Below are 115,343 nucleotides of genomic sequence, written 5' to 3'. Positions count from 1 at the left end.
TTTCTCTATACATTTGAGGTGATATTTCTACATTCTTTTTGAAGAACCGGCTAAAATAATATTCATCGCTATACCCTAATTCATAGGCTATTTCCTTTATCGTTTTATCCGTTAAATACAACTCCCTTTTAGCCTCAATTACGATTCGTTCAGCAATTAAGTTGGTAATCGTTTTATCAAAATGCTTTTTAGTAAGTTTTCCCAATGACTTGGTGCTTATCGTCAACATTCTTGCATAGTCACTTGCACTGTGTTTGGTCTTATAATGCTCTTCGATACTGTCTTTTAAATTTTGCAAAATAAACGGCTCCTCATTCTGCGCTTCCTTTTGGCTGTAAGCTGATAACGATTGCTGTGTCTTTTCTCTCGAGGCGGTAATAAGAAAAAGTTTCAAATAGGATATGATCGACTCGTACTGCGCCAATGCATCACTCTGCAGTTCATTCTTGATCTGTTCCATAAACATTTCAAGTTTATTACTAACAGGCTCCTTGACTTCCATTACCGGTGGGCAATAAATATTGTTAAAGAGAACGCCATTACAAGCTACTTCTTTTTGATGTTTGTGTATACAGAAGAAATCCGGATGAAAGTGAATGATTGTCACCTTCACCTCTTCTGTATCACTCATGATCATGAAGGGCTGATATGGGGAAAAACACATCAGGGTATGTGCTGTAAATTTATACTCCGAAAAGTCAGCTTTTAAAGTTCCTTTACCCTTTTTAACCCATATTAACGCATAATAATTTAGCCTTTGAATATGGTCAAAAGCCTGTAAAGTATCAACATCATAAATTTTAAACGCCAGGTTACCGGTTTGCGGGTTAACCAGGGTCAGCTTACTTTTCTGCATCATAAAATAAATTTACAGTTTTCTATCCTTCTTTTCAATCTTAAGATCATTTATACTTGCGTATCTTTTTTGCATTAACCCCTCATCATCAAACTCCCATAGTTCATTACCATATGCACGGTACCATTGTTGATGCTCATCCCGATATTCGTATTCAAAACGAACCGCGATTCGGTTATTGCGAAATCCCCATAATTCCTTTCTTAACCGGTAACATTGCTCTGTTTTCCATTTTTTAGTCAGGAAATCTATAATTTCCTTTCTTCCATTTATAAATTGAGTCCGGTTTCTCCATTCAGAATCTATGGTATAAGCTAAAGCTACTTTATTCGGGTTTCGGGTGTTCCAGGTATCTTCTGCCAATTGCACCTTCATCAAAGCAGATTCAAGCGTAAACGGAGGTACTAAATTTTTAATATCCATATCAAATCTGTCTTTGTTGCAAAAGAAAAGGACAAGCAATTTATCTTGCCCTTTTCAAGCAAGTATTAAAACGTTGAAGTTTCAACTAAGGCAGTTTCAGGAAAATCAACAACTACTTCAATGGCATTATTGAAATAGTTTGTAAAAATATTTAATACCGTATGACCAATAATTTCGGCAATTTCAGCATCAGTATAACCAGCCCCTTTAACAGCATTAAAATCCTCCGTACTAACACTTCCTCTTTTAGCTAATAAAACCTGAGCAAATGTTAAAGCCGCTTGAGTTTTAGCATCATTGCCCTTACCAGCTTTTGCATTTTCAATAGTATTGGCATCAATACCAACTAACTTTTCACCTATAAATGAATGAGCAGCATTACAATAATTACATCCATTAACATTGGCTACCGTAAGTGCTATTAACTCCCCTAATTTTCCTCCCAAGGTACTTTTACCCAAGGATTCACTCAGTGAAAGATACCCACCTAGTACTGCTGGAGAATTCCCCATTGTTCTCATCATATTAGGAACCATTCCTAATTTAGACTGTATCGCTTCAAATAAATCTTTAGACGGCCCTGTAGTTTGTTCAGGATTAAGTGCTTCAATTCTTTGCATCGTTTTAAGTATTTAAATTCTTTGTCAATATCGACGATACAAAGGTTCATAATGCTAAAGGCTTTTAAAATGGACAAAAGGAGCTTTCTGATAGACAATTTCTCCTAAAGCACAGTAAGTAACCGCTAAACTATGATTGAAAGAAAAAAATCACCCTAAATAACCTCCGAATCCGGAAATATCTTTAAGAACTTTTTTGGCAGAGGATCTTTAATTTCCATGGCCTCATTCGTGATTGGGTGAATGAATTTTAAACCACAGGCATGCAAATAAACACCTTTACCATTCAGCACCAAACCTTTCAAAAAATATTCCTTATCTCCCAATATCGGATGTCCGATACCAAATAGGTGTTTACGTAATTGATGGCGTCGACCCGTTTGCGGTTCCAGTTGAACAAGATTTAATTTATTGAATCGTGGAGAATCTGCTGTTTGAACAACTTTATACACAGAACTTGCCTTTTTGCCATCTATGGGTTCATTTAACACCCCTTCCTTGTCCATTTCACCAATAGCAATGGCATAATAGGTTTTTTGAATTGCCTTGTCCTCAAACAGCTTATTAAGTGCTCGAATTGCCTTGCTTGTTTTTCCGACCAGTAAAACTCCGGTGGTAGCATAATCCAACCGATGAACAGGCTGTGGTTTAGTAGCATCAGACTGTGTACTGAGTTTTAAATTCTGTGATAAGGCATTTGCAATCGTATAAAAGCTATTACCACTTACTAAAATTCCTGCAGGTTTATGAACAAGTGCCAGGTATTCATCCTCAAACAATACTTTCAACTTAAAGATCAATTGTTTCTGAGGTGTGGTGGCTACTGGAATATTTAATTCGATTATCTCCCCTCCTTTTATGAAAGTTGCTGTACTCGCTATAACCCCATTAACCCTTATATACTCTTTTTTAAGGGCTTTTTTCAATCCCGACTTAGTAGGCAAGGCATAAAAAATTCCAACCCCGTACTCTTGTAATCGTATCGGAGCTATCTGTTTTGGAACCTTATGTTCTTCAGTTATTTCAGCCATATAATTGATAGCTATTTAAATCATCCGGATCAATGTGAATTCTTAAACTCCCTTAACAACACGCTGTAATTCTGCATACATTCGTTGGGTTACAGGTGTTTCTATATTCAATTCCTTTCCATAAGTTACAATAGCTCCGGCAAATAATTCTAATTCTGTATTATCTTTTCCGGAATTCACATCTAACTGTAAAGAAGTGGGCGTTTCTTTTGGAAATGTCGCGGCTTTATCAAAAGTTTGTTCTATAATATTGTCAGGCAAAAATATATCCTTTTTCGCTGCAATCAGCTTAACTTCCTTCATTATTTCCGTTGCTTCTGCCTTTTGTACAGAATCGCAACAAACCGTTCCAATAGAAGAATTGTATTTAGCAGTGACCATCCCAAAACTTGTTATAAAAATAAATTTTGTCCAGATATCAGTCAACGGATCATCTTTAAACTCATAATCGATACCGCTTGCCTTCATTAAATCATTAACCCATAACAACCCGGCATCCAGGTGCTCCGGATCATTTCCGAAAATTAGCTTTCCTGGCCTTCCCTTATGCTCAATTATACCCTTTTCCCTTATATGAGAAGCAACATAAACACAAGAAGGGAGTATAACGTTTTCAGGAATTACCGCACGTATTCTATCGTATATATTGGCCCCATTCATAAGAGGTAATAGAATCGTATCTTTGGAAATGACCTTCGATAATTGCCGGCAAACACTTTCTAAATCATATTCCTTTACGCAAATTAAAACTAAATCAGGGTTATTTAAATCTAATACACTTTGAAAAAGATCATCTGGGCTGGTAATAGTATTTTGATGTTCCGGCGAGTGTAACCTTAGTCCGTTTTCTTTTAAAGTTTTATAAGTCCTTTCCCGGGCTATAAAAGATACTCTGTTATTTTGTAACTCTTCATTTCTCTGATTTATTTTAAATCCAAAATATCCTCCAACTCCTCCGAGTCCAACAATTGCAATGTTCTTTTTGTTCATATAATCTATGTTTTTTGCAAATCTCGAAAGAGATAAGATAACGATCACTTGTCAAATGACAAGAAATTAATATTTGCCAATATCTTTTCTTATACGACTTAAAGAACTATCTGTAATACCCAGATAAGAAGCTATAACTTTTAAAGGGATATGTTGAAATACATTGGGGTTTTGTTCAAGAAGATTTAAATACCTTGTTTCAGCTTTTTGACTCGCCATCTCAATGGTCCTGTCCTTCAGTTTATGATAATTTATCACAAACAAAAGTCGGCTAAATTCCCTGAATTCAGGAATATTATGAAAATTAGACTGAACATTTTCCAAGCTCGTTTCCCAAAAAGAACATGCAGTGATTGTTTGATAAATTTCCCGGGTAGGCTGTTGTTTGAAAAACGATAAAAAATCATTCACAAAACATGGAGCAACATAAATATTAGTGGTGACCTCCTCATTATCTTCATTCAAAATATAAGAACGCATATAACCTTCCTCCAAAAAATAAGTTTTGGAACTAATTTCATTCTTATCGATCAGTACGGTGTTCTTATGCAATTTAAAAGAGGTAAATTTTTCAGTAATTTGAACCACAATCTCCTTTTCTATGGGGAACAAAGAGTGAAAATAATTGTTGAGTACTGATTTATTCATGAAGCTTAATTTTTACTGCTTACAGGCTATAATACTGAATAAATCTTAAGAGTTAAAATCATTCTCCATAAATGAAATATTTATTCCTTCAATTAATACCCAACTTCTTATGGGTCTCCACGAAAGCCTTTTCATTTTTTTTATCGATCCAGGCTTGTCCCTGAACCCTACGCATTAAATTGTCGTAATGACGCATCACAAGTACATTATATGCTGCCTTCGCAAGATTTGAAAATTTCCTTGGAAAGGCCCGTAAACTCATTGAAAATCCGGGAGTTACATATTTCATATAATGCCAATATCCCTCTGGCATAAAAAGCATTTCTCCATGATTTAAATCTGTAACATAGCCCTCTGCATATTTCAACGCTGGCCATTTTTTATAATCCGGATTATCAAAATCTATATCTTCTCTGGAAATTAAGGCATGCGGTACTTTGTACAAGTATTTGCTCTGATCAGGAGGAAGAATGACACATCGTTTCTTTCCATGAAAATGAAAATGAAGAATATTCGAATAGTCGATATCAAAATGCATAAACACTTTACTATTCGCTCCGCCAAAAAATAACATCGGTAATTGCTTAACTAAACGCAATCCAATATCAGGCCATTTAAAATCCTTTTGCAGTTGTGGCACCTCTTTCATCAAATTATAAAGAAAGATGCGATAATCAGTTGGCTCTGTTTTTAAAAGATCTATATAATCTTTCATCCTCATCTTGGCATGAGGTTCATTAAATCCATCTTTATAGTCTACCGGTCGATCGTCATATAAAGGCACAATTTTGTCCCCCGCAATCTCAGAGATATATTCAAGACTCCATTTATTAAAGGCATCCCAGTCAGCCGTCAGCTGCTCAATAACCACAGGCTTTTGTGGTCTTAGATAATTCTCAATAAAGTCTTCTTTGCTTATTGTTTTTACCCTGGGTATTTTCTGCAACCTCATAGCAAACCAATTAATTATAACCAGATAAAGATACTAAAATGCCTGACTTTGCAACTGCTAAAGCCTACTTATCGGCTTTAGCATGCTGAGCTTTCGCTTTGGCCTCTTCATTTTTATCAATGACATGACCAGGACGCGACCATTTAGGTTTTTCCCCTAACGGTTTATACTTTGAGTCGCCAGCTTCAGTAGTTTGCGGCTGTACTTTTTTCGTAAATGGCTTTTGAGGATTAAGCCCTAACATTTTAAACATTTCCATATCCTCATTCACATCAGGATTAGGAGTTGTTAATAATTTATCACCTGCAAAAATAGAATTTGCCCCGGCAAAGAAACACATAGCCTGCCCTTCTCTGCTCATTTGCGTTCGTCCTGCAGATAGCCTAACCTGAGTTTCTGGCATGACGATTCTGGTAGTTGCTACCATGCGCAACATATCCCATATTTCTACGGGTTGCTGTTCTTCCATTGGCGTACCTTCAACTGCAACCAAAGCATTAATAGGAACCGATTCAGGATGAGGATTTAACGTAGATAATGACACCAACATCCCGGCTCTGTCCTCCAACTTCTCTCCCATTCCAATAATACCTCCACTACAGACAGTTACGTTTGTTTTACGAACGTTATCAATAGTCTGTAAACGGTCTTCATACCCTCTGGTTGAAATCACTTCTTTATAGTATTCTTCCGATGTGTCCAGGTTGTGATTGTAAGCATATAACCCAGCCTCTGCCAAACGCTGAGCCTGATTTTCAGTAAGCATCCCTAGTGTACAACAAACCTCCATATCAAGTTTATTGATGGTACGTACCATTTCCAATACCTCTTCGAATTCCGGTCCGTCTTTTACATTTCTCCAGGCTGCTCCCATACATACTCTCGAGCTCCCGCTTTGTTTCGCCCTTAATGCCTGAGCTTTTACTTGCTGAACAGACATCAGGTCATTCCCCTCAACATCAGTATGATATCGGGCTGCTTGTGGACAGTATCCGCAATCTTCCGGACAACCACCGGTTTTTATAGATAATAAAGTAGAAACCTGCACCGTATTCGGGTCGTGGTGCTCTCTGTGTATCGTTGCTGCCTCATAAAGCAACTCCATCAGTGGCTTATTATATATTGCTAAAACTTCTTCTTTTGTCCAATTGTGTCTGTTCTCAGTCATATTATCTTAATTTACAGGCTCCTCCAAAAGAGTCGGACAATTCGCTAGATGTTTAAAAAAATCAATGCATTTTAAAATCCTTAAACATTCTTGCTCCATCCCTAAGCCAAACTTTCGATGCGTCAAAAATAACAAATCATTTTTTGCCTAATGTAGTTCTGGTTCAATATATTTTATTTGAAACAACTATAAGCTTAAAAGAACACTCACCGCATTCCCCCCAAAGCCCACTGCATTCACCATCACTTTTCTAATCTTCTCCGGCTCCATATTTGAATTTAAATAAGGTACATTAATAAACTTTTGCTTCTGCAACATCATTATTCCGAGCTCTAGGCTTAACATTCCCGATGCTCCAAAGGTATGCCCAACTTTCCATTTATTGGTTGTTAATGCGGGCTGCTGGTTTCCAAAAACCAATTCAATGGCATTGAGTTCTGAACTGTCGCCCTTTTTGGTCCCGGGGGCATGCATAACAATAACGTCTACATCTGATGGGCTTGTATTTCCCAAAGCCATTTTCATCGAACGTTGAAAACATTCTGCGTTCGTTGAAATCGAAATATTATGCTGAAGCACCTCGGTAGCATAACCAACTCCTTCTATAATTGCTATGGCATTATCCGACACGCCCTTTTCAAGGCAAGCTACACTTGCACCCTCTCCCAAAACCATAGTATTGCCCAGTTTATCGGGGTTTAAAGCCTTACAAGGATACGCATCAGTCTCCCTGGAGTAAATTTTAAGAGCCTTCATCTGGGCAATTGTAAAAGGGGTCAGTGAAGCCTCACTACCACCAACCATAAACTTGCTGGTCATACCTGAATTAATCCAGGCAACTCCGTTTAATAAAGCATGCAATGCCGTAGAACATGTAATTGAATGTGAAATTTCCGGCCCTTTAGTTTGTAAATCGTGGGCTATCCAAGAGGATATGTTGCCCAAAGTAGTTGTTGGTGAACATAGGGTTTCCGTTTTACCACTTGAAAGAAAGTCCTCATAATAAGATTCAAACAACGCAGTTGCTCCCCTCGATGAACCCATATTGACCCCAAAATTATCATCTGAGCTCCAATGGGCATCTTTCATCGCCATTCTTGCAGCATACATGGCATATAATACCGTATCATCAAGCGCTTTATATTTCTGATCCGATACCCTAAGTTTTTCAATTTCAAGCTTTGCACCCTCTGCTAATGGAGCAACCATAGCTTTGAATTCTCCAAACTCCCTTTCTTCTAAACAATGTTCATCACTTAAATACTTCTGCCAAATTTCATTTTCCTTAATTCCCAACGGAGAAACAGAAGCAATTGACTTAATAGATACCTTGTTGTTCAATTTTTTGTATTTTGGGCAAAATTAAGGGTATCTTAAGAAGATACCTAAAACAAACCCTACTAAATCACATGAACGAACTATCCCCCAAAAAAAGCTGGTGGGGCAGAAACTGGAAATGGGTTATTCCTGCCGGTGGTTGTCTTACCATTATTATCTTCATTGTTGTTTTTATAGGCACGGTCTTTTTTGGTGTCAGTACCATGATGAAAAGCTCAACACCCTATGAGGAAGCCATTACAAGGGTAAAAGAAAACAAACAAATCATTGAAGCATTAGGCGAACCAATTGTACAAGAAGGTATGATCCAAGGTAAAATCAATTATGAAAACGACCATGGAGACATCGACATCAAAGTACCGCTGGAAGGTGCTAAAGGAAAAGCCTCCCTCTATATCGTTGGAACAAAACAAGGAGACACCTGGAACTATTCTGATATGTATATCGTAATTAAAGCCACAGGTGAAACCATATTTTTACTGGAGAGTGAATTTTAAGCTTTCACTACTACAAAACTAAATCAAGAGCTGATTTAATACTATCGTATATTTTTTCTAGTTCCTTTTTCGTAATAGTATAAGGAGCTAGAATATAGATGGTATTTCCTAACGGACGTAAAAAGACACCTTGATCCATAAAATGCTTAAATAACATATCACGCAAATTTCCGTAGCGCTCCATTTTAATATTTAAATCCAAGGCATAAATAACCCCTTGCTGCCTTGTACCGGCAACTTTTGGATGAGTCTTTATCTCTTGATCAAATTCCTGATGACTCTCTACGACCATTTGTATATTACCCTGAACATCCTCTGAAGCAAGTAATTCAATTCCAGCCAATGCAGCCATACAAGCTAATGGATTAGCTGTATAAGTATGGCCATGAAAAAAACCTTTAGCTATATCATCATCGTAAAACGCATCATATATTTCCTGAGTACAACTAGTAATCGCCATAGGCAAAAGACCCGCCGTCAAAGCCTTACTCATACAAATAAAGTCAGGCTTAATTTCCAGAAATTCAGAAGCAAAGTTTTTCCCGGTCTTTCCAAAACCTGTCATCACTTCATCCGCTATCGTCAAGACATCATTCTCTTTACAACAAGCTAAAAGTGATTGCAACCCATTTAAATCATACATTTTCATAGCTGCGGCACCCTGAACTAAAGGCTCATAAACAAAAGCAGCTACTTTATTTTCAGCAATCACCTGTTTTAACCTCTCAACAACATCTGCATTATTACTTCCATCCGGAGTCGGAATTCGAATTACTTTCAAAAAGAAATCTTCAAAAGGTCCGTTATATACGGACAGGCTGGAAACAGACATCGCGCCAAATGTATCGCCGTGAAAACCATCTTCAAAAGCAATAAGTGTATCCCTTTTATCACCCCCGTTAAAATGATACTGAAAGGCCATTTTTATGGCAACATCCACTGCAGTAGAACCATTTTCTGAAAAAAACAGCTTTTGTTGATTCCCTGGTAATATGGAGACTAAGGCTTCAGATAACTTAACAGCAGGTTCATGAGTAAAACCTGCAAACACAACCTGATCGAGGGTCTGCATTTGTTGGGCTACTTTCTCTGTAATAAAGGGGTTACAATGCCCATACATACAGGTATACCAGGAGGCAATCCCATCTATATACTCCTTTCCATGTTCATCATACAAATACGCGCCCTTTGCCTTGGTTATTCCTAAAGCATCAGGTTTTACCTTATGCTGGGTTAATGGATGCCACAAATGAGCTTTATCTCTTTCCTGTAATGTCATTTTATTTCTTTAATTATTATAACTCCTGAAGAGTTTTACTAAATTTTTCTGCATACTCCTTCACCACATTTTCATCAAAATAAGGCTCTTCTGAAACCCTTCCGATTACCTTCACCTCAGTCATTTTCTTTACAATATTTTCAGTAGTCGAATTTTCATCTCCGCTAAAAATAATAGACACATCATACCCTTTATCCAACAATGCTTTTACGGTAAGCAATGTATGATTAATACTCCCCAGATAATGCCTCGAAACAACAATAACCTTGTATGACGGTTGAATGATATCTAAAATGGTGTCTTTATCGTTTAAAGGAACTAAAAGTCCACCGGCACCTTCAATCACCAAATGATTCTTTGTTTCCGGTTCTATAATTTCCTCCAAAGCAATAGTAACTCCATCTATTTCTGCCGCCGCATGCGGACTCATAGGTGTGTTTAACGCATAACTATTTGGATGGATAATCGATTGTTCATTACTGATGAGCTTTTCTACTTTATGAGCATCAGCATTATGAAGATCCCCAGCCTGGATTGGCTTCCAGTAATCTGCCTTTAAGGCCTCAGTAACTATTGCAGAAATTACCGTTTTACCAACTTCAGTGGATATTCCGGTAACAAATATTTTTTTTCTTTTCATACGGTATCGTTATGCTGAATTCACTTCAGCATCTCATCAATTTTATAATTCAATATTTGTAATGTTGGATTCATTTGCTTAATTAAATCTAACTTCCATTGTATATCACAATGGGACACTGAAACAATTTCAGTATGTCGGATTCTTAAACCACAAAAGTAGCCAACAAGCCCAACACTTCCGAAATTTCAACCGTGGAATTATAGCCGTGAAGACAAAATCTTAATCGCTCTTCACCAGCAGGAACCGTTGGTGACAAAATAGCCTTAACCCCAAATCCTTTTTCCTGAAGTTGAGCAGCTATTAACTTGACCTTATCATTACTCGGAATCACACAACATTGGATCGCTGAATCACTATCAATAAAATGTTCTTTTAATCCCTTGTGTAACACCTCAGATTTGAAAAAAGCAATATTATTAAGCAACTTCAATAATTGACTGTCACCGGCTCCTAAACTTTTAAGTTTCCCGTAAGAGGCTAATATAGTCGCCAATGAATGTGGAGGCAATGCAGTTGTATAGATCAAACTGCGCGCAAAATTTAACAGATAAGTTATTAATTCAGAGGATCCGAGTACCGCAGCTCCATGACAACCCATAGCCTTCCCAAAAGTTACCACTCTGGCAAAAACCCTGCTTTCCAATCCCAAATATTGCGACATCCCAGCTCCCTTTTCTCCAATTACCCCAAGGGCATGTGCCTCGTCTATAATTAAACGCGCATCACTTCGTTCCACTATTTCGAGCATCTTTTTCAAATCAGGAGCATCACCATCCATCGAAAAGACCGATTCTGTAACCACATACACTTCCTTAACCCCATCTACATTCTTCCCCATTAACATTTCGAGATTCTCGAGATCGTTATGCTTAAACTTATAGGCCCTGGCATTGCTCATCTGAATGCCATCACGGATACTCGCATGAATGAATTCATCATATAAAATAACATCACCCCTCTGAGGCACACTTGAAAACAAACCGATATTAGCATCGTATCCCGAATTGAAAACAACCGAGGCCTCGGCATTGTGAAAATCACACAATAAGGCCTCAACCTTACCATACAATTTATGATTGCCCGAAATTAACCTGGACCCGGTAGCTCCATTAGATTGAGAAACTGTTCGTTCTAAAATAGCACCTGCCTCATTAAAAATGGAAGACGCTTTAGAAAATCCTAAATAATCATTGGAAGAAAAATCTATATGATCACTCAGACCCGGCAATACCCGGAGGGCATTATTTCTAATGCGCTCATCTATTTTCTGTTGAAGCTTTGTTGGGAACTTAGGCATACGCAAATGTAATCAACATTCAATTAAATAATATATTAGCAAAAAACTTTTCTGATGCGATTAATATACACACCCCTTTTAACCCTGTTCTGTGTTTTTAGCTTTTATACCCAGGCACAAAAATCAACCTATAAGATCTCCTTTGAGAATGCAGTACACCATGAAGCAAACGTTAATGTTATATTTTCTGAATTGGAAGGCGAAAATTTAACTGTTAGAATGAGCAGCGCCTCTCCAGGTCGATACGCCGTGCACCATTTTGCTAAAAACATTTATGGAGTAAAAGCCACAGACAGCAAAGGGACTCCACTTAAAATAATGCGTCCAGATCCTTTTTCATGGAAAATAATGAACCATGATGGTGAAGTAAACCTCAATTATATTTTGTTCGCCAACCGGGGAGATGGCACCTATAGTCAAATAGACGAAACACACGCCCATCTGAATATGCCGGCAACTTTTATGTTCGCTCCGACCCTGGAAGACTTCCCCATGGAAATCACCTTTAACGTAAGAAAAGATCTCAACTGGAAGGTAGCTACTCAATTAAAAGAAACAGGTGCTAACATCTATTGGGCACCAAATCTGCAGTATTTTATGGACAGCCCCACAGAAGTGAGTGACTTTTCTATAAGAAGTTTTGATGTAGACGGACAAACCATCCGATTCGTATTACATCATCACGGCACCGAAGAAGAACTGGACACTTACTTTGAAAATGTAAAAAAAACAGTTTTAGAGCAGAAAAAAGTCTTTGGTGAACTTCCGGAATTTGACTTTGACACTTATACCTTTTTAGCTTGTTACATACCAAATGCCAGTGGTGACGGCATGGAACACAGAAACTCTACTATCCTTACCAGTACACGAAGTCTGGCGAACGGAGGAATTCAAGGTAACATTGGAACCGTATCACATGAATTCTTTCATGCATGGAATGTAGAGCGTATCCGACCTCAGTCCCTGGAGCCTTTTGATTTTACCAAAGCAAATATGAGTGGTGCGCTGTGGTTTGCTGAAGGCTTCACAAGCTATTATACCAATCTAATCCTTAGTAGAGCAGGGGTTATCACTCCGGAACAGTACATTAAAAGCCTTAACGGAACTTTTAATTACGTATGGAATTCACCTGCCAGGCAATACTTTAACCCCATTGAAATGAGCTATCAGGCTCCTTTTGTAGATGCGGCAACTTCCATCGATCCGGTAAACCGAGAAAACACCTTTATTTCATATTACTCCTACGGAAGCGTCCTTGGTTTGGCTTTAGACCTGTCACTACGTGCAGAAAGGCTTAATTTAGATGATTATATGAAACTCGTATGGATCAAATACGGAAAAAAAGAACAGCCATATACCATTAAGAAATTAGAAGAAGCACTAAAAGAATATGCCGGAACAACATTCGCTACAAATTTCTTCAATAACTATATATACAAAAGTGAAATGCCGGATCACAAAACCTTATTCTCTAAAGTAGGTATCCAAATCAATCAGGATGCCTCCAAAGCATATAGCGGAATAAGCTTGAATGGTCAGAACGCGATACAAAAGAACATCGCTCAAAATACTCCCGCATATAAAGCAAAATTAGATATGGGTGATACGATCTTAAGTATTGACGGGAAAAAAGTAGACGGAAACTTCAAAGACCTGATCACCACCTATAAACCAGGTGATAAAATTACAGTAGAATTTGAAAGACACGGTGTAAAGAAAAATACAACTCTCATCCTTTCTTCAGATCCAACCTACACCATTAGTATTGATGACAAAGCCTCGAAAAAACAATTGAAAAAGCGAAGTGAGTGGCTGTTAAACTAATCCAGACAGCCACTTTCAACATATAATCAATTAGATGACAATTTAATCCCTGCTCAATAGAAAGCATAAAAAAACCGGACCAAAAGTCCGGTTTTTTTTTAGTATTATATTTATTTACTGAAACTAGTCAGCTAAAATAATTACTTTATTGTTGTTGAGTTCAATAGTTCCACTATTGATTGGTAATAAGGTTTCATTCTTATCACCTTTAGAAAACTTATCAGCGAACTCTTTTCCCAATTCCACATCACCAAATATCTTCACATCACCTTTTCCAAGGATTGAAACTATTGGGGCGTGATCTTTAAGCATTTGAAACTCACCATTTATACCAGGAACGGCAATTGACTCAACCTCTCCTTTAAATAATGTTGCTTCGGGTGATACTATTTCTAAATACATATGCCTTTTAATTTGATATTAAATTATGCGTCAGCAAGCATTTTCTCACCAGCTTCGATAGCCTCTTCGATAGTTCCTTTTAGGTTGAACGCTGCTTCCGGCAGGTGATCTAATTCACCATCCATGATCATATTAAATCCTTTGATAGTATCTTTAATATCTACCAATACCCCAGGGATACCTGTAAACTGCTCAGCTACGTGGAATGGCTGAGATAAGAAACGCTGAACTCGACGAGCTCTTGATACCGCTAACTTATCTTCCTCAGAAAGTTCTTCCATACCTAAGATCGCGATAATATCCTGAAGTTCTTTATAACGTTGTAATAACTCTTTTACTCTTTGTGCACAAGCGTAGTGATCTTTACCTAAAATATCAGCAGTAAGAATTCTGGAAGTAGAATCTAATGGATCAACCGCTGGATAAATACCTAGCTCTGCAATTTTACGAGAAAGTACCGTTGTAGCATCTAAGTGAGCAAAGGTCGTTGCAGGAGCTGGATCCGTCAAGTCATCCGCAGGTACATATACTGCCTGTACTGATGTAATAGATCCTTTTTTAGTTGATGTAATACGCTCTTGCATCGCACCCATTTCAGTTGCTAATGTCGGCTGATAACCTACCGCTGAAGGCATACGACCAAGAAGTGCAGACACCTCAGAACCTGCCTGTGTAAAACGGAAGATGTTATCTACGAAGAAAAGTACGTCCTTTCCTTGTCCGTCACCAGCACCATCACGGAAATATTCTGCGATAGTAAGACCAGATAATGCTACACGAGCACGTGCTCCTGGAGGCTCATTCATCTGACCGAAAACGAAAGTAGCTTTTGATTCTTTCATAGCAGCTTTATCTACCTTAGAAAGATCCCAACCACCTGCTTCCATAGAATGTAAGAAGTCGTCACCATACTTGATAATTCCTGACTCTAACATCTCTCTTAAAAGGTCATTTCCTTCACGAGTTCTTTCACCTACACCAGCAAATACTGATAAACCACCGTGACCTTTTGCAATATTGTTGATCAACTCCTGAATAAGTACCGTTTTACCTACACCAGCACCACCGAAAAGACCAATTTTACCTCCCTTTGCGTAAGGCTCAATCAAATCAATTACTTTAATACCTGTAAATAAAACTTCTGTAGAAGTTGATAAATCTTCAAATTTTGGTGCCTCTCTGTGAATTGGAAGACCGTCCTTACCCGTTTTAGGTAAATCTGCCAATCCGTCGATAGCATCTCCTACTACATTGAATAGACGTCCGTAAACATCTTCGCCAATTGGCATTTGAATTGCACTACCAGTTGCTACAGCCTCACTACCTCTGCTTAAACCATCAGTAGAATCCATCGAAATGGTTCTTACTGTATCTTCACCAATATGAGATTGAACCTCTAGTATAAGCTTAGTACCATCTTGTTTTGTAATTTCCAATGAATCATATATTCTTGGAAGCTCTGAGTCAGAACCAAACTCTACGTCCACAACCGGACCAATTATTTGTGCAACTTTACCTGTAACTTTTGACATTACTCAACTATTTAATGTTTAGCGTATTAAAAGCGAAATCATATTTTCTTTACAACATCTCAAAAAGATGCTTTTTTCGCGGTGCAAAGATATGTTTTTAATTGAAAAAAAAGTAACCGATATTATTTTTTTTTAATTCCAATTATCGGACTTCCTCATCTCTTTATAAAAACAAAGGTCGACATCTGATAATGCCGACCTTCAAAAAACTATATTTATCACTCTCTAAGGTAATTCAACCGGATACATCGTACCATAATCCCCTGCCTTTGCCAAAACACCAGCCTCCTCAAAATTCGAACCATATGCAGCATCTATGGCCAACATAAACTGATTGGCTATAAATGCATAACCTCTGGCCGTAGGATGGACTCCATCTAAAGAAAAAGTATTTCCAAAGACCAAACTTGAGTTTAAAGTAAATTCATCAAAAGGCAGCCCCCCGGAAGCAACCTCATTCATCAAAGCGTGCGCATCTACAAACGCCAAACCGTTTTGCGAAGCCAAACTCTCAATAGTCGTATTAAAAGCTGTGGTAGCAGTTTTAATTTCATTCTGTTCAGAAGGCAACAACACCCATCCATCATCAAGCGGATACGTAATCCCTTCCACCGAAAATTGTGCCGCCAATTCCTGCGATAACCCTCTGGACATTAAAAATTGCACAGCAGCTGTATTCACCTCCCCAATCACCGAAGAACTTGTTAAAACCAGTAAATCAGCTTCCGTGGCCTGTCTCGACTGACCATACATTACTCCCAACAAATTAGCAACTCCCGGAGCTGCTTCAGGTGGCAATCCAAATTGAGCTATAAACTGTGGAAATGTTTCACTCGCATTTAAGGCAGCTTCAATTTGTGCTGATATATCTGTTAAACTCTCGTCCTTAATAACCACAGGACTAGCAGAGGTTTCAGAGAACACAACCGCTCGCTCTCCTTCTCCAAGAGCAACAAATATTTGATTCAATGCCCCGAATATTGTATTCAACAGAGGGATTTGAGGCCCAAAATCTTCGTTAGTCGGGTCTAGCGGAGCATGAGGCACCGTAGTAAAATAAGGTAATGCGGTTACATCTGGTATGTTCGCCACAACACCCGTAGCCCCATTACTGGTTAACAAGGTCAATATACCCGAGAATGCCTGTGAAAAGACAGCAGGATCAGTAATATCATTTGAACCATATGTTTCCGGATTAAAATTCCCGGCTTGGTCTTCTCCTATACCTCCGCTCACAGCATATGCCAATACATCATCACTACCTGCCCATAAGGTAAAAAAAGTGGGAGCTAAAGACAACGCATCTCCTATAACACTCGCGCCCGGACTCGATGCCATCCTAACATAATACGGATTGGCAGCCCCAACAGACAATGCGGCTGGACTCCCATAACCTTCCACCCCCAGGTGAAAAATCTTTGCCCCGGTAATCCCCATATTATTATAAGGCCCCGGCATTACATTGGTAGCTTCAGTGGTTGGTGTACCGGGCAACCGCTCCGGCAACTCACCGTTAAAGAACAACCTGTTCTCTAATAACTGATTACCCCCAACAAGCATTCCTCCTAAATTATCACCCATTAAAGGCTGGGTAAATGCACCTCCCCCCGCCATTTGGAATTTTGATGCCAATATGTTAGGAAATGAATTGATTTGCGAAGCAATAAAAAGAGCTCCATCTGAATATCCGGCAGACAGCGAACTCCCTACCGCCACGTATGTTGAAAAATCGGCTTCACCTGAAGTTAGCATTACTGCATCCGGCCCCTCAGAAGACATATCATCATCAGAGTCACATGCTATAAAGCCAAACGCCAAAAGTAAAAGCCATTTATAATTTATTTTCATTGGAATATTTTTTAAATGAATTCTTTTAATTATTGATTACCCAGGAAACATAAAATTGAGATCCTATATACCCTGTTCCTATGGCAGTGAAATAATCCTTCCCACCAATATTAGAACCTCCCACCTTAAAGGTAGACTTCAAACTTGGAACCCTGTAGTTAATCTGGGCGTCAAAAACACTGTATGATGAAATATTTCCGTCAGCAAAAGTAGCTTGCCAAAAGTATGAATCACTCCATCTGTAATCGATATTGAATCCGAAATTCTCAAAAAGATCCGTATTGCCAAATGACACCTTTACTTTATGCTCAGGAGTATTAAAACTTGTTCTGAAGTCAGGAGCAGAAGCCTGATCAAAATCTTGTTTAGCATACGTATAACTTCCTCCTAAATCAAAATTTCCAAAAATCCTATAATCAAGCCCGATCGAGGCACCATAAGATTTTACATCAGCATCCGAATTCGTATAAGTCTGATAAGGTTTGAAGTCGCCACTCTGCATGGCCAGCAAAGACAAAGAGTTATCACCCACTTCGCCATAGAACGGAACAATAACAGTCTCATTCGCTATAAACTTATCATAAATATTATAGTACACACTTAAATCAATCGTCACCTTACTTACCTCACCACGGTAACCAACCTCAAAAGACTGCACTTTTTCCGGCTCAACTAAAGAAACATCAGATTTCTGAAAGGTTCCGTTATTTACAGAATTTAAAGTAAATGAATTTTCATAAGCTTCACGTCCAAGAATCGTAGCGGTATCATTCCCGCCATTGGCAGCAATATTATTCACTCTGAATTCCCTAACATCCCTGTCGAGATTTTCTTCAGCCGACCCTACCAAAATAGCTCTGCCGGCATCCAAACCGATAAAAAGATCCTGGGTAGTAGGGTTCCTGAATCCCGTCTGATAAGATGCTCTTAAATTATGATTACGGGCTCCCCCCATAGTGTAACCTAATGACAACCGAGGAGAAAAGAACCCATCAAAAAGTTGTGATTTATCATACCTCCCTGATGCAGTCACCTTTAAACGATCATCTGCGAATTTTTTCTGAATTTGAGCATACGCACCAATTTCCGAATAACTTATCGGACCGTTGGCATCCGTAAAGATCGTTCCAAATGAATTCAAAACATATTCTCTGAAAGACCCCCCAACCTGTACTTCCGCAAAGTCATCAGTTAAATGTGAAAAATTGTAATTTACATCTACATGCCTCATCTTAGTCTCATCCTTGAACTGCGCTCCTTTAGTAAAGTCAGGATCACTTATCACCCTGTTAAAGGTAGACTCAAATGCGGCTGTACCCGGAATCAACCTACCGGTATCCGCCGTTTGGCGCGCCACCATATGAGCCTGCTCCGAATTCGCCCCTGCAAGAGAAGCCTGAAGGTAAGCCCCTGCGTATTCACCAAACCAGGTTGAATCATCTTTCCACGCACGGTTGATGTTAATACCTGCAAATCTCATATCATATGAATCACCTGCATCTTCACTCGTTATATACCCCCTAACGAAGAAATTATCATTCCTGAATTCCAATTTATGTTGTTGCAGAAAAAAATCTTTAATAGAATAACGGTTCGACCCTTGGTAAATAGTAGTTCCTTTACCTAATTTTCCTTGATATATGATCTCAAAATCATCTGCAAATGGTCTGTAATGTAACGAGGCGTCAAACTTAACACTCTCCGCATTATAATCAGTCAGATCTCTTTCGGCGTAACCGGTTCGACTCACATTTTCATCAGGCAATAAATTCTCTGCACCGGAAGGAATAAGTCCCATATCAGCCAAAGCCGCTCCCACGGCTCTGATATTCGTACTTACTTCATCCCCGTAAATATTCAACCCATCGTAATTTTGATGCGCACGAGTTCTCCCAGGATTCAAAACATCTTCTTCACTTACAGCCCACCAATCAGTCCCGTTTAAATAGGAGAAGTTTACTTTTCCAGCGAATTTATCTGAAAACTTATGAGCAGCACGAATACCGAAATCATAGTATTGATTATCTCCGGCAGCTTCTTGAGAAGTAAACCCCGATTTAGCATACGCACTCAAACCGTTAAATTTAAACGGATCCTTACTGGTCATAAACAAAATCCCGTTAAAGGCATTAGCCCCATACAACGCAGAAGAAGCACCGGGCAACAACTCAACACTATTCACATCGAGCTCTGTCATTCCCAATAAATTTCCTAAAACAAAGTTTAAGGCAGGAGAAGTATTATCCATTCCATCCACCAATTGCACAAAACGGTTGTTCGCAAAAGTCGCAAACCCTCTGGTATTGATCGATTGAAACGTTAAACTATTGGTGTTGATATCAACTCCTTTTAGGTTTTCCAACCCCGAATAAAAATCCGGAGCAGCTGCATTCTTAATTTCCTTTAATCCAAATCGCTCAACAGTTACCGGCGATTCAAAGATCCTTTCAGGTGTTCTGGAAGCAGAAACCACAATCTCATCCAGCTGGGTCTGAGCTTCCTCAAGAATAATATCTAAATTTTGATTATCAGAAGTCACTTCAAGCTCAACAGAAGAAAACCCAATACTTGTAACTCGAAGTTTGAATGGAGGTGTTTGATCAGTGGTTAGGGAAAATCTCCCATTGAAATCGGTTACTGCCCCCTCAGCTTTACCAATTATTACCACATTAGCCCCGGGTATGGGCTGATTGTCTTGATCGACTACTTTACCTGTTATTGTCGTTTGCGAAAACGCACAAAGACTGAATAACATCAAAAGCCCACAAAATAATGTTCTCATCATACTTAGTTTGTTTTTAATGCAAGAACAATATACATATTTTTTCTATTTACGATTTTTTTAATCAAATAATTGACGTATTGTTAAAATTAGACAGTTTACACTAATAGCTCCTTAAACTAAACATCATAAAGCGTTTTTCGAAACCCCTTATATGGTACTCAAAACAACTGATGGCTTCAAAAGAAAATCATGACCAAAACGTTAAACTCCCGTCTAAACCAAGGACCTAAAAAACAAAGGTAAAGGCCCCAATCCCCCATAACAAAAGCGAGGCTTTTTCTTACAAAAAGCAAAGTTATCCCCATGTTATCCCCATATTATCCCCATTATATCCCTATGTTATCCTTATAGATCATTACAACTAAAAGAGGTTTAAAAAAGGAGAATGATCAACTGCACACGCTGAACATACTGCTCTGAAATCAACTTTAAAAAATCAAAATCTCACCAAGGAAAGCTACAGATTAAAAAAGGCCATCTAAGCATGCTTAGACGGCCTTTATCTTATAAAAAATATATATAGTTACTCCACTGTAACTGATTTAGCTAAATTTCTTGGCTGATCTACATTACATCCCCGCATTACCGCGATATGATAAGACAGTAATTGCAATGGAATAGTATTAACCAACGGAGATAAAGCCTCCGAAGTTTCAGGAACTTCAATCACATGATCCGCAAGTGCCCTTACATCTTCATCACCCTCAGTAACAATAGCTATAATTTTACCGCTTCTGGATTTAATCTCCTGAATATTACTGATAATCTTTTCATAATGTCCTTTTTTAGTAGCTATTACAACTACCGGCATTTGTTCATCAATAAGCGCTATCGGCCCATGCTTCATTTCAGCAGCCGGATATCCTTCCGCATGAATATATGATATCTCCTTGAGCTTTAAAGCCCCTTCTAACGCCACCGGGAAATTATAACCTCTTCCCAAATACAAGAAATTGGCAGCATCCTTATAAATAGAAGAGATATATTTCACATGATCATCCACCTTTAAGGCTTCTTCAATTTTTCTTGGCATACTCTCCAGTTCAGCCAATTTCTGATGGAGTTCAGATTTCGAAACCGTGCCTTTTTCAGATGCAAGTTTTAACGCTATTAACGCCAATACCGTAATTTGCGTAGTGAATGCTTTTGTTGAAGCAACCCCTATTTCCGGTCCGGCATGAGTATAAGCCCCTGAGTTAGTCTCTCTGGCAATAGAAGATCCTACCACATTACACACCCCATAAACGAAAGCTCCGTTTTCTTTGGCTAGTTTAATGGCTGCAAGAGTATCTGCCGTTTCTCCAGATTGAGAGATAGCAATAACCACATCTTTCGATGTTATAATAGGATTCCTGTACCTGAATTCAGAAGCGTACTCCACTTCAACAGGCACTCTGGCTAAATCCTCGAATATATATTCCGCCACCAGGCCTGCATGCCATGAAGTTCCACAGGCTACAATAATAATACGATTTGCATTTAAGAATTTCTCAAGGTGATCATCAATACTCGCCATCTTAACAATGCCCTCATTAACAATCATTCGTCCACGATAAGTATCTTTAATAACCTCAGGTTGTTCGTGAATTTCCTTGAGCATGAAATGGTCATACCCTCCTTTTTCTATCTGCTCTAAACTCATCTCGAGCTCTTGCACATAAGGAGTTACCAAAGCGTCATTTTCAATCTGTCTAACCTTGATATCCCTACCCAATCTAACAATAGCCATTTGTTCATCTTCCAAATAAATAGCATTATTAGTATACTCAATAAATGGAGAGGCATCCGAAGCAATAAAAAACTCCTCTTCACCAACACCAATCGCCAACGGGCTTCCTAGTTTTGCAACTATGATTTCATCCGGTTTACTTTTATCAAAAACAGCAATAGCATAAGCACCTACAACCTGCTGTAATGCTATCTGAACCGCCTTACCTAATTTAACCTGTTCGTTCTTTTTAACGTCTTCAATTAAATTGATTAAAACCTCCGTATCCGTCTCCGAATGAAAAGTATAACCTCGACCAATCAGGGCCTTCTTTATAGCGTCATAGTTCTCAATAATTCCGTTATGAACAATAACTAGATTACCAGAATTAGAAAAATGAGGATGGGCATTTAAATCATCAGGAATACCATGGGTTGCCCAACGCGTATGACCAATCCCACACATCCCTTGGGTATTGGAATTGGCTTCGGAAATACGCTTAAGATCAGCAACCTTACCCTTCGTTTTACTTAGGCTTATTTCTCCCTTATCGAAGAGAGCAACACCTGCACTATCATACCCTCGGTATTCAAGTCTTTCAAGGCCTTTAATAATAACAGGGTACGCCTGTCGATGGCCTATATAACCTACGATTCCACACATAATAGTTAGTTTTTTTTGAGTTTATTGTGTTTAATTATTGTGCTATTGTGTGGGGGAGTGCGCTATTTTGTCTTAGTATAATATAGTTCTAACCTTAATTTTTTATCATTATTATCCTGAGAAATATTATTACCGTAAAGTATAACACCTAACGGACTTATAGCTGCAGTCTTCGGAGCCATAATATCATTCCCCTCAGATGTTGCAGCAACGTAATTAAAGTTAGTCACATCTGCAGTAAATGACAAACCTAGTGTTACGTTTTCGCTATCCCCTCTTAAAATTTCGGTAACATGTTCAGTTACACCAAATCTATAGCGCCATGGATTGTCATTTTCATCCAATTCCAATACACCGCTATATATGGCTCCTCCAGCATCCAACTGAACATCAGCAACTTGATCTACAATTGACTCCCCTTCTTCTAGTTTATACAAGAACAAACGATCAGGATAAATAGGATCACCATAAGAATTCATTGCTTCGGTATCTATATAAAGCAATAGATCAGCCTGGTTTACCAATCGGTTCTCAGCTCTTAATGCTTCTAGGTCTTCTCCAACAAAAAGATCTAATGCCGCATAGGCTCCAGCCCCTCCACGCAAGTAAATTCTGGACGCATCTTCCGCACTATTCAATTGCTCTGTAATGACTGCTGGATATGCCGACTCTTCAATGAAATTTACATGTACATCATTTCCGTTACTAGAAAGACTTAAGGTAATATTACCACTGGAAGTAACAATTTGATCATCAGAAGTATCATCTGTTGTATCATTATTATCCCATTCATCGTAATCATAATTTATACGAATATTGGCATTCTCAATATCTAACAACATCAATAAATCATCGGTAGGAGAATCAATTGAAAAATAAAACCCTCTCAAATAATCTTTTAAATTATCAGAATTTGCAAGAACTGAATTACCCTCCATATCGAGAATCTTTTCCTGAAAAAAAGCATTATCCAATTGCACATAAAGACCCGGCGTCAATCGACTCGATACATTTTGAGACTCGTCTTCATCTTCCGTATCCGGATCATCTTCATTTTCGAAAAACAGAATTTCTGAAGGGTCTATCTTATATACATCATCATAAATCACGGTAGTATTGAAAGACTTAAGATCACCATCAGAATAATATTCCTGAGCTTCAGTAAATTCCTGATCTGGATCAAGTCTTCTTAAATAGTAGGTGGACTCCTGAACCTTTAGGTTGAACTCCTGATCCATATTTCCGTAAATCGAATCTAAAGTAAACTCCTTAGGATCATTTTCATCAACCTCAGTACTGGTTGTATCCTCTACCTCCTCAGAAAAAAACGGAATATACAAATACACACTACTCACCGTTTCATTCTCAACAATGGTGGCATCTGAATCATCCGCATCTGAATTATCTTCCAGCTCCTGGGAATACTTACCAAAAACGGTTGAAGATAAACTAACCTGAGTAATAAATTCATAGTTCGTCTTCCCATACACAGGATCTTTATAATCTCCCAATTGGAATACTGGCAAATTATCAGTTCGGATCCTGTCCATTTTATTATTAACAGCCGAAACCTCATAGGTTGCATCTGCTACACGATCATTCTCATCGAAGATGTCTGAACCTATGGTGTTAAACTCTTCATCACAGGCTATAAAAAAAACAACACTACCTAATACAAGTAGTGTGTTCAGAAGTTTATTAGATTGAAATCTCATACGTTGTTTCTGATTAACTTAAAATTTTCTCCTCATAGAACTGGTGATACGCATCCTCAAACTCATATATCGATTTATAACCTAAGACTGGTTTCGATAAATTTGAAATATAATCACTCAATTCATCAGACAATTCCTCCGAAGCAACAATAACTCCATCAGAATAATCTGCCGCCACTTTCATTAATGCATCGTAATTTGGATTTTCCAACCACTTAGCATCATCATCCTGAATTCCATCAAACTTGACCTTACTCAACATCTCTTCATTTAACGTGCCTTCAAAACCTTTCTTGTATACAGAAGTAACTATTTTACTTTCTGCAAACAATGGTTCATCACCGTAATACTTTTTTAAATAAAGCGGCAACAAAGAAGCCATCCAACCATGAACATGAATAATATCAGGATTCCAATTCAGTTTTTTAACCGTTTCAATGACTCCTTTTGCAAAGAATATAGCGCGCTCATCATTATCTGGAAACAAATTACCTTCTTCATCTGAAAAAGTAGCTTTTCTTTTGAAATACTCTTCGTTATCGATAAAATAAACTTGAATTCTTTCTTTAGGAATAGAAGCAACCTTGATAATAAGTGGCATATCCATATCGTTTACCACTAAATTCATTCCTGAAAGCCTGATTACTTCATGAAGCTGATGTCTTCTCTCGTTGATGTTTCCAAATCTTGGCATAAAGATTCGTATTTGTCCTCCCCTGTCATTCACCATTCTTGGACTTTCATAGGCCAACGATGATACTTCGTTTTCCGGCAAGTAAGGAATCATTTCAGAAGCGACAAATAATACTCTTTTGTCTGTCATAAAATCTATATGTTTTTCTTTTACAGTTTGAGTCTAAGGCATGCAAAAATATAAAAAATATGCTGAATTAGTTTAATTTATATAGCTTTGCACGCTGTTAATTTTTTCTAAAGTGAAAATATTTAAACAAAAACAACCGCTTTCTTCTTTTTTAAAAGAGGAGCGAATGAAGTCTAAAACGGTTGGTTTAGTACCTACCATGGGAGCCTTGCATAGTGGACACATGTCTTTAGTGAAGAGGGCTTCAGCCGAAAACAACCTTGTCGTGGTTAGTATTTTTGTTAACCCTACACAGTTTGACAATAAGTCCGATTTAGAAAAATATCCTCGCTTTTTAGAAAAAGACCTGGAAACCTTAAAAAAAGTTAATTCTGAGGTCATTGTCTTCACTCCATCCGTCGAAGAGATCTATGCGAACAACATTAATGCTCAAAAATTTGACTATGATGGCCTGGAACACGAAATGGAAGGTAAATTCAGAAACGGACACTTTGACGGAGTAGGAACCATCGTAAAACAACTACTGGAAATTGTTGATCCACATAAAGCCTATTTTGGTGAAAAAGATTACCAACAATTACTAATTATCAAAAAACTCGTAGAAAAAAATCATATGCCTGTTGAAATCGTAGGATGCCCTATAGAACGTGAAAATAATGGTTTGGCAATGAGTTCAAGAAACGAGAGACTTCCCTCAGAAACACGAAAAAAAGCTTCTTTTATCTTCAAGACACTCCTTGAAGCCAAAGAAAAGTTTGGCACGGAAAGTGCTCTTGATGTCACAAATTGGATAAAAGAAAAGTTCAAACAAGAACCTTTATTTGATTTAGAATATATAGAAATTGCAAATGCAGATACTTTAGAACCGATAGAACGAAAAAGAGATAATGAGAAATATAGGGCCTTTATTGCCGTCTATGCAGACAGCGTGAGACTTATAGATAATATCGCCTTAAATTAATAACTTTGCCACATGCAAATAGAAGTAGTAAAATCAAAAATTCACAGAGTCACCGTAACAGGTGCAGAACTGAACTATATTGGTAGCATCACGATCGATGAAGCTCTAATGGAGGCTTCCAATATTATTGAAGGAGAAAAAGTTCAAATCGTCAACATTAACAATGGAGAACGCCTTGAAACTTATGCGATTAAAGGAAACCGAAATAGTGGAGAAATCACACTTAATGGCCCAGCAGCTCGCAGGGTACAGAAAGGTGATGTCATCATCATTATATCTTATGGAATCATGGATTTTGAAGAAGCTAAAAACTTTAAGCCTACTTTGATTTTCCCAAATGAGACAAACAACACCTTGAAATAATCGTTGAAAAAGAAAACAGTTAAAATATTAAAAATTGTACTCCCACTATTGTTGGGAGTTTTTTTAATATGGTATTCTTACAGCAAGTTCACACCAGACCAATTAACCGAAATCAAGGACCATTTTAAAAACGCTAATTACTGGTTTCTTTTACTATCGTTATTGTTTGGATTCTTCAGTCACTTATCAAGGGCATATAGATGGAATTTTATGCTGGAACCTTTGGGGTATAAACCCAAATTGGCTAATAATGCTATGGCTGTTTTTATTGCCTATCTCTTTAACCTTGCCATTCCAAGATCGGGCGAGGTATCAAGAGCCCTTGTAATTAACAAATATGACAATGTGCCTTTTGACAAAGCTTTCGGAACTATCGTAGCCGAGAGAATAGCCGATGTGCTAGTACTAGGCTTTATCGTACTTCTGGCATTCGCGCTTCAATTTGATGCCTTAAAAGACTTTCTTCTTGAAATTATACCTATTCAAAAACTTTTAATAGCCGGAATCACCCTAACGCTTTTAGGTATAGCGGGTCTTTTCTTCATTTATAAAACGAATTTCAAGATCAGTCTCAAAATAAGAAAGTTAATTGCTGGCTTAAAAGAAGGTCTTCTTGCTATTCTTAAAATGAAAAAAGTATGGCCTTTTATTTTTCACACCGTGTTTATTTGGATCATGTATGTGGCCATGTTCTACATTTGCATATTTGCACTGGAAGAAACATCTTCTTTTTCCTTCTCAACAGTAATAACTGCTTTTGTGGTTGGCAGCTTTGCCATAGCCTTTACTAATGGCGGGTTTGGCTCATATCCATTCTTTATAGCAGAAATATTATTGCTTTTTGGCATCTCTGCGACAGTGGGCACTGCCTTCGGTTGGATCGTATGGATTTCTCAATTTGTAATGATACTTCTCTTTGGAGGACTATCACTATTATTACTTCCGGTATACAATAGAAATAAATAATTTATTATCTTCGGTAATCCAAATCGAACAAACATAACCATGAAAAAGTACTTAACTTTTGTGCTTCTGCTATGCTCTTTAGCTAGTATTGCACAAATAAAAAACACTAAGTCTTATTCACTGAAACTTGATGAGACAAGAAATCTTCGCTTATACATACCTGAAAATTACGATGCCGAAAAATCATACCCACTAATTGTAGTTTTAGACGCTGATTACCTTTTTGATGTCGTAGTTGCGAATTGTAAATTTCTGAACTATAATGGCGATATGCCGGAGAGTATTGTGGTAGGAATTGAACAAAAAGGCCTACGGGATGCTGACTCTCAATATGGCGAAAACAGCCTTCCGGAGAAAAAAGGGAATCGCTTTTTTGAATACCTGGGAATGGAACTTATCCCATCGCTTCAAAAAGAATACAGTTTAGCGAATTTCAGAGCTATTGTAGGTCACGGAATTACTGGAAATTTCACCAATTACTATTTGCTTAAAGGCGAACCCTTGTTCAAAGCATATATCAACCTATCCCCTTCTTATGCCCCAAGAATGGAAGACTATTTATTGGAGCGTTTAAAGGGTTATGAAGATATGATATTCTACTACCTTGCCACTTCATCTAACGATAAAAAAGAGAATATTCAAGGAGCAAAATATTTCAATGCTCAACTAAGATTAATCAATAACGAAAACATCCATTATTATTTTGATGATTTTGAAAATACTAATCACTACAGCCTGGCATCTTATGGGATTCCAAAAGCTTTAAATCAATTTTTTGAAATCTACAAGCCTATTAGTAAAGAAGAATACCAAACAAAGGTGTTAACATATGAAGGCCCTGTTATCAACTACCTCTATGACAAATACCAAACCATGGAGTCGCTTTTTGGATTTAAAAAACCGGTATTGTTAAATGACATTATGGCCATTTACGCTGCCACCAAAAAAAATAAAGACCTCCCTTCATTAGAAGAATTAAGCAGAATTGCAAAAAATGAGTTCCCGGAAACCATGCTTGGGTTTTTCCTGGAAGCAGAGTATCACGAACAAATGGGGGAAGCGAAAAAAGCTATGCGTACCTATGAAAAAGCTTTCGGGATGAAGGAAATTGATTTTATCACTAAAGATCTTGCTTTACAACGCATCCAAAGCATAAAGGAAGATTTCGGTTGGTAGTATTTAATACAATGTTGAATCCTTCTATTTTTATAGAACCAATAACTGAATTTAAAACTATATTAACTTTCAACAAACAACTAGTCTGATAGTAGATAGAGAAATCAGCCGAATTTGTATTTTTCGGTTTCTAAATTTTTTATATCCACTATGAAGACCCTTAAACCACTCCTAATACTGCTCTTTACTCTTCCCACAATTATATGTTCACAAAAACGTGACACCATAGAATTGTCGGAGGACTGGAAGTTTAAAAAAGGGACTATTATTAACGCACACCTTAAAGACTTCAATGACTCCAGATGGGAAACCGTTACCGTTCCGCACGACTGGGCCATATATGGACCTTTTGATAAGGAAATTGACAAGCAATCAGTTGCCATCGTACAAAATGGCGAACAAGTTCCGACCGAAAAAACTGGAAGAACAGGTGCGCTGCCATACATAGGCGAAGCATGGTACAGAAAAGAGTTTTTGATTCCTGATTTAAAGGAAACCCAAAAAACACTCATTGTCTTTGAAGGAGCCATGAGCCAACCACAAGTCTTTATCAATGGCAGAAAGGCAGGTAGTTGGAATTATGGGTACAGTTATTTTTACTTCGATATTTCCGATTACATAGTAGAGGGTAAAAACACCTTAGCCGTACATATATCTAATAAAGGTGAATCCTCTCGATGGTATCCCGGAGCTGGCTTATACCGGAATGTAAGTATCATTACAAAAAACAAGACCAGTTTCAATCAATGGGGCACCTTCATAACAACACCATTTATTTCTGAAAATAACGCCAAGGTGAAAATCAAATCCAAAGTTAGTGGCAACAATCTAAAACTCAGAACTAAAATTATAGATAATGAAGGAAATGAAGTGGCGAATGAAAGCTCCTCCTCTCTTTTCGGAAATGAATTCGAAATAAACTTAGCTGTTTTAAACCCAAGACTATGGAGTCCTGAAACTCCCTATTTATATACCGCCATATCTGAACTATATAGCAACGGCGAACTCAAAGATAAAATCAGCACCAGATTTGGAATCAGGTCAATTAAATACGAAGCAGAAAAAGGATTTAGCTTGAATGGTAAGATCACAAAATTCAAAGGTGTTTGTTTACATCACGATCTGGGACCGCTAGGAACTGCGGTAAACAAAGCTGCATTACGACGACAATTAAAAATACTAAAGGACATGGGAGCAAATGCCATCAGGAGTTCTCATAATATGCCTTCTCTTGAACAATTAGAACTATGTGATGAAATGGGATTTATGTTCCTGGCCGAGAGTTTTGATGAATGGGCTAAACCTAAGGTAAAGAATGGCTATAACCGATTTTTTAAGGAGGATGCAGAAAAAGATATTATTAATTTGGTTCATGCTACCCGAAACCACCCCTCTATAGTCATGTGGAGCTCAGGAAATGAAGTTCCTGACCAATGGGGCACCGAAGGAGTTAAACGCGCCAAATGGCTTCAGGATATTTTCCACAGAGAGGATCCAACAAGACCTGTAACCGTAGGAATGGATCAAGTCAAAGCTACCATGGAATCCGGCTTCGGGGCAGTACTTGATATTCCGGGATTAAACTATAGGGTCCATCTTTACGAAGAAGCATACGACAAATTTCCACAAGGAATTATTTTAGGCTCAGAAACTGCTTCTACGGTTAGCTCTAGAGGTGTCTATAAATTCCCAGTTAAAAAAGCCTCTATGAAGCAATATGAAGACTACCAATCCTCTTCATATGATCTGGAGTATTGTAGCTGGTCTAATCTCCCGGACGATGATTTCGCATTACAAGATGACAAAGATTGGGTAATTGGCGAATTTGTCTGGACCGGCTTTGACTACCTCGGAGAGCCAACACCTTATGATGAAATGTGGCCTTCACGAAGCTCTTACTTTGGCATAAATGATCTTGCAGGTCTGCCAAAAGATCGTTTTTACCTGTACAGGAGTCGTTGGAATAAAGAAAATGAAACGCTTCACATACTACCGCATTGGAATTGGGAAGGAAGGGAAGGCAAAACCACCCCTGTTTTTGTTTATACAAATTACGACAGCGCTGAACTCTTTTTAAATGGGAAAAGCCTTGGCGTTCAAAAAAAGAACCACAGTACTCCTCAAAACCGTTATCGACTGATGTGGATGGATGTCAAGTACGAACCGGGAGTACTTAAAGTTATTGCTTTTAACAAAGCAGGAGAACCAATTGCAGAGAAAGAAATTAAAACAGCAGGAGCACCTGATCAAATAGTATTGGATGCCGACAGAACAACTATTAAAGCAGATGGGAAAGACCTATCTTTTGTAACGGTATCAGTTGTTGACAAAGATGGCAATCCATGTCCTACAGCAACTAATCAGCTTAACTTCAAAGTTAAGGGTGCAGGAGCTTACAGAGCAGCATGTAATGGAGATCCAACCTCCCTGGAACTATTCCACCAACCTACCATGAAACTGTTCAGCGGTAAATTGGTGGTAATCGTTCAATCGACTCATGAAAGTGGCCCAATAGAGTTAAAGGTAACAGGAAAGAAATTGAAAAGCGGAAAAATTGCCCTGAATTCAACTTCCTCAGAAAATTAAAATATTACAAATCACCATCACCAGAGTCAAGAAGTAATTCGTAACTTTCGGGTTTAAAAAATCAGTATGGCCAAAGTAAAAACCACCTTTTTTTGTCAAAATTGTGGCACTTCGTATGCCAAATGGCAAGGGCAGTGCAGCGCATGTAAAGAATGGAATACCATTGCAGAAGAACTAGTTCAAAAGGATGACAAAAAAAGCTGGAATTCAAATATTACCAATGCCAAAAACAAAAAAGCTCCAAAACCTCAAAAAGTTGCTGAGATCAATCAGGTTGAAGAGCTTCGAATGAACAGTTCAGACAATGAATTTAATCGTGTTTTAGGTGGCGGAGTCGTTCCTGGTTCTGTTACCCTTTTGGGAGGAGAACCAGGAATTGGGAAAAGCACCTTATTGCTTCAGATCGCTCTAAAACTCCCATACAAAACCCTTTATGTATCAGGTGAAGAAAGCGCTCAACAAATTAAAATGAGGGCTGAACGCATTAATCCCAGAAGTGAGAATTGTTATATTTTAACCGAAACTAAAACTCAAAATATCTTCAAGCAGATTGAAGCTACTGAACCGGATATTCTTGTTATTGACTCCATACAAACACTACACACAGATTATATAGAATCATCTGCAGGAAGTATTTCTCAAATTCGTGAATGCACCTCCGAACTTATAAAATTTGCAAAAGAAACTGCGACCCCGGTTATTCTAATAGGCCACATTACCAAAGATGGGAATATTGCCGGACCAAAAATATTAGAACACATGGTTGACACTGTACTTCAGTTTGAAGGAGACAGAAATCATGTGTATCGAATTCTGAGGGCTTTGAAAAATCGCTTCGGATCTACCTCAGAATTGGGCATTTACGAAATGCTTGGCAATGGCTTACGTGAAGTTTCTAATCCATCTGAAATACTTATCTCTAAAAATGACGAGGATCTAAGTGGAACTGCCATAGCTGCTACCCTTGAAGGAATGCGTCCGTTAATGATAGAAATTCAAGCTCTGGTGAGTACTGCAGTATACGGAACACCCCAACGAAGTACTACGGGTTACAATGCCAAACGCCTTAATATGCTATTAGCTGTACTTGAAAAGCGAGCAGGATTCAGACTTGGAGCGAAAGATGTATTCCTGAACATAACTGGCGGAATATCAGTAGATGATACAGCTATTGATCTTGGTGTTATTGCCGCAATCCTCTCAAGTAACGAAGACATTTCTATAGAAAAGGATGTTTGTTTTGCTGCCGAAGTTGGCCTTGCTGGCGAAATAAGACCTGTACAAAGGGTCGATCAACGAATTATGGAAGCTGAAAAACTTGGATTCGCAAAGATTTTTGTATCCAAACACAATAAGATAACCGTAAAAAAACCACAAATTCAGGTAAAGCTGGTTGCTCGTATTGAAGATGTGGTTGATGAATTATTTGGGTAAAGCACCTCAGCCCCAGAGAGCGTACAGATTATTAAAAATCCCGGTGTCATTAATCATTTTTTTAAATCATATAACCCTTAAAGATTTAACTTCTTTTTTAAAAAACTGAACGAACCTGAGAGACATTCTCGATACTTGATTTTTTTCTTTTTAATCGACCCTATTATATTCCATATACCTAGCAGTATTATTCGTGATTTTACTACCGTGTAATTTTTCTACGATATGAAAAGAAAGGTCTATTCCAGCTGATATACCTCCAGAGGTATAAATTTTTCCAGAATTCACAAACCTCTTCTCCTTCTCAGGAATACCTGTAGGAACAATTTCCTGCATACTGTCATAAACCTGGTGATGTGTACAATATGATTTATTATCTAAAAGTCCGAGCTTTCCTAAAATTCTAGAACCAGAACATATACTTACAGTTAAAGCTGTCGTTTTATGGACCTCTTGTACCCATTTCAAAATTTCAACGTCTTTAAGTAACGGAGTTGTCCCCTGCCCACCTGCTATAATTAAGATATCAATATTAGGAGTATCTTTAATAGAATAATTAGGGTTCACTGAAAGACCATTTACTGCCGTAATAGATTCTTGCGTTTTTGCGACAGTAAAAACATTAAAAAGCTTATGATCATGCACTTGTGATGCTACTGCAAAAACTTCAAACGGACCTGAAAAATCTAATACTTCAGCGTCATCAAAAACAAGAATAGCTACATTTTTTTTCATGAATTTAATTTAATGATTAGCAACAACAAATGTAACCGCCTATTGAATGTAAGAAAAGGACATTAGTTGGAGGTTTTGAGACATAACGAAGATGTCAAAGCGAACTTTTATCTAAAACTTCTCGTAATTGACGGGATGTTTTGTAACCACACAACCGCGCAATATAGTCCAGTTTATATCCTGAATCTTCTACCAAACTTGTAGCTTTTTCAACTCTTAACTTTGTTCGATATTCAGCAATAGTCACTCCTGTATGTTTTTTAAAAATACGAGATAAATTTCTAGGACTTGTATGAACTATTTCAGCTAATGACTCTAGGGTGGAAGTTTTCTCTAAATTATGAATTATCCAATCTTGAACTATATGTACTTTCTGATCTTGATGGTCTCTAAACTGTAAAAAAACACTCTCCTGCTCATCAGTTCCATTTCTTCTTATGTATACTGCCAATTCTTTAGCTATCCTGATTGCATTCAGCTTTCCATGGCTTTCTTCAATTAAAAACAAAGCTAAGTCTATACCTGTGGCCACCCCCGCGCTAGTGAAAATATTACCTGATTGTACAAATAATTTATTGTTTTTGACTTTTACAAAAGGGAACTTAGTCTTCAACAGATCAATATATCTCCAATGAGTGGTGCACATCTTATGGTCTAACAAACCTGACTTTGCTAAAAGAAATGCACCAGTACAAATACTACAAATAGTAGCCCCATGATTGTTTACATTTCTTAGCCATTCAAAAAAAGGAGCTCCATCCATAAGAGTATCGCTCTGCTCTGTATTAAATCCGGGTATGAAAACAAAATCTTTTTCGCCCGGCTGGGTTTCGCTATAATGAACTAAGGAATTCAGCTTTAATCCTGCAGAACTATTAATTACAGGACGATCACTAATGAATTCTAAACCATAATCAAACCCTAACTCTTTAGCTTCTTGAAATACTTGCAAAACACCACTTAAATCAAGTAAATGAACCTGATTGGTTATATAAAAATAAACTGTTTGCATCCTTGAGATAAATTTAATGAGTATTACATCGAAACTTTCAGGGCATTCTCAAAACAGAACGAGAAAAATCTCCTTATTGAATTTATTATTATGGCGCCGGATTTGGAACCAATTCATGAATTTTGTTAATCCCTTTAATTATTTCAGCAGTTAAATCAACATGTACACTATCTATATTCTCTTTTAATTGCTCCAAATTCGTTGCACCAATAATATTACTGGTTACAAATGGCTGCTGATTCACAAATGCCAAGGCCATTTGAGCTAATGATAATCCGTTATCCTTTGCCAGGTCATAATACATCTTAGCTGCCTTTTTAGAGTTCTCCCCATTGTATCTGCTAAACATCGGAAATAATGCAATTCTTGAATCCTTAGGAGTTCCCAGAATGTGTTTTTCCGTAAGACGACCAAAACCCAACGGTGAATAAGGTAAAAGACCGATATCTTCCCGCATAGAAATTTCGGCACTCCCTATTTCATACAACCTGTTCAATAAGCTATACGGATTTTGTACCGTCGAAATTCTCGGCAGATCATTTTCTTTACTTGCCTCCAAAAACCTCATAATACCATATGGAGTTTCATTCGAAAGCCCTATATGTCTTATCTTTCCCTGTTTGATAAATCCTTCCAAAGTCACTAAAACTTCGCTGAAGTTATCTTTCCATTTCTCATCTTCCTGATGAACATACCCCCGGGTTCCAAAAAAATTAGTGTTACGCTCAGGCCAATGTAATTGATACAGGTCAATATAATCAGTTTGCAAGCGACATAGACTTTGATCAATCGCCTCTGTAATAGCTTCTTTGCTATATCCGTTATTTCGAATATGACTGTTGGAAAATCCAGGTCCTGCTATTTTCGAAGCTAAAACGATCTGATCACGTTTGCCAGTTTTCTTAAACCAGCTCCCTATAATACTTTCGGTTGAACCCTGAGTTTCTTTTTTTGCCGGCACAGAATACAATTCAGCAGTATCAAAGAAATTCACGCCCTGATCAACGGCTAAATCCATTTGAGCGTGCCCCTCTGATTCTGTATTCTGCTCGCCCCAGGTCATCGTCCCTAAACATATTTTACTAACTTTTAGATCCGTATTAGGTAGTTTTGTATACTTCATAGTGCAAATAATTTATTATTTAAAAAAAAAGAACCTCGCATAACGCGAGGTTCAAAGTTAAAGAATCAATATTATTCTACATATCGTTTAACAATCTTGTAACCTCATCAAGCTTCGGGGTTAACACCACTTCAATACGTCTGTTCTTAGCTTTCCCATCAACAGTAGAGTTTGAAGCAACGGGAGCATACTCCCCTCGTCCAGCAGCAGTAAGATTGTTAGGATCAATCCCAGTGTTTTTCACAAGCAATCTCACAATTGCGGTTGCTCTTTTAGTTGATAAATCCCAATTATCATCTAAAGATCCATTACCGCGATATGGTACATTATCTGTATGACCTTCAATTAAGATATTTATTTCCGGATTTTGAGCCAACACACTTGCTAATTGGCGAACGGCCCTCTGACCTTCGCTTCCTACAGCCCAGCTCCCACTCTGAAACAGTAATTTATTTTCCATAGAAACATAAACCTTCCCATCTCTTTGTTCAACGGTGAGTCCCTTACCTTCAAAATCTAAGAGTGCTTTTGAAATAGCATCTTTTAATTGTCTCATTGCCGCGTCCTTAGATGCTATTAAACCTTCCAGTTCATTTACCCTCTGGGAGCGACTATCTAACTCGGATTTTAGTTGTTCTAGTCGAGCCTGTTCTTCCGCTAAAACTCTTTCCTTTTCTTCCAGTTGTGTTAACAACTCTCTATTCTTCCTTGAATTTTCTGCAATTGCAGAACTACTTTGTTTCTCTAAGGCATCATAAGATTCTTGCAGCTTTGTCAATTGAGATTTGGTAGCTTCATAATCCTGACGTAATTGATCGCGCTCAGCAACCACCTTCTCATAAGCCTCCTGAAGGACCCTAACACCATTATTCAATTTGTTATTAGTCGATTCAAGCTCCTGATTCTCATTAGCTAACTCATTTCTCTCCTGTCTCAATTTTGCATAACGACTTTCTAAATCATTATAAACTTTGGATGACACACAAGAAGATGCCATTGCAATTAACACTGTTCCAACAAATATTTTTTTTAACATAAGTATAATTTTGGGGGATTCTATTTTAAACATCCAGTTCAACCATTATAGGACAATGATCGCTATGCTTTGCTTCTGGTAATATAACGGCTCTTTTAATATTTTCTTGCAAAGGTTCTGAAACCATATTGTAATCAATACGCCAACCCTTATTATTGGCTCTTGCATTTGCCCTGTAAGTCCACCATGAATAATTATGAGGTTCTTTATTAAGATACCTGAAACTATCGATAAACCCTTTATTAATAAATCCATCTAACCATTTACGCTCTTCAGGTAAAAAACCAGAAACTTTTGCATTACGCACTGGATCATGAATATCGATAGCTTGATGACATATATTATAGTCTCCACAGATTACCAAATTTGGCTTTTCCTGTTTCAGACCGTCCACATATTCCTGAAAATCATCCATATACTTAAACTTATGCTCCAAGCGAGCCAAATTAGTCCCGGATGGCAGATACAAACTCATCACCGACAAACCGTTAAAATCAGCTCTAAGATTTCTGCCTTCAGCGTCCATATAATCAATTCCTGTTCCAAACTCTACATGATCTGGTTCTTTTTTTGAAAGAATTGCTACTCCACTATATCCTTTTTTTTCAGCACTAAACCAATAGTGATACTTATACCCTATTTCCTCGAATAAATCAAGGTCTACTTGTTCCTTCATAGCCTTAATTTCTTGCAAACAGAGTACATCGGGGTCAGCGCTCTTCAACCAATCTATCAATCCTTTTCTTAGCGCGGCTCTAACACCATTAACATTATAGGAAATAATTTTCATCTAAATCATTTTATGAAGGCTAAAATAGTAATTTCACTTTGTTGCGAGAATGAAAAGAAACTAGTTTCTTCCTTTTTCATTCGGATATAGTAAGTTTACATTATCACTTTGCCAAAATTCTTTGGTATCAGCATCCATTATGGTGAGAGGACTTTTGTAGGCGGCTCCTGTATCCAGGTTCCAAACGTTGGCTGCTTTAACAGGCTTGGTTTGACCTATCCTGGTTGTCGGGGTATGCCCGATGTAAATCTCTTTGTAGTGCTGAATACGTTTAGGGTACCTATCTGATGTTTTAGATAATTCAGGATCCAGGGCTAATACCATTTCCCATAACGATCGATCCCAATAAAGCATTTTAGGGAAATACTCATAATCTACCCCATGAAGATTTGTGAACCCGGCATGCACATAAAGACGATTTTTATCATCCAAATGATAATTTTCTAATGACTCTAAAAAACCCTTATGAATATTAACAATATTTTCTTCCAACAGATTATACGCATCAAGAGTTGCCTGACCACCATGAATTAGCCATTGAGGGTTATGCTTTCTCTCATCCAGCCATTTTCGGAATAGATCATCGTGATTCCCTCTTATAAAAACACATTCGTTTTTACTATTTAACTCTATTAGATAATCTATCACCTCTGGAGACTGACTCCATCCATCAACATAATCCCCTAAAAAAATCAATTTATCATTTTGACTGACTCCTGCTCTTTCCAGCACCTGTATCAATGCCTTGAAAGCACCATGAATATCTCCTACAACTAAAGTTCTTTGAGGCATAAACTAAATCTTTTTAAACAAAGATAGCTGTTGAGTTTCTATTCAAAAAAAAGTTGTAATACTGATTAAGCATATTTAACCTTTCTTAAAATTCTTAATGCCTCTTTTAATGATCTGTAAATTTTTAGATCATACTCCTTAACAAACCATCTATAATCTTCAAGCATTTGCTTAGCGCCTTCAAATCCATTTAAAAAACAAATAAGATGGGTTGCAGGCAGATTTTTTATATCTTTTTTATTCTGAGCATTTAAGGTGACTCCTTTCTTTAACTTTTCAAGTATTGAATTATTATTGTTAAAGATATGATACAGCATTTTACGATCGAATTGAGGAGGTTCAAATAACAAAGTACTATCTATTTTATAGGTCCCGTTGTTTTTAAATTTAATTACCACTTTCTCCAATGGATAATACTTTTGTTGATCGTTCAATCCCAATTGCACATATTCCGTAATGGTGAACATGTCTTCTGTAACCGTGACTTCCACTTCATCCAAAGCCGAATAAAAAAGCTTAACCTGCTCATTTATAAGCTCGATATCAAGCCTTGAATAATAAACATTTTCATTTACTTTTTTGGTCTGACCTGCCCAACAAACCACAAACTGTTCTTTAAAAACCTTATAGCTAGACTCCAGATCGGCATGACGATTGTTTAAAAAATCAATTACCCCGTCTAAAGTTAATTCTATGTTATTGCTCGCATGTTGCTCTATTTCTGCTACAATAGATGCGTTAACGTCTTTTATTTCAACGTTAAAACTTTGTGGCATACTTATGCTCCCCTCTCTGAAAAACACTGTTCCACCCCAATACTTCCAGATATTCTTTCTAAGGGCACATAAGGCTCCGGTAGACTTTATCGTTACAAGACCAACTACTTTTCCTTCTGGCAAATTTGGAAAGGGTATGTTTTCATAAGAAATCATCGGCGGATTACTCAAATAAGCATTCACGAGATTTTGAATTTTACTGTCATCAAAAAAATCAACTCCCAGAATTTCATTGGTAGCATCTTCCACTCCTACCACAATAAAAGAATTATTAAATGGGTTAGAATTAGCCAGAGCACAAACGTGTTTTAAAAATTTAGCCTTCCCTTCTTTATCTCCAATATTAACATACCGCTTTTTATCATAAAAGCTGTTTTCATCGTTATGGGAAAGAAGGTTTTTAACTAAAAGGCGTTTGTTAATCATAACTCTTTATTAACTATAGTAGATGAGGCCTGAGCTGTACTCATAACCACAAGATCTGCAATATTAACATGTTGCGGACGTGAAACAACAAAATAGATGATCTCTGAAATATCATCGGGACTTAAAGGCTGAAAACCACGGTAAACATTATCGGCACGTTCACTATCTCCTTTAAATCGTACGTCGCTGAATTCCGTTTTGACCATTCCGGGATTTATAGCTCCTACCCGAATCCCAAATTTATTAAGATCAATTCGCATTCCCTGATTCAACGCATCAACCGCATGCTTACTAGCACAATAAACATTCCCATTTGGATATACTTCCTTACCTGCAGTTGATCCAATATTTATAATATGTCCTTCCTTTCTTTTGGTCATTTGAGGCAGAACAGCTTTTGTTACATATAGCAAGCCTTTTACATTAATATCCATCATCATATCCCAGTCATCAATATCTCCTTCGTCTATGGAATCCAAACCATGAGCGTTACCGGCATTATTAATCAGAATATCTATTCTCTTGAAAGCATCAGGCAATGAATCGAAAGCATTAAAAACAGCTTCTCTATCCCGAACATCAAAATTTAACAAATGAATAGAAACTTTAGATGTAAGGTCGTTCTTTAAACGCTCCAGTCGATCTTGTCTTCTACCACACAGAATGAGATTAATTCCATTTTCCGCAAATGTTTTGGCTGTTGCGAGACCAATCCCACTTGATGCACCTGTTATTAAAGCTGTCTTATTGTTCATTATACTTTTCTTAGATTTTATTGTATTTTTTTCTTAAATTGTTTCTCTATCCCAGCGAATTAATACTATCACAGATTTTGTAAGCAATCTATATTTATAGTTTTTCTGCCGATTTAATCTACATGCTATACAAACAAAGCATCATAGGCTAAACTCCCCTATAGCCAAGAATTTATAACAGTAACATTAGAAAATTTTAAATAATTTATACTTGAGAAATCCCTTCAATCAATAGTGTTTTAAGGTTTTTTAACATCTAAACTCTTTTAAGAGCCGTATATAAATTACCATATGAAAATAATAATAACAAAAGTCTTATCTATGAAATCACTCAAAAAAAATTTATTAAAAACCCTAAGTCTTATCGCCTTTACAACATTATTTGTTGCATGTAGTGAAGATGATGGAGCGACAAAAGTCGACGGATCTTCGCATATTGTTGTGAAACTAACGGATGCTCCGGGGGATTATGATGCTGTTAATATTGATGTCCAGGACGTAATGGTTCAATATGACGAAAATGGAGCTTGGGAAAGTATTGGAGAAATAAACTCCGGCGTCTATGATTTGTTGGAATTAACCGGAGGTGTTAATGTTGTTTTAGCTGACAATGAAGTGCCTTCTGGTATGGTTGATCAAATTCGCCTGATCTTAGGTGACAACAACACTATTGTTGTGGATGGAGAAGAAATTGATCTGGATACGCCTAGTGCTCAACAATCAGGTTTGAAATTAAAACTTAATCAAGAACTGGAAGCCGGTTTCAGCTATGAGTTTACCATAGACTTCGATGCGGATAAATCAATTGTTCAAGCGGGAAACTCAGGGAAGTATATTTTAAAACCTGTTTTAAGATTAAGTGCTGAAGTTTCTTCAGGAATAGTAACCGGAACTGTAACACCTTCTGATTTCGAATCAATGGCCTCCATTGTACTAGATGAAGAAACTACAATTTCTGCCTACACTGACGAAAATGGTGTATTCATGCTTTATGGCGTTCCGGAAGGGACTCATGAAGTTATGATAACAACAGCCGAAGATTCTGGGTATGAAAATGCTCTTGTTGAAGGTATCGAAGTAGTTAATGGGGAAATCCTGGATCTGGGCACAATTGAATTAGAAGAAGTTACTACGGGATCTATTTCCGGTAAAATACTTAATGAAGGCGTTTCAGTAAATATTTCTGTCGAAGTTCCTGTTGAGGGAGGTGAGGAAGGAGAAGTTGAATCGATTTCGACAACTACTGCCGAAGACGGAACTTTTACTTTAGAAGGTATTCTTCCCGGAACCTATACGGTTACACTTACTCCGGAAGAAGGCTCTGACCTTTCTTCTAAAGAAATAACTGACGTAGAAGTAAAACTTGGAGAAACCACAGTTTTAGAGGATATAACTTTAGAATAAGTTAATAATTCATAATTTTTTGTAAAGAGCAGCCTATCAAAGGGTTGCTCTTTTATTTTTTAACCAATCGTTAACAGCAGGACAGTAAATAAATTTTCAATTTGCATTCAATTAATAAGCGTATTAAATTAACGCCTCAAAAATAAACTTGAAGATGGAAGAAAACAGTACTATTGATATTAGTGTTATTAACGAAAAAATTGCTCAGGAAAGCGCCTTTATTGAAGCTCTTACTTTAGAAATAAATAAAGTAATCGTTGGACAAAAGCAAATGGTAGAGCGTTTGTTAATTGGTCTTCTTGGACAAGGACACATTTTATTAGAAGGTGTTCCGGGTCTGGCAAAAACCCTTGCCATAAACACTTTATCAAAAGCTGTTCACGGTTCTTTTAGCCGTATTCAGTTTACCCCTGATTTGCTTCCTGCAGATGTGGTAGGAACTATGATTTACAATATCAAAGAAAATGATTTCTCTATAAAAAAAGGACCAATTTTCGCAAACTTCGTTTTGGCTGATGAAATTAATCGTGCTCCTGCGAAAGTACAATCTGCACTCCTGGAAGCTATGCAGGAAAAACAAGTTACCATCGGTGACGAAACCTTCAAATTAGATAAACCATTTTTAGTAATGGCGACCCAAAACCCTGTTGAACAAGAAGGAACGTACCCTTTACCCGAAGCACAGGTCGATCGATTTATGTTAAAAGTAGTTATTGACTACCCTAAACTTAATGAAGAACAGTTGATTGTTCGACAGAATTTAAAAGGAGCTTTTGAAAATGTCAAACAAGTGGTTTCATTAGAACAAATTTTAAATGCACAACAAGCAGTAAGGGAAGTCTATATGGATGAGAAGATTGAAAAATATATTTTAGATATTATTTTCGCAACCCGTTATCCGGAAAAGTATAACCTTGCAGACTTAAAACCTTTGATTAGTTTTGGTGCCTCTCCACGTGGAAGTATTAATTTAGCAACTGCAGCTAAATGCTATGCTTTTATCAAAAGAAGAGGCTATGTTATTCCTGAAGACGTTAGAGCAGTTGTTCATGATGTACTCCGTCATAGAATTGGAATCACATATGAAGCTGAAGCAGAAAACATCAGTTCCGTTGACATCGTTAATAAAATTGTAAACGAGGTAGAAGTACCATAGTCGATTGTTGTCATTCCTGAGAACATCAGGAATCTAACCAACCCAAATGAAGCACTAATAGATTACGTCTTTAGAGACGGAATGACATGCAAAGATGGATACCAAAGAGCTATTAAAAAAAGTAAGGAAAATTGAAATTAAAACACGTCGTTTAAGCGACCATGTCTTTGGAGGTGAGTACCACTCAACCTTCAAGGGGCGTGGAATGACGTTTAGTGAGGTTCGTCAATACACTTATGGTGACGATGTTCGTGCAATCGACTGGAATGTAACAGCTCGATACAATGAACCCTACGTTAAAGTGTTTGAGGAAGAACGTGAACTCACTATGATGCTCATGGTTGATGTATCTGGTTCTGAATTCTTCGGAACCTCCAATCAGTTTAAAAAAGAAGTATTAACTGAAATTTCAGCCACCCTGGCCTTTTCAGCAATGCAGAATAACGACAAGGTTGGATTAATTCTTTTTTCCGATGAAATCGAACTCTTTATCCCTCCAAAAAAAGGAAGGTCTCATATTTTAAGAATCATACGTGAACTTATCGAATTTGAGCCTAGAAGCAAAAAAACAGACCTCTCAGAAGCACTTCGTTTTCTATCAAGCGTAATTAAAAAGAAGGCAATTACATTTATTCTTTCAGATTTTATGACTGATGACTATCAACATACATTGAGGATTGTTGGAAGAAAACATGATGTAACCGGGATCAGGGTTTTTGATAAACGTGAAGAAGAAATTCCAAATATAGGAATGGTTAGGATGGAGGATGCAGAAACCGGTGAACTTATGCTGGTTAATACTCAATCTAAATCTGTCAGAAAAGAATATTCAAAGTTTTACCAAGGCCGAAAAGCCTATTTTAAAAATGCCTTTACCAAAAGCGGCTGTGGCGTTTTAAGCTGCCGTGTTGATGAAAGCTATGTAAAAAAGTTGTTAGGTTATTTTAAGCAACGTGGATAAGAATGAAAGTATACAAATTACATATTATTAAAATAAAACTTTTTAACCTTTGGCTCCTATTGAGCTTTTTTGGTTTTGGATCTATTGCTGCATATTCACAAACCACTCCAAAGGTAACTTCCAGGATTGATTCGACTACTATCAAAATTGGTGAACAAATCCAATATAAGATTCAAGTCGAAACCGATACAAGTGCACTGGTGATGTTTCCCGAAGGACAAACCTTCGCCCCACTTGAGGTTGTAGAAACTTCTCCTGTTGACTCTGTTATTATTGCGGATAAACTGAATCTGGTTAAAAAATATGCATTAACCAAATTCGACTCAGGGACTTATAACATTCCTATTCAAACAGTTTTAGTTAACAAAAAACCATACCTACTTGATTCAATCAAAGTAAATGTAGCTTCCGTTGTTGTCGACACAACCAAACAAAAAATGTATGACATCAAACCTTTAGTTGAAGTTGATAAAAATTACTCGGGATGGTGGAAGTATATTTTTTATGCATTTATCGGTTTAGCTATTATAGGTGGACTTTTATACTGGTTTGTTTTTAGAGAAAAACCCTTAACTCAAGAAGAAAAAGAAGCTTTGTTACCGCCCTATGACAGAGCAATGCTGGAATTAAAAAAATTAGATGAATCAAAATTTTTGATTCAATCTGAATATAAAGAATATTATACCCAACTAACTAATATTGTGCGCTCTTATCTGGAAGAAGACGTACACATTACAGCTCTGGAAAGCACAACTGATGAGCTCATTAACAAAATCGAATTATTAAAAGATGCTGGAAGTCTGGATATTGACAATGAAACTATAATTCAGTTTAAGAAGGTTTTAGAAACTGCCGACCTGGTTAAGTTTGCTCGCTCGACACCAGAAAGTTCAGTAATCGAAGGAGATCGTAAAGTAATTGAAAACATCGTAATCAAAACAAAAGAGGCCTTACCTGAACCAACCGAGGAGGAACTTCTTCAAAATGAAGAATACCTTGAAGAGTTGGCTAATAAAAAGCGTAAGCGAAAAATTGTAATTACAACGATCACTAGTTTATTAATTATAGGAATTACAATTAGTGCTTTTGGATGGTATTATGGTTTTGGATATGTAAAAGACACCATAATAGGTCATCCTACCAAAGAATTAGTGGAAGGCGACTGGATTAACAGTGAATATGGATACCCTCCTATCTCGATTGAAACACCTAAAGTTCTCAAAAGAGTTAATCTTGAACTTCCAGCAGAAGCCCACAACATGATTAGTACGAACCAGGTTTTTAACTATGGTAGTATTATAGACAACTTTTATATCATGGTTTCTTCCACAACCTACAAAAAAGGTGTAGATTTTGATATTCAAAAAGCAATAGATGCTACCATAAAATCGATGGAAAAACAAGGAGCTAAAAACATCATTTTAAAAGATGAAGAAATAACCACTCCTACTAACAAAAAAGGATTAAAAGTATATGGCTCTATGCAAGTAGATAATGGCAATAATGAAGACACCCATAATGCTAAGTACATATTATTAAATTTTTCAGAAGGAGGCGGATTTCAACAGGTAATGATGGTTTATCGGGAAGGCGACAACTATGCCGATGAGATTGTAGAACGAATTACTAATTCAATTGATTTTAAAACAGGAAGCTAAATGTTAGAAAATATTCAGTTTGCAAACCCATATTTCTTTTGGTTGCTTTTAGCATTACCGATAGCTATCATATGGTATATTTTTAAGCATAAAAAAGAAACTGCTTCCATAAAAGTTTCATCACTAAAAGGTTTTAAGGTCTCCTCTTCATTCTTATCAAGACTAAAACCCTTAATATTTATCTTAAGGTTATTAGCCTTGGCATTTTTTATTGTTGCTTTGTCCAGACCTCAAACTAAAGACATTTCATCCAGAACTAAGACCACAAAAGGTATCGATATTGTTATGGCTATAGACGTATCGTCCAGTATGCTGGCTAAAGATCTAAAACCCAACAGACTTTCAGCTTTAAAAGAGGTAGCAAGTGATTTTATAAAGGAACGTGTGAGCGATAGAATAGGACTTGTGGTATATAGCGGAGAAAGCTTTACTAAAACACCAATAACCAGTGACAAGTCTATTGTTCTAAACGCTTTAAGACAGGTAAACTATGGTCTTCTGGAAGATGGAACAGCTATTGGTATGGGATTAGCCACGGCCGTGAATCGTTTAAAAGAAAGTAAAGCAAAAAGCAAAGTAATTATCTTATTAACAGATGGAGTAAATAATGCTGGATTTATAGAACCACAAACTGCAGCCGGCCTGGCCATAGAATTTGGAATTAAAGTATATACAATTGGAATTGGAACCAATGGAATGGCTCTTACTCCTATTGCCTATAATCTAGACGGTAGCTTTAAATATGGTCTTCGAGAAGTTGAAATCGATGAAGACTTATTACAAAAGATAGCTGATGAAACAGGAGGGCGATATTTTCGGGCGACGAATAATAAAAAGTTAGAGGAGATTTATGGTGAAATTAACAAACTTGAAAAAACGGAGGTCGAAGAATTCAAGTATACCAAATATGAAGAAAAATTCAGGCCGTTGGTCCTATTAGGCCTTGGTTTGATATTATTAGAGTTTTTGTTACGAAACACCTTGTTTAGGAGTTTTGTTTAATTTAGAAGAATACATATGTACCAGTTAGACGAAAAAATATATTTTTATTTACTCTTTTTACTTCCAGTGCTATTTGTACTGTTTCTGGCTGTACAATTCTGGAAAAAAAGAACGCAAAAAAAGTTTGCCGAAGCCGATCTATTAAAACGTTTAAGTCCTGACAGATCTACTAGCAAATCTATTTTGAAACTGGTTGTTCTGATGTTAGCTATCGTCTGCTTAAGCATTGCCCTGGTTAACCCTAAAATAGGCACCAAATTAGAAACGGTAAAGCGAGAAGGTGTGGATGTGGTATTCGCAGTTGATGTATCTAAGAGTATGCTTGCGGAAGACATAGCTCCAAATCGTTTAGAGAAATCAAAACGTATTGTATCCGAAATTATTAACCATCTCGGATCAGACCGAATTGGAATTATTGCATACGCCGGACAGGCTTACCCTCAATTACCAATTACCACCGACTATGGTGCAGCAAAAATGTTCCTGCAAAACATGAACACCAATATGCTCTCCTCACAAGGTACAGCTATAGATGAGGCTATTGATTTAGCCAAAACCTATTATAATGATGCAGATCAGACCAACAGAGTACTATTCATAGTATCTGACGGTGAAGATCACTCCGAAAGAGCCGCTGCAGCTGTAGAAAGCGCCGCTGAAGAAGGTATTAAGGTATACAGTATTGGCGTTGGAACTAATAAAGGTGGTCCTATACCCATTAAAATAAATGGCATTGTTGAATCTTACAAAAAAGATCAAAATGGTCAGGTGGTTATTACCAAACTTAATGAGGATGTTTTAAAAGAAGTGGCTAACAAAGGTAATGGTGCATATATTAATGGTTCCAACACTGGTGAAACCGTTGAATTCGTAACAGACACCCTTAACTCAATGGATAAAAAGGAATTTGAAACCAAACAGTTTGCTGATTTTAAGGATCAGTTTCAGTGGTTCCTGGGAGGCGCAATCTTTTTACTGTTCATAGATATTTTCTTTTTAGAAAGAAGAACAGCATGGTTAACAAAACTGAATCTTTTTAACGAAAAAGAATCATGAAGAAATTATTATACATACTAATATTATCATTGCCAATTGTAGGGATTTCACAAGAGAATAAAGAGATCAAGGAGCAAAAGCAAAAATTAAAGGCATCAACCAACCTTACATATGATGCAAATAAAGAATTGGTAGACGATAATTTTATTGACGCAGAAGCAAACTACCGAAAGGCTATTGCTGCCAGCAACGATAATGCTGCGGCTAAATTCAATCTTGGGAATGCCTATTACAAAGAAAATAGCTTTGGTGAAGCCTTTGTAAGATACAAACAAGCTGGCGAAACAGCACAGACCAAAGAAGAACGTCATAGCGCATATCATAATCTTGGAAATGTGTTCATGAAAAACAAAGAATATGATAAAGCTATTGAAGCATATAAAGAGGCGTTAAGAAACGATCCTTCAGATGAAGAAACAAGATACAATCTTGCCCTGGCAAAGGAGATGAAGAAAAAAGACGATCAACAAAAACAAAACGACAAAAACAACGACGACAAAAATAAAGACAAAGACAATCAAGATCAACAACAAAATAAGAACGACCAAGACCAAGACGACAATCAGAATAAAAACGATCAGCAAAACCAAGACAATAAAGAAAACGATCAAAATTCTGATAAAAACAAAGAACAGAAAGGCGATGAAGGAAAGGATCAAGAGGACAAAAATCCAAAACCAGGTGATCAACCTAAAGACCAACAGGATCCTAAACAACAACCGCCTCGACCTAATCAACTCTCACCGCAACAAATAAAAAACATTTTAGAAGCGATGAGTAATGAAGAAAAAAAGGTTCAAGAAAAAATAAACGGAAAAAAAGTAAAAGGAAAACCAGCTAAAAACGCGAAAGACTGGTAAGTTTACCCCCTTTAAATAACAAGACTTAATGAAAAGGCATATTATATACATATTCTTAATCATAACTACCCTAGGGTATGCTCAAGATGAAGTAACTTTTGAGGCCAAGGTGAGTAAAGAACAATTAGGTCTTAATGAAAGGTTACGAATAGACTTCGAAATGAATAAAGACGGAGACAACTTTGTTCCTCCCAACTTTGAAAACTTTAGAGTTCTAATGGGGCCTAGCCAAAGTGTTAGTCAATCATGGATAAACGGCAAACGAAGTTTTTCTAAAACATATTCTTATATACTTGCTCCGAAAAAAAAGGGAACATTTACCATAAAACAAGCTGTCATAGAAATTGACAGCCAAACTTACAAAACAGTACCGATAACAATACAAGTAACTGCGGCAGTAGATAATCCTAATGCACCAAAAGGAGCAGATGACATAGCAGATGAAAACCTACATTTAGTTGCTGAAATATCCAATCCCAACCCATATCTTAATGAGGCTGTAAGCATTCTGTATAAATTATATGTTAGTCCAAAAATCAGCGTATCTGATTTTAGGCCAATAGACAATCCAACATATAATAATTTCTGGTCTCAGAACATGGAAATAAAGCGATGGAAGGTAGAAAATGGCACTTATAAAGGAAAAGCCTATCGTTATGTAATTCTGAAAAAGGTGGTAGTATATCCTCAAAAAACAGGTGCCTTAGAAATTGAGCCCCTAACATTGGATGTTACAGTGGATGTTCCTACCAACAAACAAGATATATTCGGAGGCAGGGTTTATAAGCAAGCCCACAAGACCATTGCAGCCGGTTCTCGTACCATTAGAGTTAAGCCACTACCAGACAATGGCAAACCGGAAGGTTTCACTGGAGCCGTAGGTAGTTTCGACTTTAATGTAGTTCCTTCTAAAACAGACTTAAAAGCTGGAGAATCACTTGAGGCTAAGATTGAAGTTTCTGGGAGGGGTAATCTCAAATTATTTGACTTACCTAAGCTAAAACTTCCAAGTTCAGTTGAAGTATATGAACCGGAGTTTAAATCCAATGTTTCAACTAACATAAGTGGTATGCAAGGTAAAATTACTGATGACTATACCGTTGTCCCTCAATACAAGGGCAAGTTCCAAATACCAACTATTTCTTTTTCATATTTTGACCCAAAACTTGAAAGGTATAAAACACTAACATCTCCTGAGCATATCATTAATGTTTATGAAGGACCCACCAGCGATGATGATGTCATAACAGAAAATAATCAGCCTGAAAAACAAGTTGTAAACAGCGTTGATTCAAGTTTTAAATTTCTAAAACTCACACCAAATTTACAACCGATTGAAAATCAAACGTTTTTTGGTTCCAAGGCATTCTATATCCTCTTTTTTGGCCCTCTGTTACTTATTCCTCTTTTTATAATTATAGGAAAAAAGAAGAAGGCACTGGAAGCTGATATTGAAGGAACCAAAAGAAGAAAAGCGAATAAGTTAGCTAAAAAGTATCTTTCTGAAGCCAAAAAGAATTTAGGTGACAAGGAATCGTTTTACGAGGCTATGGAACGAGCATTGCACAATTACCTGAAAGCCCAGTTAAAAATAGAAACATCCGACTTTTCTAAAGAAAAAATCACAGACCTGTTAAGGACAAACAAGGTAGATGAAACTGTTATAACATCCTTTATTTCAATATTAAACAGCTGTGAACTTGCAAGATACACACCAACAAGTGTTGTTACGATGCAGCAAGACTATGATAAAGCAGCGAACACTATATCTCTAATCGATAAACAGGTAAAAGTATAGTATGAAAAAGACCCTTAGCTTTCTAATTTTATGTTTATCTCTATTTTCCTTTTCTCAAAGTGGAAATGAAAAATTATTTGACACGGCTGTACAACTGTACAATCAAGGTAAATTTCAGGAATCTATTAACACCTATATGGAAATTATAGATAACGGATTTCATTCATCATCTGTATATTTTAATATAGGGAACGCATATTACAAGTTAAATGAGGTTGCTCCGAGTATCTATTATTACGAAAAAGCATTGTTGTTGTCTCCAAAAGACGAGAATATCCAAAACAATCTACAGTTTGCTAAAAACATGACGATCGACTCCATTGAAACTATTCCCAAGTCGGCAATTTCTAATTTAATTGAAAGGACAATAGGGGTATTTACTTCTAAAAGCTGGAGCATTTTTGCCATTATTTTAATGGCATCATTTACCATTTCTTTCTTGATATATTATTTTTCATCATATAAGGGCAAGAAAAAATTATATTTCATCGTCAGCATAATTTCTATGATTTTAGCAGTTACCTCTATTTCAGCAGCCTATCATCAACACTTAAATGCGAAGAAAAGCAACCCGGCTATAATATTTGCTGAAGAAACGATTATTAAATCTGAGCCAAACAATAGAAGTAATGATATTTTCACCCTACATGAGGGAACAAAGGTGAATGTAATTGAGGGCTTAGGTGATTGGAATAAAATAAGAATAGCTGATGGAAAAACAGGATGGATTCCCAAAAATGACCTTCGCCTGATTAAAGATTTTTAAAGCTTATTTAACAATACTCCCATTCATTTCTATTATATTTGAGGAAATTTTACCTCATGAGGGGAAGAAACTATGCTGTTTTATTTCTATTAATTTTTACCGCTTTTATTGCGGCTCCCACTGTCATGAGTATTATTAAATCTGATGCAGACACTTCTATTTTTTTTAGTTTAGCAGAAGAAGAAAATAAAAGCTCTACCTCCTCAGCGGAAAAAGACTATGTATTTTCACATTATAGATTCAGTAATTACTACATCACTGATAGCAAAAAAAACAATGCCGATTTCGTGTATGTCGACAACTACTATCCATCGATTGTTCTGAATCAGCATTGCCCGCCTCCTGAACAGGAAGCATAATCCCTATTTTTATTAACTTTATTAACAATGAATGCTTATGCATTCATACCCCCTATTCATTTATAACTTAAATTAAGTATTTATATGAAAAAATTATTCTCTAACATCAAAGGAGATGCCTTTGGTGGTATAACTGCCGGTATTGTAGCACTACCATTAGCTTTAGCGTTTGGTGTAAGTTCAGGCTTAGGACCAAGCGCTGGTTTATATGGCGCTATTTTTATTAGTTTCTTTGCTGCCATGTTTGGCGGTACCAACACTCAAATTTCTGGACCGACTGCTCCGATGACAGCCGTGAGTATGGTTGTCATAGCCGGAATAATCGCCGCAAATGACGGTGATGTAAATAAGGCCTTGCCCGCCATTCTTACCGTATTCTTATTAGCTGGTTTAATGCAAATTGGATTAGGAGCTTTAGGATTGGGAAAATATATAAGGTACATTCCATATCCGGTAGTATCAGGATTCATGACTGCTATTGGTGTTATAATTCTAATAACCCAAATTCTTCCAGCAGTAGGTTATTACCCAAAAGAAGATCAAGAATATGTTGATACCTTTAAACCACAAGCTGAAGAAGTCATACTAGAAAACATATTAAAGGAAGAAGCTGGTGAAGGAATTCTGGTATTGGAAGATTTTAAAGAAACTATCAATAGAGCAGAAAAGGTGACGGAAGCGGATATTCTAAAAGAATCTAAAACCCTCGCGGCTAAAGAAGCCTCTGGTGTATTAGGAACTTTTAAAGTATTAGGCAGAGCACTTAGCAACATAAAATGGTTAGAAGTAATACTGGCATTGGGAACAATTTTTATCATATACGGATTTAAAAGAATAACTACAGCTGTTCCGAGTACGTTAGTAGCGTTAATTGTAATGTCTGGAATAGCGGTAGGATTTGGATTAGATTACGAACCAATTGAAGAAATCCCTAGTGGATTCCCAGTTCCAAACCTGGAAATTTTCTCTTCTTTTAAATTAAGCAGCGTCACCCCATATATCTTTACGGCCCTGACATTGGCATTATTAGGGGCCATCGACTCTTTGCTTACCAGTGTTGTTGCCGATAACATGACCAAGACCAAACACAAACCTAATAAAGAATTAGTAGGTCAGGGAATCGGAAATAGTATTGGTGCAATATTCGGAGGTATCCCGGGTGCAGGGGCCACTATTAGAACTGTGGTAAACATTCAATCCGGCGGTAAAACAAAATTATCAGGTATGATAGCTGGTGTGATGCTTTTAATAATACTATTGGCACTGGGGCCTATCGCATCGCAAATTCCAGCAGCAGTACTTGCAGGAATACTTATCACTGTTGGTATTGGAGTAATGGACTATAAAGGTCTGAAGGCAATTCCAAGTCTTCCTAAAGACATCAAACTAGGTCCAATAAAATTGAGTTCTGAAGTTTTAATTATGCTAGTTGTACTTCTACTTTCTACATTTTGGAATTTAGTTTACGCTGTAGGTATTGGCTTAGTAATTGCTTCTTTAATGTTTATGAAGAAAATTGGTGATCTTACGGCCGAGCGTTCAGATGTAAAAGCCCTGTCTGCGGAAAAAGCCTGGAAAGACGAAAAAGATTTTCCTGAAAAATTAAAAGAGGAAGTTTTTATTAAACACTTAAAAGGCCCGCTATTCTTTGGTTCCACCAGTGATTTCCAAAGTTTAGCCAAACAAATTCCTGACACCGCTTCAACTGTTGTCATAAGACTCGGACGAATGCAGTACATGGATCAATCCGGTTTGTATGCAATGGAAGATGTCTTACAGGAATTAATTAAAAAGAATGGTATAAATGTACTATTTGTAGATTTACTGAGACAACCTCGATATATGATGGAGCAAATTGATATAATTCCAGATTTAATTCCGGAAGAACACATATTCAAATCATTTAAAGAGTGTACTCAATGGATTAAAAATAATGTAAAAGATAAATATTAAAATGTAATTATTATGAAATTAGAAAACGTATTTAAAAATAACGAAGCTTGGGTTAAGGATAAATTAAGCTTAGATTCTAATTATTTTGAAGAATTAGGAAAAGGACAAAGTCCAGAATTGCTTTATATCGGATGCTCAGACAGTCGTGTTACTGCAGAAGATATGATGGGAGCGAAACCCGGGGAGGTTTTTGTACATCGTAACATCGCGAATATGGTTATCAGCGTTGATCTGAATGTGATGTCTGTTTTGAACTACGCTGTAGATCATCTAAAAGTGAAACACGTTATTGTATGCGGACATTATGCATGCGGTGGTGTTAAGGCGGCTATGCAATCTGCCGACCTAGGAATTCTAAATCCATGGCTAAGAAATATTCGGGATGTATACAGAATTCATAGTAATGAACTGAATTCAATCGAAGATGAGGACAAAAGATACGATCGTCTGGTTGAACTTAATGTTCAAGAACAATGCGTCAATCTAATAAAAACAGCTGCAGTACAAAAAGCAAACAGAGATCGAGGACTAAAAGTACATGGATGGGTTTTTGATGTTCATACGGGTAAACTAATAGACTTGAACATAAATTTCGACAATATATTAAAAGACATCATGGAAATATATCATTTAGACTAAAGATGATATTAAAAAAACCGCTGGATCCAGCGGTTTTTTTTATTCTATTAAATCTCTACTCCAAGTTTCTGGACTCGAGCACAAAGCCAAATATTTTTTCCCCGGTGCTTTTAACAGGGTTATACAAGACCGAAGTATCAATGGTATTTTCATCTACAAATCCTAAAACGGTATTACTTCTATCAATAAAAATTAGGATTGCGGCTAAGATGATCATAAGTTTAAGCCCTCCAAAAATACCACCCAGAATTCTATTTAATAAGCCAAGTGCTACCATACTAGCCATCTTGGTTAATAGCTTTCCGAGCATATATACAAGAAAAACAATGGCTACAAATGTTACTGCAAAAGCAATCAAATTAATGTGATTTTTATCCCATTCGAGCTTTTCATTTAAAAAATCACCTGCGAAATAAGAGAAGTGAATAGCTCCATAAATTCCTAGAATAAGTGCTACCAGAGAAGCCACTTCAATAAAAAGCCCTTTTATAAGCCCTCTAACAAATCCAAAAAGAATAAGCCCCCCTAATACAATGTCTATAAAATTCATTAAGAAAAATTTTTCATCGTAAATATACAATTAATAAAGATTTGACCTTTACATGAAAAAACATCCTGTAAGCAATAAGACTTTCTTAAAATGATAGTAATAAAAGTCAGGTCTTTGTACCTTTGACCCATTAAGTAGTGATAACTTATGAAAAGAGATGAAAATTTAAAAGAGCAGTGGGAGGAAATAGTATCGAGTTTATCGAACCAATTTGCTGATGGAGATATCCTCGACATTGACGCCATACTATATTTAATCGGAGTACAAGAATTGGGGCAGCTTAAAAAGCGATTCAAAAAAGACGATAAGGTTAATCTAATGCATATTGCCATTTGTCGCCTTTTAGAGCCCTATGGATATTACGAATTTGAGTTTTTTGATAATGATGGCTGGCCTCATTACAAAATCAAAGAAACTTTACCTTCATTAAAGGCTGGAGAACAGAGCGTATTGATGAAAGAGGCCATAGTTAATTACTTCAGAGACAGAGATTTTTTTTAAAAACATCAAAGCATTGTTAATAACTATTATTTGATCAAAAAATAATTAACTTTGCCCACTTTAAAAGTATCCGGAAAAATGATCGACAAGATAAAGGAACACATTGCAGAAGTTGAAAAATTTACAGCAGAAACTGCAGAGACTGTAGAATCATTTCGTATTAAATACCTTGGTAAGAAAGGAATTTTAAACGACTTTTTTGCTGAATTCAAGAATGTTCCTAATGAGCAAAAGAAAGAATTTGGACAAGCTGTAAACCAGTTAAAAAAAGCAGCTGAAGATAAGGTTAACTCTATCAAAGAACTTCTTGAAAGTAAAGAAGAAGACAAAGGATTATATGGAGATCTAACACGTCCGGCTGAACCTATTCAGTTAGGTAGCAGACATCCTATTTCAATTGTTAAAAATCAGATTATCGATATCTTTTCAAGAATTGGATTTAATGTTTCTGAGGGGCCGGAAATCGAGGATGACTGGCATAATTTTACTGCATTAAATCTTCCGGAATACCACCCGGCAAGGGATATGCAGGACACCTTCTTTATTCAAACAGATCCCGACATACTCTTACGTACACATACTTCTTCCGTTCAGGTTCGTTATATGGAAGAAAACAAACCTCCCATCAGAACAATCTCTCCTGGAAGGGTATACAGAAATGAAGCTATATCGGCTCGTTCTCATTGTTTTTTCCATCAGGTTGAAGGTCTTTATATTGACAAGGGAGTATCTTTCGCTGATTTAAAACAAACATTGCAATATTTCACAACTGAAATGTTTGGTAAGTCTAAGATCAGGTTAAGACCATCTTATTTCCCTTTTACGGAACCAAGTGCAGAAGTTGATGTGTATTGGGGACTAAATAATGAAATAGACTACCGAATAACCAAGGGAACCGGATGGTTAGAGATTATGGGATGCGGAATGGTAGATCCTAATGTTTTGGATAATTGTGGTATCGATTCAAAAGAATATTCAGGATTTGCTTTTGGTATGGGAATAGATCGTATTGCGCTGTTACTCCATCAGATTCCTGATATTCGAATGCTGAGTGAGAATGACATTCGATTTTTAGAACAGTTCAAATCGGCTTTATAAATTTATATTTAGTGAAGAAAGATTTTGAAATACCGGTAGCAAAAGAAGTGATTGTTGCTATAGTCCGTGAATGGAATGAAGAATTCCAATGTCATGACTGGAATGCCTATCTGGTAAACAACAAAGACACCGCAATAGAAATGGTATTTGTTACCACCAAAGGTTTTGATAATAAGGTCAAAACTTCTGTGATGCGACATGGTCTGGGTACAGTTCAAAGCAAATCTTCGGTAAAGATTGAATTAATCCAAGAGGATCTTCTTAAATTAAATAATGAATTTTTTGTCACCTTCTTTGGACTCGACGGTGTATTATATGAAAGAAGATTTCTATTTCGTAAAAACACTATTAACGAAAAAGCAACTCAGGAGATTCCGCTGTTAAAGTCGAGAGGCGTTCTATGTAATTAAGATTTATGGAAGGTCAATATCTATAATACATAATTTACTCCAGTTTTATTTTTTCCTTTAAGTATTGAATCTGGTTACAATACACTCATTTTCTTTACATCCAATCTTTATTTATTTAATCATATGATTAACAATCTAGTTGAGCATATGATTCATCTTAATCTTTCAAGAAGTCTTGGATTACTAAATGCAAACTACGTGTTTAAAAACCAAAAATAAATCTCCTATAAACACTCCAAGCAAAACGTAACTACAATAAAAACAACACATTAAGGTCTGCTTAAAATATTTAACAATCCATTAACTTCTTTTAGTTCGCTAATAACCGAACTAAACGTATATTTGCACAAATAAATTACGAATACATGTATATGGATAATTTATCAGAAGAAAAAAAAGAACTTATTGAAGAGTTAGGTGTATACTTCGAAACCTCAGAAGATATGTCTCCTTTATCTGCAAGGATCTTTTCTTTACTCGTACTCTCAGAAATCAATGGCATCACCTTCGATACCATTGTTGAAACTTTAGAGGCCAGTAAAAGTTCTACCTCAACAAACCTTCAGTTACTACAAACCTCAGGTATAGTTTCATATTGTACCAAGCCAGGTGACCGAAAGCGTTACTTCAAGGTAGATCCAAAACATATAGTTACACGTTTGGAAAAGAAAATTGAAATGTGGGAAAAAGAGCGTAAACTTCACCTCAAAGTAAGCGACTTTAAGATAAAACTTCACAAGCAGCAGAACACTTTCAGCGAAACATTGCCTGGAATTCAGTTTGCTAAAAATTACTCCTTATTCATAGAAGACGTTATTAAAAACCTTAAAAACTTAAAAGAAAAAACCTCTACATTAATAAACGAAGAACAATCATGAGAAAGCAATTATTGAATGTTTCCCTGATCCTTGCCTCTGCTGCAATCCTTATAAGTTGTGGTAATTCTGAAGCTAAACAACAAGCGGCTCCAGGTGCAATGCCTTATCCTACTGTTAAGGTTGAAAAAAGGTCGGTAAAAGATCATACAAGCTACCCGGCAAGTATAGAAGGAATTGTGAACAGTAAAGTTAGAGCAAAGGTATCCGGATATATCCAGGAAGTTTTAGTAGATGAAGGTGAAGTGGTGAAGAAGGGACAACGTATGTTCAGACTCGAGACACAATCTTTATCTCAGGATGCTGAAGCGGCAAAAGCCCGTGTTAATGTTGCCCAGGTAGAAGTAGACAAACTTAAACCTTTGGTTGAAAAAGACATTATCAGTCCGGTACAATTGGAAACTGCAAAAGCAAATCTTGAGCAGGCTAAAAGCACCTATCGTAGTATTGTAGCAAACATAGACTATGCTAATATAAAAAGTCCCGTTAACGGTGTTGTCGGAAGTATTCCATTCAGAAAAGGTAACCTTGTGAGTCCGCAAGATGCACAGCCACTAACGACTGTTTCAGACATTAATGAAGTGTATGCTTATTTTTCTTTAAATGAAAAAGAGCTTATTTCATTTATGAGAAACATGAAAGGAAATACCCTGGATGAAAAAGCCAAAAACATCCCTGAGGTACAATTAGAATTAGCTGACGGATCTATCTATGGTCATCCCGGAAAGATTGAGACCATCACAGGGGAGGTAAATCCTAATACAGGAACAGTGTCATTCAGAGCTACTTTTAAAAACCCGGAAGGTTTATTAAGAAACGGTAGTAGTGGTAAAATATTATTACCAAGACATATGGACGACGCCCTGGTTGTTCCTGAACTATCGACCTTCGAGCAACAAGGAAAGCGATTTGTTTATGTAGTAGAAAATGATTCTTTGGTGACCAAGGCAATCACAAGTGCTGCAGAAACCAATGGATTGCTGGTAATCACTGAGGGATTACAAGAAGGGGATCAAATTTTAGCCAAAGGCGTTAGCAAGGTTCGTCCCGGGACTAAAATAGTTCCACAGCCAACAAGCATTGACAGCATTGTTAATTCATTCAACAAAGTATTTAAATAAATAAACAGCTATGCTCAAGAAATTTATAGAAAGACCTGTTCTTTCTACGGTAATATCTATTATCATTGTAATGCTCGGTGTTCTTGGGTTTTATACCCTGCCGGTAACGCAATATCCAGATATAGCTCCGCCAACGGTACAGGTGAATGCATCTTATCCGGGAGCAAACGCAGAGACTATCATAGAGAGTGTTATCATTCCTATTGAAGAACAAATAAACGGTGTTGAAGGGATGACCTATATGGTTTCTTCAGCAAGTAATAATGGTAGTGCCAACATAACGGTATATTTCGAACAGGGTGTTGATCCTGATATTGCCGCGGTGAATGTTCAAAACCGTGTTGCACGTGCTAACGCATTACTACCCGCCGAGGTTATCAGAGCTGGGGTGATTACCCAAAAGCAGCAAACTTCTGCTTTGATGTACGTGGCCATGTATTCTGAAAACCCGGATTACAACGACACCTATGTTCAAAATTATCTTAACATAAATGTAAGACCGGAGATTCAACGTATTGATGGAGTTGGAGATGTGACCGTATTTGGTGGCAAAGACTACTCTATGCGTATTTGGATAGACCCTGCCAAACTATCTTCATATGGCGTTACTACTACTGAAGTAGTTCAGGCCATTGGTGAAGAAAGTTTAGAGGCAGCGGCTGGTTCCCTTGGTCAAAATTCAAAACAATCTTTTGAATATGTTATCAAGTATAAGGGACGTTATAAAACCGCTGATGAATATAACAACATCATTATAAAATCATTAGGCAATGGACAATTTTTACGTTTAAAAGATGTAGCAAAAGTAGAGCTGGATGCCTTTTCATATAATTCCATTTCCAGATCGAAAGGATATCCGGGGGTAAACTTTGGAATCTTTCAAACTGCCGGATCCAACGCCCAGGAAATTATTAAAGAGGTATACGACAAACTGGACCAGCTTGAAAAAGATTTTCCAGAAGGGGTAAAATACTTGGTCAACTACGACACCAACAAGTTTTTGACGGCGTCTATGAACAAAGTTAAGCATACACTTATAGAAGCCTTTATCCTGGTATTCTTTGTGGTATTTATCTTTTTACAAGATTTTAAATCCACGCTAATTCCGGCAATTGCGGTACCTGTTGCAATTATTGGTACGTTCTTTTTCTTAGGGGTATTTGGTTACTCTATAAACCTCTTAACCTTATTCGCGCTTATTCTGGCTATTGGTATTGTGGTGGATGATGCTATCGTAGTTGTTGAAGCTGTGCACGCAAAACTTGAGGAAGGGTATGATTCGGCCAGGAAAGCTTCAATTTCGGCAATGAGTGAAATTAGCGGGGCGATTATATCCATCACCCTGGTGATGGCTGCTGTATTCGTACCTATCACCTTTATTCAAGGACCATCAGGGGTATTTTATGAGCAGTTCGGTGTTACCCTTATTGTTGCTATACTTATTTCAGCAGTAAACGCACTAACATTAAGTCCGGCGCTATGTGCGATTTTCCTGAAGCCGCATACTGATAAACATAATAAGAAAGGTTTATTACAAAGGTTTTATTCAGCATTCAACGTTGCTTTTAATGCGACTACAGCTAAATATGTAAAATCTTTAGGGTTTCTGGTAAAGCATAAATGGATTACCGGAGGAATTCTTGCGGTTGCAGTTGCTGCCATTATATGGGCAAACAATACTACTCCAACAGGATTCGTACCTACTGAAGACAGAGGGGTGATTTTTGTGAACGTCGAGTTACCGCAGGGGTCTTCTTTAGATAGAACGTATAGTGTAACTGAAGACTTATACAAAACTATGAGTTCGATAGAAGGAATTAAAACGGCTTCTCTTATTAATGGTCAAAACTTCTTCTCTGGAGCGGGTAGTTCTTATGCAATGGGCTTCATTATTTTAGACGATTGGGATAATAGAGAAACTGAGGCTACTTCTGTTAATGGCATTCTTGGACAATTATATGCCAGAACGGCCACTATGGCCGAAGCCAATATTATTTTCTTTACCCCACCAAGTATTCCAGGTTTTGGTTCGTCGGATGGATTTGAGATGAGATTGCTCGACCGTTCTTCCGGAGAATTAAAAGACCTTGATAATGTTGCCAATGAATTTGTTGGTGCTTTAAACCAACGGCCGGAAATAGCTTTTGCTTCGAATTCATTTAGCACCAATTTCCCTCAACTTGAATTGGATGTAAATATTGCTAAGGCAAAAGAAGCGGGTGTGAGCGTAAGTAACATTTTAGCCACACTTCAAGGGTATATTGGAGGATATTATGCTGCAGACTTCAGTAGGTTTGGTAAACAATTCAGAGTATACGTACAGGCAGACCCCGAAGATCGAAAAGATGTTAATAGTCTGAACAGTATGTTTGTTAAAAACAATCAAGGTGAAATGGCACCGGTATCGGAATTTGTAACCTTAGAGCGTGTATACGGTCCGCAAACTGTTAGTAGATTCAATTTATTTAATGCAGTAACAGTAAATGGATCTGCTACCCCTGGTTTTAGTTCAGGGGATGCTATTAAGGCTGTAAACGAAGTGGCAAAAGAACATTTGCCTAATAATTATGAGGTGGCCTACTCTGGAATTACAAGAGAAGAAATAGCTTCGGCAGGTTCATCGGGTATTGTATTTATCTTAAGTATTGTGTTTGTGTACTTCTTATTGGCGGCTCAGTATGAAAGTTACATATTACCATTTTCGGTATTGTTTTCATTACCGGTTGGAGTTGCAGGTGCTTACCTCTCAACAAAATTTACAGGCTTAGAGAATAACATCTATTTCCAGATCGCCCTTATCATGCTGATTGGTCTATTGGCTAAGAATGCTATTCTGATTGTGGAATTTGCCAAACAGCGTCGAGAACAAGGCATGTCAATTACCGACGCTGCTATTGCAGGTGCCAAGTCTCGTTTAAGACCTATTTTGATGACATCATTTGCATTCATTCTTGGATTAATGCCATTGGTATTAGCTAAGGGTGTAGGTGCTGAAGGTAACAATTCGATTGGTACCGGAGCTGCAGGCGGTATGTTAGTGGGTACTATATTAGGGGTGTTTATAATCCCTGTTCTATACATTGTCTTCCAGTGGTTACAAGAAAAAATTACTGGTGCCCCGGAAGTAAAATCAGAAATAGAAGAAGCATAAAGTAGAGATCATGAAAAGAACACATATCTATAAATTCATACTATTAACAGTTATTGCTGTTTCTGTGCAGTCGTGTTTTGTCGCTAAAAACTACGAACGACCTGAATTAGAGGAAGCAGAAAACTTATACAGAACAGATAATCTTCCGCAGGATAGTATTTCTGCGGCTGATATTTCCTGGAGAGATTTATTTTCTGATCCTTTATTAGAAACATACATCGAAGAAGGACTCCAAAATAATATTGATATTCGCATTGCATTACAACAGGTAATGGCTGCTGAAGCATATATGAAACAAGGAAAGGCAGGATATCTGCCTTCTTTAAATGGTAGCTCAACAGTAACCCATCAGGAGCTCTCTGCGAATAGTCAGTTTGGATCGTTTTTTGACGGTTCTTTGCAACAGTACGAGTTATCTGCCAATCTTTCCTGGGAAGCTGATATCTGGGGGAAAATACGAAGTAACAGAAGGGCTACACAAGCCACTTATTTACAAACAGTAGCGGCCCATAAAGCGGTTAAAACGCTTCTGGTTGCAGAAATTGCTTCAACCTATTATCAATTGGTGGCTCTTGATGCGCAGTTAGAGGTTACTAAGGAATCTATCGTTAACAGAAACAATAGTTTAGAAACTATTAAAGCCCTTAAAGAAGCCGGTAATGTAAACCAGGTTGCCGTAGATCAAAGTGCTGCTCAACTATACAGTGCTCAAGCTTTACAGGTAGACATTGAGGAAGCTATTTTTCAAACTGAAAACGCTTTTAGCATCTTACTTGGAAGGACAGCCCAGGGATTCGAAAGAAATTCTCTCGATGATCAAACGGTACAGCATGACCTTCAGGTTGGATTCTCTTCTTTGTTATTGCGAAACAGACCTGATATCATGGCGGCTGAATATGGATTAGTAAATGCATTTGAGCTAACCAATGTGGCACGAAGTAGTTTTTACCCTTCGGTTACTTTATCAGCAACAGGTGGCTTCCAGAGTTTAGAATTAGAAAACTGGATAGACACACGATCTATATTCGCAAATCTGGTTGGTGGCTTAACGCAACCTATTTTTAACCAAAGAAAGATTCGCACACAGTATGAAGTTGCCAAAGCACAGCAAGAAGAAGCTTTATTGAACTTTAAAAAGTCATTGCTGGTAGCTGGTCAGGAAGTATCCGATGCTTTATACACTCTTGATGCGAAAACAGAAAAATACGATTACAGAGTCAAAGAGGTAGAGGCTTTAAGAAAAGCAGAAATAAACTCGGAAGAATTATTAAATAGTGGTTTTGCCAATTATTTAGACTTGCTTACTGCAAGACAAAATGCATTAAATGCAGAGCTCAATGTAATAGACACTAAACTTAATCAGTTACAGGCTGTTATTACATTATACCGATCACTTGGCGGTGGTTGGCATTAATACAATTTCATGATTTGATTGTTTTGGTTGGTTAGTGGAACTGTCCTGTCTTTTTAGTCTCTTGGCAGGACAGTTCTCTTTTTTATCGTAAAGGAAACCCTTTAGCAGCCCACCACGGGTGTATTTCAATAACCAATCTTCCTGCCTTAACCATTGGATCCATATTGGCAAGACTATCTGCCATTTCTAATGTGGGCACGTTATAAATTGTTATTCCTCTTATTTCACCATCATCACCAAAAGGTCCTGATATATCTGCGAATCCTTCTTCATACATCCGGCCTAAATGTGCCAAATGTAGTTTTTGCAAGCTATCCGCTTCTTCTTTAGTTTGAGAACGGGAAGGTCCTTTCTTCAAAAAGGCCATAAAATATTGCTGCATTAAAATTGTATCCTGAGATTTCGGGTCTACATAATCGAATACCTGATAACCTTTTTCCTGTAAATTCTGCTTAACAGCCGTTACTGATTGTTGCACTTCATCTTCAATAATATCTGCCGTAATTGCTTCTATTATTTCGGTATCGTTTTTTGAAGGGTTTTCTTCCTTACAAGCCACAAAAGCCAGTATTCCTATAAATAATATCAAATGTTTCATATATAATGTGAATTTATGCGCTAATTACTCGCAATTTTAAATTTCGCTACTTAAGATGTTATTCGTTCCATTTATTAAATGGTTTTTTACTTAATTGGGAGTTATAATATTTTATTTGTCCGGTTACTTCTTCTCCCAACCAACCGGGTCTTTCAAAACTTTCATCTTCATTCTTAAGTTCAACCTCGGCAACAATCAGCCCTTCATTTTCTCCATGAAACTCATCTACTTCGAAGGTGTGCGCTCCACAAACCACTTCGTACCGAACTTTGCTTATTACCCCCTCTTCACATAATCTTAAAAGAGACTCAGCTTCAGACAAGGGTATTTCACGCTCCCATTCAAAACGCATCGTTCCATTTGCAGAAGATTTACCTTTCACCGTCAAAAAGCCCTTGTCTGCTTTAATTCGTACTCTTACAGTTCTGTTTGGGTGCGAATTTAAAAATCCTTGTACAATACGTTTTTTAACATTTGCCTCCTTTTTATAATCCTCAGAGGTCACCAAGAACTTACGTTCAATTTCTATCATATTCCTTTTGCTATTTCTTGTATAATATCACTTTCTATCCTGGTCATTTCATAGTCGTTGTCTGCCAACCATACCATGGTTTTAACAATGGTTTTCGGATGAATGGAACGGTACTTTTTCAAGGGCCCTATCATGAACCAATTCATTGGTTTCATTAATTGTTTAGCGAGGTATTCACCCGTACGTTTTTCTTCCCTTTCTCCTCCAATAAGCGATGGCTGTAAAATAAATGTGCGAGGGATTCTGCATTGCAATACAGCTTCTTCCATTTCGCCTTTAGTTCGGTTGTAAAATACTCGACTATTAACATTAGTTCCAAGAGCCGAAATTACCATAAATGTATCTATATCATTCTTCTGACACAGAGAAGCTGCCGCCACAGGTATTCCGTAATCTATTTTTCGATAAATTTCTTTATCGGGTGTTTTAGCAGCTGTGGTACCAACACAGCAGAACACTACATCTGCCTTAAAATCATCCTGATAAGATTCCAGATCTAATAGATCCATCACATACTCTTTTATCTTATCATGTTGCTTTTTCAAGGGCTTTCGGGTAAAAACCTTTACGGTTTCATAGGTATCACTCTCCAACAAAAGCTCCAAAAGCATCCCCCCTGTTAAACCAGTAGCACCAATTATGATGGCTGTCTTATTCATACACCTAAATTACATTAAATTTGCTTTATGGAACAACCTCCTTCAGATAGAAAAATAATTCATGTGGACATGGATGCCTTTTATGCTTCGGTTGAACAATTGGACAATCCGGAACTTAGGGGCAAACCAGTTGCTGTCGGTGGTGGTGAAAAACGGGGAGTAGTCTCCGCTGCCAGTTATGAAGCCAGGAAATATGGTGTAAAAAGTGCTATGAGTGGTTATCTGGCCAAGAAAAAATGTCCACATCTTATTTTTGTAAAGCCAAGGTTTGATAGGTACAAAGAGTTATCTCAAAAAATCAGGAAGATATTTTTGGAATATACTGAATTGGTTGAACCGCTCTCATTAGATGAAGCATATCTCGATGTAACCAACAATAAAAAAGGCATTCCTTCAGCCTCTCTTATCGCGAAAGAGATACGGCAGCGCATTAAGGAAGAAATTGGACTCAATGCATCAGCTGGAATTTCTATAAATAAATTCATTGCAAAAGTTGCTAGCGATTACAATAAACCTAACGGACAAAAAACTGTTCCTCCGGAAGAAGTTGAATCTTTTTTAGAAGCACTTGATATCCGGAAGTTTTATGGGGTTGGTAAGGTTACGGCAGAAAAAATGTATCAACTTGGTATTTTTTCCGGTAAGGAGCTTAAGCTAAAGTCTATCGAATACTTAAATGAGCACTTTGGAAAGAGCGGATCGTATTATTATCAGGTCGTTAGGGGTGTTCACAATAGTGAGGTCAAACCGCATCGCATTCCTAAATCGGTGGGAACGGAACATACTTTCTTTGAAAACCTGAGCAGTGAAGTCTTTATGCTTGAAAAGCTGGAAAAGATAGCTCATGAACTTGAGCGACGACTCAAAAAATCTAAGATTGCCGGTAAAACGGTTACCTTAAAAATAAAATATAGCGACTTTGCTCAGCAAACCAGAAGCAGAACCCTCCCCTATTATATAGCAGATAAAAGTATGATCTTTGATACCGTAAAAGAACTGCTTTACCAGGAGAAACCACAGAATTCCGTAAGGTTACTTGGTATTTCGCTTTCCAACCTCAATACAGAAAAGAAAACAACACTACCCGAAAAGCCTCTTTCTGTTCAATTACAATTTGATTTTTAATCATCGTAGTCATATTAACCTATTGAATTTAGCTTAAACAGGAAGGTTAAATACAACTTATATGCATGTCTTTTCCGTGACGTACGGATAAAGTTGTATAAGGATATTATGGGGATAATATAGGGATAATATGGGGATAACATGGGGATATCATAGAATATAGTCTACATAATCCTTGCTTTAACATCGCTCTAAGTATTAAGTTTTTACCGATTATTAAGAGGTCATTTGTTAGCTGAAAGTTTTTAAAGAGGATGTTACAATCCACGATCCCTTTTTATAGACTCATCCTACTTTTCTTTTTTTAAAAACACATACAGATTCTATTGTATCAGCTTGAAACACCGGTAGCTCAACCCGTACAACCTAGATTTATTTTTTACAGATTCCATTTAAATAATACCATAAATTTTTTTGTTTGATCGGGCTCTATTTATCGGAACTCTAAGGTTAATTGCGGGGACCATTCCTTTTATGTTTTTCTATTAATTTTGTAATTGCGTTCATCAAGCCTTTCAAAATGAAAAAAGATCATAAACTGCTGTATTATATTAATAAGTGGTCTCATTTAACGGAAAAAGACGAAACGGCAATTTTAGCTGCTTTCGAGCCTGTACGCGTCAAAAAGAAGAAGGATCTCCTTGTTTCAGGAGAAATCTGCGATTACCTGTATTTTATTACCCAAGGATGCTTGCGTTCTTTCTATACAGACGAAAAGGGTGTTGAGCATATCTATCAAATCAGGATGGATAATAACTGGATAAGCGACCTGGAAAGTTTCTTTTCTCAACAACCTTCCAAATACAATATTGAAGCGATCGAAGATTCTCATTTATTGAGAATTTCTCATGAGCGTTTTGAGCAGTTGCTCATCGAGATACCTCAGCTTGAAAGGTATTTTCGCATTCTTTTCCAAAAAGCCTATATAAATGCGCTAAGTCGACTCAATGCAACCATGTGGGAAACTGCCATGGATCGATATTCTGAAATGCTCAAAGAGCATCCTGAAGTTTTTAAACGGGTCCCACTGGTATACATTGCTTCATATCTTGGCATCACTCCTGAAAGTCTTAGTCGAATTAGAAGACAGAAGTAAATCCCAGGGTTCTATACAGAATTCTTAACAAACATCAACTCAATTTCTTACCATAGATCAAGTGTAAATGACCTGAGGCTGAGCTACTTTTGTATTGTACAAAAAAACAGCTTTAAACATATTAAAACAATCTCTATCAAAGTAAAATTTTATAATGTACTGCAATACTATCCTTGACTTAAACAGTTGTCAATGAACAGAAAAACTTTTTTAAAAACACTATTGGCCTCAGTGCCTGTAACAATGGTTGGAATGAATTTAAAACACCTACATAAGATCACCGATGCCTTTGGCAGCTCCTCTAAAATGCCCGTTCTTTTTTTAGGACATGGAAGTCCGATGAATGCCATTGCGGAGAATGAATTTGTTCAGGGGTTTAGAAACATCTCGACAGAAATAGAAATCCCCAAAGCAATTGTTGTGATTTCTGCTCATTGGGAAACAAAAGGGACCAAGGTAACCGCAATGGAACATCCTGCTACCATTCATGATTTTGGCGGTTTCCCAAAAGAACTTTATGAAATTCAATATCCTGCTCCGGGGATGCCCGAACTTGCCCATGAAATAAAGAACATAACAAAGACTTCGGAGGTGTCTCTGGATGAAAAATGGGGTTTGGATCACGGAGCCTGGACGGTGATCAGGCATATGTATCCCAAGGCTGATATTCCGGTTATTCAATTAAGTTTGGATTACAGCAAAAACCCGCAGGAACATTACGATCTTGCCAAGGAGCTCGCTTCTTTGCGCCATAAGGGTATTCTGGTTGTAGGTAGCGGTAATTTAGTCCATAACCTTGGTATGGTTCATTGGCAAAAGCTTAATGAGAATTTTGGTTTTGACTGGGCGAATGAGGCCAATGATAAGATGAAGAAATTCATTTTAGAGGGCAATCATCAAGCTTTAATAAACTATTCAAAACAGGGTAGCGCCTTCAATTTATCGATCCCTACTCCGGAGCATTATCTGCCTTTACTTTATGCCCTGGCCTTACAGGATGATAAAGATGAATTAAAAATATTTAATGACGAACCGGTTGGCGGGTCATTGACCATGACCTCTTTAAAAATCGGTTAGGAAAACTAAACATTTAAATTTTAGAAGCAATGAAAATAGGAGTTACAGGAGCAACAGGCCAATTAGGAAGGTTGGTTGTTCAGCAATTAAAGGAGAATGTTGGAAATGATCATGTAGTAGCATTGGTTCGCAATCCTGAAAAAGCAAAAGAATTAGGAGTGGAAGCACGATCCTTTGACTACGACAAGCCGGAAGGATTAGCAGAGCAATTAGCTGGAATAGACAGGTTATTATTAATTTCTGCTAATGAAATCGGGCAACGTGCCCGACAACACAAGAATGTAATCGATGCCGCCAAAAAGGCAAAGGTAAATTGGCTGGTCTATACAAGTTTACTACATGCGGACACTTCTACCTTAAATCTTGCCGGAGAACATTTGGAAACCGAAAAACTTATAAAAACATCAGGGCTTGATTTTACAATTCTAAGAAACGGGTGGTATACAGAAAATTACACCGGTTCGGTTGGAGGAGCTTTAGCGAGTGGTGCATTTATCGGGAGTGCGGATTCGGGTAAAATATCATCTGCTGCAAGATTAGATTTTGCCGAAGCTGCAGCTACTGTATTGAATGATGTAACTTATAAAGGGAAAGTACTTGAATTGGCGGGGGATCATTCATACACCTTAAGTGATATGGCTGCTGAGATTTCTAAACAAACAGGAAGGGACATACCATATAAGAACTTACCTGAAGCTGAGTACGCAAAAATACTTGAAAGCTTTGACATCCCCGTTGTTTTTGCACAAGGTATTGCAAGTTGGGATGTGGGTGCATCAAAAGGAGATTTATTTGATGATTCGCAACAGCTATCCAAATTAATTGGACGCCCTACTACCTCGATGGCAGCCTCTGTGAAATCTGTTTTATAATTAAACAGCCCCATAAACCTGAGTGTAAAAAAATTGCTTATCTGATTTATTACCAGTAACTTAGATAGGCTTTTTTTTTATTAAGGATCCTGAAAACCAACCAAATTCGGAATTCAAAAAAAATCAATTATGAAAAATTTATCTTTTTTACCAAAAAGCCTGACTCTCTTAGTTTTAATTCTTTTAATCGGCAGTTGCAAAAACACCACTAAAGAGTCTTCTAATACTTCACCTGCCCCGGCATTTGATCTGGAGGTGGTGAAGGCAGAGATCGAGGCAGCGAACCAGAAATACACGGAAAGATTGGCGGCAGGGGATTCCGTTGGACTTTCTAATTTATACACTACGGATGGCAAGTTCATGATGCCTGAAGCTCCATCGTATGAAGGAAGAGAAAGTATCACCTCTGTCTTTTCAGGAATATTGAATTCAGGGATTTCCGGAATTAAATTAACCACCATCGAAGTATGGGGAAACGAAACGTTTGTAACGGAAGAAGGGGCCTTTGAATTATTTTCAGGAGAAGACAAAGTAGACGAGGGAAAATATATCGTGTTATGGAAAAAGGTTGATGGAGAGTGGCACTTGTTAAGAGACATTTTTAACAGCAATCTATCTCATGAATAACCATTAATATATAGCTTAAGAAACAATCATGATTTAAACTTTTTAATTTCCTACCATAAAATACAGTAAAAAATTTGACGATTGATTAAATTTGATAGCCAATTAATCACGAATTTCTTTTTTACTTAACGCATTGATTCAAGAGACTTTTTAATTTTATGATGGTGCTATCCTTAATTCTAAGCTTTGTTTTTATAGTCCTGGCTATTATACATTTTAACTGGGTTCTTGGCGGTAATTTTGGTTTATCTGTGGCTTTGCCAACCAACGAACAAGGAATTCGCGTTTTACACCCCAAAAAAGCAGACAGTGCTATTGTAGGAGCGGGTTTACTTACTTTTGGATTGTTTTACCTTAACACCTCCGGATTCGTTATGTTCAGACTTCCGGAATGGATATACAGCTATGGCGGTTGGATCATTCCTGCTATTTTTTTCCTCCGTGCTATCGGTGAATTTAAATACATTGGATTCTTCAAAAAAATAAAGCATACTCCATTTGGCAAGATGGACACAAAACTTTTTTCACCATTGTGTTTACTGATTGCTGTTATTGGTATTTTGATACAATTATTTCAGTAAAACGCATTTGATGTGATTGTAAAACAATCCTTGATCCGTAATTAAAAAGGTCAACTAAATTTCAATTATTAACTAATAACCTGCTGTTATATTTTTAAGGTTATTCTGCTATTATGAGAATTAAATTTGCCATACATTTGTCTTAGAAATTTTGCAGTACTTGTCAATTTGATTAAGGTTGAACGTAAAGTTGATTAATAGGGAATTGTGTGCAAATCACAAGCTGACGCGCAACTGTAAGTAACATTGAAGGTTTTATCTAAAGTATCCACTGTCTAACCACCATAGGACGGGAAGGAAGATAAAAACGTTACAAGCCAGGAGACCTGCCTTACATCATAATGATTTTGCTTTCGCGATTTAAAGCAAGGATCGAATATTGATATTTTACCGTTTGTTATTTGGATCCCCAAGGTGGGGTTATCCCTGTATGCCGGTATTTATCCGTAAAGACATCTTTAAATCTGCAGGCATACCGTAGTGTAAAGTTTTTTAAATGTTATGTATCATTTTTAAAACCACAAACGTATGATTACACAAATTCTTGGCTACCCGCGAATTGGTGCCAAAAGAGAATTAAAAAAAGCCTGTGAAGCCTATTGGGCAGGTAAGATTACCCAAGAAGAGCTGTTCCAAACGGGTTCTAAGATTAAACAATCTAATTGGAGTCTTCAGCAAGAGGCGGGTATCGACTGGATTCCTTCCAACGACTTTTCTTTTTACGACCAGGTATTGGATATGTCTCTTACCGTTGGTGCTATTCCTGATCGCTATGAACCTCTGTTAAACCATCGTGTCTCAAAAACCGATTTATACTTTGCCATGGCCCGGGGATATCAAAAAAATGGGCTGGACCTGATCGCTATGGAAATGACCAAGTGGTTTGACACCAATTATCATTACATTGTTCCTGAATTCACCAAAGATCAGGAGTTTCATCTTTTTTCGTCTAAAGTAATTGACGAATATACCGAAGCCCTGGAAAAGGGTATAAAGACCAAACCCGTTCTTATTGGTCCGGTTACTTATCTTTTGCTGGGTAAGGAGAAAGAGGCAGGATTTCACCGGATTGAACTCATTGCCAAGCTTTTGCCTGTTTACCTGAATATCTTATCTGTTCTACAAAATGCCGGGGCTACAACTATACAATTTGACGAGCCGTTTTTATCTATGGATCTGACAGCAGATGAGAAGGAAGCCTTTCAATATGTCTATGAAAAAATTGCCGTTACTTTCCCTGATATTGATTTGGTCTTAGCCACATACTTTGGTAGCATAGAACATAATCTAACAACGGTTATGGAGCTACCTGTTAAAACGCTACATATTGATTTGGTGCGGGCTCCAGAGCAATTAGATGTAATCCTGAATGTAATTCCAACCGACAGGAATTTATCTTTAGGCGTTATTGATGGCCGAAACATCTGGAAGAATCATTACGAGACTTCCTTACAAATTATTGACAGGGCCATCAATGTGATAGGTGAAGACCGTATCGTCATTGCTCCTTCTTGTTCATTACTTCACGTGCCATTTGATCTGGATAATGAAAACGATGAGGACACCTTACCTTCCACTCTTAAAAGCTGGCTGGCATTTGCCAAACAGAAGGTGAATGAAGTGAGCACCATCGCCCATCTCTCTTATCAAAGCCCAAGCCCTGAGCATCAAAAAGAATTGGAGTCGAACAAAGCTGCTATTAAAGACAGGGATTCTTCAACATTAATTCATAAACCAGAGGTGAAAAATCGCGTAGCGAATATTACTGCGGCAGATACCTTGCGAAGCCACCCATTTGGCATTCGTCAAACCAAGCAAAAGGCTTTGTTACAATTGCCTTTATTTCCGACTACTACGATTGGATCATTCCCACAGACAGCTGAGGTACGACAACTTCGTTTTCAACATAAAAAAGGAAAAATAACCACTGAAAGTTACCATAAGGAAATTGCAAATGAAATTGAAGAAGCTATTCGCTGGCAGGAAGAGATCGGGTTAGACGTATTGGTACATGGAGAATTTGAACGAAATGACATGGTTGAATACTTTGGTGAACGGTTGCATGGAGTTGCATTCACCCAATTCGGCTGGGTACAAAGTTATGGATCGAGAGGGGTTAAGCCTCCGATCATATTTGGTGATATCAGCAGAAAATCTCCTATGACGGTTCAGTGGACTTCTTATGCACAGTCGTTAACTAACAAACCTGTTAAGGGTATGCTTACCGGACCGGTTACCATATTACAATGGTCGTTTGTTCGTGATGATCAGCCTCGTAAAACAACTACTCAACAGATTGCTTTAGCCATCAGGGATGAAGTTGCAGATCTCGAACAGGCAGGGATTCACATCATTCAGATTGATGAGCCTGCTATCCGAGAAGGTTTACCCTTACGAAAAAAAGACTGGAGCGCATACTTAAAATGGGCTGTTGATGCTTTTAAACTAAGTGCAGCGGTTGTTAAAGATGAAACACAAATACATACTCATATGTGTTATTCGGAATTCAATGAAATCATAGAAAGTATTGCTGCTATGGATGCTGATGTTATAACCATAGAAACCTCACGCTCACAAATGGAGTTACTGGAAGTATTCAGTAAGTTCAAATATCCTAATGAAATTGGGCCGGGTGTATACGATATCCATTCCCCAAGAATCCCGAGTCAGGAGGAAATGGAAAATCTCATTTCTAAAGCCATCAATCTATTATCGGTTCAGCAGTTATGGGTGAACCCTGATTGTGGTTTAAAGACCCGTAAGTGGGAAGAAACCAGGCATGCTCTTATAGCCATGGTGAATGCCGCCATAAAGCTTAGAGAAACACATCAAATAGAGGCATAATATTAACTATACCAGTCGGGTTTAAATGGCCCGACTGGTTTAAATATACTTAGTTAACAGTTTGTTTTATTACCCGTTAGATAATCATCAAATTTAATATTCAACTTTTAATTTAAGACCTGTATATCCGTATCAAACTTTTTAGTTTTATGTTTGGTTATTCTATACGTAAGGCTAAAGTTTATCAGGTAATCCGCAAATGCTGCATCGCCTTGTCTAAACTCACCAGTTTCTATGGTTCTGATCTTATCCTCATAACTTTGAATCCTATTTCTTTCAACCGCAAAAGGAACATTTAAACGCAATGAAAGATTATTTACGGTATAATTAACGCCCGGATCTACTGAAATGGCATAGCCGGGTCTTCGATAGCCTGCGCTACCTCCGATAAAGTCTGAAGCCGGCACACCTTCTAACAAACCTCCAAGATAAAAGGCTAGTCCTTTTACCATTGGAAAGAAGGTGGTACCAATCTGAGCTGCATACTGATCGGGCACAGAGAACTCGCTGGTTCCTCTCCTTGTTAAGACACCATTGGTTTCTTCAGGATTAATTAAATAATACAATGATGTGGTTAGCATAAAATTATGTGAAAGGGTATAGTATCCCTGAAAATCGAGGTTAAACCCAAGTCCTCCATCTCCAGGTTGAATCGATTGATCTACCACCGCTTCCACCTCTGTATCTTTGTCTTGACCCTGATTATAAAAAGTATCAGTATGGGAATAATCTCCCGTAGGCAGTTTAATTCCTGCTCCAAAAGCAAAGTTAAAAGGCTTGGTTCCATGATCAATTAACCAATATCCACCGCCAATTCTTAAATCTGCTAAACCGGCAGCACGTGTAGTATGTCTATCGCCATAGGAATTACCTCCGTGTTCGTACATTGATGACCTTACATGAGAAACGAATGGGATTAGTAAATTGGCATATAATCTGTCGGTAACCCCATAATTGAGAGTTAAATCGAAAAAGTATGAATCATTAATAACATTGGTTCCTTCTTCAATTCTGTTTTCTTCTTGTTCCGTACCACGGAAATGTCTAAAGGATTCAAAATAGCGATTATTAGATCCTACAAGAAATTCTCCAGAGCTCAGATAACCTTCGGTTCCTAAGCTACCAGAGCAGGATGAGAATCCTCTTATTGCCACACATCCTTGGGCATTGGAATAATACAGGTTACAAAAAAGAGACAGTACACCTGTAAAGACAATTCGTCTTATAAAATTTAAATTCATAATTTATATGATTATGCAGATTTTTTAACTGTGATTTTAAGATTGTTGTAATTTGGTAGCTTCGTCTCCGGGATACACCAATAGAAGGGCACTTATTATAACTATATTTTTCATAATATACTGTCCTACTAATGAAGGTACAAAGGGAGCCCTGTCGAAAGATATGTTTGCAAAAAACAACAAGGGCACAAAAGTCATTATTAAGTGAAATATGGCTACCACTACAATTTTTCTTAATTGAAAATTGAAAATCAGGAACATTCCGATAACAACTTCAAGAATAGCGAGCAAAAATATACTGATGCTCTCGGGCAATATTCCAAAAGTAAGGAAGGTAATGGTTTGTTTAGCCAAGGCATCTGCGGGGCTCAACTGTGGAAAAAACTTTAACACCCCGAACCAAACATAGATTAATCCTATACTAAAGGCAAGCAGCCTGCTTCTGTTTATATTAGCTATTAAGCGAGTCATGATTGTTCATTTGAATCATATTCGAATAAGTGTTCAATAAAAAAGTCATAAAAAAAGAGCTACTTATTTGTAGCTCTTTTTAAAAAATCACTTGTTTACCTGAGCTATTTGCTCTTTTTCACCTATTAACTCAAGGAACTTTTTATAATTATATCTGGCAACATTTCTACCTAATTCTAATCCTTCTATGTTATCGGCCTGAATATGGTAACCTCCCATCACTCTGGAGATACCGGCCATTTCCCCTGCTTTTGTAAAAGTTGGAAATTTAAGGACTACCGGATCGTCAACATTGTCAGGCTCTGTCAGTGCCCCTGGAACTAATTCAACTTCACTACCAAACTCGTCGCTTCCTTTAAAAAGCTTTAATGCTTCTGCGCACCCTCCACTAATGGTACTATGACCAGACACATAACTTGGAAATGGAGGACATAAGAATGTATCAGGAGAATATGGTCTCCAGTATTGCCCTTTCATTTCTACCATCCCTTTATCAGGGCCGGCCCATGCCTTTATGGTTTTATCCTGATAATATTCGTGAACTAACGCGAACGGGCGAGCAAAATCATAATGCATTTTAGAATCCCAGCAAGCTATGAATGCATCCATCGCAACCGATTCAACCAGGAAATACATTTTTACATCTTCATCCAAAGTATGTTTATCACGTCTTGAAACGTCCTGTGCAAAAATTAACCAGTGTCCTGCCTGTTGAACTGATTTCGGTCCGTCTCTCATAAACTCTACCAGGGCTTTATTTTCCGGGGTAAGGTTTGCCTGAAGTTCAACAACTTCTGCTACTTCTTCCTTTAATTGTTCAGAACCAACCATTGGTGGTGGACCAGGTCTAAATTGATCTGATGATTTTAACAGTAGAGGTTTTACATTTTGCCAATACGGTGTTAAACATCCTGGTGCAAATTGTCCGCCATTACCATCTGAAAAGTATTTAGGCTGCCACCTATTTATATCCGTATTATTTTCAACATCATTTACCGGTTTATATCCGGTATAGTCAAAATAAGGTTTTCCATCAGAACCTTCTACTTCACCATATTGGTTTGAACCATCATTTTTTCTACCCTCAATGACCATTTTAGCCGCGAGGTTTCCAATTCCTTCAGGGGTAGTCGGATCGAGCGAATGATTATCGGGGTCTAATTGAAGCTCCTTCATTTTATTCCTAAACAATGTACTATCGGAGTAAAAGTACTCACTCATGGCCCTGTATGCCGCATAGCTTATAGCTATCTCTTTATTTTTAATAGTTTGCTCATCTTGAGGTCTTCGTTCAACTCCATCCAGATATACTGTAGCTGCTTTTTCATCATATCTTGACCACGCATCAAACATGGCAGTAAAAATAAGACCTAAGAACCGTGAAGTAATGGTTGGACGAGGTTTAAATTTATCAGTGTCATTGGCTGTTGCCTCCAGAGCGGTATGAGCCCATTGATAAGCTACATTATTTTCACCAAGTGCTTGTTCCTCGGTATTTAGCTTATTCTCTGCAACATCATTCTTACGATCATTTCCCTGTTTACAATTCACAAAAGCCATAATCACACAGGCTAATAGGGATAATTTAATTAATTTTAATTTCATCTTGTTGGTTGATTTTAATATTCAATAATAAGGATTTGAAGCTTACGGTATTTCTTTTTTATTTAGATTGGCTATATTGCTTGATGAAACACATGATTTATTTGATAAAACGATGAAGTGCTTAATTATTGATGATGATTTTTTAATGTGTGATTTGCTCAAACACTTTTGCAATAAAATTGATGACATATCGAGCATCACTGCTACTACCTCTGCATTTGAATCTATAAATCTCATTAACAGTTCTTCTTTTGACCTGATTCTTCTTGACTATAACCTACCGGATATTAACGGAAAGGAAATTTTAAATATTATAGAGGATCGTACTGCTGTTATAATGATCACGTCCAATAAGGATTTTGCTTCTGATTCGTACAATTATGATCAGATTGTAGATTTTCTGGTGAAGCCGATCAATTTCTCAAGATTTTACAAAGGATTTCAAAAGGCACAAAATTACCTTTCCAAATACCAGCGTAAAGATTCGCGATTATTTATAAAGGACCGCAACAAATTGGTTAAACTCGACCTGGAGGAGGTACTTTATTTTAAATCTGAAGCTAATTATATTTCAATTGTTTTAAAAGATAAAAAGATTCTCACTTTAATGACCCTAAAAGAACTTGAGATGAAGCTCAATGACGAATTCCAGCGTGTACATCGGTCGTATATTGTTAATTTAAATAAAATAGAAGCTATTGACAACAATACGATTTTTATTGGAGAGGAGTATATTCCGGTAAGTCAGAGTTATGAAAAGGATCTATTGAAAAAAATCAACCTTCTAAACTAAGCCGTCTTTTTTCCGCTCTAATACAGCATAAAATATATGCGAAGGAATTCCTGATATCGAACAATGCATCAGGATTTAACCTTTCCACTTGTTCGGGTAATGTATCTAAAAGCGATAGAAGATTTAAATTGTTTATATGGGTTATAAGCTTGTGAATAATTGCTTCCCATTCTTCCTGATCTGTTGTTTCAACCGCATTATTTATTCTATTCAAATAAGTTTCAAACTCTTCGTGCATTAGTTGCAACACCTGTTTAATCTTGGCGGTTTTGTAGTCATAATTCTGGTAAATGTTTGAAAAATCGGGTGTTGAGAATTCATTCTTACCGAGCACATTAAAAACAAGGTCTTTTAATTCTGAAGGTTGAAAGGGTTTTTGAAAATAATACTCACTCACTGCTTTCAATTCATTTATTTCAAGAGCCGAAGTTACAATTACGGGAGTTGAAATTTTCTTTGATCGGATAAGGTCTGTCAATGGCTTTTTAAGATTTTTCCTTTCGAGCATCAAATCCGTAATTATCACATCTGCTGATTCTTCTTGCGCATACCTGATTGCTTCTTCTAACTTACGAATTTGGACTATCTTAATTTGCGGATCATTTAGTGTGAATCTAATGAGTTCTATAGTAGAAAGATCGTCTTCGACATGGAGGATCTCGTATTGGTTTTTAAGGACTGGCATTGGAAATTCCTGAACCACTCTATTCTTTTCGGTAATCTCCGTGGAAACTTCCAACAAAGGCATGGTTACACAAAACTCTGAACCAATTCCTTTTTGGGAACTTGCTTTTAATTCTCCGCCGAACAATCCTGTCAGATGCTTCACAATTGATAAACCCAGGCCATACCCACCATAACGTCCTGAAAGTTCATCTTGCTCTCTAAAATAACGGTCATTTATCTTGCTTAAGTTTTCGGCTTTGATTCCGATACCTGTATCCAACAGCTTTATCTGGAACTGAGATTCACTTATTATTTTTGCTTCGAGTTTAATTGAGCCTTCTGCAGTATATTTGATAGCATTCACCACCAGGTTGGTCACTATTTGAGACAACCTTAATGGGTCTGTCAATAGTTTTTTAGCTTCCAATTCACGATCAATATCCATTTCAAATTTCAATCCTTTTTGCAGGGCTTCATATTGGTAACTTGCGTAAATTTCCTTTAAAAGTTTAAAAAGATTAGTAGGCTGATATTCTATTTTAAGGGCCCCTTCCACGATTTTTTTATGGTCTAAAACATCATAAACCAATCCAGACAGGTTTCTTGCACTTCTTCCGAGAGAATCCAATATTGGTAATTGTGATTTAGCAGGATCATTTTTATACAACAACTCCACAAAGCCCAGAATTGCGTTGAGTGGCGTGCGCATTTCGTGGCTCATGTTTTGAAGAAACTCATCACGTTGCATTTTAGCTTGCTTTTCCTTTTCTAAAGCGGTATTGAGCTGTTGAACATTCTGATCTATTTTGTTTTTCATTTTAAGAAATGCGTCGGCCAAAACACCTATTTCGTTTCTTTCAGACACGGGAAGATCTATATCAGAGACTACACCCTTATCATAATTACTGATAGCTTTGGTAATTCGATTGAGCTTTTTGGAAAGTAGTTTTACAAAGACCCAAGAAATAATGATCGATAATACACAAACCAGGATTAGGGTTTTAATACTCCCAAGCCTAACCTCCCGGGCACTTTTCAACAAGGTGTTTCGATCTATCAACGAGACCATATAGATCGTTCTTTTACCCTTAAAATAACTTAACACGGTGACATAGCTAAGAAAATCATCGTTAATCATTTCAGGAATCTTAACGTTCTCAACCATCTCTTTTTTGTCTATTTTAAAATCGCCAAAAAAATTAAATTCCGATTGTCTTTGTTTCGCAAAGGTTTTTTCGCGATTACGTGCGTAAAGATATTGTCCATCGTCATCGATCAGGAATAGCTGTGATTCTAAACCTGATATCTGCTGTAACCGGGTATAAAAATCTCCCAGGTCGACATTAATTATAACAATCCCTTTAATTTCTCCATTTAAAAAAACCGGACTTGCTGCTCGGAGGGTTGGTGTTTGAGGGTCACTAATTACTCCATACTCTTCATTCAAATTTATTTTTGAAAAGTACAATTCTCCTTCATCAATATTAATTGCTTCTTTAAAGTAATCTCTGTCTCCTTTCTCCTGAAGGTCATCAGATTTCAGTATTTGTCCGTTTTTTTTATCAAAACGAATAATTTCTTTTCCATTATTTGCTATCCCTATATAACGTATTTGAAAATATGATTTCTTATTATGAAGAATGGTATAGAAATAATCATCTATATTTTCGGTGGTTCTGTCTGTTGGATTTTCAACATATTCACGTAAGCTGGGACTCGAATCAATTACGGCAATATCATTAGACACTTCTCTTAACAGCGCATAAAATGATTGTTCGGCTAATTGTGAAACATAGGTAATACGTTTATTGGAATGATCGATTATTACTTTGGAAGATCTTTCGTAAATAAGAAATCCAGACAATAATATTGAAAAGATAACAAGCCCTGTAAAAAACAAAGCTGCTCGAGTTACTATAGAGTGTCTAATCTTCATCCGATCGATACCTGAAGGTAAACGAATTTATGTTTTATTTGAGTTGATTCCAAAAAAAATAGAAGCGCTGACTTTTTAAGGTCAGCGCATAAATATCAGCAATGTTTTTTATTAATCTACCGTCTGACTACCCCACCAATCTTTATTCGGTTCAAAATCTTTTTGCAGCATTTTCTTTCGCTGCTTTTCTAATCGTGGTAAGAGTTTATTTTTATAATTATCAAGCCTAATTTGAGCTGAATCTGGATTGTGCATCGGATCTTTTTCAGGAAATTTTGCATTGACCGACTTCAGCCAATCCATTAATTTATTTTCCAATTCATTTGTTAGTTCAACTTGACTTTCTGACAGATTCGCTTGTTCAGAGATATCGGTCTTCAGGTCGTAAAGTTCATTATGACCATCTTCCCAATAATGTATCAATTTCATATTGCCATCTCTGATAATTGAATGCGGTTCTCCTCCCTGATTGCCATAATGTGGATAGTGCCAATACAAAGGTCTTTCGGCAATGGTATTCCCTTCGAGTAATGGCAACAAACTAACACCATCCTTATGTTCCTGAGGTTTCAGTTCTTGTCCGGCCAGGGCCAATAAGGTTGGGTACAGGTCTGCTCCCGTAACTGGCGTGGTGGTTTTTACCCCATTATTCTCCATCCATGGAACATGTATGAAAAACGGAACTTTAGTACCTCCTTCCCACTGATATCCTTTCCCTCCCCGAAGCGGCAAAAGATTCGTTGAATAATTATCGCCTGAAACAACACCGCCGTTATCGGAGACAAAAACAATGACGGTGTTCTTATCTAATCCATTCTTTTGTAATATTCCATGAACATATCCTACAGCCTCGTCCATTTGTTCGACCAGTCCGGCATATACAGGGTTATCTTGTTTCAATCTGTAAGGCAGTACTCTTTCCATTTTAAACCCAACACTATCTATGCCCATAGCCTCCGCTTTATTTCTATATTTTTCCCATTTCAATTTGGAGGTTTGTATCGGACCATGTACGGCGTAAAAAGAAAGGTATGCCAAAAAGGTGGTGTCTTTATTCTGCTCAATAAACTTTCCGGTCTCTTTTGCCAGTTTCATAGACAGGCTCATCCCCTTTTCTTCGGGTTCATCTGTTAGGTATGGATTATTAAAAGGGGAAAAGTATCCGCCACTATAGGGGCCACCCGGAGCATATCCTCCAGCATTTACATCAAATCCGTGATCGGTTGGTAATGATTTTTCTTCTTTTGAACCCAGATGCCATTTACCTGCAAAAAAGGTTCTGTATCCGGCTTCTTTTAGCGCTTCCGGTAACACTTTATTATCAAACGGCAGGTGATTTTTATATGCCGGGGGCAACAATTTTGAGAACCTATTCATTTTTCTCCAGGATTTTCCTGAAGGAGCTCCAATATAGTCGGTAATTCCGTGGCGCGCAGGGAATTGACCAGTCAACAAACTTGCTCTTGATGGACTACAAACGGCGCAGGTGGTATAGCCATTTTCGAAAATCATACTTTGATTGTATATACTGTCGATATTTGGGGTCTCATAGAATTGACTACCCATACAACTTAAATCTGAATAGCCCAGATCGTCAACCAGTATAAATAAGAAGTTCGGTTTTGCTTTATTGTTATAATCGTTCTGGCCTTCCCTATTTTCTTTACAGCCTACCAGAAAAACAAAAAGGACACCTACTATTGCCTGTGAAATAAATTTAATTTTCATCTTAGTCATCAAAAAAATGGTTGGTTTATAAAAAACAAAAGCCTGTTTCTATATGACTAGAACAGGCTTAGTATTATTCATATAATTTTCTTCAAAATTATTACTCGAAACTACATTGTTCTATTTCTGTTACTCTCAGGGTGTTTACCATTCCTTTTTCTTTGATTGGCATAGCCGCAAGACTAATCATCATGTCACCTACATTAAGGAAACCTCCTTTACAGGCTATTTTATTCACATCTTCGATAGTTTCATCCGTACTCACATATTTATCGTAGTAATATGCTTTAACCCCCCACAGAAGACTCAGCTGGTTTAAAATTCGCTTATTCGAAGTGAACACCAAGATATGAGCACTTGGTCTCCATGCTGAAATTTGAAAAGCCGTATAACCACTATTGGTCAATGTCGAAATTACTTTGGCATTGATTTCATTGGCCATGATAGCGGCATGATAACAAACTGATTTAGTAATGTATCTTTTTGTTCTGATGTGAGGTGGTTCCTGAGGCACTTTAATTAAGCTTGAATGCTCAACACTTTGAATAATGCTGGTCATTCGCTCAATTACCTGAACCGGGAACTGTCCGACTGAGGTTTCTCCTGATAACATTACCGCATCGGCACCATCCATAACGGAATTAGCAACATCATTCACCTCTGCTCTGGTTGGCGTAAGGCTGGTGATCATGCTTTCCATCATTTGCGTAGCGATAATAACCGGAATTCTAGCTTTTTTAGCTCTTAAAACCAATTGTTTTTGAATAAGAGGTACTTCCTGAGCAGGGATTTCAACACCCAAATCTCCACGGGCTACCATTAATCCGTCACAATAGGCCACAATTTTATCAATATTCTCTACACCTTCAGGCTTTTCTATTTTGGCTATGATAGGAATTTTATATTCTGAATGTTCATTAATCAACTCCTGTAATTCCATTAAGTCCTGGCTATGGCGCACGAAAGAAAGCGCAATCCAATCCACTTCCTGGCCAATGGCAAAAATTGCATCCTTAACATCCTTTTCTGTTAAAGCTGGTAACGAAACATTTGTATTAGGCAGGTTCACCCCTTTCTTCGATTTTAAAGGACCTCCTTGTACAACTTTGGCCTTAACTTCGGCTTTTCTATCAGTTGCAACAACCTCAAAAATAAGCTTCCCATCGTCTAACAGAATGCGTTCTCCTGGGTTTACATCCTTCGGAAAGGCGGCATAATTCATATATACGCGTTCCTTGGTACCTTCAAAAGGCTTTCCTGTTACGAAGGTTATTTCATCATCTTTATCAACAACCACATCCTCCTTCATTACTCCTACGCGTAACTTAGGCCCTTGTAAGTCTGCCAGTATTGCAGTATTGTATCCGTACTCTTCGTTTAATGAACGTATGATTTGTATACGTTCTTTTACATCTTCATAGTCTGCATGAGAAAAGTTAATTCTAAATACATTTACTCCTGCTTCGATCATTTCTTTAATGACCTCTTTCTTACTTGTTGCCGGCCCAAGGGTAGCAACAATTTTCGTTTTTTTCCTGTTAGGCATTACTCAAGAAAATTAAATTATTTTTAGATTTTAGTTGGTTTGGATCTATAGCGTAAGCAGTAACCACGTGCGTTAAATCATTAATAGCCTTAATAGCTGCTTTTAGCTGATAGAAAAAATCTCCATTATCAATTTTTAAAAAATAGTCTACCTTTTTATACTCTGGTATCAAATACTTTACAACGGTTGTTGACTTTACGCCAAACAAGTCCGCGTCTCTTGTTTCATTTGCAACAATTTTAGAGACATTTGTGATCAGATGCCAAGTTGTATCGGTAGTTTCATCATTATGGTGAAAAGTACTAAAGCTTGCATCCTCAATATAGCTAAAGTCTTCTTTGGTTCTTTTTAGCCTCAAAGACAACTGATGATTTATGAAATAAGCCAACCTGTAATCCTTTAGGGGACTATGGATGGCTATTAAAGAATAACTATGTTCATATAAATCATCTAAAAGTTTATGTACAGCCATAGTAATTACACCGAAATGTAAAGATATAATTCTAGAACAGACTAAACAACTTTTAAAGTACTGTTTAAAGCGACGTATTTTACGAAATCGTTATAGTTTTGTTATTTAGAGTCTATCTTATGTTGCAATGCGAAATACGCTCTCTTAGCAGCTCTTTCTTCGGCCTTTTTCTTGGATGTTGCTCTTGCCTTAGCCACTATTTTTTTATCGATAAAAAGTTTGACTGCGAAGTGTTTTATAGATTCATTTCCTTCGTCTTCATAGGTATCGAATTTAAACGATTTTTTTTCTTTCTGACACCATTCGATCAAGAGACTTTTATAGCTAATTACTTTACCTTCCAGCTTTTCGATATCGACATAAGGTCTGACAACTCTTTTCCTGATAAATCGCTCGCAATAGCGATATCCTTTATCTAAGAAAATTGCACCAATGAGTGCTTCAAACACATTACCGTGAATATTTTCGCCATAATGTTCTTCGGGAATATTGCTTTTAACGTAACGAATTAGTCCGAGGTCTCTACCCAATTCATTGAGATGTTCTCTACTAACTATTTTCGATCGCATTTTGGTTAAGTATCCTTCATCACCCTGAGGAACTTCTTTAAACAGATAATCTGAAATTACGGAGCTGAGCATTGCATCTCCCAGAAATTCGAGACGCTCATAGCTAATAGGATTTCCAGCTTTATCCTTTTTATTCATCGACCGATGAACAAATGCATATTTGTAGTACTCAATATCGTCGGGTTTAAAACCTAACATTTTCTTGAGTACCAAAAAAAAATTCCCGTCATCATCTGAGCGGGAATTTAATATTTTTCGAACTATTCTTTTCAAAACAATCTCTTGTTCTAGTCTAATTTCTTAAATAAAACGCATGCATTGTGGCCGCCAAAACCAAATGTATTACTCATAGCTACCTTTACATCGCGTTTTTGAGCTTCATTAAAAGTGAAGTTCATTTTACTATCGATCTTTTCATCGTATGTTTCGTGATTGATCGTAGGTGGCACTACTCCATGAACAATGGCCATAATAGAAGAAATAGCCTCAATGGCTCCCGCTGCTCCTAGTAAGTGACCAGTCATTGACTTTGTAGAATTGATATTAATGTTATAGGTATGCTCACCAAACACTTCTTTAATTGCTTTTGATTCAGCAACGTCACCTAAAGGTGTTGAAGTTCCGTGCATATTAATGTGATCTACATCCTCAGGATTAAGACCAGCATCTTTTAAGCAGTTTCTCATTACATTCTTAGCACCAAGTCCTTCCGGGTGTGGGGCTGTCATGTGGTGTGCGTCAGCTGAAAGTCCACCTCCAGCGATTTCACAATATATTTTTGCACCTCTGGCAACGGCGTGATCATAATCCTCTAAAATAATCGCTCCGGCTCCTTCTCCTAACACAAAACCATCGCGGTTTGCGTCGAAAGGCCTGGAAGCTGTTTTAGGATCATCATTACGAGTTGAAAGTGCATGCATAGCATTAAAACCTCCAATTCCTGCTGCAGTTACAGCTGCTTCAGAACCACCAGTCACTATGATATCGGCATGCCCCAATCGAATGTAGTTTAAAGCATCGATCATAGCATTTGCTGAAGAAGCACAGGCAGAAACTGTTGTAAAGTTAGGACCTCTGAAACCGTGTTTAATCGATATTAATCCCGGTGCGATATCTGCAATCATTTTAGGTATAAAGAAAGGATTGAACCTAGGGGTTCCATCACCTCTACCAAAGTTCAAAACTTCTTCCTGAAAAGTTTCCAATCCGCCAATACCTGCACCCCAGATAACACCAATTCTATCCATATCGATCTTTTCAAGATCTAATTTAGAATCTACGATTGCTTCATCTGAAGCCACCATTGCATACTGTGCAAATTTATCTAAACGTCTTGCTTCTTTGCGATCGATAAAATCGGTTACCTGGAAGTTTTTAACCTCACAAGCAAATTGAGTTTTAAATTTAGACGCATCAAAATGCGTTATGGGTGCGGCACCACTAACACCTTTTTGAAGCCCATCCCAATATTCTTGAAGATTGTTACCGATGGGTGTCAAAGCCCCTAAACCTGTGACTACAACTCGCTTAAATTTCATATAAAGTAAATTTCTTTAAATCTATTTTTGATATAAATAACCAAAAAATTTATTCGTGCGTTGCACGAATAAATTTTTGCTTTCTACTATGATAAAACAATTATTTTGTCTCTTCTATGTATTTAATTGCTTGCCCTACCGTAGCAATGTTTTCCGCCTGATCATCAGGGATTTGAATATCGAATTCTTTTTCGAATTCCATAATTAATTCTACGGTGTCTAATGAATCTGCACCTAAATCGTTTGTGAAGCTAGCTTCAGGCACAACCTCGTTTTCATCTACACCTAATTTGTCTACGATAATCGCCTTTACTCTTGATGCAATGTCTGACATAATCTTTTAGTTTTAAAATTTAATTGTTGGCAAAAATAAAAAACTTTGGTTTAAAAAATCATTTTCGCGCTAAAATGTGCTTTTAAAGTTAAAAAAATAAATTCAACTTAATGGTTTTCTAACTTTAGAATATGAATTATTATTCTTTTTTTTGTCCCTTAAACAAGCTCTACCAGTAGAATGAAAAGCATTGCTATTTTAGCCTCAGGCTCCGGAACTAACGCAGAAAACATCATACAATACTTCCACAGTAAGGACACTGCTTCGGTTAATTTAATTTTAAGCAACAACAAAAACGCAAAAGTTCTCGACAGGGCTACGAATCACAAAATACCCGCATTCTATTTTAACCGGAAGGCTTTTAACAGTGATTTGGTGGTTTCGTTACTCAAAAGTGTAGAGCCAGACATTATAGTCCTGGCTGGGTTTTTATGGAAAATCCCTCAAAATCTTATCGATGCTTTTCCTCAAAAAATTATAAACATCCACCCTGCATTACTTCCGAAATATGGCGGAAAAGGGATGTATGGGATGCATGTTCATCATGCCATTGTAGAAAACAAGGAAAAAGAAACAGGCATAACCATTCATTATGTAAACGAACATTATGATGAGGGTGCTATTATTTTCCAGGCGAAAACAACAGTTTCGGAAAAAGACACTGCTGATGATGTAGCGAATAAAGTACATCAATTAGAATACGAACACTTTCCACAAGTTATCGAAAAGCTACTTCATGAATAATTTTGACGTACATATATATACGGATGGTTCTTCCCGTGGAAACCCGGGTCCGGGAGGATATGGCATTGTCATGGAATGGGTAGGAAAGCCCTATAAGAAAGAATTCTCTGAAGGCTTTAAGAGGACCACTAACAATCGCATGGAACTCTTAGCTGTTATTGAAGCTTTAAAAAAGCTTAAAAAACCCAACTTAAACATATTAGTCTTTACAGACTCTAAATATGTTGCTGATGCAGTGGAAAAGAAATGGGTCTTTGGATGGGAAAAAAAAGGGTTTAAAGACAAAAAGAATCCAGATCTATGGATTGACTTTTTAAAAGAGTATCGCAAACATCATGTGAGATTTCAGTGGATTAAAGGCCATAACAATCATTCACAAAATGAGCGCTGTGACTTTTTAGCTGTAGAAGCTTCCAAAAAAGAAAGCCTGCTTACGGACCATGGTTTTGAAAACCAGCAAACCCTACTGTAAAAACAAAATACGGTGTGATTTCGTACCTTTATAAGTATTTCACACCTCATACGATGAAACCATTCTTGATTTTCACATTGATCCTCTCCTGTTTTTTAACTCAGGCACAAGACTGGGAATTAAAAAAAAACAAAAATGAGATAAAGATTTACACGCGAAAATCAGACACTTCTGAAATTAAAGAATACAAAGCGGTCATGAAAGTCAACTCGAGTATGCAGAAAGCACTCGATGTTATCACAGACGGCAATTCGGTTTTTGAATGGACTCACAACACCTCAGCAAGCAAAACCCTTTCTGTCATTTCTGAAAACGAACTCATTATATGGATCAAAAATGATATGCCCTGGCCTGTACAGGACAGGGATCATATATCGAGGCTTTGTATTGAACAAAACGAAAACACTATATATATTGATCTATTACCCGGACCTTCCGGGGAGATGCCCCTTGACGACAATTGCATACGGATCACCAATTTTAAAGGCGCATGGATCATAAAAAAAGTAGATCCGACAACCATCGAAGTTACTCAAAGAATGTATGGAGACCCTAATGGAAGTATCCCTCTTTGGTTATTAAATTCCATGTTAGCGACTCACCCATACCATTCTTTTCTAAACTTAAAGGATATACTGGAAAACTAACGTATATTTGCAAAAAATTTAAATGCTGGTATGAGCAAATTATTGATAGTAGGCACGGTTGCCTTTGATGCTATTGAAACTCCTTTTGGTAAAACCGATAAAATACTTGGAGGGGCAGGAACTTATATTGGACTTGCAGCTTCACAATTCGGTATTAACTCAAATATTGTATCTGTAGTTGGGGGTGATTTCCCGGAAGACTATCTTGAAATGCTGCAGGATAAAAACATCGAAACTACGGGTATCGAAATCGTCAAAGAAGGTAAAACCTTTTTCTGGAGTGGCAAATACCACAACGATCTGAACTCCAGAGATACCTTGGAAACACAACTTAATGTTCTTGCCGAATTTAACCCGATTGTCCCTGAAGATTACAAGGATGCTGAAGTGGTTATGTTAGGAAATTTACATCCGAGCGTCCAAATGAGTGTAATTGAACAAATGAGCACCAAACCAAAGCTTATTGTTTTAGACACCATGAATTTCTGGATGGACAACACTTTAGAGGATTTATTAGAGGTTATTTCAAAAGTAGACGTCATAACCATCAATGATGAAGAGGCCCGACAATTATCAAATGAATATTCGTTGGTAAAGGCCGCCCAGAAGATTCATGAGATGGGACCAAAATATGTAGTGATCAAAAAAGGAGAGCACGGAGCCTTATTGTTCAATGATGAAAATGTATTTTTTGCTCCGGCCCTACCTCTAGAGGACGTATACGACCCTACAGGAGCTGGTGACACGTTTGCAGGAGGTTTTGTGGGTTATTTATCCCAAACCAAAGATTTTTCATTTGAAAACATGAAGAACGCCATCATACACGGTTCAAACCTGGCATCGTTTTGCGTTGAAAAATTCGGAACGGAACGGATGGAAAATTTAACTAAAAAAGAGGTCTATACGAGATTGCAACAGTTTAAAGAACTAACGCAATTTGATATAGAATTATCATAACAGTAAAACAACTGCCCTGGAATTTTCGGGGTTTTATTTTTTAAGAAACGTCCATAATATAACAAAACAGCAATGAGTGACGCTATTAAACACGAATGTGGAATTGCCCTGGTAAGACTTTTAAAACCATTAGAGTATTACAAGGAGAAGTATGGAAGTGCATTTTATGGTATAAATAAAATGTACTTAATGATGGAAAAACAGCACAACCGAGGACAAGATGGTGCAGGATTCGCCAGTATTAAGCTTGACATGAAGGCCGGTGAAAGATATATGAGTCGGGTGCGTTCGAATCAGCAAACTCCAATTCAGGACATTTTTAATCAGATCAATACCCGAATAAACAACACCCTAACTGAGCATCCAGAATATCAAAACGATATTTCGGCCCTAAAAAGCCAAACTCCTTACTTAGGAGAAGTAATGTTGGGGCATGTTCGTTATGGTACTTTTGGAAAGAACAGTATAGAAAGCGTACATCCATTTTTAAGACAAAACAACTGGATGCATCGTAACCTTATTGTTGCAGGGAATTTTAACATGACCAACGTTAATGAGCTTTTTGACAATCTGGTTCAATTGGGTCAGCACCCAAAAGAGAAGGCTGATACCATCACGGTTATGGAAAAAATCGGTCATTTTCTAGATGATGCAGTTGCCAAGCTTTACAAGGAGATCAAAAAGGAAGGCTTTACCAAAATGGAGGCTTCACCTTTAATTGCGGAAAGACTTAATGTTGCCAAAATCTTAAGGAAAGCTGCGAAGAACTGGGATGGTGGATATGCTATGGCGGGCTTACTTGGCCACGGTGATGCCTTTGTTTTAAGGGATCCTGCAGGGATCAGACCTGCCTATTACTACAAAGATGATGAAGTTGTAGTTGTAGCATCGGAACGACCTGTTATTCAAACGGTATTTAATGTAGAATTTGAAGATGTTCACGAGTTAGATCCAGGGAAAGCGATCATCATAAAGAAGAACGGTAGTGTTGCCTTTAAAAAAATCCTTAAACCATTAGAACGCAAAGCATGTTCATTTGAGCGCATTTATTTTTCAAGAGGTAGTGATGCCGAGATTTATGAAGAACGTAAAAACCTTGGAAGACTTTTACTTCCTAAAATTTTGGAGAGTGTTAACGATGATCTTGACAATACCGTGTTCTCATACATTCCGAATACAGCGGAGACCTCTTTTTATGGAATGGTAAAACAAGCTCAGAACTACCTTAATAAAAGAAAAGAAGAACTGATTTTGGCGGAAGGCGCTGACATTACTAAAGAAAGACTACATGAAATCCTTTCTGCTCGTCCGCGTATTGAAAAAATTGCAATTAAAGATGCCAAGCTAAGAACGTTTATCACGGAAGACAGTAGTAGAGATGATTTAGTGGCCCACGTTTACGATATCACTTATGGTTCTGTAAAACCAACCGATAATTTAGTAATTATTGACGACAGTATCGTTCGTGGAACTACGCTTAAAAAGAGTATTCTAAGAATTCTTGACAGACTACACCCTAAAAAGATCGTTGTAGTTTCTTCTGCTCCACAAATAAGATATCCTGACTGTTATGGTATAGACATGGCACGTCTTGAAGATTTAATTGCATTTAGAGCTGCTTTAGAACTTCACAAAGACAGAAACACTTACAATATCGTTGAAGAGGTATATGAAAAATGCCAGGGTCAGATCGATTATAAAGATGTGGATGTGATCAATGTAGTAAAGAAGATTTATGAGCCTTTTACCGACGAAGAAATTTCTGACAAAATAAGTGAATTATTAAGTCCGGAAGGCATAAATGCTGAAGTTAAGATCATTTATCAGTCTGTAGACAACCTTCACAAAGCCTGTCCTCACAATCTGGGCGACTGGTATTTTACCGGGGATTACCCCACTCCGGGCGGGAATCGCGTGGTTAACCGTGCATTCATAAACTTTTTTGAAGGAAAAAAGGACAGAGCATATTAGTATATGATTAAGATTTATTCAACCATGCATTTCATCGGATTTTTTTGCACTTTATCGGATTGATAAGGTGTGAGAATCCTCTTTAATCTACATTTGTTGTCACCATAGCATAAGTAGGTTAAGTTCATGGTAAGATTTGGGGCAAGAAAGGCAGGATTCATTCCTGCCTTTCTTATTTTTATTCCACTCTGTTGACTATCAAAAAGTTACAACTCGTATTCTTTTAAGACCCCAAAAACACTTTATCTAAAATTTAAGTATTACATCTGTTTTATTTCAACAACCATAGTCTGACATATTAAATTTACATCACCATAGCATAAGTAGGTTAAGTTCATGGTAAGATTTGGGGTATGAAAGGCAAGATTTAAATCTTGCCTTTCTGTTTTTATATCTATTACATTCGACTGAACAAATACTCCAATACAAAACATCTTCTGTAGATTAAAAAATAAAGACCCTTATACTTAAAAGGTTGTACAAGTTCTAAAAAGCCAGGTCTTATTTTAGAATATATTCATTAACGTCGAGTCTAAATTATAAGTATCGAAAATCTAAACCCTCATATTAAATTAAGGGGCAGATAAGTTATAATTACAAAGGAGTATGCGTAACTTTATTCTGATTTTATTTTAACACAAAACAACCTAATACAACAACGAATGAAAAAAGGATTTTTGATCGACATGGATGGTGTTATCTACGGTGGTGATGAGATGATTCCGGGAGCTGATAAATTCATTGCTACCTTACAAAAAGAAAACATTCCTTTTCTTTTTATGACCAACAATAGTCAGCGCACTCCACTTGATACGGTAAACAAAGTAGCTCGTATGGGGATTAAAATAAAGGAAGAAAACGTTTATACCAGTGCAATGGCAACTGCTTCCTTTCTTTCATTTATGAAACCTAATGGTACTGCGTATGTATTGGGAGAAGGCGGACTAACTACCAGCTTGCTTCAAAAAGGGTATACTACAGCCAACTCTAATCCAGATTTCGTTGTGGTCGGCGAAGGAAGAAATTTCACATTGGAAATGGTTAACAACGCGGTAGACATGATACTTTCCGGAGCAAAATTAATTGCCACTAACCTGGATCCTTCACCAAAAAAGAAAGGATGGTCGAATTTAGGCATTAAGGCTGTTGTTGCCATGATTGAAGAAGCTACAGGAAAAAAGGCTTTTTCAGTAGGCAAACCAAGTCCGGTTATGATGCGAGCAGCCCGTAAATATCTCGGATTGGAAGCCAGAGAAACTATTATTATTGGCGATACCATGGATACTGACATTCTCGGAGGAGTCCAATTGGGGTATACAACCATATTGACTTTATCCGGAGTCTCTAAAAGCGATATGCTTGACGACTATGCGTTCAAACCTGACATGATTGTAAATTCTGTAGCAGACATCGACCTGAAAAGCGCTTTAGAATTAAAGCACGGACAATGAGTAACACATTAAAAGGGGTCAGTTTTGGAGAAATTTTATGGGATGTTTTCCCCGATAAAAAGAAAATTGGCGGGGCGCCTCTCAACGTTGCGCTCAGGATGCAATCTTTAGGATGCAACATGAGTATGATAAGTGCTGTTGGTGATGACACAGACGGACAGCGTTTAATTTCATTCTTACAGGAAAACAAGGTTGAAACCCATGAAGTTCAGATCAAGCAAGAATTAGTTACCGGAAGTGTAACGGTAACCTTAGACAAACGAGGCACTGCTTCTTACAGCATCAACCACCCTGCAGCATGGGATAAAATAGTCTTGACAAAAACCAGTAAGGAAACTGTTAAAAATGCTGATGTGATTGTTTTTGGAAGCTTGGTCTGCAGAGACAAAACCTCTAGGGAAACGCTATTAGCCTTGCTGGAAATTGCGCCTTTCAAAGCATTTGATGTCAACTTAAGACCTCCGCATTACAGTTTTGAAATTCTACAAACGCTGATGGAGCAAGCTGACTTTATCAAGTTTAATGACGAAGAGCTTTTGGAGCTTTCTCAGTATATGGGCTCGACCGACACAGAGATCAAAAAGAACATCTTATTCATATCCGAAAAAACAGACACTGCTTCAATTTGTGTCACCAAGGGCTCCGCGGGTGCTGAACTTTATTGGAATGGCACTTTTTATGCTCATCCGGGATACAGTATCGACGTTGTTGACACCGTGGGTGCCGGAGATTCTTTTTTAGGAGCTCTGTTAACGCACCTTCTCAACAATGTCTCTCCAGGAGAATCTCTAGACTACGCATGCGCTATTGGTGCACTTGTAGCTTCCAGACAAGGAGCCAACCCAAAGCTAACATCCTTAGCGATTGAATCGCTCAGAAGAAAATAAAAATGGCGGGAAGATTCCCGCCATTTTTTATTCCTAAACAAGAATTATTATTTGTTTGCTGCGTATAATTCGGCAACTTTATCCCAATTGATCACATTAAAGAAAGACGAGATATAATCAGGTCTTCTGTTCTGGTAGTTCAGATAATATGCATGCTCCCATACATCAAGCCCCAATACAGGGAATCCACCACATCCAATACCAGGCATCAAGGGATTATCCTGGTTTGCTGTAGAGCAAATTTCTACTTTCCCTCCTTTATGAACACAAAGCCATGCCCATCCAGATCCAAATCTAGTCGCTGCAGCATTTGAGAAAGCTTCCTTAAAAGCATCAAACGAACCGAATGCATCATTAATTGCTGATGCCAGTTCACCTGAAGGCTCTCCTCCACCGTTTGGTGACATTACTTCCCAAAATAAGTTATGGTTGTAAAACCCACCACCATTATTTCTTACTGCAGTGTTGTTCATATCCAAACCTGTAAGGATTTCCTCAATAGACTTGCCTGCAAGGTCAGTTCCTTCAACAGCTCCATTTAATTTAGTAGTATATCCGTTGTGATGTTTCGTATGATGAATCTCCATTGTACGTGCATCTATATTTGGTTCCAATGCATCGTATGCATACGGCAACTTAGGTAATTCGAAAGCCATAATTTTATAATTTTTTATAATTAATAATTAGTAAATCAATCTTAGCTCAAAGTTAAGGAATCGAGTATAATTATTCGTTAAGTTCTTATAAAGATTCATTATTTTGCAATAAAATTTTCGCATTGAACGCTACTTCACCACAATTTCTTATTTATAATGCCTCTGCAGGTTCAGGAAAAACCTTCACACTTGTTAAAAACTATCTGAAAATCCTTTTAGGAAGTAATAACACTGATACTTTTAAGCAGGTCTTAGCCATAACCTTTACCAATAAAGCTGTCGCTGAAATGAAGACAAGGGTTGTTAGCAATCTTGAAGAATTTGCTTCCAAAGCATGCCTTGAAGAACCTTCAGATATGTTTACTGCGTTGGCAACAGAGCTTAATCTTGACAACATTACCCTACACACCAGAGCATCAAAAGTATTAGAGCGCATATTACACAATTACGCTTTTTTTGACATTGTAACTATCGACAAATTCAACCATCGATTGCTCAGGACTTTCGCCTTCGATTTAAAGCTCCCTTCTAATTTTGAGGTAGCCCTTGATACTGATATGATCCTTCAACAGGCGGTAGACAATTTAGTTTATCAGGCAGGCAATGAAGAACTCCTTACGAAAACATTGATAGATTTTGCACTTGAAAAAGCGGATGACGATAAGAGTTGGGATATTACCCGTGACCTAAATCAAATTGGCAAACTACTAATGAATGAAGTTCATTTGGAACACATTCACGAACTTGGGGATCGATCTTTAAAGGACTTTGCAGACTTAACCAGGCAGATTAAAAAATTAAGAAACACCCTAAGGGATGAAATCATAAAAAAAGGAGAAGAGGTACTGGCACTACTCCACAAAAATAATTTAGACGCCAGGTGTTTCTCCAGAGGCACTTTATACAATCACTTTAAAAAAATATCACAAGGGGAGTTAGATAAACTATATGAAAATAAGCTGGAGGATTCCCTGTCCGAAAACAAGAGTCTCTATCCAAAGAGCGTTTCAGAGGACATTGCTACCACTATTGACGGTCTGGTTTCCGTTCTTTACGAAACTTTTTTAGCGATCAAAAAACAAGTTTATCATTTAGACTTTTTAGACAATTTTTACAAGAACCTTGTTCCTCTTTCACTCCTTAATGCCATTAACCAGGAACTTGAGAAGTTAAAGGAGCAAGAAAACATACTTCTAATTTCAGATTTTAATGAAATCATCTCCAAAGCCATTGCCAATCAACCGGCTCCTTTCATCTACGAGCGTATAGGTGAAAAATACAAGCACTATTTTGCCGATGAGTTTCAGGATACTTCTGAAATGCAGTGGAAAAACATACAACCATTAATAGCCAATGCACTGGAAAGTGAATCTCTTGCAGGTAAAAAAGGCAGTTTATTAATCGTGGGAGATGCTAAACAGGCCATATACCGATGGAGAGGAGGAAAAGCCGAACAATTTATAGAATTATACAATTGCCACAATCCTTTTCAAGTGGAAAAACAGGTTGAGAATCTACCAAAGAATTACAGAAGCTACACCGAGGTAGTCAACTTTAACAACTCATTCTTCAGGCATGTTTCTCAACATCTGAACAAACCTGAATATCGCGATCTGTTTGAAACTAAAAGTCACCAGGAAACGAACCAAAAAAAAGGAGGGTACGTCAGTCTTACCTTTCTCGAAAAAGAGACCTCGGATAACGAGGCGTACTGCGAGGCCACATTAGAAACCATAAAATCTGTACAGGCCAAGGGTTACAGCCTTAAGGACATTTGTATTCTCACCCGAAAAAAGAAGGAAGGATTGGCTATTGCACATTTTTTAAGTGAACACAACATACCCATTATTTCATCGGAATCTCTTTTATTGAAGAACGACATCAGAATTGATTTTATAATCAATTTAATGCAATTCAGTGTTGTTCCGGAAAATAAGGAAACGCAGGTAAGGCTACTTCATTATCTGGCTCAGAAAAAAGAGGTTTCAAACCAACATGGGTATATTATTGAAGGGCTCAAAGATTTTAATTCATTTTTATCGGGTGAAGGTTTTAGCAGCAATGAATTTTCAGAACTTCCGTTACTCAACGCCATCTCCTATGCCATCAGCAGCTTCAAACTGAACAATTCTTCGGATGCCTATCTGCAGTATTTTCTGGATGTGATTTTAGAATTCAATCAACAAAACAGTGGATCGATAACGGATTTTTTAGCTTATTGGGAGAAGAAAAAAGACGTTTTAAGTATTATTGCCCCTGAAGGATTAAATGCTATTCAGTTAATGACGGTGCACAAATCAAAGGGCCTTGAATTTCCTGTGGTTATTTATCCATTTGCTCACTCAAACATTTACGAAGAAATTGATCCCAAAATTTGGTATCCTTTAAATGAGGATATTTTCGGTATCAAAACAGCCTTGCTCAGTAAGAATAAAAAAATGGCCTCTTACAGCGAATTAGGGGAAGCTTTGTATACTGATGATCACACCAAGCTGGAACTCGATCAATTTAATGTTCTATACGTAGCTTTAACACGTGCTGTTAAAGAGTTGCACATCATTACCCGTAAGGATCTGAGCAGAAATGGCGAGGAATCCTTATCTTATTTCTCCGGTTTGTTCATTAATTTCCTTAAGAGTACCGGAAAATGGTCGGATGAACAGTGTTATTATTCATTTGGAACAACAGATGAAGCTTTGTCGGAAAAGGTCTCGGCAGAAAATAACCATCCTGTGATTCCGTTTAATGTTCACGCCACCTATCAGTCTTCACTGAAACTGGTTACCAAAGCGGGTTCGCTTTGGGAGACGCATCAACAAGAAGCTATTGAAAGAGGAAACCTATACCACAATCTTTTGGCAGAAATAAAATATGCATCACAACTCGAAGAGGTAATTCAAGAAGGCCTGTTAACAGGCATCTTGCGTGAAGAAGAACAAGAGATGGTAAAACATCAATTAAAGAGATTGATGGAGCACCCAATTCTGGAGCCTTATTACTCTCATGAATACACGATCTTAAACGAAAGAGAGATATACACCTCAGATGGAAAATCATTGAGGCCGGACAGGATTGTAATAAAGCATCAAAAGGTCATTTTAATAGATTACAAAACAGGCTCCATGAGCAATCGATATATCAATCAGTTAAACACGTATGCCAATGCCCTAATTTCGATTGGATATGAAGTGGAAAAAAAACTTATAGTATTTATCGATAAGGAGGTAGAAATAATTGAGGTTTAAGTACTGCTTTGGAAAGATGTTAGTATTTTTGTGCCAAGTAAATTAACAACCATTACATTAAACACAGAGATATGTACGGAAAAATTAAAGAACATCTTCAAAACGAACTTCAAGAAATAAAAGATGCCGGACTATACAAAAAAGAAAGAATCATTACCAGTCCACAGGATGCGGTAATTAAGATTTCTACAGGGCAAGAAGTCATCAACTTCTGTGCGAATAATTACTTAGGACTTTCATCACACCCGGAAGTGATACAGGCTGCAAAAGACACTATGGACAGTCATGGGTTTGGTATGTCGTCGGTACGTTTCATTTGTGGAACTCAAGATATACACAAGGACCTCGAGCAAAAAATAGCTGATTTTTACGAAACTGAAGACACTATATTGTATGCTGCGGCATTTGATGCCAACGGTGGCGTATTTGAACCTTTACTAGGTCCGGAAGATGCTATTATTTCAGACTCTTTAAATCATGCTTCCATTATTGACGGTGTTCGTTTATGTAAAGCGAAGCGTTTTCGTTATGAAAACAATAATATGCAAGATCTTGAGGAAAAGCTTAAAGAAGCAAACGCAAGTGGTGCACGTTTCAAAATTATAGTTACGGATGGTGTATTTTCGATGGATGGATTAGTTGCTCCTCTTGATGAAATTTGCGATTTGGCAGACAAATATGATGCCCTTGTAATGATCGATGAGTGTCATGCTGCAGGCTTCATAGGCGAGACCGGAAGGGGAACTTTAGAGGAAAAAGGAGTAATGGGCAGAATTGACATTATAACCGGTACTTTAGGTAAAGCTTTAGGTGGTGCTATGGGTGGATACACAACTGGTAAAAAGGAAATCATCGAGATCCTTCGCCAGCGCTCAAGACCTTATTTATTCTCGAATTCCTTAGCTCCGGCAATTGTTGGTGCCAGCATTAAGGTATTTGACATGCTATCGAACGACACAGAACTTAGAGACAAACTCCAGTGGAATACGGAGTATTTCAAGAAAGGAATGAAAGAAGCGGGTCTTGATATAATTGATGGTGATTCTGCGATTGTTCCTGTAATGCTTTATGACGCCAAACTCTCACAAACCATGGCCGATAAGCTACTAGAAAGAGGAATTTATGTAATTGGATTCTTCTATCCAGTGGTTCCAAAAGACAAAGCAAGAATCAGAGTTCAGCTCTCAGCGGCCCATACAAAAGAGCATCTAGACAAGGCTATTTCTGCGTTCAAAGAGGTAGCAGAAGAACTTGAAATCATCTAATTGATTGTCAGATTTATCACGATGATAACAAAAATTTTATATATTTGTTTTTGTTAAATAAGTTGTAACAACTTACATTTGTCGTTAATTAACACTTAAAATCAAATAATTGAACATGAAACATCTTAGCAAAATTTTAGTTGCTTCTTTACTTTTTGTAGGGTTAAGCAGCGTCCATGCGCAAGACGAAAACAACCCTTGGCAACTTAGTTTTGGTGTGAACGCAGTTGACGTATATCCGACTGGTGAGCCTGGAATGGGTGACTATTTCGACGAATACTTCAACGTAGAAGATCACTGGAACATCTTACCTTCTATTTCTTATGTTGCTGTTTCAAGAAACGTTGGTGGTAAATTCGCTGTCGGTGTACGCGGATCACTTAACAAGATTGATAAGTGGGGAGACATGGAAGTAGACGATCTTTCTTATTACGGGATCGACGGTACTATCAAGTACAACTTCTTTGAAGAAACAAAATTAGATCCATTTGTTGAAGTAGGTGGTGGTTATACTTGGATTGACGAGTTAGGTGCTGGTACACTTAACGGAGGTCTAGGTCTTAACTTCTGGTTTACTGAAAACTTAGGATTAACAGCTCAGTCTTCTTACAAGCATTCATTTGAAGACAGACTAACACCACATTTCCAGCACATGGTAGGTATCTCTATCAAATTTGGTGGAACTGATTCTGACGGTGACGGTATCTACGACAAGGATGATGCTTGTCCTGAAGTTGCTGGTTTAGAAGCATTCAACGGTTGTCCTGATTCTGACGGTGACGGTATCGAAGATTCTAAAGATGCTTGTCCTAACGAGGCAGGTCCTGCTGAATTAAACGGTTGTCCTGATTCTGACGGTGACGGTGTAGCTGATAAAGATGATGCTTGTCCTAACACAGCAGGTCTTAAAGAATTAAACGGTTGTCCAGACAGAGACGGTGACGGTGTAGCAGACAAAGATGATCAGTGTCCAGATGTTGCTGGTCCTGCTTCTACTAACGGTTGTCCTGACAGAGACGGTGACGGTGTATTAGACAAAGACGACAGATGTCCTGATACTGCTGGTACTGTAGCTAACCAAGGTTGTCCTGAAGTTACTGAAGCTGTACAAAAAGCTTTAAATGACTACGCTAAAACAATCTTATTCGACACTGGTAAATCAACTATCAAGGCTGAGTCTGAAAAAGTTCTTAACGATATCATCGATATCCTTAAGGAATATCCAAACTCTAAGTTCCACATTGAAGGACACACTGATAGCACTGGTAGCGACGCTCTTAACATGAGATTATCTAAAGAAAGAGCTAACGCTGTTGAGTCTTACCTAGAGTCAAATGGTATCTCTGCTGACAGATTAACTTCTGAAGGTTATGGAGAGACTAAGCCAATTGCTTCTAACTCTACAAGAGACGGAAGACGTCAAAACAGAAGAGTTGAAATTAACTTAGACAAGAACTAATTTCACAACAAATTATATTTCACAAAAAACGCTCCGAAATTCGGAGCGTTTTTTATTTTTACCCTTATGGTAAAATCCTTCATCGCTGAAATTGCTTCAGAAATAATAAACACGAATACGACTTTAGAAAATGTAGTCTGCATATTACCCAGTAAGAGAGCAGGAACATTTCTTAAAAACGAATTATTAGCTCGCACTTCTAAAACTCAATTTTCTCCGGAGATCACTTCGATAGAAAACTTTATTGAAGAACTTGCCAGCATTAAGCTCAGTTCTAACCTAACGGTCTTATTCGAATTTTATGAGGTATACAAACAGCTTCAACCAATAGAAGAACATGAAAATTTTTACACCTTTAGTAAATGGGCACAAATCGCTCTTCAGGATTTTAATGAAATAGACCGCTATCTCATAGATTCTGAAAAGATATTCGGTTATCTTTCATCTATTAAAGAGCTCAATCACTGGACACTCGACAAAGAGAAAACAGTCCTGCAAAAGCAATATTTAAAATTCTGGGATCAATTAGGTGCGTACTATGAAGCGCTACATAACAGACTCAAGAAAAATCAAATCGGTTACCAAGGGTTTGTTTACAGGGAGGCTATTGAAAACCTGGAACATTTTATTCAAAACAACCTTCAAAAGAAGTTTTACTTCATTGGCTTTAATGCCTTAAACAATGCTGAATCTCTAATATTTCAAGAGTTTTTATCTACCGCAGACACTGAAGTTTTCTGGGATATCGACCAAAGCTTCATCGATAATAAAGAGCACGACGCAGGTTTGTTCATCAGAAGATACCTAAAGTCCTGGAAACATTTTAATACCCATCCTCTTAAGTACCCTTCAAGTCATTTTTTAGAAGAGAAAAACATCAATATTATCGGGGTTCCTAAAAATATTGGACAAGCTAATTACGTTGGAGGTATTTTAGAAAATCTACATAATACTCAGGGCCATCTTAAGAGCACTGCGGTGGTTATGGGAAATGAATCCCTACTTACCCCTATACTGAATGCTCTGCCTGCATCTGTAACCGAAGCAAATATCACCAGTGGATTACCATTGGAGGAAACACCTATAGCCTCTTTTTTTTACAGTGTATTAAACATTATTGAAAAAGAAGATGGATCTAAATGGTACTTCAAAGATGTACTGAATTTGTTTTCAAACGCTGTTACCAGACATCTGTTTAAAGATGAAAACATAGAAAAAACTACAAGTTTTATTCACCAGCAGAACCTAGTCTATATAAGTTCAGATCAACTTTATGATCTTATTTCCGAGGAGGAACACCAGGCCCTATCCAATATTTTTATTTCGAAATCAACTTCGTCTATTGATAAGGTCATCAATAAACTGACTGATTTATGCTTAATTCTTAAGAAATCATATACGGAACTCGAAGAGCGAAACACTATTTATCTTGAATACCTATATCGCTTTTATGCCCTGTTTAACCAATTAAAGGTTTTAAATAAAGATTACAACACCATTAATGACATCCGTTCGTTAAAAGGTATATACAATGAGTTATTAGTAAAGGAATCTATCGATTTTCAGGGTGAACCTCTGCAAGGTTTACAAATTATGGGAGTACTGGAAAGTCGTAATCTCGATTTTGAAACGGTAATTATAAGTTCAGTCAACGAGGGAATTTTACCATCAGGTAAAAGCAATAATTCTTTTTTACCGTTCGATATTAAAGTAGCCTTTGGTCTTCCTACATACAAAGAGAAAGATGCTATATACACTTATCACTTTTACCGACTTTTACAGCGGGCCGAAAACGTTTATCTCTTATACAATACTGAACCTGATGTTTTGGAAGGTGGCGAAAAGAGCAGATTCCTGCTTCAATTAGCACTATTGGGTCAAGAAAAGCACCACATTAATGAAGTTATTGCGAGCCCGTTAGTTGAAAAGAAAAGTTTAAAACTATTGGAAATCAAGAAGAACAATTTATTAATTGATGACCTCAAAGCTGTTGCAGCCAAAGGCTTCTCCCCTTCCTCATTAACCAATTACGTACGTAATCCGATAGATTTTTATAATCAAACGATCCTGGGCATAAAAGAACTGGAAGAAGTGGAGGAAACTGTTGCTGCCAATACCTTAGGCACCATTGTTCACAATACCCTCGAAACCCTATACAAACCTCTTGAGGGCAGCTATCTTACTTTAGCACATCTGGAAAGCATGGAAAAAGAAATAGATGGCACCATCACCGCCTTTTTCGACAAAGAATATAAGGGAGGTGATTATAGCAGAGGTAAGAATTTAATCAGTTATCATATTGCCAAAAGATATGTAGCGAATTTTATAGCGTTCGAAAAGACTCGATTAGCATCCGGACAACAAATAAAGATCTTAGCTAATGAAATTTATTTCAAGACCGCTATCACCATTGATGGGTTAAATTTCCCTATTCACCTTAAGGGGATCGTGGACCGTGTTGAAGAAGTTGATGGGGTTATTAATATCATTGACTACAAGACTGGAAAAGTAACTCAGCGTGATCTGGAAATTGTAGAATGGAGTAACCTAACCGACGATTACAAATACAGTAAAGCCTTTCAGGTACTGTGTTATGCTTATATGATGAGTAAAAAGAACGGGGATGCCAAGGAGATGCAAGCTGGTATTATTTCTTTCAAGAACTTAAACGAAGGCGTTCTAAAATTCACTAAAAAAGATAAACCTGGCAGAGGTGCTGTCAAACAACACCTCATCACCAGTGAATTTTTGACTGCTTTTGAAATTCAATTAAAAGCATTAATCATAGAGCTCTTCAATGAAGAAGAATCCTTTCTTGAAAAAGAGGTCTGATCTATTTTTTGTCTGGTCTGGAAGGCCTTACCTCTATTTTACTTGGTAAGGTACGTGGATGCATTGTTAGCAGATCCACTACCAGTTTACCGATATCTTCCGGTTGAATTTTCCATGCGTCTTTATCGCCCGGTTCGTTATTATTGAAATGAGAGGCGACAGAACCCGGCATAATAGTACTTACCTTTATATCATAAGGTCTTAAATCGAGCATTACTGCCTGAGTGAAGCCAACTACTCCAAATTTAGTTGCATTATAACCTGCGGCTGTTGGGAAAAAATTTGTTCCGGCAAGGCTTGCCAGGGTTATATAATAACCTTTTGACTCCTTTAAGGCGTCTACCGAAGCTTTAAGGGTATGAAAAACTCCATTCAAATTCGTGTCGATCATTTGATTCCACTTATCGACTTCAAGTTCATCAATTGGCGCAAAATGACCTACACCCGCATTAGCAAGTACTACATCCAACTGCCCGAACTTGTCAAGGATAGCCTTTACAGCCATATTTTCATCATCGAGTTTGGTTACATCTGAAGCTATTCCAAGAACCCTGCTATCATCTTCTGTTAAACTTGCCGCTGCTTTTTGGGCATCTTCTAAATTACGTCCGGAAATTGCCACACGCATTCCTGAATGCAGTAACACTTCAGCTATACCATAGCCTATTCCTTTTGTTCCTCCGGTGATATACACCACTTTATCTACTAAACTCATAATTATATCAATTTTTTATAAATATAAAATCCTTTTTATGGAGAAGAAAACCTGATCGGTTATAGTTTTGTTAAACACCCCAAGACCGATTCTATTATTTCAGATATCAGACTCCTCTTTTTACTTAAGCATTATTTTTTCTGCACGTTTTTCAATTTCCTGAAGCAGGTTTGCATATCCAGGCTGATTGGGAAATGAGGCGACCAACTTTTGAGCAATGGTACGTGCTAGTCCTATTTGTTTTAACTCGAGTGCTCCAATCGCTTTAACATATAATAAATCGGCATTTTCGGGCGCATGTTGTAATGCTTCATCAATTACCTCCATTGAATGCGTATAATTTCCTTGTTGTTGTAATTTGAGGGCATAATTATAGAAAGCTCGAAGATTAAAAGGTTCCCTTTCACAGGCTTGTGCCAAGTACTTTAATGCTGCATCATTTTTTCCCAGCTCATTAAATAGCAATCCGAGCATATAATAAGGATAGCTATTTTCCGGTTCTTGTTCTATAATTTTAGCATATAACCGGGCTGCTTTTTTGGCTGCCCCGTTTTGATAATACAGGAAAGCCAAATTTACTCTTGCATTATTATTATAATTATCGAGCTGAATAGCCCGTTCATAAGCTTCTATAGCATCTTCGACTTCATTTTTAAGATATTTATATTCAGCTATCTGCTCTTGCCCGGTCGAGAAATCTGAATTCATTTCCAGAAAGGCTAAAAACTCTTTATGAGCCGATTCAAACTTTTGGGAATTTACCCTTTCGTGACCATAAACTCCAATAAATTTTGCACTTGAGATACGCACAACCCGCACTGTATCATTTAAAAGTTTTTCTATAGTATTCACCACACTGGTATCTCCGAATTTGGTATAGGAGACGACGGCTTCATTTCTTACCAAGGCTGAAGAGTCGCTTAAAAACTTCTTTAACTGTTTTACCTCAGCTTCAGACAACGACATATTCGTATAATTTCTCAGTGCAGTTGCTCTGGCAATTTCAGGAAATGCCGGATTATTAAGCAAGTAATAAAACGCTTCTTTATTTCCTGAGTATCCAGCGAGCAGGTAATCTGAAAAATGAGCTTTATCCGACATTGCCTTATCGGTTCCCCATGAGTGTAACGCATTAACCGCCCATTCGGCGCTTTTATCATTATGGCAAGAATTACATGCATTGGGAGTGCCATAGGCTACTGATTGATCAGGTCGCGGAATACGAAAGCTATGGTCTCTTCTAAAATCATTCCCCATGTACACTTTGCCTGTCATGTGACAATTTATACATTCCGAACCCGGTGTTCCATTTGCATGATTATGATGGGCTTCCGAATTGTATTTTGGTTCATGACAACTAAGGCATAACGCATTTCCCTGTTTTTTTAATTTTAATGAATGCACATCATGGCAATCTTTACACGATATGCCGTTATGATACATTTTACTTTGCTTAAAAGACCCATAAACATACACCTCATCATTAATCTGTCCATCACCCTCATACAGTGGCGGTGTTAATAAAGCCTCCAAGTAATGATCTTTAAAACCTTCATGATGTTTATAGTCTTTCGTGAGCTGTGTACGGCGCGAGTGGCAACGCGCGCAGCGATCTACCAGCTCAACGGAACTTTCGTCTCCATTCATAAAGAGTTTTTGAGGGCTTTCTTTTGCCAATCCTTGTTTGTAGAAATTAACATGATCGGCAGCAGGACCATGGCAAGCTTCACAACTTACATTAATTTGTTTAAAGCTTGTTTTATAAACATCTGTATTCGGATTGTAATTTTTATGCAGATCGGTCGAATGACAATCGGCACAGGCTGTATTCCATCGCATTCCTCCCCCTGTCCAATGAATCCACTCATCAGTAGCTATCGTTAAATCGGGATACAGGTTAAACCATTTGTTTTTGACACTATCCCAGGCAATGGTCAGACATTGGAATTTCCCATTATCAAGCGCTACGATGTATTGTTGTAATGGAGTAACTCCGAAGGTATATTTTACTTTATAATCGTGAATTAAATTATCTGGTCCTGTAATTTGCACATAGTAGTCAGAACCTTTCTTGAAAAAATTTGCCTTGCCTCCATTATACTCAAAAGCTATATTATTGAAATTGCCCAAAACACTCACAGAATCCGCTACTTTCATAGCCTGATCATGGTGAGATCCTTTCCAGGAATCATACTCTTTTTGGTGACATGAAATACAGGCCTGATCACCTACGAATTCTGCGTTGACAGCGACATGATCAGACTCCTTTACATTAATATAAGCATCTTTCTTGCATGCACTTAATAGCAATAGCAGCAAAAAACTAAAGGTTAAACCAATTTTTGATAACATGATAATTATTTATGTTTACAAACCAGTCTACCTGACAACCTTTAATTACACAATAAAGATATTTTAAATTGTCTGTATAAACCCCATGAACAGAGATTTATTTTGGAAGAAATCATCTATTATTTCGTATTGAAGCAACCATATGAAAAGAACTTCATCTAGAAAGAAACAGGCTGTAATAAATGAAACATTTACTAACCTTAACGTTAATAGGATTCATCCTTTTAAGTTGTTCTAATGATGATAATGACAACAGCAATTCAAATGGCTGTGATCGCAAAACTGTAATAAGCTCTGAACAGTACACCAGCGCTCCTTCAGACAAGTTAACCATAAACAGTTTAGCCATAGAAGGCAATTGTTTGAAAATTAATTTTAGTTCAGGAGGATGCAGTGGAGAATCGTGGGAATTAAAACTCATTGATTCCGGAGTTGTTTTAGAATCAAATCCCCCACAAAGAAATTTAAGATTATCACTCAAGAATGAAGAACTCTGCGAAGCATATATCACTAAAGAATTAACCTTTGATATCACAAACCTACAAGTAGATGGCAACCGTGTTCAACTGAACATTACAAATTCCGGTGAGGGTGTGTTATATGAGTATTAAAATCTAAATTAATTAAAGGCTAAAAAAACAAAACCCTTGCAAATACTGTATTTACAAGGGTTTTTAATTTAGTGGAGAAGATGGGAGTCGAACCCACGACCTTTTGACTGCCAGTCAAACGCTCTAGCCAGCTGAGCTACATCCCCAGAATTTTAAAGGTCAAAAATAAATTATTTTTAGAGAATTTGATAATAAACTTTCATTTTATTTAATTCGAACCCTCAACCTACTCTAATTCTAACTTATGATTATTTCAAGTGCACAAAAAAACGAAATCGATGCATTACTGAAGCTCACAAAGGCTTGTGCTGCTTTTATGCAAAAGAAGGGCATCTATCAATGGAATGAAAGTTATCCTTCCAGAGCCGCCTTTGAAACGGACATTGATCATGACGAGCTTTACACATTAAAAGTCGAGGGGCAGATTGCAGGCTGTATTGTTATATCAACTATCATGGATGACGTTTATGAACCTATTACCTGGTTGACCCCGAACGACCAGGACCATATTTACATTCACCGGCTTGCTATACATCCTGACCTACAAGGACGAGGCTATGCTCAATCGCTTATGGACTATGCGGAAGGTTATGCCATAGATAATGGTTATATCTCTATAAGATTAGACACCTTCAGCAAGAATCTCCGTAACCAAAAATTTTACGAACTTCGCGGCTACAAACGCTTAGGGGAAGTCTTTTTTCCAAAGCAGAGTGAGCATCCATTTTATTGTTACGAGAAAGTATTGCATTGAAACATAAAATCTCTTTTAAGGAAATTAACAAACTGGCCATCCCTGCTATCATTGCAGGTATTGCAGAACCACTGATATCGTTAACTGATATAGGAGTTATTGGAAATGTAGACGAAAATCCGGTTGAGGCTCTGGCTGCGGCGGGTATCGTGGGGTCCTTTTTATCTGCCATTATTTGGATCGTAGCCCAAACCAAAACTGCAATATCCTCTATTGTTTCACAACATCTGGGCGCTAACCGATTGCATGCTGTTAAAACGTTAGTACCACAGGCTATTCTATTCAATTTTTTGTTCAGCCTGGCCATCTATGCATCAACGGCCTGGTTTGCAACGGCTATTTTTAAAATATACAATGCCGATGGTCTTATATTAAATTATGCTGCCGAATACTACAAGATCAGGGCACTGGGCTATCCGTTAACCCTCGTTACATTTGCGATTTTTGGAGTATTCAGAGGGCTTCAGAACACGCTTTGGGCCATGAAGTGCAGCTTAACAGGAGCTTTATTGAATGTTCTACTGGATTATGCATTAGTTTATGGTATTGAAGGTCTTATTCCTGCTATGCATTTAAAGGGCGCTGCTATTGCCAGTGTGATCTCACAGTTGGTTATGCTTCTAATGGCCTTTTATTTCTTTTTTACCAAGACGCCATTTGGATTAAAAGTAAAAAGAAGCATAAACCCCAGAATGAAGGATCTTCTCATAATGAGCGCTAATTTATTTGTACGAACCGCTGCTTTAAACTTTGCCATTTATTTAGCTAATGCCTATGCTACCGATTATGGTAAAAATTATATTGCTGCTCAAAGTATTTTAATGAACATTTGGTTATTCTTTTCCTTTTTTATCGATGGTTATGCGAATGCGGGCAATGCCATTTCGGGAAAACTGTTAGGAGCTAAAGACTATAAAAAACTCTGGAAGCTCAGTAAAGATATTAGCTTATACTCAACGATCATTGCAGTTCTTCTCATGATCATTTGTGGGGTATTCTATGATCAGATCGGATTGATTTTTAACAAAGAGACATCGGTACTCACTTTATTTTCTTCGGTATTTTGGATTGTTCTTTTAATGCAGCCTATCAATGCCATTGCTTTTATGTTTGACGGAATGTTTAAGGGAATGGGAGAAGCGGCTTATTTGAGAAATGTACTTTTAGCTGCCACTTTTCTTGGGTTTTGGCCAACCTTATTGATTGCAGATCATTTTGATCTTGAACTCTATGCCATCTGGATTTCCTTTGTTGTATGGATGTTGATCAGGAGCATAACTTTGGTGGTTAAGTTTCGAAGAAAATATTTAAAAGCCGTAACTTAGTGCACACACTAAAACGACCAAGATGACCACAGAAAGAATGAATGGAAGTTTATATACCCAGATCGAAAGTAAAGTTGCCACGATTGAATTCGGACATCCTGCAAGCAACGCATTTCCCTCTGAACTTTTGGACAGACTTACGAATGAAATAAACTCTTTATCACAAAACAATGCTGTTCATATTATCGTTTTGAAGAGTGAAGGAGAGAAAGCTTTTTGTGCAGGAGCCTCATTCAATGAACTTGTGGCCATAAAAACCCTGGAAGAGGGAAAAAGATTCTTTAGTGGTTTTGCCAATGTAATCAATGCAATGCGAACTTGTGGCAAGATTATTATCGGAAGGATACACGGAAAGGCTGTTGGTGGGGGTGTCGGTTTAATTGCTGCTTGTGATTATGCGATGGCTACAGAAGCTGCTTCAATTAAGCTTTCTGAGCTTACCATAGGTATCGGACCTTTTGTAATCGCTCCAGCGGTGGAACGTAAGATCGGTGTTTCAGGTTTAGGAGAACTTACGCTTGCAGCAGAAGAATGGAAAAGCGCTTATTGGGCCAAGGAGAAAGGTCTTTATGCGCGCGTTTTTGATTCTGTAAAAGACCTGGATAAGGAAATAGCAATTCTTTCACATAAATTAGCCTCTTACAACCCTGCAGGATTAAAAGAAATGAAGGCTGTACTTTGGGAGGGTACTGAAAACTGGGACACTCTTCTTAGTGATCGTGCTGCTACCTCAGGAAAACTAGTCCTTTCGGAATTCACCAAACAAGCTTTAGTAAAGTTTAAAAAATAAGACATGGTTAATTTATTATTACTACAAGTAGATATTGAAAAAAAACTTCAGGATGCTCCAGATAGTGCTTATTCCATAGGAGTTTTTATTGGAAACATGTTGCCTTTTGTGGTATTGGTGGTAATTGCCTATCTTATATACAGGTATCAAAAAAAGAAAAACGGCTAAAAAGCCGTTTCTCTAAGTAATAATTATTTATCTCCCTATTCAACCAACTCTCCGCTGCTTACCGCATCAGAAATATTGGCTTTTACCGTTTTATATCTATTGTAGAATTTAGTTCCATCAGTTCTCTCTAATGTAACAATTACATCGCCATCTGCTTCGGTTGTAATTTCAGTTACCTGTACGCGATTCCCTTCCACGCTTTTATAATCAGGCGTACCTCCTTTTTTAAGAATGATATTTCTTTTAGGAAATTGAAGGTGTTGGTATTCATGAGCTGATGCTTCTGAAATGATAAAAGTATCTCCAACTTTAACATCTTGCCATTCCTTTTCATTTTCGTTTGCATAAACGCCTACTGCAAACCCTAAAAACAGAAGAATTATTATTTTTCTCATCATTTTTTGTTTATTTAATAATATTAACCCTTATAAATTAACAAAAACAAAATTATCAATTAGAAGTCATTATTAAAAGTACTTTAACTCAATATTAGAATTTAGCTTTCAAATTACTACACAAGGTTACTATTGTCCATAGCATATCGATGATTTAATCCAATGAATAAAACAGCTCAGTTCTCGTTTGAATTATCAAAAGCTCTGAAGCGCATAAAATTCATTTACGGCATTGCAGAGATCCAATCATTTTCCCAGTCTTTCCAGACGGGTTCGATGTTTTGGCTTTTAAGCATTTGGGAAATGGTTTCGGTACTTCGTTCATCTGAAATTTCAAACTGTTCCAAGGATTGTTTATCTATTGTATAACCTCCCGGATTGGTTTTCGATTCAGCACTCATTGATGTTATACCTAATTGCACTATATGATCTCTGAACACTTCCCTTTCTCTGGTAGAAATTGAGAGTTCGACGTCTTCATCCAATAATCTGTAGGCACATATTAGCTGAACCAAATCGGTATCGGTCATTTCTACTTTGGGTTCCAATCCGCCACTGAATGGGCGTAGACGCGGAAAGGAAATAGAGTACTTAGTTTTCCAATAGGTCTTCTGTAAATATTTAAGGTGCAAGGCGGTAAAAAAGCAATCTGCACGCCAATCTTCCAAGCCGAACAGCGCTCCTAATCCTATTTTATGCATTCCTGCTTTCCCAAGTCTGTCGGGGGTTTCTAAACGGTAATCGAAATTAGACTTCTTCCCTTTGGGGTGGTGCTTTTTATATTCTTCACGATGATAGGTTTCCTGGTAAACCAATACGGCATACAGGCCATTAGAGGCCAGCAATTCATATTCATTCTGATCAAGAGGTTGTACCTCTATAGAAATATTGGAGAACTGTGAACGTATGAGTTGAATTGCATTGTTTAGATAATCAACTCCAACGGTTCTGTTGGCTTCTCCTGTTACCAATAATATATGATCGTAACCTTTAGCTTTTAAAAATGCCGCCTCCTTTAAAATTTCTTCATCTGTAAGGGTACGACGTGGAATCTTATTGGTAAGGCTAAATCCGCAATAGGTGCAAATATTCTGGCATTCATTGCTCAGGTACATTGGCGCATACATCTGCATGGTATTCCCAAAACGCTTTTTGGTAATCAGGCTACTAAGCTGAGCCATTTCTTCCAAATAGGGTTTTGCCGCCGGTGAGATCAAAGCTTTAAAATCTTCTAAGGTTCTTTTTTTTGAATTCAGGGCATGCTGCACATCTACGGCCGTTTTACCGAGAATGCTTTGCATAGTGTCGTCCCAGTCGAATTGACTCAATGTATCTTTGAAACTACTCATAAAGAAAACTGGTTAGGGGGCTACTGGCAATTGCTTTTTTATCTTCAACAGGGGCCAGCCTGGCATTATAGGCCATTCTACCGGCAATAACAGCCATTTTAAAGGCTTCTCCCATAGCTATTGGGTTTTGCGACACTGCAATGGCTGTATTTACCAATACAGCATCCGCCCCTAATTCCATAGCTTCTGCGGCATGAGAAGGAGCTCCAATACCAGCATCCACAACAACTGGCACCTTGCTTTGTTCTATAATGATCTCCAGGAAGTCACGTGTTTTTAATCCTTTATTCGTACCAATCGGAGCTCCCAAAGGCATTACACATTGAGCACCTACTTCTTCCAGTCTTTTGCACAATACCGGATCGGCATGGATATAAGGCATTACTACGAACCCAAGGCTAACCAGTTCTTCAGCCGCTTTAAGTGTTTCTACGGGATCTGGCAGTAAGTATTTAGGATCTGGATGAATTTCGAGTTTAATCCAATTGGTCTCGAGTGCTTCTCTGGCTAATTGCGCTGCAAAGACAGCTTCCTTAGCATTTCTGACTCCGGAAGTATTAGGCAAAAGATTTATACGATTATCTCTTAAATGAAAAAGCATATCATCCTGATCATCTTTAACATCAACCCGCTTTAAAGCTACTGTAACCAACTCACTTTCGGATGCAACAATTGCTTGTTTCATTAATTCAGAAGCACTGAATTTTCCGGTTCCGGTAAACAATCGAGAATTAAATTCTTTATCGGCAATTTTTAATATGTCGTTCTTCATTCTTTAAAACTTTTTTTAATTGAGGTCATAAATCCTTAGAAATTCCTTCAACCAAGCCTTAGACCTGACTATAGGTGTTTCTAAAATTTTCGATTACTTCATCTATATTATTCGTGTTTGTTAAAGCCCCGGATATTGCTATACCATGCACACCTGTATGGTGCAGGTGAATGACGTCTTCAGGTTGGATTCCTCCAATTCCGATTATAGGCAAATTGACTTCACGATTTACTAAATCCCTAACAATGGATTGATATCCTTCGATTCCCAATACAGGGCTCAAGTTTTCTTTAGTCGTTGTAAAGCGATAAGGTCCGAGACCAATATAATCAACCCCGACCTGGCTTAATCGTATACAATCATCAAGGGTATTTGCGGTTCCTCCTATAATCTTATCAGAACCTAAGATCTGCCTGGCCTGTTCCGGATGCATATCCTCTTTCCCCAGGTGTACTCCATCCGCCTGAATATCCTGTGCTACCTGAACATTATCATTAATAATGAGTTTAACCTGGTAAGCATCACAGATTCCTTTTGCCAAAACTGCAGTTTCAGCATATAATTCATCCGACACCTTCTTTAATCGTAATTGCACCCAATCAACTCCCCCTTTACACACTTCTTTTATATTCAACAAGTGTTCGGCGGGGGTACCTCCTTGTGATATATATTGTATTTTTGAAATACTCTTCATAGTTCCTTTTTTAATTAAAGGGTTTGAATCTCCTGTTCCTGTTTTTCGATTCAAAATACATTTCATTTTCCTCCCTACTCCATCCTGAATTTTTTATCATCAGACATCTTGAAAGCTATATTTTGACTTAATATTTTTAAAAGATGCTACCGGATCTTCTGATTGCCATATTGCTCCTAAAACTGCGGCTCCGTGGTATCCCAGATCAACAAGCTTTTCCATGTTATCATATGATATTCCTCCGAGTCCAACCACTTTTTCGTTCAGCTGCTTTACCCGAAACCCTCTCCCTTCATATGCTTCTTTGGAGATGGAATTAAAAACGGGACTTAAGAGGGCATAATCGAACCAATGGTTTTGTTGCATTAATTTTGACAAATCATGAAAGGAGGTACTTACCGTAAATTGTTCTCTTTTAAACTCCAAGAGGTAATCAGGGAGTTGCGTAGTTAAACCTTCTCGAAATCCTTCCTTTAAATGAACACCCTTTAATCCAAAACTTTTACAGAGGTGATGGTGCTCATGTAAGACCACCTTGTTGAGATACTCCTGCTCAATACCTTTCAATAGCGCTATGTATTGTTTTTCATCATAACCGGGTTTGCGGAGATGCAAATATTGGAGTCCGGCAGCGAACATTTCGTTCAACTGCCGGCACTCGCTCATCATTGCATTTTCTGGTGTTATGACTATTAACATTGGTTTTGTTGTTATTTGATGTCGACTCCTCTTCCTATGGATTCCACAACTAGTACGGAATGACAGGTGGAATGGTATATTACAAATAAACCTCGCTTCCCTTTTCTTTAAACTCTTCTGACTTCTTTTTCATCCCTTCTTCTAAAGCCTTCTCGTCTTCCAAACCATGTTCTTTAGCATAATTTCTAACATCTTGTGTGATCTTCATCGAACAAAAGTTAGGTCCGCACATTGAACAGAAATGTGCAACTTTTGCATTTTCTGAAGGAAGGGTTTCATCGTGATATTCACGTGCTGTATCAGGATCGAGTGCCAGATTGAACTGATCTTCCCATCTAAATTCGAAACGGGCTTTACTCATAGCGTCGTCTCTATGCTGTGCTCCCGGGTGTCCTTTTGCAAGGTCTGCTGCGTGGGCTGCAATTTTATAGGTAATAACTCCTTCTTTAACATCTGCTTTATTTGGCAATCCGAGGTGTTCTTTCGGGGTTACATAGCAAAGCATAGCACATCCGTACCATCCAATCATAGCAGCTCCGATTCCACTGGTAATATGATCGTATCCCGGAGCAATATCAGTAGTTAGTGGTCCGAGGGTGTAGAATGGCGCTTCTCCGCACTCATTCAGTTGTTTATCCATATTTTCCTTGATCATATGCATCGGAATGTGTCCGGGGCCCTCAATAATCGTTTGTACATCGTGCTTCCATGCTATTTTAGTTAGTTCACCCAAAGTTTCCAATTCAGCAAACTGTGCATAATCGTTAGCGTCGGCTATACTTCCCGGACGTAGTCCATCTCCCAAAGAAAAAGAAACGTCGTAGGCTTTCATAATCTCGCAAATCTCTTCGAAGTGGGTATATAAAAAGTTTTCTTTATGATGTGCCAGACACCATTTTGCCATGATAGATCCTCCTCTGGATACAATTCCTGTAACGCGTTTTGCAGTATGAGGCACATAGCGTAAACGCACTCCGGCATGGATTGTAAAATAATCAACTCCCTGCTCTGCCTGTTCTATTAGTGTATCTCTGAATATCTCCCAGGTAAGATCTTCTGCCTTCCCATTTACTTTTTCTAAAGCCTGATAGATTGGAACCGTTCCGATTGGCACCGGAGAATTTCTAAGGATCCATTCTCGTGTCTCGTGAATATTTTTCCCTGTAGAGAGGTCCATTATGGTATCTGCTCCCCATCGGCATGCCCAAACTGCTTTTTCTACTTCTTCTTCAATCGAAGAGGTAACCGCTGAGTTCCCTATATTGGCATTGATCTTTACCAAAAAGTTACGTCCGATAATCATCGGTTCACTTTCAGGGTGGTTTATATTGCACGGGATCACTGCGCGTCCGCTGGCTACCTCATCTCTTACGAACTCAGGAGTAATTACAGGAGGGATACTGGCCCCAAAGGAATTTCCCGGGTGTTGTTTTGTAATGGCTTTAATTTCCTGTAGCTTCTGATTTTCTCTTATGGCTATATACTCCATTTCAGGGGTTATAATTCCCTTTTTCGCATAATGCATTTGGGTAACATTCTGCCCGTTCTTCGCCTTAAGAGGATTTTTCAGATGCTTGAAACGAAGCTCATCCAGCTTTTCATTGTTCAAACGTTCATTCCCATAAGCTGAAGTTAAACCCGATAATTGTTCTACATCTCCTCGTTTTGTAATCCACTCTTCTCTTATTGGCTCCAGTCCTTTTTTAACATCGATAGTTACCTCCGGATCGGTATAGGGTCCTGAAGTGTCATATACCAATACAGGTTCATTTGGTTCTTTGGTGCCATTAAACTTGTCTACGGTATCGCTCAATGCGATTTCACGCATGGGTACTTTTATGTCTGGATAGAGAGATCCATTTACGTATACCTTTCTCGAATTTGGAAAAGGAGCTCTTGAAATTGCCTGTTTACCTGGTGTTTTGTCTTTTTTCATATACCTAATATTGTTGTGTTGTTATTAATTGAAGGAATGAAGTTATCATCCTCCCTGAGTTGCTTTAATAATTAAAATGTTTTGATTTTCCCGGAGGCAGGTGGTGTCCCATTCAGATTTGGGTACCACATTGTTGGCGAGGGCTATGGCAATGCCGTCGTCTGACATGTTTAATTGCTCGATTAACTGATTAAGATTGCTCTCTTCCGGAACTTGAATTGTCTCACTGTTTACGTTTACTGTAATCATTTTTAAATGCTTTTTTACAATAAACTTTAGGAGAACCGTCAATACAGGCTGTATCAACACAACAGAAAACAATACTTCGACAGAAGTTTGTTTTAAGACATGAAGCGTTCTAACTTTTCCCTTCGCCAGTATTAACCGGATCAGGTTCCAAGGGTCATCATCTCAGCCGACAAAGTCAGCACCCCTAAAGTTTCAGGTTCAAAGGTATAGAATAATATCTGGAACTTAAAAGAACTCTTGGGTTTTAAGCCTATTCTTTTTGTGTTTCCATAGAGAAAGGAGGTTAAGCAAGGGATAGGAGACTCCGCAACAAGTGCGGAATGAAAGGGGATG

102 protein-coding genes, 1 tRNA gene and 2 riboswitches (1 of these 105 only partly in view) are annotated in these 115,343 nt (G+C 37.5%); of the genes, 51 read left to right on the top strand and 52 right to left on the bottom strand.

Annotation, left to right across the window (positions count from 1 at the left end; genetic code table 11):
• The 9 genes from BM361_RS08065 to BM361_RS08025 all read right to left on the bottom strand — a co-directional run.
• Positions 1-859, bottom strand: partial view of a helix-turn-helix domain-containing protein gene (locus tag BM361_RS08065; RefSeq protein ID WP_074978112.1) — the 5' portion only. 35 nt of this gene lie to the left of the window's left edge; the window shows 859 of its 894 coding nt (coding positions 1-859); the start codon lies at positions 857-859; its stop codon lies off the left edge, out of view.
• A gap of 9 nt (positions 860-868) precedes the next feature.
• Complete coding sequence (locus BM361_RS08060; RefSeq protein WP_074978110.1) at positions 869-1,279, bottom strand: nuclear transport factor 2 family protein; 411 nt, start codon at positions 1,277-1,279, stop codon at positions 869-871.
• Between the two features lie 65 nt (positions 1,280-1,344).
• Positions 1,345-1,899: a carboxymuconolactone decarboxylase family protein gene (locus BM361_RS08055; protein WP_038267404.1), complete on the bottom strand. Its 555-nt coding sequence runs from the start codon at positions 1,897-1,899 to the stop codon at positions 1,345-1,347.
• Between the two features lie 155 nt (positions 1,900-2,054).
• Positions 2,055-2,930, bottom strand: coding sequence for an RluA family pseudouridine synthase (locus BM361_RS08050; RefSeq protein WP_074978108.1), 876 nt, complete (start codon positions 2,928-2,930; stop codon positions 2,055-2,057).
• A gap of 42 nt (positions 2,931-2,972) precedes the next feature.
• Positions 2,973-3,920 carry a ketopantoate reductase family protein gene (locus BM361_RS08045; RefSeq protein ID WP_074978107.1) on the bottom strand — a complete coding sequence of 316 codons (948 nt, stop codon included), beginning with the start codon at positions 3,918-3,920 and terminating at the stop codon, positions 2,973-2,975.
• A 66-nt stretch (positions 3,921-3,986) separates the two neighbouring features.
• Positions 3,987-4,568, bottom strand: coding sequence for a Crp/Fnr family transcriptional regulator (locus BM361_RS08040; RefSeq protein WP_074978105.1), 582 nt, complete (start codon positions 4,566-4,568; stop codon positions 3,987-3,989).
• Between the two features lie 88 nt (positions 4,569-4,656).
• Complete coding sequence (locus BM361_RS08035; protein ID WP_074978103.1) at positions 4,657-5,520, bottom strand: cupin-like domain-containing protein; 864 nt, start codon at positions 5,518-5,520, stop codon at positions 4,657-4,659.
• 64 nt (positions 5,521-5,584) lie between these two features.
• The gene (gene bioB / locus BM361_RS08030) at positions 5,585-6,688 is read right to left on the bottom strand and encodes a biotin synthase BioB (protein ID WP_074978101.1); all 1,104 of its coding nucleotides are present in this window, start codon (positions 6,686-6,688) and stop codon (positions 5,585-5,587) included.
• 186 nt (positions 6,689-6,874) lie between these two features.
• Positions 6,875-8,029, bottom strand: a complete 1,155-nt coding sequence (locus BM361_RS08025; RefSeq protein ID WP_074978100.1) for a beta-ketoacyl synthase N-terminal-like domain-containing protein — start codon at positions 8,027-8,029, stop codon at positions 6,875-6,877.
• 68 nt (positions 8,030-8,097) lie between these two features.
• On the opposite strand from BM361_RS08025, the gene BM361_RS08020 reads away from it, so the two are divergent.
• Positions 8,098-8,523 (top strand): cytochrome c oxidase assembly factor Coa1 family protein, encoded by a 426-nt coding sequence (locus BM361_RS08020; protein WP_038267967.1) that lies wholly within the window; start codon positions 8,098-8,100, stop codon positions 8,521-8,523.
• 10 nt (positions 8,524-8,533) lie between these two features.
• Here the strand turns inward: BM361_RS08020 and bioA are convergent, their stop codons facing one another.
• From bioA to BM361_RS08005, 3 genes are all read right to left on the bottom strand, one after another.
• Positions 8,534-9,802, bottom strand: a complete 1,269-nt coding sequence (bioA, locus tag BM361_RS08015; protein ID WP_074978098.1) for an adenosylmethionine--8-amino-7-oxononanoate transaminase — start codon at positions 9,800-9,802, stop codon at positions 8,534-8,536.
• Between the two features lie 16 nt (positions 9,803-9,818).
• Complete coding sequence (gene bioD / locus BM361_RS08010) at positions 9,819-10,442, bottom strand: dethiobiotin synthase (RefSeq protein ID WP_074978096.1); 624 nt, start codon at positions 10,440-10,442, stop codon at positions 9,819-9,821.
• A gap of 145 nt (positions 10,443-10,587) precedes the next feature.
• A complete protein-coding gene (locus BM361_RS08005; RefSeq protein ID WP_074978094.1) occupies positions 10,588-11,742 on the bottom strand; it encodes an aminotransferase class I/II-fold pyridoxal phosphate-dependent enzyme in 1,155 nt (384 codons plus the stop codon).
• Positions 11,743-11,796: 54 nt separating this feature from the next.
• Between BM361_RS08005 and BM361_RS08000 the strand changes: the two genes are divergently transcribed.
• A complete protein-coding gene (locus BM361_RS08000) occupies positions 11,797-13,566 on the top strand; it encodes a M61 family metallopeptidase (RefSeq protein WP_074978093.1) in 1,770 nt (589 codons plus the stop codon).
• A gap of 123 nt (positions 13,567-13,689) precedes the next feature.
• Here BM361_RS08000 and BM361_RS07995 read toward each other — a convergent pair whose 3' ends face one another.
• The 7 genes from BM361_RS07995 to BM361_RS07965 form a co-directional block, all read right to left on the bottom strand.
• Positions 13,690-13,968, bottom strand: coding sequence for a F0F1 ATP synthase subunit delta/epsilon (locus tag BM361_RS07995; protein ID WP_038267427.1), 279 nt, complete (start codon positions 13,966-13,968; stop codon positions 13,690-13,692).
• Positions 13,969-13,991: 23 nt separating this feature from the next.
• On the bottom strand, positions 13,992-15,500 hold the full coding sequence (atpD, locus tag BM361_RS07990; RefSeq protein WP_074978091.1) for a F0F1 ATP synthase subunit beta: 1,509 nt from the start codon (positions 15,498-15,500) through the stop codon (positions 13,992-13,994).
• A 225-nt stretch (positions 15,501-15,725) separates the two neighbouring features.
• Positions 15,726-17,348, bottom strand: a complete 1,623-nt coding sequence (locus BM361_RS07985) for an SGNH/GDSL hydrolase family protein (RefSeq protein ID WP_074978090.1) — start codon at positions 17,346-17,348, stop codon at positions 15,726-15,728.
• 25 nt (positions 17,349-17,373) lie between these two features.
• Positions 17,374-20,130, bottom strand: coding sequence for a TonB-dependent receptor (locus BM361_RS07980; protein ID WP_074978088.1), 2,757 nt, complete (start codon positions 20,128-20,130; stop codon positions 17,374-17,376).
• A 526-nt stretch (positions 20,131-20,656) separates the two neighbouring features.
• Positions 20,657-22,504, bottom strand: coding sequence for a glutamine--fructose-6-phosphate transaminase (isomerizing) (glmS, locus tag BM361_RS07975; RefSeq protein WP_074978087.1), 1,848 nt, complete (start codon positions 22,502-22,504; stop codon positions 20,657-20,659).
• A gap of 62 nt (positions 22,505-22,566) precedes the next feature.
• Positions 22,567-24,219, bottom strand: coding sequence for a BamH family beta-barrel-assembly machinery protein (locus BM361_RS07970; protein ID WP_074978085.1), 1,653 nt, complete (start codon positions 24,217-24,219; stop codon positions 22,567-22,569).
• A 13-nt stretch (positions 24,220-24,232) separates the two neighbouring features.
• Positions 24,233-25,042: a glycogen/starch synthase gene (locus tag BM361_RS07965; protein WP_038267442.1), complete on the bottom strand. Its 810-nt coding sequence runs from the start codon at positions 25,040-25,042 to the stop codon at positions 24,233-24,235.
• Between the two features lie 112 nt (positions 25,043-25,154).
• On the opposite strand from BM361_RS07965, the gene panC reads away from it, so the two are divergent.
• From panC to radA, 6 genes are all read left to right on the top strand, one after another.
• Positions 25,155-26,003 carry a pantoate--beta-alanine ligase gene (gene panC / locus BM361_RS07960; protein ID WP_074978083.1) on the top strand — a complete coding sequence of 283 codons (849 nt, stop codon included), beginning with the start codon at positions 25,155-25,157 and terminating at the stop codon, positions 26,001-26,003.
• Positions 26,004-26,015: 12 nt separating this feature from the next.
• Positions 26,016-26,366: an aspartate 1-decarboxylase gene (gene panD, locus BM361_RS07955; protein WP_038267447.1), complete on the top strand. Its 351-nt coding sequence runs from the start codon at positions 26,016-26,018 to the stop codon at positions 26,364-26,366.
• A 3-nt stretch (positions 26,367-26,369) separates the two neighbouring features.
• A complete protein-coding gene (locus tag BM361_RS07950) occupies positions 26,370-27,332 on the top strand; it encodes a lysylphosphatidylglycerol synthase transmembrane domain-containing protein (RefSeq protein ID WP_074978082.1) in 963 nt (320 codons plus the stop codon).
• Between the two features lie 39 nt (positions 27,333-27,371).
• A complete protein-coding gene (locus BM361_RS07945; RefSeq protein ID WP_074978080.1) occupies positions 27,372-28,508 on the top strand; it encodes an alpha/beta hydrolase in 1,137 nt (378 codons plus the stop codon).
• A gap of 150 nt (positions 28,509-28,658) precedes the next feature.
• A complete protein-coding gene (locus tag BM361_RS07940; protein WP_074978079.1) occupies positions 28,659-31,094 on the top strand; it encodes a glycoside hydrolase family 2 TIM barrel-domain containing protein in 2,436 nt (811 codons plus the stop codon).
• 66 nt (positions 31,095-31,160) lie between these two features.
• Complete coding sequence (radA, locus tag BM361_RS07935) at positions 31,161-32,528, top strand: DNA repair protein RadA (RefSeq protein ID WP_074978077.1); 1,368 nt, start codon at positions 31,161-31,163, stop codon at positions 32,526-32,528.
• Positions 32,529-32,678: 150 nt separating this feature from the next.
• Here radA and BM361_RS07930 read toward each other — a convergent pair whose 3' ends face one another.
• The 8 genes from BM361_RS07930 to BM361_RS07895 form a co-directional block, all read right to left on the bottom strand.
• Positions 32,679-33,263, bottom strand: a complete 585-nt coding sequence (locus BM361_RS07930; RefSeq protein WP_074978076.1) for a DJ-1/PfpI family protein — start codon at positions 33,261-33,263, stop codon at positions 32,679-32,681.
• A 94-nt stretch (positions 33,264-33,357) separates the two neighbouring features.
• Entirely contained in the window at positions 33,358-34,275 is a 918-nt protein-coding gene (locus BM361_RS07925; protein WP_074978074.1) for a GlxA family transcriptional regulator, read from the bottom strand.
• A gap of 88 nt (positions 34,276-34,363) precedes the next feature.
• A complete protein-coding gene (locus BM361_RS07920; protein ID WP_074978073.1) occupies positions 34,364-35,398 on the bottom strand; it encodes an aldo/keto reductase in 1,035 nt (344 codons plus the stop codon).
• Positions 35,399-35,474: 76 nt separating this feature from the next.
• Positions 35,475-36,434 (bottom strand): OmpA family protein, encoded by a 960-nt coding sequence (locus BM361_RS07915; RefSeq protein ID WP_074978261.1) that lies wholly within the window; start codon positions 36,432-36,434, stop codon positions 35,475-35,477.
• Between the two features lie 25 nt (positions 36,435-36,459).
• Positions 36,460-37,224 carry an exodeoxyribonuclease III gene (locus BM361_RS07910; protein WP_074978071.1) on the bottom strand — a complete coding sequence of 255 codons (765 nt, stop codon included), beginning with the start codon at positions 37,222-37,224 and terminating at the stop codon, positions 36,460-36,462.
• A gap of 60 nt (positions 37,225-37,284) precedes the next feature.
• Positions 37,285-38,016 carry a metallophosphoesterase family protein gene (locus tag BM361_RS07905; RefSeq protein WP_038267470.1) on the bottom strand — a complete coding sequence of 244 codons (732 nt, stop codon included), beginning with the start codon at positions 38,014-38,016 and terminating at the stop codon, positions 37,285-37,287.
• 65 nt (positions 38,017-38,081) lie between these two features.
• Positions 38,082-39,218: an ATP-binding protein gene (locus BM361_RS07900; RefSeq protein WP_038267471.1), complete on the bottom strand. Its 1,137-nt coding sequence runs from the start codon at positions 39,216-39,218 to the stop codon at positions 38,082-38,084.
• The gene (locus tag BM361_RS07895; protein ID WP_074978069.1) at positions 39,215-39,973 is read right to left on the bottom strand and encodes an SDR family NAD(P)-dependent oxidoreductase; all 759 of its coding nucleotides are present in this window, start codon (positions 39,971-39,973) and stop codon (positions 39,215-39,217) included. The genes BM361_RS07900 and BM361_RS07895 overlap by 4 nt, the downstream gene beginning before the upstream one ends.
• A 321-nt stretch (positions 39,974-40,294) precedes the next feature.
• On the opposite strand from BM361_RS07895, the gene BM361_RS07890 reads away from it, so the two are divergent.
• The 12 genes from BM361_RS07890 to BM361_RS07835 all read left to right on the top strand — a co-directional run bounded on the left by BM361_RS07890 (position 40,295) and on the right by BM361_RS07835 (position 53,585).
• Positions 40,295-41,377 (top strand): DUF4382 domain-containing protein, encoded by a 1,083-nt coding sequence (locus tag BM361_RS07890; protein WP_074978259.1) that lies wholly within the window; start codon positions 40,295-40,297, stop codon positions 41,375-41,377.
• Between the two features lie 154 nt (positions 41,378-41,531).
• Positions 41,532-42,533 carry an AAA family ATPase gene (locus tag BM361_RS07885; protein ID WP_074978068.1) on the top strand — a complete coding sequence of 334 codons (1,002 nt, stop codon included), beginning with the start codon at positions 41,532-41,534 and terminating at the stop codon, positions 42,531-42,533.
• 94 nt (positions 42,534-42,627) lie between these two features.
• Complete coding sequence (locus tag BM361_RS07880) at positions 42,628-43,494, top strand: DUF58 domain-containing protein (protein WP_038267476.1); 867 nt, start codon at positions 42,628-42,630, stop codon at positions 43,492-43,494.
• A 2-nt stretch (positions 43,495-43,496) separates the two neighbouring features.
• Positions 43,497-45,152 carry a BatD family protein gene (locus BM361_RS07875; RefSeq protein ID WP_074978066.1) on the top strand — a complete coding sequence of 552 codons (1,656 nt, stop codon included), beginning with the start codon at positions 43,497-43,499 and terminating at the stop codon, positions 45,150-45,152.
• A complete protein-coding gene (locus tag BM361_RS07870; protein ID WP_074978064.1) occupies positions 45,153-46,154 on the top strand; it encodes a vWA domain-containing protein in 1,002 nt (333 codons plus the stop codon).
• A gap of 15 nt (positions 46,155-46,169) precedes the next feature.
• Complete coding sequence (locus BM361_RS07865) at positions 46,170-47,210, top strand: vWA domain-containing protein (RefSeq protein ID WP_074978063.1); 1,041 nt, start codon at positions 46,170-46,172, stop codon at positions 47,208-47,210.
• The gene (locus tag BM361_RS07860; RefSeq protein WP_074978061.1) at positions 47,207-48,070 is read left to right on the top strand and encodes a tetratricopeptide repeat protein; all 864 of its coding nucleotides are present in this window, start codon (positions 47,207-47,209) and stop codon (positions 48,068-48,070) included. The genes BM361_RS07865 and BM361_RS07860 overlap by 4 nt, the downstream gene beginning before the upstream one ends.
• 28 nt (positions 48,071-48,098) lie before the next feature.
• A complete protein-coding gene (locus tag BM361_RS07855; RefSeq protein ID WP_074978059.1) occupies positions 48,099-49,868 on the top strand; it encodes a BatD family protein in 1,770 nt (589 codons plus the stop codon).
• 1 nt (position 49,869) lies between these two features.
• The gene (locus tag BM361_RS07850) at positions 49,870-50,634 is read left to right on the top strand and encodes a tetratricopeptide repeat protein (protein ID WP_074978057.1); all 765 of its coding nucleotides are present in this window, start codon (positions 49,870-49,872) and stop codon (positions 50,632-50,634) included.
• Between the two features lie 56 nt (positions 50,635-50,690).
• Positions 50,691-50,993, top strand: coding sequence for a hypothetical protein (locus tag BM361_RS07845; protein ID WP_038267488.1), 303 nt, complete (start codon positions 50,691-50,693; stop codon positions 50,991-50,993).
• 84 nt (positions 50,994-51,077) lie between these two features.
• Positions 51,078-52,946, top strand: coding sequence for a SulP family inorganic anion transporter (locus BM361_RS07840; protein WP_074978055.1), 1,869 nt, complete (start codon positions 51,078-51,080; stop codon positions 52,944-52,946).
• A 12-nt stretch (positions 52,947-52,958) separates the two neighbouring features.
• A complete protein-coding gene (locus tag BM361_RS07835; RefSeq protein WP_074978053.1) occupies positions 52,959-53,585 on the top strand; it encodes a carbonic anhydrase in 627 nt (208 codons plus the stop codon).
• A gap of 55 nt (positions 53,586-53,640) precedes the next feature.
• Here BM361_RS07835 and BM361_RS07830 read toward each other — a convergent pair whose 3' ends face one another.
• Complete coding sequence (locus tag BM361_RS07830) at positions 53,641-54,135, bottom strand: CvpA family protein (protein ID WP_074978051.1); 495 nt, start codon at positions 54,133-54,135, stop codon at positions 53,641-53,643.
• Positions 54,136-54,282: 147 nt separating this feature from the next.
• Here BM361_RS07830 and BM361_RS07825 point away from each other — a divergent pair, with 147 nt between their 5' ends.
• The 7 genes from BM361_RS07825 (at position 54,283) to BM361_RS07795 (ending at position 62,705) form a co-directional block, all read left to right on the top strand.
• Positions 54,283-54,636, top strand: a complete 354-nt coding sequence (locus BM361_RS07825) for a hypothetical protein (RefSeq protein WP_038267500.1) — start codon at positions 54,283-54,285, stop codon at positions 54,634-54,636.
• A 78-nt stretch (positions 54,637-54,714) separates the two neighbouring features.
• Positions 54,715-55,734, top strand: coding sequence for a phenylalanine--tRNA ligase subunit alpha (gene pheS, locus BM361_RS07820; protein WP_038267502.1), 1,020 nt, complete (start codon positions 54,715-54,717; stop codon positions 55,732-55,734).
• An 11-nt stretch (positions 55,735-55,745) separates the two neighbouring features.
• Positions 55,746-56,144, top strand: a complete 399-nt coding sequence (locus tag BM361_RS07815) for a hypothetical protein (RefSeq protein ID WP_074978049.1) — start codon at positions 55,746-55,748, stop codon at positions 56,142-56,144.
• Positions 56,145-56,515: 371 nt separating this feature from the next.
• Positions 56,516-57,022: a GbsR/MarR family transcriptional regulator gene (locus tag BM361_RS07810; RefSeq protein WP_083425896.1), complete on the top strand. Its 507-nt coding sequence runs from the start codon at positions 56,516-56,518 to the stop codon at positions 57,020-57,022.
• Positions 57,019-58,140: an efflux RND transporter periplasmic adaptor subunit gene (locus BM361_RS07805; protein WP_175496555.1), complete on the top strand. Its 1,122-nt coding sequence runs from the start codon at positions 57,019-57,021 to the stop codon at positions 58,138-58,140. The genes BM361_RS07810 and BM361_RS07805 overlap by 4 nt, the downstream gene beginning before the upstream one ends.
• Positions 58,141-58,150: 10 nt before the next feature.
• On the top strand, positions 58,151-61,291 hold the full coding sequence (locus tag BM361_RS07800; protein WP_074978046.1) for an efflux RND transporter permease subunit: 3,141 nt from the start codon (positions 58,151-58,153) through the stop codon (positions 61,289-61,291).
• Between the two features lie 10 nt (positions 61,292-61,301).
• Complete coding sequence (locus tag BM361_RS07795; protein WP_074978044.1) at positions 61,302-62,705, top strand: efflux transporter outer membrane subunit; 1,404 nt, start codon at positions 61,302-61,304, stop codon at positions 62,703-62,705.
• Between the two features lie 82 nt (positions 62,706-62,787).
• Here the strand turns inward: BM361_RS07795 and BM361_RS07790 are convergent, their stop codons facing one another.
• Genes BM361_RS07790 through BM361_RS07780 form a run of 3 tightly spaced genes read right to left on the bottom strand, consistent with a single transcriptional unit; the run spans position 62,788 to position 64,494 of the window.
• Positions 62,788-63,303 (bottom strand): YciI family protein, encoded by a 516-nt coding sequence (locus tag BM361_RS07790; protein WP_074978043.1) that lies wholly within the window; start codon positions 63,301-63,303, stop codon positions 62,788-62,790.
• 58 nt (positions 63,304-63,361) lie between these two features.
• Entirely contained in the window at positions 63,362-63,835 is a 474-nt protein-coding gene (locus BM361_RS07785; protein ID WP_074978042.1) for a CYTH domain-containing protein, read from the bottom strand.
• Positions 63,832-64,494, bottom strand: a complete 663-nt coding sequence (locus BM361_RS07780; protein ID WP_074978040.1) for an NAD(P)H-binding protein — start codon at positions 64,492-64,494, stop codon at positions 63,832-63,834. The genes BM361_RS07785 and BM361_RS07780 overlap by 4 nt, the downstream gene beginning before the upstream one ends.
• 27 nt (positions 64,495-64,521) lie before the next feature.
• Here BM361_RS07780 and dinB point away from each other — a divergent pair, with 27 nt between their 5' ends.
• The 7 genes from dinB to metE all read left to right on the top strand — a co-directional run bounded on the left by dinB (position 64,522) and on the right by metE (position 72,716).
• Positions 64,522-65,619, top strand: coding sequence for a DNA polymerase IV (gene dinB, locus BM361_RS07775; RefSeq protein ID WP_038267522.1), 1,098 nt, complete (start codon positions 64,522-64,524; stop codon positions 65,617-65,619).
• Between the two features lie 520 nt (positions 65,620-66,139).
• Entirely contained in the window at positions 66,140-66,715 is a 576-nt protein-coding gene (locus tag BM361_RS07770; protein ID WP_074978038.1) for a Crp/Fnr family transcriptional regulator, read from the top strand.
• Between the two features lie 252 nt (positions 66,716-66,967).
• Entirely contained in the window at positions 66,968-67,792 is an 825-nt protein-coding gene (ygiD, locus tag BM361_RS07765; RefSeq protein ID WP_217643766.1) for a 4,5-DOPA-extradiol-dioxygenase, read from the top strand.
• A 29-nt stretch (positions 67,793-67,821) separates the two neighbouring features.
• Positions 67,822-68,664: an SDR family oxidoreductase gene (locus tag BM361_RS07760; protein WP_074978035.1), complete on the top strand. Its 843-nt coding sequence runs from the start codon at positions 67,822-67,824 to the stop codon at positions 68,662-68,664.
• Positions 68,665-68,793: 129 nt separating this feature from the next.
• Positions 68,794-69,291 carry a YybH family protein gene (locus BM361_RS07755; RefSeq protein ID WP_038267530.1) on the top strand — a complete coding sequence of 166 codons (498 nt, stop codon included), beginning with the start codon at positions 68,794-68,796 and terminating at the stop codon, positions 69,289-69,291.
• Between the two features lie 158 nt (positions 69,292-69,449).
• Complete coding sequence (locus BM361_RS07750; protein WP_254785764.1) at positions 69,450-69,872, top strand: DUF3995 domain-containing protein; 423 nt, start codon at positions 69,450-69,452, stop codon at positions 69,870-69,872.
• Between the two features lie 158 nt (positions 69,873-70,030).
• Positions 70,031-70,220: riboswitch (cobalamin riboswitch) on the top strand.
• A 180-nt stretch (positions 70,221-70,400) separates the two neighbouring features.
• A complete protein-coding gene (gene metE, locus BM361_RS07745; protein ID WP_074978034.1) occupies positions 70,401-72,716 on the top strand; it encodes a 5-methyltetrahydropteroyltriglutamate--homocysteine S-methyltransferase in 2,316 nt (771 codons plus the stop codon).
• A gap of 107 nt (positions 72,717-72,823) precedes the next feature.
• On the opposite strand, the gene BM361_RS07740 is transcribed toward metE, so the two are convergent.
• The 3 genes from BM361_RS07740 to BM361_RS07730 form a co-directional block, all read right to left on the bottom strand.
• On the bottom strand, positions 72,824-73,957 hold the full coding sequence (locus tag BM361_RS07740; RefSeq protein ID WP_074978032.1) for a transporter: 1,134 nt from the start codon (positions 73,955-73,957) through the stop codon (positions 72,824-72,826).
• A gap of 36 nt (positions 73,958-73,993) precedes the next feature.
• Complete coding sequence (locus tag BM361_RS07735; RefSeq protein WP_074978030.1) at positions 73,994-74,428, bottom strand: hypothetical protein; 435 nt, start codon at positions 74,426-74,428, stop codon at positions 73,994-73,996.
• Between the two features lie 87 nt (positions 74,429-74,515).
• On the bottom strand, positions 74,516-76,033 hold the full coding sequence (locus BM361_RS07730) for a vanadium-dependent haloperoxidase (RefSeq protein WP_074978028.1): 1,518 nt from the start codon (positions 76,031-76,033) through the stop codon (positions 74,516-74,518).
• A gap of 112 nt (positions 76,034-76,145) precedes the next feature.
• On the opposite strand from BM361_RS07730, the gene BM361_RS07725 reads away from it, so the two are divergent.
• Positions 76,146-76,826 carry a LytR/AlgR family response regulator transcription factor gene (locus tag BM361_RS07725; RefSeq protein WP_139226650.1) on the top strand — a complete coding sequence of 227 codons (681 nt, stop codon included), beginning with the start codon at positions 76,146-76,148 and terminating at the stop codon, positions 76,824-76,826.
• On the opposite strand, the gene BM361_RS07720 is transcribed toward BM361_RS07725, so the two are convergent.
• The 7 genes from BM361_RS07720 to BM361_RS07690 form a co-directional block, all read right to left on the bottom strand.
• Positions 76,810-79,428, bottom strand: coding sequence for a hybrid sensor histidine kinase/response regulator (locus BM361_RS07720; RefSeq protein WP_083425889.1), 2,619 nt, complete (start codon positions 79,426-79,428; stop codon positions 76,810-76,812). The two genes, BM361_RS07725 and BM361_RS07720, sit on opposite strands and share 17 nt — an antisense overlap.
• 111 nt (positions 79,429-79,539) lie before the next feature.
• Positions 79,540-81,165, bottom strand: coding sequence for a sulfatase (locus tag BM361_RS07715; protein ID WP_254785762.1), 1,626 nt, complete (start codon positions 81,163-81,165; stop codon positions 79,540-79,542).
• Between the two features lie 91 nt (positions 81,166-81,256).
• Entirely contained in the window at positions 81,257-82,702 is a 1,446-nt protein-coding gene (gene pyk / locus BM361_RS07710; protein ID WP_038267552.1) for a pyruvate kinase, read from the bottom strand.
• Positions 82,695-83,174 carry an IPExxxVDY family protein gene (locus tag BM361_RS07705; protein ID WP_038267555.1) on the bottom strand — a complete coding sequence of 160 codons (480 nt, stop codon included), beginning with the start codon at positions 83,172-83,174 and terminating at the stop codon, positions 82,695-82,697. The genes pyk and BM361_RS07705 overlap by 8 nt, the downstream gene beginning before the upstream one ends.
• Before the next feature lie 101 nt (positions 83,175-83,275).
• Positions 83,276-84,016 (bottom strand): ribonuclease III, encoded by a 741-nt coding sequence (gene rnc, locus BM361_RS07700; RefSeq protein WP_038267559.1) that lies wholly within the window; start codon positions 84,014-84,016, stop codon positions 83,276-83,278.
• 14 nt (positions 84,017-84,030) lie between these two features.
• Positions 84,031-85,281, bottom strand: coding sequence for a beta-ketoacyl-ACP synthase II (gene fabF, locus BM361_RS07695; RefSeq protein ID WP_038267561.1), 1,251 nt, complete (start codon positions 85,279-85,281; stop codon positions 84,031-84,033).
• Positions 85,282-85,381: 100 nt separating this feature from the next.
• Complete coding sequence (locus BM361_RS07690) at positions 85,382-85,615, bottom strand: acyl carrier protein (RefSeq protein WP_038267563.1); 234 nt, start codon at positions 85,613-85,615, stop codon at positions 85,382-85,384.
• Positions 85,616-85,795: 180 nt separating this feature from the next.
• Between BM361_RS07690 and purN the strand changes: the two genes are divergently transcribed.
• The 7 genes from purN (at position 85,796) to BM361_RS07655 (ending at position 92,744) form a co-directional block, all read left to right on the top strand.
• Entirely contained in the window at positions 85,796-86,359 is a 564-nt protein-coding gene (purN, locus tag BM361_RS07685; protein ID WP_038267565.1) for a phosphoribosylglycinamide formyltransferase, read from the top strand.
• Positions 86,352-86,831: a ribonuclease HI gene (gene rnhA / locus BM361_RS07680; protein WP_074978022.1), complete on the top strand. Its 480-nt coding sequence runs from the start codon at positions 86,352-86,354 to the stop codon at positions 86,829-86,831. The genes purN and rnhA overlap by 8 nt, the downstream gene beginning before the upstream one ends.
• Positions 86,832-86,884: 53 nt before the next feature.
• On the top strand, positions 86,885-87,478 hold the full coding sequence (locus BM361_RS07675) for an START domain-containing protein (protein ID WP_074978021.1): 594 nt from the start codon (positions 86,885-86,887) through the stop codon (positions 87,476-87,478).
• A 30-nt stretch (positions 87,479-87,508) separates the two neighbouring features.
• Positions 87,509-88,435, top strand: coding sequence for a PfkB family carbohydrate kinase (locus BM361_RS07670; protein WP_038267573.1), 927 nt, complete (start codon positions 87,509-87,511; stop codon positions 88,433-88,435).
• A 72-nt stretch (positions 88,436-88,507) separates the two neighbouring features.
• The gene (locus BM361_RS07665; RefSeq protein WP_074978015.1) at positions 88,508-90,406 is read left to right on the top strand and encodes an amidophosphoribosyltransferase; all 1,899 of its coding nucleotides are present in this window, start codon (positions 88,508-88,510) and stop codon (positions 90,404-90,406) included.
• Positions 90,407-91,068: 662 nt separating this feature from the next.
• On the top strand, positions 91,069-91,857 hold the full coding sequence (locus tag BM361_RS07660; RefSeq protein WP_038267578.1) for an HAD-IIA family hydrolase: 789 nt from the start codon (positions 91,069-91,071) through the stop codon (positions 91,855-91,857).
• The gene (locus BM361_RS07655; protein ID WP_074978013.1) at positions 91,854-92,744 is read left to right on the top strand and encodes a carbohydrate kinase family protein; all 891 of its coding nucleotides are present in this window, start codon (positions 91,854-91,856) and stop codon (positions 92,742-92,744) included. The genes BM361_RS07660 and BM361_RS07655 overlap by 4 nt, the downstream gene beginning before the upstream one ends.
• Positions 92,745-92,791: 47 nt before the next feature.
• Here the strand turns inward: BM361_RS07655 and BM361_RS07650 are convergent, their stop codons facing one another.
• Positions 92,792-93,400 (bottom strand): superoxide dismutase, encoded by a 609-nt coding sequence (locus BM361_RS07650; RefSeq protein WP_038267584.1) that lies wholly within the window; start codon positions 93,398-93,400, stop codon positions 92,792-92,794.
• Between the two features lie 122 nt (positions 93,401-93,522).
• On the opposite strand from BM361_RS07650, the gene BM361_RS07645 reads away from it, so the two are divergent.
• From BM361_RS07645 to BM361_RS07630, 4 genes are all read left to right on the top strand, one after another.
• Positions 93,523-96,645: a UvrD-helicase domain-containing protein gene (locus BM361_RS07645; RefSeq protein WP_074978011.1), complete on the top strand. Its 3,123-nt coding sequence runs from the start codon at positions 93,523-93,525 to the stop codon at positions 96,643-96,645.
• A 71-nt stretch (positions 96,646-96,716) separates the two neighbouring features.
• Entirely contained in the window at positions 96,717-97,910 is a 1,194-nt protein-coding gene (gene kbl, locus BM361_RS07640; protein ID WP_074978010.1) for a glycine C-acetyltransferase, read from the top strand.
• A gap of 115 nt (positions 97,911-98,025) precedes the next feature.
• Complete coding sequence (locus BM361_RS07635; RefSeq protein ID WP_038267591.1) at positions 98,026-99,369, top strand: OmpA family protein; 1,344 nt, start codon at positions 98,026-98,028, stop codon at positions 99,367-99,369.
• Positions 99,370-99,435: 66 nt separating this feature from the next.
• Positions 99,436-102,201, top strand: coding sequence for a PD-(D/E)XK nuclease family protein (locus BM361_RS07630; RefSeq protein ID WP_074978008.1), 2,766 nt, complete (start codon positions 99,436-99,438; stop codon positions 102,199-102,201).
• A 1-nt stretch (position 102,202) separates the two neighbouring features.
• Here BM361_RS07630 and BM361_RS07625 read toward each other — a convergent pair whose 3' ends face one another.
• Both BM361_RS07625 and BM361_RS07620 read right to left on the bottom strand, forming a co-directional pair.
• Entirely contained in the window at positions 102,203-102,916 is a 714-nt protein-coding gene (locus tag BM361_RS07625; protein WP_038267596.1) for an SDR family oxidoreductase, read from the bottom strand.
• 120 nt (positions 102,917-103,036) lie between these two features.
• Positions 103,037-105,268, bottom strand: a complete 2,232-nt coding sequence (locus BM361_RS07620) for a tetratricopeptide repeat protein (protein ID WP_074978006.1) — start codon at positions 105,266-105,268, stop codon at positions 103,037-103,039.
• A gap of 182 nt (positions 105,269-105,450) precedes the next feature.
• Here BM361_RS07620 and BM361_RS07615 point away from each other — a divergent pair, with 182 nt between their 5' ends.
• Positions 105,451-105,879: a hypothetical protein gene (locus BM361_RS07615; protein WP_074978004.1), complete on the top strand. Its 429-nt coding sequence runs from the start codon at positions 105,451-105,453 to the stop codon at positions 105,877-105,879.
• A 72-nt stretch (positions 105,880-105,951) separates the two neighbouring features.
• Here BM361_RS07615 and BM361_RS07610 read toward each other — a convergent pair.
• Positions 105,952-106,025 (bottom strand) — tRNA-Ala (locus BM361_RS07610).
• Positions 106,026-106,126: 101 nt separating this feature from the next.
• On the opposite strand from BM361_RS07610, the gene BM361_RS07605 reads away from it, so the two are divergent.
• Genes BM361_RS07605 through BM361_RS16960 form a run of 4 tightly spaced genes read left to right on the top strand, consistent with a single transcriptional unit; the run spans position 106,127 to position 108,916 of the window.
• On the top strand, positions 106,127-106,633 hold the full coding sequence (locus BM361_RS07605) for a GNAT family N-acetyltransferase (protein WP_074978256.1): 507 nt from the start codon (positions 106,127-106,129) through the stop codon (positions 106,631-106,633).
• Positions 106,630-107,958, top strand: coding sequence for an MATE family efflux transporter (locus tag BM361_RS07600; RefSeq protein WP_074978002.1), 1,329 nt, complete (start codon positions 106,630-106,632; stop codon positions 107,956-107,958). Before BM361_RS07605 ends, BM361_RS07600 begins: the two co-directional genes overlap by 4 nt.
• Before the next feature lie 22 nt (positions 107,959-107,980).
• A complete protein-coding gene (locus tag BM361_RS07595; RefSeq protein WP_074978001.1) occupies positions 107,981-108,748 on the top strand; it encodes an enoyl-CoA hydratase/isomerase family protein in 768 nt (255 codons plus the stop codon).
• A gap of 3 nt (positions 108,749-108,751) precedes the next feature.
• Complete coding sequence (locus tag BM361_RS16960; RefSeq protein ID WP_175496554.1) at positions 108,752-108,916, top strand: hypothetical protein; 165 nt, start codon at positions 108,752-108,754, stop codon at positions 108,914-108,916.
• A 35-nt stretch (positions 108,917-108,951) separates the two neighbouring features.
• Here the strand turns inward: BM361_RS16960 and BM361_RS07590 are convergent, their stop codons facing one another.
• The 7 genes from BM361_RS07590 to thiS form a co-directional block, all read right to left on the bottom strand.
• On the bottom strand, positions 108,952-109,314 hold the full coding sequence (locus BM361_RS07590) for a hypothetical protein (protein WP_139226649.1): 363 nt from the start codon (positions 109,312-109,314) through the stop codon (positions 108,952-108,954).
• A 221-nt stretch (positions 109,315-109,535) separates the two neighbouring features.
• Positions 109,536-110,660 carry a 2-iminoacetate synthase ThiH gene (gene thiH / locus BM361_RS07585; RefSeq protein WP_074977999.1) on the bottom strand — a complete coding sequence of 375 codons (1,125 nt, stop codon included), beginning with the start codon at positions 110,658-110,660 and terminating at the stop codon, positions 109,536-109,538.
• The gene (locus BM361_RS07580; RefSeq protein ID WP_038267611.1) at positions 110,653-111,432 is read right to left on the bottom strand and encodes a thiazole synthase; all 780 of its coding nucleotides are present in this window, start codon (positions 111,430-111,432) and stop codon (positions 110,653-110,655) included. Before BM361_RS07580 ends, thiH begins: the two co-directional genes overlap by 8 nt.
• 58 nt (positions 111,433-111,490) lie before the next feature.
• On the bottom strand, positions 111,491-112,126 hold the full coding sequence (locus BM361_RS07575; RefSeq protein WP_074978254.1) for a thiamine phosphate synthase: 636 nt from the start codon (positions 112,124-112,126) through the stop codon (positions 111,491-111,493).
• Positions 112,127-112,225: 99 nt separating this feature from the next.
• A complete protein-coding gene (locus BM361_RS07570) occupies positions 112,226-112,825 on the bottom strand; it encodes a thiamine phosphate synthase (protein WP_074977998.1) in 600 nt (199 codons plus the stop codon).
• Positions 112,826-112,904: 79 nt separating this feature from the next.
• Positions 112,905-114,761 (bottom strand): phosphomethylpyrimidine synthase ThiC, encoded by a 1,857-nt coding sequence (thiC, locus tag BM361_RS07565; protein WP_074977996.1) that lies wholly within the window; start codon positions 114,759-114,761, stop codon positions 112,905-112,907.
• A 45-nt stretch (positions 114,762-114,806) separates the two neighbouring features.
• Positions 114,807-115,010 carry a sulfur carrier protein ThiS gene (gene thiS / locus BM361_RS07560; RefSeq protein WP_051413556.1) on the bottom strand — a complete coding sequence of 68 codons (204 nt, stop codon included), beginning with the start codon at positions 115,008-115,010 and terminating at the stop codon, positions 114,807-114,809.
• Between the two features lie 100 nt (positions 115,011-115,110).
• Positions 115,111-115,206, bottom strand: a riboswitch (TPP riboswitch).
• Positions 115,207-115,343 lie beyond the last annotated feature (137 nt).

This window comes from Zhouia amylolytica, assembly GCF_900116365.1.
Classification (GTDB): Bacteria; Bacteroidota; Bacteroidia; order Flavobacteriales; family Flavobacteriaceae; genus Zhouia; species Zhouia amylolytica.
This window is presented reverse-complemented; position numbering and strand designations above follow the sequence as displayed.

What these genes read in the sequence shown, in the direction of transcription:
- BM361_RS07825 (WP_038267500.1), top strand. Translation starts at nt 54,283, where the DNA reads ATGAAAAGAGATGAAAATTTAAAAGAGCAGTGGGAGGAAATAGTATCG.
- BM361_RS08035 (WP_074978103.1), bottom strand. Translation starts at nt 5,520, where the DNA reads ATGAGGTTGCAGAAAATACCCAGGGTAAAAACAATAAGCAAAGAAGAC.
- dinB (WP_038267522.1), top strand. Translation starts at nt 64,522, where the DNA reads ATGGAACAACCTCCTTCAGATAGAAAAATAATTCATGTGGACATGGAT.
- BM361_RS07625 (WP_038267596.1), bottom strand. Translation starts at nt 102,916, where the DNA reads ATGAGTTTAGTAGATAAAGTGGTGTATATCACCGGAGGAACAAAAGGA.
- BM361_RS07940 (WP_074978079.1), top strand. Translation starts at nt 28,659, where the DNA reads ATGAAGACCCTTAAACCACTCCTAATACTGCTCTTTACTCTTCCCACA.
- BM361_RS07860 (WP_074978061.1), top strand. Translation starts at nt 47,207, where the DNA reads ATGAAGAAATTATTATACATACTAATATTATCATTGCCAATTGTAGGG.
- thiS (WP_051413556.1), bottom strand. Translation starts at nt 115,010, where the DNA reads ATGATTACAGTAAACGTAAACAGTGAGACAATTCAAGTTCCGGAAGAG.
- BM361_RS08050 (WP_074978108.1), bottom strand. Translation starts at nt 2,930, where the DNA reads ATGGCTGAAATAACTGAAGAACATAAGGTTCCAAAACAGATAGCTCCG.
- BM361_RS07880 (WP_038267476.1), top strand. Translation starts at nt 42,628, where the DNA reads ATGGATACCAAAGAGCTATTAAAAAAAGTAAGGAAAATTGAAATTAAA.
- BM361_RS07805 (WP_175496555.1), top strand. Translation starts at nt 57,019, where the DNA reads ATGAGAAAGCAATTATTGAATGTTTCCCTGATCCTTGCCTCTGCTGCA.
- BM361_RS07870 (WP_074978064.1), top strand. Translation starts at nt 45,153, where the DNA reads ATGTTAGAAAATATTCAGTTTGCAAACCCATATTTCTTTTGGTTGCTT.
- BM361_RS07670 (WP_038267573.1), top strand. Translation starts at nt 87,509, where the DNA reads ATGAGCAAATTATTGATAGTAGGCACGGTTGCCTTTGATGCTATTGAA.
- BM361_RS07715 (WP_254785762.1), bottom strand. Translation starts at nt 81,165, where the DNA reads ATGACTAAGATGAAAATTAAATTTATTTCACAGGCAATAGTAGGTGTC.
- BM361_RS07705 (WP_038267555.1), bottom strand. Translation starts at nt 83,174, where the DNA reads ATGGCTGTACATAAACTTTTAGATGATTTATATGAACATAGTTATTCT.
- BM361_RS07930 (WP_074978076.1), bottom strand. Translation starts at nt 33,263, where the DNA reads ATGAAAAAAAATGTAGCTATTCTTGTTTTTGATGACGCTGAAGTATTA.
- BM361_RS08045 (WP_074978107.1), bottom strand. Translation starts at nt 3,920, where the DNA reads ATGAACAAAAAGAACATTGCAATTGTTGGACTCGGAGGAGTTGGAGGA.
- BM361_RS07980 (WP_074978088.1), bottom strand. Translation starts at nt 20,130, where the DNA reads ATGAGAACATTATTTTGTGGGCTTTTGATGTTATTCAGTCTTTGTGCG.
- purN (WP_038267565.1), top strand. Translation starts at nt 85,796, where the DNA reads ATGAAAAGCATTGCTATTTTAGCCTCAGGCTCCGGAACTAACGCAGAA.
- BM361_RS08005 (WP_074978094.1), bottom strand. Translation starts at nt 11,742, where the DNA reads ATGCCTAAGTTCCCAACAAAGCTTCAACAGAAAATAGATGAGCGCATT.
- BM361_RS07800 (WP_074978046.1), top strand. Translation starts at nt 58,151, where the DNA reads ATGCTCAAGAAATTTATAGAAAGACCTGTTCTTTCTACGGTAATATCT.
- pyk (WP_038267552.1), bottom strand. Translation starts at nt 82,702, where the DNA reads ATGCCTAACAGGAAAAAAACGAAAATTGTTGCTACCCTTGGGCCGGCA.
- BM361_RS07995 (WP_038267427.1), bottom strand. Translation starts at nt 13,968, where the DNA reads ATGTATTTAGAAATAGTATCACCCGAAGCAACATTATTTAAAGGAGAG.
- BM361_RS07845 (WP_038267488.1), top strand. Translation starts at nt 50,691, where the DNA reads ATGAGGGGAAGAAACTATGCTGTTTTATTTCTATTAATTTTTACCGCT.
- BM361_RS08000 (WP_074978093.1), top strand. Translation starts at nt 11,797, where the DNA reads ATGCGATTAATATACACACCCCTTTTAACCCTGTTCTGTGTTTTTAGC.
- kbl (WP_074978010.1), top strand. Translation starts at nt 96,717, where the DNA reads ATGTACGGAAAAATTAAAGAACATCTTCAAAACGAACTTCAAGAAATA.
- BM361_RS07830 (WP_074978051.1), bottom strand. Translation starts at nt 54,135, where the DNA reads ATGAATTTTATAGACATTGTATTAGGGGGGCTTATTCTTTTTGGATTT.
- BM361_RS07795 (WP_074978044.1), top strand. Translation starts at nt 61,302, where the DNA reads ATGAAAAGAACACATATCTATAAATTCATACTATTAACAGTTATTGCT.
- BM361_RS07835 (WP_074978053.1), top strand. Translation starts at nt 52,959, where the DNA reads ATGAAATTAGAAAACGTATTTAAAAATAACGAAGCTTGGGTTAAGGAT.
- BM361_RS07570 (WP_074977998.1), bottom strand. Translation starts at nt 112,825, where the DNA reads ATGTTAATAGTCATAACACCAGAAAATGCAATGATGAGCGAGTGCCGG.
- rnhA (WP_074978022.1), top strand. Translation starts at nt 86,352, where the DNA reads ATGAATAATTTTGACGTACATATATATACGGATGGTTCTTCCCGTGGA.
- BM361_RS07735 (WP_074978030.1), bottom strand. Translation starts at nt 74,428, where the DNA reads ATGACTCGCTTAATAGCTAATATAAACAGAAGCAGGCTGCTTGCCTTT.
- BM361_RS08055 (WP_038267404.1), bottom strand. Translation starts at nt 1,899, where the DNA reads ATGCAAAGAATTGAAGCACTTAATCCTGAACAAACTACAGGGCCGTCT.
- panD (WP_038267447.1), top strand. Translation starts at nt 26,016, where the DNA reads ATGCAAATAGAAGTAGTAAAATCAAAAATTCACAGAGTCACCGTAACA.
- BM361_RS07770 (WP_074978038.1), top strand. Translation starts at nt 66,140, where the DNA reads ATGAAAAAAGATCATAAACTGCTGTATTATATTAATAAGTGGTCTCAT.
- BM361_RS08020 (WP_038267967.1), top strand. Translation starts at nt 8,098, where the DNA reads ATGAACGAACTATCCCCCAAAAAAAGCTGGTGGGGCAGAAACTGGAAA.
- BM361_RS07855 (WP_074978059.1), top strand. Translation starts at nt 48,099, where the DNA reads ATGAAAAGGCATATTATATACATATTCTTAATCATAACTACCCTAGGG.
- BM361_RS07905 (WP_038267470.1), bottom strand. Translation starts at nt 38,016, where the DNA reads ATGCCTCAAAGAACTTTAGTTGTAGGAGATATTCATGGTGCTTTCAAG.
- BM361_RS07875 (WP_074978066.1), top strand. Translation starts at nt 43,497, where the DNA reads ATGAAAGTATACAAATTACATATTATTAAAATAAAACTTTTTAACCTT.
- BM361_RS07660 (WP_038267578.1), top strand. Translation starts at nt 91,069, where the DNA reads ATGAAAAAAGGATTTTTGATCGACATGGATGGTGTTATCTACGGTGGT.
- BM361_RS07925 (WP_074978074.1), bottom strand. Translation starts at nt 34,275, where the DNA reads ATGCAAACAGTTTATTTTTATATAACCAATCAGGTTCATTTACTTGAT.
- bioD (WP_074978096.1), bottom strand. Translation starts at nt 10,442, where the DNA reads ATGAAAAGAAAAAAAATATTTGTTACCGGAATATCCACTGAAGTTGGT.
- metE (WP_074978034.1), top strand. Translation starts at nt 70,401, where the DNA reads ATGATTACACAAATTCTTGGCTACCCGCGAATTGGTGCCAAAAGAGAA.
- BM361_RS07575 (WP_074978254.1), bottom strand. Translation starts at nt 112,126, where the DNA reads ATGAAGAGTATTTCAAAAATACAATATATATCACAAGGAGGTACCCCC.
- BM361_RS07665 (WP_074978015.1), top strand. Translation starts at nt 88,508, where the DNA reads ATGAGTGACGCTATTAAACACGAATGTGGAATTGCCCTGGTAAGACTT.
- BM361_RS07965 (WP_038267442.1), bottom strand. Translation starts at nt 25,042, where the DNA reads ATGACAGACAAAAGAGTATTATTTGTCGCTTCTGAAATGATTCCTTAC.
- ygiD (WP_217643766.1), top strand. Translation starts at nt 66,968, where the DNA reads ATGAATTTAAAACACCTACATAAGATCACCGATGCCTTTGGCAGCTCC.
- radA (WP_074978077.1), top strand. Translation starts at nt 31,161, where the DNA reads ATGGCCAAAGTAAAAACCACCTTTTTTTGTCAAAATTGTGGCACTTCG.
- BM361_RS07910 (WP_074978071.1), bottom strand. Translation starts at nt 37,224, where the DNA reads ATGAAAATTATTTCCTATAATGTTAATGGTGTTAGAGCCGCGCTAAGA.
- pheS (WP_038267502.1), top strand. Translation starts at nt 54,715, where the DNA reads ATGATCGACAAGATAAAGGAACACATTGCAGAAGTTGAAAAATTTACA.
- BM361_RS07790 (WP_074978043.1), bottom strand. Translation starts at nt 63,303, where the DNA reads ATGAAACATTTGATATTATTTATAGGAATACTGGCTTTTGTGGCTTGT.
- BM361_RS07890 (WP_074978259.1), top strand. Translation starts at nt 40,295, where the DNA reads ATGAAATCACTCAAAAAAAATTTATTAAAAACCCTAAGTCTTATCGCC.
- fabF (WP_038267561.1), bottom strand. Translation starts at nt 85,281, where the DNA reads ATGAAATTTAAGCGAGTTGTAGTCACAGGTTTAGGGGCTTTGACACCC.
- BM361_RS07920 (WP_074978073.1), bottom strand. Translation starts at nt 35,398, where the DNA reads ATGAAGTATACAAAACTACCTAATACGGATCTAAAAGTTAGTAAAATA.
- BM361_RS07900 (WP_038267471.1), bottom strand. Translation starts at nt 39,218, where the DNA reads ATGATTAACAAACGCCTTTTAGTTAAAAACCTTCTTTCCCATAACGAT.
- BM361_RS07780 (WP_074978040.1), bottom strand. Translation starts at nt 64,494, where the DNA reads ATGAATAAGACAGCCATCATAATTGGTGCTACTGGTTTAACAGGGGGG.
- BM361_RS07945 (WP_074978080.1), top strand. Translation starts at nt 27,372, where the DNA reads ATGAAAAAGTACTTAACTTTTGTGCTTCTGCTATGCTCTTTAGCTAGT.
- BM361_RS07690 (WP_038267563.1), bottom strand. Translation starts at nt 85,615, where the DNA reads ATGTCAGACATTGCATCAAGAGTAAAGGCGATTATCGTAGACAAATTA.
- BM361_RS07615 (WP_074978004.1), top strand. Translation starts at nt 105,451, where the DNA reads ATGAAACATTTACTAACCTTAACGTTAATAGGATTCATCCTTTTAAGT.
- BM361_RS07915 (WP_074978261.1), bottom strand. Translation starts at nt 36,434, where the DNA reads ATGTTAAAAAAAATATTTGTTGGAACAGTGTTAATTGCAATGGCATCT.
- BM361_RS07675 (WP_074978021.1), top strand. Translation starts at nt 86,885, where the DNA reads ATGAAACCATTCTTGATTTTCACATTGATCCTCTCCTGTTTTTTAACT.
- BM361_RS07895 (WP_074978069.1), bottom strand. Translation starts at nt 39,973, where the DNA reads ATGAACAATAAGACAGCTTTAATAACAGGTGCATCAAGTGGGATTGGT.
- BM361_RS08040 (WP_074978105.1), bottom strand. Translation starts at nt 4,568, where the DNA reads ATGAATAAATCAGTACTCAACAATTATTTTCACTCTTTGTTCCCCATA.
- BM361_RS07720 (WP_083425889.1), bottom strand. Translation starts at nt 79,428, where the DNA reads ATGAAGATTAGACACTCTATAGTAACTCGAGCAGCTTTGTTTTTTACA.
- BM361_RS07620 (WP_074978006.1), bottom strand. Translation starts at nt 105,268, where the DNA reads ATGTTATCAAAAATTGGTTTAACCTTTAGTTTTTTGCTGCTATTGCTA.
- BM361_RS07970 (WP_074978085.1), bottom strand. Translation starts at nt 24,219, where the DNA reads ATGAGATTTCAATCTAATAAACTTCTGAACACACTACTTGTATTAGGT.
- glmS (WP_074978087.1), bottom strand. Translation starts at nt 22,504, where the DNA reads ATGTGTGGAATCGTAGGTTATATAGGCCATCGACAGGCGTACCCTGTT.
- BM361_RS07865 (WP_074978063.1), top strand. Translation starts at nt 46,170, where the DNA reads ATGTACCAGTTAGACGAAAAAATATATTTTTATTTACTCTTTTTACTT.
- BM361_RS07725 (WP_139226650.1), top strand. Translation starts at nt 76,146, where the DNA reads ATGAAGTGCTTAATTATTGATGATGATTTTTTAATGTGTGATTTGCTC.
- BM361_RS07750 (WP_254785764.1), top strand. Translation starts at nt 69,450, where the DNA reads ATGATGGTGCTATCCTTAATTCTAAGCTTTGTTTTTATAGTCCTGGCT.
- BM361_RS07760 (WP_074978035.1), top strand. Translation starts at nt 67,822, where the DNA reads ATGAAAATAGGAGTTACAGGAGCAACAGGCCAATTAGGAAGGTTGGTT.
- BM361_RS07580 (WP_038267611.1), bottom strand. Translation starts at nt 111,432, where the DNA reads ATGAAGAACGACATATTAAAAATTGCCGATAAAGAATTTAATTCTCGA.
- BM361_RS07755 (WP_038267530.1), top strand. Translation starts at nt 68,794, where the DNA reads ATGAAAAATTTATCTTTTTTACCAAAAAGCCTGACTCTCTTAGTTTTA.
- BM361_RS07840 (WP_074978055.1), top strand. Translation starts at nt 51,078, where the DNA reads ATGAAAAAATTATTCTCTAACATCAAAGGAGATGCCTTTGGTGGTATA.
- BM361_RS07985 (WP_074978090.1), bottom strand. Translation starts at nt 17,348, where the DNA reads ATGAAAATAAATTATAAATGGCTTTTACTTTTGGCGTTTGGCTTTATA.
- BM361_RS07740 (WP_074978032.1), bottom strand. Translation starts at nt 73,957, where the DNA reads ATGAATTTAAATTTTATAAGACGAATTGTCTTTACAGGTGTACTGTCT.
- BM361_RS08060 (WP_074978110.1), bottom strand. Translation starts at nt 1,279, where the DNA reads ATGGATATTAAAAATTTAGTACCTCCGTTTACGCTTGAATCTGCTTTG.
- BM361_RS07630 (WP_074978008.1), top strand. Translation starts at nt 99,436, where the DNA reads ATGGTAAAATCCTTCATCGCTGAAATTGCTTCAGAAATAATAAACACG.
- BM361_RS07810 (WP_083425896.1), top strand. Translation starts at nt 56,516, where the DNA reads ATGGATAATTTATCAGAAGAAAAAAAAGAACTTATTGAAGAGTTAGGT.
- BM361_RS07785 (WP_074978042.1), bottom strand. Translation starts at nt 63,835, where the DNA reads ATGATAGAAATTGAACGTAAGTTCTTGGTGACCTCTGAGGATTATAAA.
- BM361_RS07595 (WP_074978001.1), top strand. Translation starts at nt 107,981, where the DNA reads ATGACCACAGAAAGAATGAATGGAAGTTTATATACCCAGATCGAAAGT.
- BM361_RS16960 (WP_175496554.1), top strand. Translation starts at nt 108,752, where the DNA reads ATGGTTAATTTATTATTACTACAAGTAGATATTGAAAAAAAACTTCAG.
- BM361_RS07650 (WP_038267584.1), bottom strand. Translation starts at nt 93,400, where the DNA reads ATGGCTTTCGAATTACCTAAGTTGCCGTATGCATACGATGCATTGGAA.
- BM361_RS07850 (WP_074978057.1), top strand. Translation starts at nt 49,870, where the DNA reads ATGAAAAAGACCCTTAGCTTTCTAATTTTATGTTTATCTCTATTTTCC.
- BM361_RS07590 (WP_139226649.1), bottom strand. Translation starts at nt 109,314, where the DNA reads ATGATGAGAAAAATAATAATTCTTCTGTTTTTAGGGTTTGCAGTAGGC.
- BM361_RS07655 (WP_074978013.1), top strand. Translation starts at nt 91,854, where the DNA reads ATGAGTAACACATTAAAAGGGGTCAGTTTTGGAGAAATTTTATGGGAT.
- BM361_RS07885 (WP_074978068.1), top strand. Translation starts at nt 41,532, where the DNA reads ATGGAAGAAAACAGTACTATTGATATTAGTGTTATTAACGAAAAAATT.
- BM361_RS07730 (WP_074978028.1), bottom strand. Translation starts at nt 76,033, where the DNA reads ATGAAATTAAAATTAATTAAATTATCCCTATTAGCCTGTGTGATTATG.
- thiH (WP_074977999.1), bottom strand. Translation starts at nt 110,660, where the DNA reads ATGAGTAGTTTCAAAGATACATTGAGTCAATTCGACTGGGACGACACT.
- atpD (WP_074978091.1), bottom strand. Translation starts at nt 15,500, where the DNA reads ATGTCAAAAGTTACAGGTAAAGTTGCACAAATAATTGGTCCGGTTGTG.
- BM361_RS07635 (WP_038267591.1), top strand. Translation starts at nt 98,026, where the DNA reads ATGAAACATCTTAGCAAAATTTTAGTTGCTTCTTTACTTTTTGTAGGG.
- bioA (WP_074978098.1), bottom strand. Translation starts at nt 9,802, where the DNA reads ATGACATTACAGGAAAGAGATAAAGCTCATTTGTGGCATCCATTAACC.
- thiC (WP_074977996.1), bottom strand. Translation starts at nt 114,761, where the DNA reads ATGAAAAAAGACAAAACACCAGGTAAACAGGCAATTTCAAGAGCTCCT.
- bioB (WP_074978101.1), bottom strand. Translation starts at nt 6,688, where the DNA reads ATGACTGAGAACAGACACAATTGGACAAAAGAAGAAGTTTTAGCAATA.